The organism is Kineococcus deserti (genome assembly GCF_050871945.1).
In the GTDB taxonomy this organism is placed as follows: Bacteria; Actinomycetota; Actinomycetes; order Actinomycetales; family Kineococcaceae; genus Kineococcus.
Genome location: NZ_JBJLSI010000008.1, coordinates 1 through 109,937, shown reverse-complemented (window position 1 = coordinate 109,937; position 109,937 = coordinate 1). Strand labels below are relative to the sequence as shown.

The 109,937-nt window shown below is 73.3% G+C and carries 124 protein-coding genes and 1 riboswitch (1 of these 125 running past the window's edge); of the genes, 73 read left to right on the top strand and 51 right to left on the bottom strand.

Translation table 11 applies throughout. The features are described 5' to 3' along the window. Nucleotides 1-406, bottom strand: partial view of a DUF475 domain-containing protein gene (locus tag ACRYR2_RS09020; RefSeq protein WP_432562517.1) — the 5' portion only. 704 nt of this gene lie to the left of the window's left edge; 406 of the gene's 1,110 nt are visible here — the first part of the coding sequence; its start codon is at nt 404-406; the stop codon falls past the left edge of the window. A gap of 147 nt (nt 407-553) precedes the next feature. On the opposite strand from ACRYR2_RS09020, the gene ACRYR2_RS09015 reads away from it, so the two are divergent. Further along, the gene (locus ACRYR2_RS09015) at nt 554-892 is read left to right on the top strand and encodes a hypothetical protein (protein ID WP_432562516.1); all 339 of its coding nucleotides are present in this window, start codon (nt 554-556) and stop codon (nt 890-892) included. Nucleotides 893-899: 7 nt separating this feature from the next. Here the strand turns inward: ACRYR2_RS09015 and ACRYR2_RS09010 are convergent, their stop codons facing one another. Continuing rightward, nucleotides 900-1,283, bottom strand: a complete 384-nt coding sequence (locus ACRYR2_RS09010) for an ATP-binding protein (protein WP_432562515.1) — start codon at nt 1,281-1,283, stop codon at nt 900-902. Between the two features lie 113 nt (nt 1,284-1,396). On the opposite strand from ACRYR2_RS09010, the gene ACRYR2_RS09005 reads away from it, so the two are divergent. Beyond that, complete coding sequence (locus tag ACRYR2_RS09005) at nt 1,397-1,774, top strand: VOC family protein (RefSeq protein ID WP_432562514.1); 378 nt, start codon at nt 1,397-1,399, stop codon at nt 1,772-1,774. A 373-nt stretch (nt 1,775-2,147) separates the two neighbouring features. Here ACRYR2_RS09005 and ACRYR2_RS09000 read toward each other — a convergent pair whose 3' ends face one another. From ACRYR2_RS09000 to ACRYR2_RS08990, 3 genes are all read right to left on the bottom strand, one after another. Then, nucleotides 2,148-2,675, bottom strand: coding sequence for an AAA family ATPase (locus ACRYR2_RS09000; RefSeq protein ID WP_432562513.1), 528 nt, complete (start codon nt 2,673-2,675; stop codon nt 2,148-2,150). An 80-nt stretch (nt 2,676-2,755) separates the two neighbouring features. Next, nucleotides 2,756-4,771: an alkaline phosphatase gene (locus ACRYR2_RS08995; protein WP_432562512.1), complete on the bottom strand. Its 2,016-nt coding sequence runs from the start codon at nt 4,769-4,771 to the stop codon at nt 2,756-2,758. Between the two features lie 96 nt (nt 4,772-4,867). Next, on the bottom strand, nt 4,868-5,323 hold the full coding sequence (locus ACRYR2_RS08990; RefSeq protein WP_432562511.1) for an Lrp/AsnC family transcriptional regulator: 456 nt from the start codon (nt 5,321-5,323) through the stop codon (nt 4,868-4,870). A gap of 24 nt (nt 5,324-5,347) precedes the next feature. Here ACRYR2_RS08990 and ACRYR2_RS08985 point away from each other — a divergent pair, with 24 nt between their 5' ends. The 3 genes from ACRYR2_RS08985 (at nt 5,348) to ACRYR2_RS08975 (ending at nt 7,123) form a co-directional block, all read left to right on the top strand. Then, nucleotides 5,348-5,923 (top strand): thiamine pyrophosphate-binding protein, encoded by a 576-nt coding sequence (locus ACRYR2_RS08985; protein ID WP_432562510.1) that lies wholly within the window; start codon nt 5,348-5,350, stop codon nt 5,921-5,923. 193 nt (nt 5,924-6,116) lie between these two features. After that, nucleotides 6,117-6,704: a dihydrofolate reductase family protein gene (locus ACRYR2_RS08980; RefSeq protein ID WP_432562581.1), complete on the top strand. Its 588-nt coding sequence runs from the start codon at nt 6,117-6,119 to the stop codon at nt 6,702-6,704. Between the two features lie 27 nt (nt 6,705-6,731). Beyond that, nucleotides 6,732-6,798: riboswitch (guanidine-III (ykkC-III) riboswitch) on the top strand. A 10-nt stretch (nt 6,799-6,808) separates the two neighbouring features. Further along, nucleotides 6,809-7,123, top strand: a complete 315-nt coding sequence (locus tag ACRYR2_RS08975; RefSeq protein WP_432562509.1) for a DMT family transporter — start codon at nt 6,809-6,811, stop codon at nt 7,121-7,123. Nucleotides 7,124-7,175: 52 nt separating this feature from the next. Here ACRYR2_RS08975 and ACRYR2_RS08970 read toward each other — a convergent pair whose 3' ends face one another. Beyond that, complete coding sequence (locus ACRYR2_RS08970) at nt 7,176-7,709, bottom strand: SRPBCC family protein (RefSeq protein ID WP_432562508.1); 534 nt, start codon at nt 7,707-7,709, stop codon at nt 7,176-7,178. A gap of 163 nt (nt 7,710-7,872) precedes the next feature. On the opposite strand from ACRYR2_RS08970, the gene ACRYR2_RS08965 reads away from it, so the two are divergent. Next, complete coding sequence (locus ACRYR2_RS08965) at nt 7,873-9,483, top strand: methyl-accepting chemotaxis protein (RefSeq protein ID WP_432562507.1); 1,611 nt, start codon at nt 7,873-7,875, stop codon at nt 9,481-9,483. Nucleotides 9,484-9,493: 10 nt separating this feature from the next. Here the strand turns inward: ACRYR2_RS08965 and ACRYR2_RS08960 are convergent, their stop codons facing one another. Then, entirely contained in the window at nt 9,494-9,934 is a 441-nt protein-coding gene (locus ACRYR2_RS08960) for an acyl-CoA thioesterase (protein ID WP_432562506.1), read from the bottom strand. Between the two features lie 365 nt (nt 9,935-10,299). Between ACRYR2_RS08960 and ppk2 the strand changes: the two genes are divergently transcribed. The 9 genes from ppk2 (at nt 10,300) to ACRYR2_RS08915 (ending at nt 18,021) form a co-directional block, all read left to right on the top strand. Next, nucleotides 10,300-11,169 carry a polyphosphate kinase 2 gene (gene ppk2 / locus ACRYR2_RS08955; protein WP_432562580.1) on the top strand — a complete coding sequence of 290 codons (870 nt, stop codon included), beginning with the start codon at nt 10,300-10,302 and terminating at the stop codon, nt 11,167-11,169. A 164-nt stretch (nt 11,170-11,333) separates the two neighbouring features. After that, nucleotides 11,334-12,551, top strand: a complete 1,218-nt coding sequence (locus ACRYR2_RS08950) for an inorganic phosphate transporter (RefSeq protein WP_432562505.1) — start codon at nt 11,334-11,336, stop codon at nt 12,549-12,551. A 13-nt stretch (nt 12,552-12,564) separates the two neighbouring features. Next, nucleotides 12,565-12,864 carry a hypothetical protein gene (locus ACRYR2_RS08945; protein WP_432562504.1) on the top strand — a complete coding sequence of 100 codons (300 nt, stop codon included), beginning with the start codon at nt 12,565-12,567 and terminating at the stop codon, nt 12,862-12,864. Between the two features lie 13 nt (nt 12,865-12,877). Next, nucleotides 12,878-13,183 carry a DUF3349 domain-containing protein gene (locus ACRYR2_RS08940; RefSeq protein ID WP_432562503.1) on the top strand — a complete coding sequence of 102 codons (306 nt, stop codon included), beginning with the start codon at nt 12,878-12,880 and terminating at the stop codon, nt 13,181-13,183. A 99-nt stretch (nt 13,184-13,282) separates the two neighbouring features. Continuing rightward, nucleotides 13,283-13,702 (top strand): fluoride efflux transporter FluC, encoded by a 420-nt coding sequence (locus ACRYR2_RS08935; RefSeq protein WP_432562502.1) that lies wholly within the window; start codon nt 13,283-13,285, stop codon nt 13,700-13,702. Next, nucleotides 13,699-14,061, top strand: a complete 363-nt coding sequence (locus tag ACRYR2_RS08930; protein ID WP_432562501.1) for a fluoride efflux transporter FluC — start codon at nt 13,699-13,701, stop codon at nt 14,059-14,061. Before ACRYR2_RS08935 ends, ACRYR2_RS08930 begins: the two co-directional genes overlap by 4 nt. 87 nt (nt 14,062-14,148) lie before the next feature. Beyond that, nucleotides 14,149-15,444 carry a Na+/H+ antiporter NhaA gene (gene nhaA, locus ACRYR2_RS08925; protein WP_432562500.1) on the top strand — a complete coding sequence of 432 codons (1,296 nt, stop codon included), beginning with the start codon at nt 14,149-14,151 and terminating at the stop codon, nt 15,442-15,444. A 337-nt stretch (nt 15,445-15,781) separates the two neighbouring features. Then, a complete protein-coding gene (locus ACRYR2_RS08920; protein ID WP_432562499.1) occupies nt 15,782-16,018 on the top strand; it encodes a hypothetical protein in 237 nt (78 codons plus the stop codon). 332 nt (nt 16,019-16,350) lie between these two features. Further along, the gene (locus ACRYR2_RS08915) at nt 16,351-18,021 is read left to right on the top strand and encodes a GGDEF domain-containing protein (RefSeq protein ID WP_432562498.1); all 1,671 of its coding nucleotides are present in this window, start codon (nt 16,351-16,353) and stop codon (nt 18,019-18,021) included. 159 nt (nt 18,022-18,180) lie between these two features. Here the strand turns inward: ACRYR2_RS08915 and ACRYR2_RS08910 are convergent, their stop codons facing one another. After that, nucleotides 18,181-18,747: a GrpB family protein gene (locus ACRYR2_RS08910; protein WP_432562497.1), complete on the bottom strand. Its 567-nt coding sequence runs from the start codon at nt 18,745-18,747 to the stop codon at nt 18,181-18,183. A 157-nt stretch (nt 18,748-18,904) separates the two neighbouring features. Here ACRYR2_RS08910 and ACRYR2_RS08905 point away from each other — a divergent pair, with 157 nt between their 5' ends. The 3 genes from ACRYR2_RS08905 to ACRYR2_RS08895 all read left to right on the top strand — a co-directional run bounded on the left by ACRYR2_RS08905 (nt 18,905) and on the right by ACRYR2_RS08895 (nt 21,731). Next, nucleotides 18,905-19,528, top strand: a complete 624-nt coding sequence (locus ACRYR2_RS08905; protein ID WP_432562496.1) for a GNAT family N-acetyltransferase — start codon at nt 18,905-18,907, stop codon at nt 19,526-19,528. Beyond that, nucleotides 19,525-20,643: an o-succinylbenzoate synthase gene (gene menC / locus ACRYR2_RS08900; RefSeq protein WP_432562495.1), complete on the top strand. Its 1,119-nt coding sequence runs from the start codon at nt 19,525-19,527 to the stop codon at nt 20,641-20,643. Before ACRYR2_RS08905 ends, menC begins: the two co-directional genes overlap by 4 nt. Before the next feature lie 293 nt (nt 20,644-20,936). Next, nucleotides 20,937-21,731, top strand: a complete 795-nt coding sequence (locus tag ACRYR2_RS08895) for a helix-turn-helix transcriptional regulator (protein ID WP_432562494.1) — start codon at nt 20,937-20,939, stop codon at nt 21,729-21,731. Here ACRYR2_RS08895 and ACRYR2_RS08890 read toward each other — a convergent pair. The 3 genes from ACRYR2_RS08890 to ACRYR2_RS08880 all read right to left on the bottom strand — a co-directional run bounded on the left by ACRYR2_RS08890 (nt 21,723) and on the right by ACRYR2_RS08880 (nt 23,454). Further along, nucleotides 21,723-21,920 (bottom strand): hypothetical protein, encoded by a 198-nt coding sequence (locus tag ACRYR2_RS08890; protein WP_432562493.1) that lies wholly within the window; start codon nt 21,918-21,920, stop codon nt 21,723-21,725. The genes ACRYR2_RS08895 and ACRYR2_RS08890 overlap by 9 nt on opposite strands. Nucleotides 21,921-22,025: 105 nt before the next feature. Next, a complete protein-coding gene (locus ACRYR2_RS08885; RefSeq protein ID WP_432562492.1) occupies nt 22,026-22,202 on the bottom strand; it encodes a hypothetical protein in 177 nt (58 codons plus the stop codon). Nucleotides 22,203-22,386: 184 nt separating this feature from the next. Beyond that, entirely contained in the window at nt 22,387-23,454 is a 1,068-nt protein-coding gene (locus tag ACRYR2_RS08880; RefSeq protein WP_432562491.1) for an LLM class flavin-dependent oxidoreductase, read from the bottom strand. An 84-nt stretch (nt 23,455-23,538) separates the two neighbouring features. Between ACRYR2_RS08880 and ACRYR2_RS08875 the strand changes: the two genes are divergently transcribed. From ACRYR2_RS08875 to ACRYR2_RS08865, 3 genes are all read left to right on the top strand, one after another. Then, complete coding sequence (locus tag ACRYR2_RS08875) at nt 23,539-24,045, top strand: MarR family winged helix-turn-helix transcriptional regulator (protein ID WP_432562490.1); 507 nt, start codon at nt 23,539-23,541, stop codon at nt 24,043-24,045. 66 nt (nt 24,046-24,111) lie between these two features. After that, complete coding sequence (locus ACRYR2_RS08870) at nt 24,112-25,062, top strand: DUF5996 family protein (protein WP_432562489.1); 951 nt, start codon at nt 24,112-24,114, stop codon at nt 25,060-25,062. 5 nt (nt 25,063-25,067) lie between these two features. After that, entirely contained in the window at nt 25,068-25,376 is a 309-nt protein-coding gene (locus ACRYR2_RS08865) for a GNAT family N-acetyltransferase (protein ID WP_432562488.1), read from the top strand. Between the two features lie 22 nt (nt 25,377-25,398). Here ACRYR2_RS08865 and ACRYR2_RS08860 read toward each other — a convergent pair whose 3' ends face one another. After that, entirely contained in the window at nt 25,399-26,349 is a 951-nt protein-coding gene (locus ACRYR2_RS08860) for an AraC family transcriptional regulator (RefSeq protein WP_432562487.1), read from the bottom strand. A gap of 139 nt (nt 26,350-26,488) precedes the next feature. On the opposite strand from ACRYR2_RS08860, the gene ACRYR2_RS08855 reads away from it, so the two are divergent. Further along, nucleotides 26,489-27,364 carry an NmrA family NAD(P)-binding protein gene (locus ACRYR2_RS08855; protein ID WP_432562486.1) on the top strand — a complete coding sequence of 292 codons (876 nt, stop codon included), beginning with the start codon at nt 26,489-26,491 and terminating at the stop codon, nt 27,362-27,364. A gap of 227 nt (nt 27,365-27,591) precedes the next feature. Here the strand turns inward: ACRYR2_RS08855 and ACRYR2_RS08850 are convergent, their stop codons facing one another. Next, entirely contained in the window at nt 27,592-27,786 is a 195-nt protein-coding gene (locus ACRYR2_RS08850; RefSeq protein WP_432562485.1) for a hypothetical protein, read from the bottom strand. 141 nt (nt 27,787-27,927) lie between these two features. On the opposite strand from ACRYR2_RS08850, the gene ACRYR2_RS08845 reads away from it, so the two are divergent. From ACRYR2_RS08845 to ACRYR2_RS08835, 3 genes are all read left to right on the top strand, one after another. Beyond that, complete coding sequence (locus ACRYR2_RS08845; protein WP_432562484.1) at nt 27,928-29,142, top strand: sensor histidine kinase; 1,215 nt, start codon at nt 27,928-27,930, stop codon at nt 29,140-29,142. Next, nucleotides 29,130-29,786 carry a response regulator gene (locus ACRYR2_RS08840; protein ID WP_432562483.1) on the top strand — a complete coding sequence of 219 codons (657 nt, stop codon included), beginning with the start codon at nt 29,130-29,132 and terminating at the stop codon, nt 29,784-29,786. Before ACRYR2_RS08845 ends, ACRYR2_RS08840 begins: the two co-directional genes overlap by 13 nt. A 109-nt stretch (nt 29,787-29,895) precedes the next feature. Then, entirely contained in the window at nt 29,896-30,822 is a 927-nt protein-coding gene (locus tag ACRYR2_RS08835) for a CPBP family intramembrane glutamic endopeptidase (RefSeq protein WP_432562482.1), read from the top strand. A gap of 134 nt (nt 30,823-30,956) precedes the next feature. On the opposite strand, the gene ACRYR2_RS08830 is transcribed toward ACRYR2_RS08835, so the two are convergent. Then, nucleotides 30,957-31,208: a hypothetical protein gene (locus ACRYR2_RS08830; RefSeq protein WP_432562481.1), complete on the bottom strand. Its 252-nt coding sequence runs from the start codon at nt 31,206-31,208 to the stop codon at nt 30,957-30,959. A gap of 95 nt (nt 31,209-31,303) precedes the next feature. Between ACRYR2_RS08830 and ACRYR2_RS08825 the strand changes: the two genes are divergently transcribed. From ACRYR2_RS08825 to ACRYR2_RS08800, 6 genes are read left to right on the top strand one after another with little or no spacing between them, the layout of a single operon-like run. Beyond that, nucleotides 31,304-31,957: a class I SAM-dependent methyltransferase gene (locus ACRYR2_RS08825; protein ID WP_432562480.1), complete on the top strand. Its 654-nt coding sequence runs from the start codon at nt 31,304-31,306 to the stop codon at nt 31,955-31,957. Between the two features lie 48 nt (nt 31,958-32,005). Continuing rightward, nucleotides 32,006-33,580 (top strand): CYTH and CHAD domain-containing protein, encoded by a 1,575-nt coding sequence (locus ACRYR2_RS08820; protein ID WP_432562479.1) that lies wholly within the window; start codon nt 32,006-32,008, stop codon nt 33,578-33,580. A gap of 54 nt (nt 33,581-33,634) precedes the next feature. Next, nucleotides 33,635-34,225 carry a GNAT family N-acetyltransferase gene (locus ACRYR2_RS08815; protein WP_432562478.1) on the top strand — a complete coding sequence of 197 codons (591 nt, stop codon included), beginning with the start codon at nt 33,635-33,637 and terminating at the stop codon, nt 34,223-34,225. Next, nucleotides 34,222-34,974 carry an ABC transporter ATP-binding protein gene (locus ACRYR2_RS08810; protein ID WP_432562477.1) on the top strand — a complete coding sequence of 251 codons (753 nt, stop codon included), beginning with the start codon at nt 34,222-34,224 and terminating at the stop codon, nt 34,972-34,974. Before ACRYR2_RS08815 ends, ACRYR2_RS08810 begins: the two co-directional genes overlap by 4 nt. After that, complete coding sequence (locus ACRYR2_RS08805; protein ID WP_432562476.1) at nt 34,971-36,560, top strand: hypothetical protein; 1,590 nt, start codon at nt 34,971-34,973, stop codon at nt 36,558-36,560. Before ACRYR2_RS08810 ends, ACRYR2_RS08805 begins: the two co-directional genes overlap by 4 nt. After that, nucleotides 36,557-37,321 carry an ABC transporter permease gene (locus tag ACRYR2_RS08800; protein ID WP_432562475.1) on the top strand — a complete coding sequence of 255 codons (765 nt, stop codon included), beginning with the start codon at nt 36,557-36,559 and terminating at the stop codon, nt 37,319-37,321. Before ACRYR2_RS08805 ends, ACRYR2_RS08800 begins: the two co-directional genes overlap by 4 nt. Before the next feature lie 67 nt (nt 37,322-37,388). Here ACRYR2_RS08800 and ACRYR2_RS08795 read toward each other — a convergent pair whose 3' ends face one another. The 3 genes from ACRYR2_RS08795 to ACRYR2_RS08785 all read right to left on the bottom strand — a co-directional run bounded on the left by ACRYR2_RS08795 (nt 37,389) and on the right by ACRYR2_RS08785 (nt 40,256). Continuing rightward, entirely contained in the window at nt 37,389-37,592 is a 204-nt protein-coding gene (locus ACRYR2_RS08795) for a cold-shock protein (RefSeq protein ID WP_432562474.1), read from the bottom strand. Nucleotides 37,593-37,874: 282 nt separating this feature from the next. Continuing rightward, the gene (locus ACRYR2_RS08790; protein ID WP_432562473.1) at nt 37,875-39,095 is read right to left on the bottom strand and encodes a glycoside hydrolase family 15 protein; all 1,221 of its coding nucleotides are present in this window, start codon (nt 39,093-39,095) and stop codon (nt 37,875-37,877) included. Nucleotides 39,096-39,302: 207 nt separating this feature from the next. After that, nucleotides 39,303-40,256 (bottom strand): NAD(P)/FAD-dependent oxidoreductase, encoded by a 954-nt coding sequence (locus tag ACRYR2_RS08785; protein ID WP_432562472.1) that lies wholly within the window; start codon nt 40,254-40,256, stop codon nt 39,303-39,305. 77 nt (nt 40,257-40,333) lie between these two features. Here ACRYR2_RS08785 and ACRYR2_RS08780 point away from each other — a divergent pair, with 77 nt between their 5' ends. Beyond that, complete coding sequence (locus ACRYR2_RS08780; protein ID WP_432562471.1) at nt 40,334-40,900, top strand: helix-turn-helix domain-containing protein; 567 nt, start codon at nt 40,334-40,336, stop codon at nt 40,898-40,900. 3 nt (nt 40,901-40,903) lie between these two features. Here ACRYR2_RS08780 and ACRYR2_RS08775 read toward each other — a convergent pair whose 3' ends face one another. Then, nucleotides 40,904-41,494 carry a GNAT family N-acetyltransferase gene (locus tag ACRYR2_RS08775; RefSeq protein ID WP_432562470.1) on the bottom strand — a complete coding sequence of 197 codons (591 nt, stop codon included), beginning with the start codon at nt 41,492-41,494 and terminating at the stop codon, nt 40,904-40,906. Nucleotides 41,495-41,590: 96 nt separating this feature from the next. On the opposite strand from ACRYR2_RS08775, the gene ACRYR2_RS08770 reads away from it, so the two are divergent. Together ACRYR2_RS08770 and ACRYR2_RS08765 are read left to right on the top strand one after the other, a co-directional pair. Further along, a complete protein-coding gene (locus ACRYR2_RS08770) occupies nt 41,591-42,349 on the top strand; it encodes a hypothetical protein (RefSeq protein WP_432562469.1) in 759 nt (252 codons plus the stop codon). A 51-nt stretch (nt 42,350-42,400) separates the two neighbouring features. Beyond that, nucleotides 42,401-42,817, top strand: a complete 417-nt coding sequence (locus ACRYR2_RS08765) for a protein-tyrosine phosphatase family protein (protein ID WP_432562468.1) — start codon at nt 42,401-42,403, stop codon at nt 42,815-42,817. Nucleotides 42,818-42,851: 34 nt separating this feature from the next. On the opposite strand, the gene ACRYR2_RS08760 is transcribed toward ACRYR2_RS08765, so the two are convergent. Then, nucleotides 42,852-43,103 carry a type B 50S ribosomal protein L31 gene (locus tag ACRYR2_RS08760; RefSeq protein ID WP_432562467.1) on the bottom strand — a complete coding sequence of 84 codons (252 nt, stop codon included), beginning with the start codon at nt 43,101-43,103 and terminating at the stop codon, nt 42,852-42,854. A gap of 75 nt (nt 43,104-43,178) precedes the next feature. Here ACRYR2_RS08760 and rpmB point away from each other — a divergent pair, with 75 nt between their 5' ends. The 6 genes from rpmB to ACRYR2_RS08730 all read left to right on the top strand — a co-directional run bounded on the left by rpmB (nt 43,179) and on the right by ACRYR2_RS08730 (nt 45,507). Then, nucleotides 43,179-43,415, top strand: a complete 237-nt coding sequence (rpmB, locus tag ACRYR2_RS08755; RefSeq protein WP_432562466.1) for a 50S ribosomal protein L28 — start codon at nt 43,179-43,181, stop codon at nt 43,413-43,415. Beyond that, nucleotides 43,415-43,582: a 50S ribosomal protein L33 gene (gene rpmG / locus ACRYR2_RS08750; protein ID WP_432562465.1), complete on the top strand. Its 168-nt coding sequence runs from the start codon at nt 43,415-43,417 to the stop codon at nt 43,580-43,582. The genes rpmB and rpmG overlap by 1 nt, the downstream gene beginning before the upstream one ends. Next, nucleotides 43,582-43,887, top strand: coding sequence for a 30S ribosomal protein S14 (gene rpsN / locus ACRYR2_RS08745; RefSeq protein WP_432562464.1), 306 nt, complete (start codon nt 43,582-43,584; stop codon nt 43,885-43,887). The genes rpmG and rpsN overlap by 1 nt, the downstream gene beginning before the upstream one ends. A 10-nt stretch (nt 43,888-43,897) precedes the next feature. Further along, nucleotides 43,898-44,020 carry a ribosomal protein bL36 gene (locus tag ACRYR2_RS08740; protein WP_432562463.1) on the top strand — a complete coding sequence of 41 codons (123 nt, stop codon included), beginning with the start codon at nt 43,898-43,900 and terminating at the stop codon, nt 44,018-44,020. Between the two features lie 16 nt (nt 44,021-44,036). Further along, nucleotides 44,037-44,516 (top strand): GNAT family N-acetyltransferase, encoded by a 480-nt coding sequence (locus ACRYR2_RS08735; protein ID WP_432562462.1) that lies wholly within the window; start codon nt 44,037-44,039, stop codon nt 44,514-44,516. A 211-nt stretch (nt 44,517-44,727) separates the two neighbouring features. Further along, complete coding sequence (locus tag ACRYR2_RS08730; protein ID WP_432562461.1) at nt 44,728-45,507, top strand: SDR family NAD(P)-dependent oxidoreductase; 780 nt, start codon at nt 44,728-44,730, stop codon at nt 45,505-45,507. On the opposite strand, the gene ACRYR2_RS08725 is transcribed toward ACRYR2_RS08730, so the two are convergent. Both ACRYR2_RS08725 and ACRYR2_RS08720 read right to left on the bottom strand, forming a co-directional pair. Continuing rightward, entirely contained in the window at nt 45,504-46,136 is a 633-nt protein-coding gene (locus tag ACRYR2_RS08725) for an FMN-dependent NADH-azoreductase (protein WP_432562460.1), read from the bottom strand. The genes ACRYR2_RS08730 and ACRYR2_RS08725 overlap by 4 nt on opposite strands. A gap of 13 nt (nt 46,137-46,149) precedes the next feature. Further along, on the bottom strand, nt 46,150-48,384 hold the full coding sequence (locus ACRYR2_RS08720) for a putative bifunctional diguanylate cyclase/phosphodiesterase (RefSeq protein WP_432562459.1): 2,235 nt from the start codon (nt 48,382-48,384) through the stop codon (nt 46,150-46,152). 108 nt (nt 48,385-48,492) lie between these two features. On the opposite strand from ACRYR2_RS08720, the gene ACRYR2_RS08715 reads away from it, so the two are divergent. Continuing rightward, on the top strand, nt 48,493-49,443 hold the full coding sequence (locus ACRYR2_RS08715; protein ID WP_432562458.1) for a PfkB family carbohydrate kinase: 951 nt from the start codon (nt 48,493-48,495) through the stop codon (nt 49,441-49,443). Nucleotides 49,444-49,453: 10 nt separating this feature from the next. Here ACRYR2_RS08715 and ACRYR2_RS08710 read toward each other — a convergent pair whose 3' ends face one another. Genes ACRYR2_RS08710 through ACRYR2_RS08700 form a run of 3 tightly spaced genes read right to left on the bottom strand, consistent with a single transcriptional unit; the run spans nt 49,454 to nt 52,052 of the window. After that, nucleotides 49,454-50,338, bottom strand: coding sequence for a metal ABC transporter permease (locus tag ACRYR2_RS08710; RefSeq protein WP_432562457.1), 885 nt, complete (start codon nt 50,336-50,338; stop codon nt 49,454-49,456). After that, nucleotides 50,335-51,144 carry a metal ABC transporter ATP-binding protein gene (locus ACRYR2_RS08705; protein WP_432562456.1) on the bottom strand — a complete coding sequence of 270 codons (810 nt, stop codon included), beginning with the start codon at nt 51,142-51,144 and terminating at the stop codon, nt 50,335-50,337. The genes ACRYR2_RS08710 and ACRYR2_RS08705 overlap by 4 nt, the downstream gene beginning before the upstream one ends. Next, nucleotides 51,141-52,052, bottom strand: a complete 912-nt coding sequence (locus tag ACRYR2_RS08700; RefSeq protein WP_432562455.1) for a metal ABC transporter solute-binding protein, Zn/Mn family — start codon at nt 52,050-52,052, stop codon at nt 51,141-51,143. The genes ACRYR2_RS08705 and ACRYR2_RS08700 overlap by 4 nt, the downstream gene beginning before the upstream one ends. 452 nt (nt 52,053-52,504) lie before the next feature. On the opposite strand from ACRYR2_RS08700, the gene ACRYR2_RS08695 reads away from it, so the two are divergent. From ACRYR2_RS08695 to ACRYR2_RS08675, 5 genes are all read left to right on the top strand, one after another. Then, nucleotides 52,505-53,482, top strand: a complete 978-nt coding sequence (locus ACRYR2_RS08695) for a LacI family DNA-binding transcriptional regulator (RefSeq protein ID WP_432562454.1) — start codon at nt 52,505-52,507, stop codon at nt 53,480-53,482. A gap of 203 nt (nt 53,483-53,685) precedes the next feature. Then, nucleotides 53,686-54,957: an ABC transporter substrate-binding protein gene (locus ACRYR2_RS08690; RefSeq protein WP_432562453.1), complete on the top strand. Its 1,272-nt coding sequence runs from the start codon at nt 53,686-53,688 to the stop codon at nt 54,955-54,957. Further along, on the top strand, nt 54,957-55,898 hold the full coding sequence (locus tag ACRYR2_RS08685) for a carbohydrate ABC transporter permease (protein ID WP_432562452.1): 942 nt from the start codon (nt 54,957-54,959) through the stop codon (nt 55,896-55,898). The genes ACRYR2_RS08690 and ACRYR2_RS08685 overlap by 1 nt, the downstream gene beginning before the upstream one ends. Beyond that, complete coding sequence (locus ACRYR2_RS08680) at nt 55,898-56,746, top strand: carbohydrate ABC transporter permease (RefSeq protein ID WP_432562451.1); 849 nt, start codon at nt 55,898-55,900, stop codon at nt 56,744-56,746. Before ACRYR2_RS08685 ends, ACRYR2_RS08680 begins: the two co-directional genes overlap by 1 nt. Nucleotides 56,747-56,777: 31 nt before the next feature. Then, nucleotides 56,778-58,658, top strand: coding sequence for a glycoside hydrolase family 127 protein (locus ACRYR2_RS08675; RefSeq protein ID WP_432562450.1), 1,881 nt, complete (start codon nt 56,778-56,780; stop codon nt 58,656-58,658). A gap of 102 nt (nt 58,659-58,760) precedes the next feature. On the opposite strand, the gene ACRYR2_RS08670 is transcribed toward ACRYR2_RS08675, so the two are convergent. Next, complete coding sequence (locus ACRYR2_RS08670; protein WP_432562449.1) at nt 58,761-61,022, bottom strand: hypothetical protein; 2,262 nt, start codon at nt 61,020-61,022, stop codon at nt 58,761-58,763. Between the two features lie 60 nt (nt 61,023-61,082). Between ACRYR2_RS08670 and ACRYR2_RS08665 the strand changes: the two genes are divergently transcribed. The 4 genes from ACRYR2_RS08665 to ACRYR2_RS08650 all read left to right on the top strand — a co-directional run bounded on the left by ACRYR2_RS08665 (nt 61,083) and on the right by ACRYR2_RS08650 (nt 65,434). Further along, entirely contained in the window at nt 61,083-62,336 is a 1,254-nt protein-coding gene (locus tag ACRYR2_RS08665; RefSeq protein WP_432562448.1) for a glycosyltransferase 87 family protein, read from the top strand. A 56-nt stretch (nt 62,337-62,392) separates the two neighbouring features. Further along, nucleotides 62,393-62,698: a WhiB family transcriptional regulator gene (locus tag ACRYR2_RS08660; RefSeq protein ID WP_432562447.1), complete on the top strand. Its 306-nt coding sequence runs from the start codon at nt 62,393-62,395 to the stop codon at nt 62,696-62,698. Nucleotides 62,699-62,750: 52 nt separating this feature from the next. Beyond that, on the top strand, nt 62,751-63,707 hold the full coding sequence (gene pheA, locus ACRYR2_RS08655) for a prephenate dehydratase (protein WP_432562446.1): 957 nt from the start codon (nt 62,751-62,753) through the stop codon (nt 63,705-63,707). 272 nt (nt 63,708-63,979) lie between these two features. After that, nucleotides 63,980-65,434 (top strand): GGDEF domain-containing protein, encoded by a 1,455-nt coding sequence (locus ACRYR2_RS08650; RefSeq protein ID WP_432562445.1) that lies wholly within the window; start codon nt 63,980-63,982, stop codon nt 65,432-65,434. Between the two features lie 25 nt (nt 65,435-65,459). On the opposite strand, the gene ACRYR2_RS08645 is transcribed toward ACRYR2_RS08650, so the two are convergent. After that, nucleotides 65,460-66,578: a diacylglycerol/lipid kinase family protein gene (locus ACRYR2_RS08645; protein ID WP_432562444.1), complete on the bottom strand. Its 1,119-nt coding sequence runs from the start codon at nt 66,576-66,578 to the stop codon at nt 65,460-65,462. A gap of 65 nt (nt 66,579-66,643) precedes the next feature. Here ACRYR2_RS08645 and serS point away from each other — a divergent pair, with 65 nt between their 5' ends. The 3 genes from serS to ACRYR2_RS08630 all read left to right on the top strand — a co-directional run bounded on the left by serS (nt 66,644) and on the right by ACRYR2_RS08630 (nt 69,824). Then, complete coding sequence (gene serS / locus ACRYR2_RS08640) at nt 66,644-67,918, top strand: serine--tRNA ligase (protein ID WP_432562443.1); 1,275 nt, start codon at nt 66,644-66,646, stop codon at nt 67,916-67,918. Between the two features lie 50 nt (nt 67,919-67,968). Continuing rightward, complete coding sequence (locus ACRYR2_RS08635) at nt 67,969-68,793, top strand: HAD family hydrolase (protein WP_432562442.1); 825 nt, start codon at nt 67,969-67,971, stop codon at nt 68,791-68,793. 155 nt (nt 68,794-68,948) lie between these two features. Further along, the gene (locus tag ACRYR2_RS08630; protein WP_432562441.1) at nt 68,949-69,824 is read left to right on the top strand and encodes an HAD family hydrolase; all 876 of its coding nucleotides are present in this window, start codon (nt 68,949-68,951) and stop codon (nt 69,822-69,824) included. On the opposite strand, the gene ACRYR2_RS08625 is transcribed toward ACRYR2_RS08630, so the two are convergent. The 8 genes from ACRYR2_RS08625 to ACRYR2_RS08590 all read right to left on the bottom strand — a co-directional run bounded on the left by ACRYR2_RS08625 (nt 69,811) and on the right by ACRYR2_RS08590 (nt 75,317). After that, nucleotides 69,811-70,026, bottom strand: coding sequence for a hypothetical protein (locus ACRYR2_RS08625; RefSeq protein ID WP_432562440.1), 216 nt, complete (start codon nt 70,024-70,026; stop codon nt 69,811-69,813). The genes ACRYR2_RS08630 and ACRYR2_RS08625 overlap by 14 nt on opposite strands. Before the next feature lie 49 nt (nt 70,027-70,075). Continuing rightward, nucleotides 70,076-71,059 (bottom strand): chymotrypsin family serine protease, encoded by a 984-nt coding sequence (locus ACRYR2_RS08620; RefSeq protein ID WP_432562439.1) that lies wholly within the window; start codon nt 71,057-71,059, stop codon nt 70,076-70,078. Between the two features lie 183 nt (nt 71,060-71,242). Beyond that, the gene (locus ACRYR2_RS08615; protein WP_432562438.1) at nt 71,243-71,596 is read right to left on the bottom strand and encodes a hypothetical protein; all 354 of its coding nucleotides are present in this window, start codon (nt 71,594-71,596) and stop codon (nt 71,243-71,245) included. Nucleotides 71,597-71,676: 80 nt separating this feature from the next. Next, nucleotides 71,677-72,282, bottom strand: a complete 606-nt coding sequence (locus ACRYR2_RS08610) for a bacterial proteasome activator family protein (RefSeq protein WP_432562437.1) — start codon at nt 72,280-72,282, stop codon at nt 71,677-71,679. Between the two features lie 15 nt (nt 72,283-72,297). Then, nucleotides 72,298-73,140 carry a phosphatase PAP2 family protein gene (locus ACRYR2_RS08605; RefSeq protein ID WP_432562436.1) on the bottom strand — a complete coding sequence of 281 codons (843 nt, stop codon included), beginning with the start codon at nt 73,138-73,140 and terminating at the stop codon, nt 72,298-72,300. A 91-nt stretch (nt 73,141-73,231) separates the two neighbouring features. Then, a complete protein-coding gene (locus ACRYR2_RS08600) occupies nt 73,232-74,164 on the bottom strand; it encodes an aldo/keto reductase (RefSeq protein ID WP_432562435.1) in 933 nt (310 codons plus the stop codon). A 49-nt stretch (nt 74,165-74,213) separates the two neighbouring features. Beyond that, nucleotides 74,214-74,417: a hypothetical protein gene (locus tag ACRYR2_RS08595; protein ID WP_432562434.1), complete on the bottom strand. Its 204-nt coding sequence runs from the start codon at nt 74,415-74,417 to the stop codon at nt 74,214-74,216. 72 nt (nt 74,418-74,489) lie between these two features. Then, the gene (locus ACRYR2_RS08590) at nt 74,490-75,317 is read right to left on the bottom strand and encodes an oxidoreductase (RefSeq protein ID WP_432562433.1); all 828 of its coding nucleotides are present in this window, start codon (nt 75,315-75,317) and stop codon (nt 74,490-74,492) included. Nucleotides 75,318-75,393: 76 nt separating this feature from the next. On the opposite strand from ACRYR2_RS08590, the gene ACRYR2_RS08585 reads away from it, so the two are divergent. Continuing rightward, nucleotides 75,394-76,614, top strand: a complete 1,221-nt coding sequence (locus ACRYR2_RS08585; RefSeq protein WP_432562432.1) for a VWA domain-containing protein — start codon at nt 75,394-75,396, stop codon at nt 76,612-76,614. Nucleotides 76,615-76,621: 7 nt separating this feature from the next. Here the strand turns inward: ACRYR2_RS08585 and ACRYR2_RS08580 are convergent, their stop codons facing one another. Beyond that, nucleotides 76,622-77,065 (bottom strand): MarR family winged helix-turn-helix transcriptional regulator, encoded by a 444-nt coding sequence (locus ACRYR2_RS08580; protein WP_432562431.1) that lies wholly within the window; start codon nt 77,063-77,065, stop codon nt 76,622-76,624. Between the two features lie 79 nt (nt 77,066-77,144). Here ACRYR2_RS08580 and ACRYR2_RS08575 point away from each other — a divergent pair, with 79 nt between their 5' ends. Beyond that, on the top strand, nt 77,145-77,786 hold the full coding sequence (locus ACRYR2_RS08575; RefSeq protein ID WP_432562430.1) for a maleylpyruvate isomerase family mycothiol-dependent enzyme: 642 nt from the start codon (nt 77,145-77,147) through the stop codon (nt 77,784-77,786). Here the strand turns inward: ACRYR2_RS08575 and ACRYR2_RS08570 are convergent. Next, nucleotides 77,773-78,414, bottom strand: a complete 642-nt coding sequence (locus tag ACRYR2_RS08570; RefSeq protein ID WP_432562429.1) for a TetR/AcrR family transcriptional regulator — start codon at nt 78,412-78,414, stop codon at nt 77,773-77,775. The two genes, ACRYR2_RS08575 and ACRYR2_RS08570, sit on opposite strands and share 14 nt — an antisense overlap. Nucleotides 78,415-78,495: 81 nt before the next feature. On the opposite strand from ACRYR2_RS08570, the gene ACRYR2_RS08565 reads away from it, so the two are divergent. The 4 genes from ACRYR2_RS08565 (at nt 78,496) to ACRYR2_RS08550 (ending at nt 82,563) form a co-directional block, all read left to right on the top strand. Beyond that, nucleotides 78,496-79,989, top strand: coding sequence for an MDR family MFS transporter (locus ACRYR2_RS08565; protein ID WP_432562428.1), 1,494 nt, complete (start codon nt 78,496-78,498; stop codon nt 79,987-79,989). Between the two features lie 94 nt (nt 79,990-80,083). Next, nucleotides 80,084-80,296 carry a hypothetical protein gene (locus ACRYR2_RS08560; protein WP_432562427.1) on the top strand — a complete coding sequence of 71 codons (213 nt, stop codon included), beginning with the start codon at nt 80,084-80,086 and terminating at the stop codon, nt 80,294-80,296. A 63-nt stretch (nt 80,297-80,359) separates the two neighbouring features. Next, the gene (locus ACRYR2_RS08555) at nt 80,360-80,953 is read left to right on the top strand and encodes a TetR/AcrR family transcriptional regulator (RefSeq protein ID WP_432562426.1); all 594 of its coding nucleotides are present in this window, start codon (nt 80,360-80,362) and stop codon (nt 80,951-80,953) included. After that, nucleotides 80,950-82,563, top strand: a complete 1,614-nt coding sequence (locus tag ACRYR2_RS08550; RefSeq protein WP_432562425.1) for an MDR family MFS transporter — start codon at nt 80,950-80,952, stop codon at nt 82,561-82,563. Before ACRYR2_RS08555 ends, ACRYR2_RS08550 begins: the two co-directional genes overlap by 4 nt. A gap of 90 nt (nt 82,564-82,653) precedes the next feature. Here the strand turns inward: ACRYR2_RS08550 and ACRYR2_RS08545 are convergent, their stop codons facing one another. The 4 genes from ACRYR2_RS08545 to ACRYR2_RS08530 form a co-directional block, all read right to left on the bottom strand. Continuing rightward, nucleotides 82,654-83,652 (bottom strand): Gfo/Idh/MocA family protein, encoded by a 999-nt coding sequence (locus ACRYR2_RS08545; RefSeq protein ID WP_432562424.1) that lies wholly within the window; start codon nt 83,650-83,652, stop codon nt 82,654-82,656. A gap of 63 nt (nt 83,653-83,715) precedes the next feature. Beyond that, the gene (locus tag ACRYR2_RS08540) at nt 83,716-83,862 is read right to left on the bottom strand and encodes a hypothetical protein (protein ID WP_432562423.1); all 147 of its coding nucleotides are present in this window, start codon (nt 83,860-83,862) and stop codon (nt 83,716-83,718) included. 53 nt (nt 83,863-83,915) lie between these two features. After that, the gene (locus tag ACRYR2_RS08535; protein WP_432562422.1) at nt 83,916-84,602 is read right to left on the bottom strand and encodes a LuxR C-terminal-related transcriptional regulator; all 687 of its coding nucleotides are present in this window, start codon (nt 84,600-84,602) and stop codon (nt 83,916-83,918) included. Further along, the gene (locus ACRYR2_RS08530) at nt 84,599-85,837 is read right to left on the bottom strand and encodes an ATP-binding protein (RefSeq protein ID WP_432562421.1); all 1,239 of its coding nucleotides are present in this window, start codon (nt 85,835-85,837) and stop codon (nt 84,599-84,601) included. The genes ACRYR2_RS08535 and ACRYR2_RS08530 overlap by 4 nt, the downstream gene beginning before the upstream one ends. A gap of 115 nt (nt 85,838-85,952) precedes the next feature. Here ACRYR2_RS08530 and ACRYR2_RS08525 point away from each other — a divergent pair, with 115 nt between their 5' ends. Genes ACRYR2_RS08525 through ACRYR2_RS08510 form a run of 4 tightly spaced genes read left to right on the top strand, consistent with a single transcriptional unit; the run spans nt 85,953 to nt 89,175 of the window. Further along, entirely contained in the window at nt 85,953-86,393 is a 441-nt protein-coding gene (locus tag ACRYR2_RS08525; RefSeq protein ID WP_432562420.1) for a PspC domain-containing protein, read from the top strand. A gap of 34 nt (nt 86,394-86,427) precedes the next feature. Next, a complete protein-coding gene (locus ACRYR2_RS08520) occupies nt 86,428-87,840 on the top strand; it encodes a PspC domain-containing protein (protein ID WP_432562419.1) in 1,413 nt (470 codons plus the stop codon). After that, a complete protein-coding gene (locus tag ACRYR2_RS08515; protein ID WP_432562418.1) occupies nt 87,837-88,091 on the top strand; it encodes a hypothetical protein in 255 nt (84 codons plus the stop codon). Before ACRYR2_RS08520 ends, ACRYR2_RS08515 begins: the two co-directional genes overlap by 4 nt. A gap of 10 nt (nt 88,092-88,101) precedes the next feature. After that, entirely contained in the window at nt 88,102-89,175 is a 1,074-nt protein-coding gene (locus tag ACRYR2_RS08510; RefSeq protein ID WP_432562417.1) for an aldose epimerase family protein, read from the top strand. On the opposite strand, the gene ACRYR2_RS08505 is transcribed toward ACRYR2_RS08510, so the two are convergent. Further along, a complete protein-coding gene (locus ACRYR2_RS08505; RefSeq protein ID WP_432562416.1) occupies nt 89,147-90,358 on the bottom strand; it encodes a YibE/F family protein in 1,212 nt (403 codons plus the stop codon). The two genes, ACRYR2_RS08510 and ACRYR2_RS08505, sit on opposite strands and share 29 nt — an antisense overlap. A gap of 61 nt (nt 90,359-90,419) precedes the next feature. Here ACRYR2_RS08505 and ACRYR2_RS08500 point away from each other — a divergent pair, with 61 nt between their 5' ends. Together ACRYR2_RS08500 and ACRYR2_RS08495 are read left to right on the top strand one after the other, a co-directional pair. Continuing rightward, on the top strand, nt 90,420-90,956 hold the full coding sequence (locus ACRYR2_RS08500) for a DUF1360 domain-containing protein (RefSeq protein WP_432562415.1): 537 nt from the start codon (nt 90,420-90,422) through the stop codon (nt 90,954-90,956). Nucleotides 90,957-90,999: 43 nt separating this feature from the next. Further along, on the top strand, nt 91,000-91,998 hold the full coding sequence (locus ACRYR2_RS08495) for an SDR family oxidoreductase (RefSeq protein WP_432562414.1): 999 nt from the start codon (nt 91,000-91,002) through the stop codon (nt 91,996-91,998). On the opposite strand, the gene ACRYR2_RS08490 is transcribed toward ACRYR2_RS08495, so the two are convergent. Genes ACRYR2_RS08490 through ACRYR2_RS08480 form a run of 3 tightly spaced genes read right to left on the bottom strand, consistent with a single transcriptional unit; the run spans nt 91,995 to nt 94,086 of the window. Beyond that, on the bottom strand, nt 91,995-92,306 hold the full coding sequence (locus tag ACRYR2_RS08490; protein ID WP_432562413.1) for an ArsR/SmtB family transcription factor: 312 nt from the start codon (nt 92,304-92,306) through the stop codon (nt 91,995-91,997). The genes ACRYR2_RS08495 and ACRYR2_RS08490 overlap by 4 nt on opposite strands. Next, entirely contained in the window at nt 92,303-92,734 is a 432-nt protein-coding gene (locus ACRYR2_RS08485) for an SRPBCC domain-containing protein (protein ID WP_432562412.1), read from the bottom strand. Before ACRYR2_RS08485 ends, ACRYR2_RS08490 begins: the two co-directional genes overlap by 4 nt. Before the next feature lie 47 nt (nt 92,735-92,781). Beyond that, nucleotides 92,782-94,086 (bottom strand): TolB family protein, encoded by a 1,305-nt coding sequence (locus ACRYR2_RS08480; RefSeq protein WP_432562411.1) that lies wholly within the window; start codon nt 94,084-94,086, stop codon nt 92,782-92,784. A 143-nt stretch (nt 94,087-94,229) separates the two neighbouring features. On the opposite strand from ACRYR2_RS08480, the gene ACRYR2_RS08475 reads away from it, so the two are divergent. The 5 genes from ACRYR2_RS08475 (at nt 94,230) to ACRYR2_RS08455 (ending at nt 99,352) form a co-directional block, all read left to right on the top strand. Next, nucleotides 94,230-95,069, top strand: coding sequence for a DNA-formamidopyrimidine glycosylase family protein (locus ACRYR2_RS08475; protein WP_432562410.1), 840 nt, complete (start codon nt 94,230-94,232; stop codon nt 95,067-95,069). Between the two features lie 133 nt (nt 95,070-95,202). Then, complete coding sequence (locus tag ACRYR2_RS08470) at nt 95,203-96,135, top strand: carbohydrate ABC transporter permease (RefSeq protein ID WP_432562409.1); 933 nt, start codon at nt 95,203-95,205, stop codon at nt 96,133-96,135. Next, entirely contained in the window at nt 96,132-97,031 is a 900-nt protein-coding gene (locus tag ACRYR2_RS08465; protein WP_432562408.1) for a carbohydrate ABC transporter permease, read from the top strand. Before ACRYR2_RS08470 ends, ACRYR2_RS08465 begins: the two co-directional genes overlap by 4 nt. Before the next feature lie 22 nt (nt 97,032-97,053). After that, nucleotides 97,054-98,409: an ABC transporter substrate-binding protein gene (locus ACRYR2_RS08460; RefSeq protein ID WP_432562407.1), complete on the top strand. Its 1,356-nt coding sequence runs from the start codon at nt 97,054-97,056 to the stop codon at nt 98,407-98,409. Nucleotides 98,410-98,425: 16 nt separating this feature from the next. Next, the gene (locus tag ACRYR2_RS08455) at nt 98,426-99,352 is read left to right on the top strand and encodes a glycerophosphodiester phosphodiesterase (protein ID WP_432562406.1); all 927 of its coding nucleotides are present in this window, start codon (nt 98,426-98,428) and stop codon (nt 99,350-99,352) included. 73 nt (nt 99,353-99,425) lie between these two features. Here ACRYR2_RS08455 and ACRYR2_RS08450 read toward each other — a convergent pair whose 3' ends face one another. Next, nucleotides 99,426-100,181, bottom strand: coding sequence for an oxidoreductase (locus ACRYR2_RS08450; RefSeq protein ID WP_432562405.1), 756 nt, complete (start codon nt 100,179-100,181; stop codon nt 99,426-99,428). An 87-nt stretch (nt 100,182-100,268) separates the two neighbouring features. Between ACRYR2_RS08450 and ACRYR2_RS08445 the strand changes: the two genes are divergently transcribed. After that, a complete protein-coding gene (locus tag ACRYR2_RS08445; protein ID WP_432562404.1) occupies nt 100,269-100,856 on the top strand; it encodes a TetR/AcrR family transcriptional regulator in 588 nt (195 codons plus the stop codon). A gap of 43 nt (nt 100,857-100,899) precedes the next feature. Here ACRYR2_RS08445 and hisS read toward each other — a convergent pair whose 3' ends face one another. The 5 genes from hisS to ACRYR2_RS08420 form a co-directional block, all read right to left on the bottom strand. Next, the gene (gene hisS, locus ACRYR2_RS08440) at nt 100,900-102,168 is read right to left on the bottom strand and encodes a histidine--tRNA ligase (protein ID WP_432562403.1); all 1,269 of its coding nucleotides are present in this window, start codon (nt 102,166-102,168) and stop codon (nt 100,900-100,902) included. 136 nt (nt 102,169-102,304) lie between these two features. Continuing rightward, a complete protein-coding gene (locus ACRYR2_RS08435; protein WP_432562402.1) occupies nt 102,305-103,792 on the bottom strand; it encodes a mannitol dehydrogenase family protein in 1,488 nt (495 codons plus the stop codon). A gap of 34 nt (nt 103,793-103,826) precedes the next feature. Continuing rightward, a complete protein-coding gene (locus tag ACRYR2_RS08430) occupies nt 103,827-104,720 on the bottom strand; it encodes a carbohydrate ABC transporter permease (protein ID WP_432562401.1) in 894 nt (297 codons plus the stop codon). Continuing rightward, nucleotides 104,717-105,685 (bottom strand): carbohydrate ABC transporter permease, encoded by a 969-nt coding sequence (locus tag ACRYR2_RS08425; protein ID WP_432562400.1) that lies wholly within the window; start codon nt 105,683-105,685, stop codon nt 104,717-104,719. Before ACRYR2_RS08425 ends, ACRYR2_RS08430 begins: the two co-directional genes overlap by 4 nt. A 19-nt stretch (nt 105,686-105,704) precedes the next feature. Continuing rightward, nucleotides 105,705-107,081, bottom strand: a complete 1,377-nt coding sequence (locus tag ACRYR2_RS08420) for an ABC transporter substrate-binding protein (RefSeq protein ID WP_432562579.1) — start codon at nt 107,079-107,081, stop codon at nt 105,705-105,707. A 201-nt stretch (nt 107,082-107,282) separates the two neighbouring features. On the opposite strand from ACRYR2_RS08420, the gene ACRYR2_RS08415 reads away from it, so the two are divergent. Beyond that, entirely contained in the window at nt 107,283-108,254 is a 972-nt protein-coding gene (locus ACRYR2_RS08415; protein ID WP_432562399.1) for a sugar-binding transcriptional regulator, read from the top strand. Between the two features lie 79 nt (nt 108,255-108,333). Here the strand turns inward: ACRYR2_RS08415 and ACRYR2_RS08410 are convergent, their stop codons facing one another. Then, nucleotides 108,334-108,789: a MarR family winged helix-turn-helix transcriptional regulator gene (locus ACRYR2_RS08410; protein ID WP_432562398.1), complete on the bottom strand. Its 456-nt coding sequence runs from the start codon at nt 108,787-108,789 to the stop codon at nt 108,334-108,336. Between the two features lie 92 nt (nt 108,790-108,881). On the opposite strand from ACRYR2_RS08410, the gene ACRYR2_RS08405 reads away from it, so the two are divergent. Next, complete coding sequence (locus ACRYR2_RS08405) at nt 108,882-109,835, top strand: alpha/beta hydrolase (protein WP_432562397.1); 954 nt, start codon at nt 108,882-108,884, stop codon at nt 109,833-109,835. Nucleotides 109,836-109,937 lie beyond the last annotated feature (102 nt).

Genomic DNA, 109,937 nt, shown 5'->3' with positions numbered 1-109,937 from the left:
CGAAGCCGGCGAGTTCGGGACGGACACCGTCGAGGGCGGCCGCGTACCCGGCCGGGTCGGCGACCATGTCCGCCGTCGTCTCGGCGACGTGCTCGCCGCCGGCGGTGGCCACGGCCAGCGGCGGGACGAACAGCCGCATGACGACGACCCCGGCGAACAGGCCGGCGGTCAGGAACACCTGCCGCATCCGTGGGTGCAGCCGGCCGGCCACCCCCGCCATCGGCACGGCGTTGTCGACGCTGAGGGCGATCTCGTAGCAGGCCAGGGTGACCAGGGCGGCGGCCGCGTACGGGCCGTCGAGCGCCCAGGCCGCCGCACCCGCGGCCACCACGAGGGCGAGGGGGAGGCCGAGGACGTTGCGGTCGGAGGCGTTGGCGGAGCGGACGGGGCGCAGGGTGCGGCGCACGGGTCTCCCGGGATCTGGCTGGACGGGGGTCGCGGCGCCGTCACCGTCGATCCACCGTGGCACGGGCGGCGAGCGCCCGCCAGTGCGGCAGGATGACCGCACACGACGAAGGGGTGTGTGGTGAGGCTGGGGTTCGAGAAGCATCCGGTGACCAACCTGAAGCAGGCGCTCACCGGGTTCGAGCGGTCGGGGTTCGAGGTGCTGTGGCAGCCCGACCGGGACTCGGCGTTGCTCGCGGCTCCCGGGGCCCGGACCGCGGCGGTGCTGCTCGAGGTCCACGACGTCGAGCTCGAACTCGGGGCGGGCGGGGTGTACCTGCTGGACTCCGCGGAGGCGGTCGACGAGTTCGCGCGCGAGCACGAGGACCGGGACTGGGTCGTCGAACCCTGCGCCTGCCCGCTCGGCCGGTACGCCGCGTTGCGGACCAGGGCCGGTCTGCCGCAACGGTTCCTGGCGCTGGACGACGACGCGAAGGGCTGGTTCTAGCGCCGGCTCAGCAGGGCAGGTCGAACCAGACCGTCTTGCCCCGGCCCGCGGGCCGGACGCCCCACGCGTCGGCGAGGGCGTCGACGATGGCCATGCCCCGGCCGTGGACGGCGCCGACGTCGGCGGGCTGGATGGCCGGCAGGCTCGCGTTGCCGTCGCCGACCTCGACGTGCACCTTGGCGGGGCTGACCGTGACCGAGAGGTCCACGCTGCTGCGGGCGTGCTCGACGGCGTTCGTCACCAGTTCGCTGACGAGCAGGACCGCGGTGTCGCAGACGGTCTCGCTCACACCCGACTCCGCGCAGCGGTCCCGCACGAAGGAGCGCGCCTGGGCGACGGCCCGTCGGCTGCGTTCCAGGCTCAGCGACGACGGCACCGACCGGGCGATCACCAGACGATGGTGACCCATGGCGTCCGCAGGCTCGACGGTGGGGTGGGGTGGGCCCGGGCGTGGGTCGTGCGCGGGGCCTGGTGCGCCCGGCGCGGACGGGCCACGCTGCTCGCGTGAGCCCACGACTGCGGTTGACCTCGACGGTCCTGGACAGCCCCGAGCCCGGGGTCCTGGCGGACTTCTACCGGCACCTGCTGGGGCTGGAGGAGACCGGTGAACGCGATCCGGACTGGATCGTCCTGCGCAACCCGCACGGCGGTCCGGGCCTGTCCTTCCAGCGGGAGGCCCGTCACGTGCGGCCCGCCTGGCCGGCCGCCCCCGGCGAGCAGCAGATGCAGGACCACCTCGACATCGCCGTCGACGACCTGCAGGCGGCCGTCGCGCACGCCGTCGCGGGCGGGGCGCACGTCGAGGAGTTCCAGCCGCAGGAGACCGTCCGGGTGCTGCGCGACCCGCACGGCCACCTGTTCTGCCTCTACCTGCCCGACTGAGCCCGGCGGGAGGGCGTGGGCGGGACGCGTCGTCCGAAGGTGTGGTGGCCGGTCGTCGTCACGGCCTGTCGAGCGGGCGGGGGCTTGCCTGGTGGCCGACCCCCCGGCCACCAGGCTGACACCCCACTCCGTGAGCCCGATGCGTCCTGCGGGCCCCCCGGCCCCGACGCACCCCCCGGACTCCCGGATCGTGCACCCGGTGGTCGACCCCCCGGCCACCGAGCCTTGCTGCTTCCCCCTGAGTCCGTCGCACTGCAGGCCCCCCGACCTGTGCGCTCCCCCCGGACTCACCCGCGACATCGCTCGGCCCCGGCGAAGCGTTACACCTCCGCAGTGTGTCCTGGGTCACACCAGGATCAGGCGCAGGAGAGCGCTACGGGCGCAGGCCCGGCCAGCGCTGCGCGGCCCAGTCGGCCCAGGTCGCCGACCCCGGTGGCGGGTCCGGGACGGGACCCCCGGACAGCTCCGCCGCGTCCGGTGCCACGAACACCTCGCGCCAGCTCGCGAGCTCCCCGGCCGTCACGGCGAACGTCAGGTGCGGGGTCTGCCGCCACCGGTGCTCGGCGCGCGTGAGCTGCGTGGCCGGGTCGACGTCGCAGAACTCCACCACGCAGTCCGCGCCCACCGCGGCGAACAGGACCCGCAGCGCGTGCCGCTCCTCGCGGGACCACAACCCGAAGTCCACGACGACGTCGAGGCCGAGCCGCGCCACGCGCAGCGCCGTCCACAGCAACCGCCCCTCCAGGGCGTCCCGGCCGGCCCCGGGGTTCTCGCCGCCGAACAGCGGGACCATCCACTCGTCCGGCGTCAGCCGCAAGGCCCCGCGGTCGCGTTCGAGCGCGGGGGCGCGGGTCGTCTTGCCCGAGGCCGGGAGGCCGACCATGAGGAACGCCGTGGGCACCGGGCCAGCCTGGCACGGTCCCGACGTGCGGACGCCCCCTCCCGCCGCGGCGGGAGGGGGCGTCCGGACCGGCCGGTGGGTCAGCTGACCAGCGCGGCCTGCTCGGCCGAGACCTCGGCCTCGGCGAGCTTGCCGCCGGAGCTCGACAGCTCGTAGGTCGGGATCTGCAGGCCGAGCGCCGCGCAGATCGCGTGGAACACCTCGGTGTTGTCCAGCAGCTTGCCGAAGGCCTGGGCGCCGGGCCCGGAGGCGAAGATCGACACGTCCTCGACGGTGTGCACGCAGTTGGTCTCGTCCAGCGGCAGGTTGCCGATCTGCACGACGGCGCCGGGGTCGCGGTCGGGGTTGGGGAACGCCTGCTCGGTGGCGGGGTCCTCCAGCGCCGGCTGCGCCAGGACGGCGTTGTGCGCGAAGTCGTCCGGGTGGTCCGGGTGGTTGGACCAGCCGAAGAACAGCTGGACGTCCGGGTTCGGGTCGTCCGGGAAACCGTCGCCGTTGGAGTCGACGTAGGTCGGGAAACCGGCGTCGGCGTACACGCCGTTCTGCTGGCGCGCGGGCGAGCCCTCCTTGGAGAGGGTGTGGGTGCCGGCGATGCTCATGGCGTGGTTGTGGTCGGCGGTCACGACGATCAGGGTGTCGTCGCGGTCCTCGGCCCACTCCTTGGCGACCTCGACGGCCTGGTCGAGCTCGATCGTGTCGTACACGGCACGGGGGCCGTCCAGCGGGTGCTCGGACTTGTCGATCGAGGCGCCCTCGACCATGAGGAAGAAACCCTTGTCGTTCTTCTCCAGGACCTTCAGCGCGGCCCTCGTCATCTCGACCAGCCCGGGCTGGTCGTCGAACTCGCCCAGGACCTCGGGGTTCGGGGTGACCTGGCGGTCGATGTAGACGTTCAGGTTCCCGGTGTGGAACGTGCCGAGCAGCTTGTCCGGGGTTCCGGCGGCCATCACCGCGGACAGTTCGGTGCGCGAACCCGCGTAGGCGAAGCCCTTGTCCTTGAACTCCTCGATGAGGTCGCGGTCGTCCTCGCGGCGCGAACCCTCCTGCGACTGCGGCAGGAACGTGGCGCGGCCACCACCCAGGAGGACGTCGGGCATCTGGCCGGGCTCGAGGGCCTGGTCCATGATGTCGACGTACTCCGAGCGACGGCGGGTGTGCGCGAACACCGCGGCCGGGGTGGCGTCCTGGACCTCGGCGGTGGTGACGATGCCGATCGACATGTCGCGCGAGCGCTTGAGGACCTCGGCCATGGTCTCGACGCGGGGGCTCGCGGTGGGGTCCTCGGAGTTGCCAGGGTAGACGCCCATCGCGTTGACGGCCGACTTGTGGCCGGTCATGTACGCGGACATCGAGTTCGCCGAGTCGGTGGCGATCGAGTCGCAGCCGGAGGTCGTGACGTTCCCGCGGTAGTCGAGGGTGTCCATCGCCAGCAGCGAGTTGTACTTGCCCTCGGTGATGCCCTTGGACAGGATCCGGGCGCCGGTGATGGCGGCCTGGCCCATGCCGTCGCCGAGGAAGAAGATGACGTTCTTGGCGGTCCGGCCGTCGGCCTTGGACAGGACGACCTCGTGCTCGACCTCCTGCGACGCCGAACCGTTCGCGGAGGTCACGGCGGCGGCGATCGTGTAGGTGCCCTCGGTCGGGTAGACGAGGTCCTGGTAGGTGACCTCGACCGAGTCGGCGGCCGAGCTGGTGCGCAGCGGCGCGGGGCTCAGCAGTGCGGCCGGGCCGCTGCCGTCGCTGACCTTGATGACGATCTTCGTGGTCTCGGGGTCGACGCCCGTGGCTTCGATGCGCAGGTCGAACCTCGCGCCGACCTGGAACTTGGCGCGGTCCAGCGGGAGGATCTTCACCGCGCTGCCGGTGCCGGTCGAGAGGGCGATCCGGCGGAACGTCGTCGAGTAGTGCGCGTCCTTGACGTTGAGCTGGGCCGGCACGTACGCCGGGGCGGCGGACGCGGAACCGGCGTCGACCAGGCCCTTGCCGAAGACGACGGCGGTGGCGAGGCCACCGGTGCCGAGAAGGCCTCGACGGGTGAAGAAACCGCGACGCTCTTGCGAAGCGTTCTCGTTCGTGCTGGGCTGGGTGTCGGACACCGGTGAACCTCTCGTTCGATCTCCTCGGGGCAGGCTCAACCTGGCAGTGGTCGGGGAACCCCCGGAGAACTCGACGACAACGGCCGGTGCACGGATTCACCTCAACAGGTGATCCATCCGGTACCCGAGGAGTTCGCGCAGGACGATCGACGTCGACGTCCCCCGGATCCCGCGGCAGTGCATGATCCGCTGGGTGATGTCGTAGACGTGGTCGGCGTCACGGGCCGCGATCTGGATGAGCAGGTCGGAGTCGCCGGAGATGCCGAGGCACTCGACGACCTCGGGGATGCGCTCGATGTCCTCCACCAGCCCGGCGAACTCGCTCTGCTGGACACCCGCTGTGACCAGCGCACGCATCGGCAGCCCGACCCGCGCGGGGTCCAGGCGGGTCGAGTTCGCCCGCAGCACCCCGTCGGCGGCGAGCCGCTCGAGGCGGCTGTGGACCGTCCCGCGCGCCAGCCCGAGGTCGAGCGCGAGCTGGGCCACCGTGGCTCGCGCGTCGCGGTCCAGGGCCAGCAGGATGCGCCGGTCGGTGTCGTCGAGGATGGTCACGCCGACCACCCTAGAGCTGTGATCATGCGCTCCGATGGTCGGATCGATCAACGTGGGCCGTGTCTCGTGTGCGATCCGACCGGGCCGCGCGTCATCTGCCCCATGCGCCCCACCGTCACCGTCAGCACCTTCCCGGCCCGCCGCCTCGAGCGGCTGGGCGTCGCCCACCTGTTCGGCCTGCCGGGCGACTTCGACCTGGTCGGCTCGACGAGGTGCTCGCGAGCGGCGGCCCGCAGCGGGCCGGAGCGAGCAACGAGCTCATCCCCCCAGCGCTGGCGCCGGGAGATGCCCCCAGCCGGCTGCGCCGCCGACGGTCACGCACGGTTGCGGCGCGGCCCGGCGGCGTTCGTCACGACGTCCGGTGTCGGCGAGCTGTCCGCCGTCGACGCCCTCGTCGGCAGCTGCGCCGAGGACGTTCCCGTCGTGGTCCGCGCTCGCGCGGGTGCCGGCCGCGCCGCTGGACCGTCCGCTGCGGGTGCTGCGCAGCGACCCCGCCGTGGCCGAGGACTCCCGGGTCGCGCTCACCGGGTTGCCCGGCCAGGCCCGCGAGGTCACGGTCCCGGTCACCGGCGACGGCTCGGCGCAGCTGACCACCGGTGAACTCGGCCGGTCGCCGACGTCGGGGCCGGCTCCGACGATCCTGCTCGTCGACAACGGCGGGTACACCGTGGAACGGGCGATCCGCAGCCCCGAGGCGGTGCCCAGGACGTCGTGGCGTGGAACCGGACGGCGGTGCCCGCCGCGTCGGGTCGCCGCGGCGATGACTTCACGGGCGCGTCCCGGTCAGGGACGCATGCAGACGCTGATGGTGGACTTCATCACCTCCCTGGACGGCTACGGGGCCGCGAAGGGCTGGCCCGGCTACTGGGGGCTGGAGGGACCGGAGTACCTGGGGTGGCTCGGGCAGGAGGAGGAGCACACGTCCCTGATGGGGGCGAGGACCTACCGGCTGATGGCCGGCTTCGCCGAGCAGATGCCCGACGACCCCGGGTTCGCAGCCTTGGCCGCGATGCCGAAGGTGGTGTTCTCGTCCACGCTGGAACCGCCCCTGGCGTGGGCGAACACGCGGCTGGTCGGCACGGACGCGGTCGCGGCCGTGCGGGCCCTGAAGGAGCGGGGCGACCGCCCGCTGCACACCCTCGGCAGCGTGTCGTTGTGCCGGTCGCTGCTGCGGGCGGGACTGGTCGACCGCTTCCGGGTCGTCGTCTTCCCGGTGATCACCGGCGCGACCGGCTCGGACCGCATCTACGACGGGTACCCGGACGTGGCCCTGGACCTCGTGGAGCAGCGCACCTTCGACGGCAGGCTCCAGCTGCTCGAGTACGTCCCCACGGTGCTGGCCGGCCCACCGGGTGACCGGTCTGACACCACCTCCGCTTGACCCCCGACGCGGCGTCGCGGAACCTGGGAGCAGCACCCACCACGAGGTGCCCGGACGAGCCCGCCGTACCCGGTCAGCGACAAGACGGTGGGGAAGGTTTCGTCGTGGCGTGGATCGTCCTCGTCGTCTCCGGTGTGCTGGAGGCCGTCTGGGCCACCGCACTGGGGAAGTCCACGGGTTTCACCCGTCCCGGGCCGACCGTCGTGTTCGCCGTCGGCATCGTGCTCAGCATGGCCGGCCTGGCGTACGCCATGCGCGTCATCCCGACCGGCACGGCCTACGCCGTGTGGGTCGGGATCGGCGCCGCGCTGACCGTCGGGTACGCCATGGTCACCGGCACCGAAGCCGTCTCCCTCGCGAAGGTCCTGTTGATCCTGGGCCTGGTCGGCTGCGTCATCGGGCTGAAGGTCCTGCACTGACCGTGCTCGATCACTGTCGTGATCGAGCACTCGTGTCGTCGTGCGGGAGGTCTCACCGCGACAGGGTGGCGGCGTAGGCGGCGCGCAGTTCGCGCAGGCGCCCGTTCTTCGCCGTGCCCCAGGCGCCCCAGTCGACCGAGCCGCCGTCGAGGGCGACCTCGAGCTGCTCCAGGTGCAGGTGCCAGGCCGCCAGCGACATCGGCACCCACTCGTCCTCGCCCTCGAGGTCGTTGGTCAGCCGCAACCGGGTGCGGGCGCGCAGCGCGCCGACGTCGAGCGGTTCGAGTTCCCAGCGCAGCAGCCCGTGCTCGGAGTTCGTGTGCTCCAGCAGCCGCGGCGGGTCGAACGCGGTGATCTCACCGGGCCACCACTCGAGCTCACCCGGTGGCCCGGTGAGCCACTCCAGCGAGAACTCCCCGCCCAGGCGCAGGTCGGCGCGCAGGTCGGCCCACCACAGCCGGGTCAGCGAGCGTTCGGTCAGGGCGGTCCAGACGGCGGCGACGGAGTGCGGGAACTCGCGGGCCAGTCGCAGCGTGGCGCGGTCGCCGCCGTGCAGGACCGCGTCGCCGAGGAGGTCGAGGTTCACCACGGCATCATCCCCGACGTCCGCGCGATCGACGCCCGTGGAACTGCGCGCCGCATCCGGAACCAGGGGCTGAAACGCTCAAGCCGCGGATCGGAGCGGTCGACGGGGGTGGGGGAGGCGACAGACGTCCCCGAGCGACCAAGGCCCTTCGAGGAGCGCAACGATGCCCGCACCGCAGCACCAGGAGAACCGCCGCCGTTCCCTCCTCGGGGACCGCCCGGTCGGCGTGCGCATCGGGGCGGGGGTCCTGGTGGGCGCCACGGTCGCCCTCGCCGTCGGCGGCGTCGCCACCGTGCGGCTGGCCGAACTGCGCGAGGCCACCCGCGCCTCCTACGCCGAGAGCGTCCAGCCGCTGGTCGACCTGTCCGCCGCCCAGCGCGGTTTCCAGGCCGCCCGGGCGCGGGTGGTCGAGTACCCCGCGGCCTCGCCCGAGGTCCGGCAGAAGCTGCTGACCCAGTTCGAGGAGAAGTCGGCCGACCTGCAGGCCGGCATCGACGCCTACGCCCCGAACGCGGCCGACCCCGCCCAGGTCACGGCTCTGCAGGACGCGCAGGCTCAGATCGACACGCTGTTCCACGACGTCCTCGTCCCGCAGGCCGACGCCGGTGACGTGTCCGGGGCCGCGACCGTCTACCGCGAGCAGATCCTGCCGGTGGTCACCACCGGCGCCGACGCCATCGAGGCGGCCGGGGCCGCGGAGGAGCTGCGCGCCCAGGCCCGCACCGACGCCGCCGCCGCCAAGGCCGGCTCCGCCCTCGTCGTGGTCCCCGTCGTCCTGGTCGTCGGCCTGCTGCTCGCGCTCGGGGTCGCCGTCGCCGTCGTGCGCGGCATCACCCGTCCGCTGTCGCGCGTCTCGCGGGTGCTCGACGCCGTCGCCGCGGGCGACCTCACCCAGGACGCCGGCATCGACACCCGCGACGAGATCGGCCGGATGGCGAAGAGCCTGGGCGCCGCGACCTCGAACCTGCGCTCGATGGTCTCCTCGATCACCGCGACGTCGCAGTCGCTGGCCGGAGCCAGTGCGCAGCTGTCCACCACGAGCGGTGAGCTCGCCGGTGGCGCCGACGCCGCGGCGTCGCAGGCCGGCCTGGTCTCCGGTGCGGCCGAGGAGGTCTCGCGCACGGTCTCGACGCTGGCCGCCGGCAGCGAGGAGATGGGCGCGAGCATCCGGGAGATCAGCGTCAGCGCCTCGGAGGCGGCGCGGGTGGCCGGTCAGGCCGTCGACATGGCCTCGGTCGCCGACCAGACGGTCAGCAAGCTCGGCGACTCCTCGCGCGAGATCGGGGACGTGGTCAAGGCCATCACCGCCATCGCCGAGCAGACCAACCTGCTGGCGCTCAACGCGACCATCGAGGCGGCCCGTGCCGGCGAGATGGGCAAGGGGTTCGCCGTCGTCGCCGGGGAGGTCAAGGAACTGGCGCAGCAGACCGCGCGGGCGACCGAGGACATCACCCACCGCGTCGTCGCGATCCAGGGCGACACCGGCCGCGCGGTGTCGGCGATCGCCGACATCCGCGAGGTCATCGCCCGCATCAGCGACTACCAGACGACGATCGCCTCGGCCGTGGAGGAGCAGACCGCGACCACGCAGGAGATGAACGGGAACGTCACCGAGGCCGCGAACTCCTCCGAGGACATCGCCCGCAACATCGCGACCATCGCCGACACCGCGGAGAGCACGACCCGCGCTGCCGCCCAGACCCGCCAGTCCTCCGACGACCTCGCGGGGCTGTCCGCGGAACTGCTCGCCTCGGTGGGCAGGTTCCGGGTCTGAGTCCCGGAGCTCAGCTCGTCGTCATCGTGCTCGGGATCCGGTCCCGCTCGTAGGTGATCGTCGAGTACCCGTGCGGCGTCGGCTGCCCGTCCGGGCCGAGGTTCACGAACACGATCTTCTCGATCGTCAGGATGCTCTGACGGGTGATCATGTTCCGGACCTCGGCCCGCATGGTCAGCGAGGTGCGGCCGAAGTGCGTGGCGCGCAGGCCCATCTCGATCAGGTCGCCCTGCTGCGCGGAGGACACGAAGTTGATCTCGGAGATGTACTTCGTGACGACCTTGCCGTTGCCCAGCTGCAGGATCGCGTAGATCGCGGCCTCCTCGTCGATCCAGCGCAGCAGGCTGCCGCCGAAGAGGGTCCCGTTGGCGTTGAGGTCCTCGGGGCGGACCCACTTCCTCGTCCTGAAGTTGATGCTCTCGTCACCGACGGGCGGACTGACTGGTTCCATGTCAGGACAATCTACGCCGGGTGGTGGGGCCGCAGGTCCCCGGCGCGCGGGAGCCGGCCACCAGGTGCTGGGGTGGCTGGAGAACGCGGCCCGGTCGGCCAGTCCGGGCCGGGCGGACGACCGCACCGCCTCGGTGGTGGTCGTGTCCCCCTGCTCGGCAGGTCCGGCCGCGACGCTGCCCGCCGGGCGTCGCCCACCCGTCGTCGGGTCGTGCGCGCCGCCCGGGGTTCGCCCGACGGTCCGCCCGGGACCGCAGGCGGGCCCGTCCTGTTCACCCGGAGTTCGCCCTGCGGTCACCGGCCCGACCTGCGTCGCCGCGGGCGAGGGGGTTCCATACGGGCGTGCAGCTCAACCCCGAAATCGGCATGTCGATCCTGGACGACGAGGACGAACCGGAGCTCCTGCGCAGCGACGGCACCGTCGTCGACACCTGGCGCGAGGACTACCCGTACGACGAGCGGCTCAGCCGCAAGGACTACGAGGTCGACAAGAGGTTGCTGCAGATCGAACTGCTGAAGCTGCAGCAGTGGCTCAAGGCCTCGGGCGAGCGGATCGTCGTGCTGTGCGAGGGACGCGACGCGGCCGGCAAGGGCGGCACCATCAAGCGCTTCATGGAGCACCTCAACCCGCGCGGGGCCCGGGTGGTGGCGCTGGAGAAGCCCAGCGAACGCGAGTCCACCCAGTGGTACTTCCAGCGCTACGTCCAGCACCTGCCCGCAGCCGGCGAGTTCGTCCTGTTCGACCGTTCCTGGTACAACCGCGCCGGCGTGGAACGGGTCATGGGTTTCGCCACGGCGCAGGAGTACGACCGGTTCACCGCGCAGGCCCCGCTGTTCGAGCGGATGCTCGTCGACGACGGCATCCACCTGGTGAAGTTCTGGTTCTCCGTGACCCGCGCCGAGCAGCGCACGCGCTTCCTCATCCGGCAGATCGACCCCGTCCGGCAGTGGAAGCTGTCGCCGATGGACCTCGCGAGCCTGGACCGCTGGGACGAGTACACCGCGGCCAAGGAGGCGATGTTCGAGCGCACCGACACCGGGTACGCGCCGTGGACGGTCATCAAGACGAACGACAAGAAGCGCGCCCGGCTGGCGGCCATGCGGCACGTGCTGTCGCTGTTCGACTACGACGGCAAGGACTCGGAGGTCGTCGGGACGCCCGACCCGCTGCTGGTCGTGGAGGCCCGCACCATCCTGGAGACCGACCGGCGGCCGGAGGTCGCCGCGACGCTCTGAACCGCCGTCCGCAGAACCCGCCCCGGTGGTCCCCGGGGCGGGTTCTCGCGTCGGGGGCCCGTGGAGCGCGGGGTTCCCGCGGCCGGGTGAACTGGTGGTGAACAGTTCGGCGGTCGCCCCGGTACGGGTTTCCGGCCCGGCGCTGCGGGTGCAGCCTTGCCGACGTGGAGACCGCAACCGTCATCCTCGTGCTGGTCGTGGTGGTCGCTCTCTCGTTCGACTTCACCAACGGCTTCCACGACACCGCCAACGCGATGGCCACGTCCATCGCCACCGGCGCGCTCAAGCCCAAGACGGCTGTCGCGCTGTCCGGCATCCTCAACCTCATCGGCGCCTTCCTCTCCGTGGAGGTCGCGCTCACCGTCACCAACGCCGTCGTGAAGATCCAGGACAGCGACGGCGCGCCGAAACCCGAGCTCCTGGCGGGCGGAGGTTCCGCGCTCCTGACCATCGTGCTCGCCGGCCTGGTGGGAGCCATCGCCTGGAACCTGCTGACCTGGCTCGTCGGGTTGCCCTCGAGTTCCTCGCACGCCCTGTTCGGCGGGCTCATCGGTTCCACCGTCGCCGGCCTGGGCTGGGCCGGGGTGAACTGGAACGGGGACGGGTCGAAGATCGACGGTGTGGTCGGGAAGGTCGTCGTCCCGGCCCTGGCCTCACCCGTCCTGGCCTGCCTGGTGGCCACGGTCGGCACCTGGCTCGTGCACCGCGTCGTCACCGGGGTCGCGCAGCGGTTCACCGACCAGGGTTTCCGGTGGGGTCAGATCGGCTCGGCCTCGCTGGTCTCGCTCGCGCACGGCACGAACGACGCGCAGAAGACCATGGGGGTGATCACCCTCGGCCTCATCGCCTCCGGGCACTGGACGAACCTGGAGGAGATCCCGTTCTGGGTCAAGGCGGCCTGCGCCCTGGCCATCGCGTCCGGGACCTACCTCGGCGGCTGGCGGATCATCCGGACCCTGGGCAAGGGACTCATCGAGATCAGCCCGGCCCAGGGGATGTCGGCGGAGACCTCCTCCGCCGCGGTGATCCTCATCTCCAGCCACATGGGTTTCGCGTTGTCCACCACCCAGGTCACCACCGGTTCGGTCCTCGGCGCCGGACTCGGCAAGCCCGGGGCCACCGTGCGCTGGCGCGTCGCCGGGCGCATGGTCGTCGCGTGGGTCACGACCATCCCCGCCGCGGCGGTCGTCGGGGCCCTGATGTGGTTCCTCGCCGACCTCCTCGGCGGTGGGCTCCTGGGCGCACTGGTCATCAGCGTCGCGCTGCTGGCCTTCACGCTCGCCGTGGTGGCCCGCTCGCGCAGGGACCCGGTGCACGCCGACAACGTCAACGACGAGTGGCACGAGACCGCGGGCGCCCGGCGCACGCCGGCCTCGGTCTGAGGGGAGCATCCGCATGACCCAGAACCTGGTCCTCGTGGGCGAGGCGTTGTGGAAGATCCTGCTGCTCGCCCTCGTCCTCGGCGCGGGGGTCCCGGTGCTGTTCTCGGCCGGTGTGCGGGCCATGGCGTTCGGCGCCGGCGGGGACGCCGAGACCAGCCACGAACCGGGCCACCCGGTCGGCCGGGTGCTCGCGGTCGCCTGCTTCGCGGTCTGCCTGCTGGTCGTCGCGCTCGGCATCGCGTACGTCGTGGCCAGCGGTTTCGGCAAGGCGCTGAGCTTCGAGCACGTCCACCCGACGATCGTCGACAAGTGAGGGGGGAACTCCCGTGAGCTCGACCACTCTCGCCGGCCGCGTCGTCGCCTGGCTGCGCGCCGGGTACCCGACCGGGGTGCCGCGCCAGGACTACGTCGTGCTGCTCGGCCTGCTGCGCCGCAAGCTCACCGACACCGAGGTGCACGAGATCGCCGCCGAACTGGCCGGCCTGGCCGAACAGGGCGAGGTCATCACCGTCGCCGACGTCGAGCGCCTGGTCAACGAGGCGACCCTCGACGAGCCCGCCGAGAGCGACGTGGCCCGGGTCTCCTCCCGCCTGGCCGCCGGAGGCTGGCCGCTGGCCGTCATCCCCTCCTGACCCATCCCCCCTCCCGGCGACCGAGGGTTCAGCACTCCCGCTGATTCCTTGATCGCCGCCGCTGAGTCCTTGATCGCCGGGGAGTGGGAGGGTGGAGGGGTGCCCGCTCCCGCCCACCGCGATCCACGTCTCCTGCTGCTCGTCGGGGCCGGCGGTACGGTCGGCACGCTCGTGCGGTGGGCCGTGGGCGAACTCGTGCCCACCACGGCCGGGTGGCCGCTGGGGACGCTGGTCGTGAACGTCGCCGGTTCGTTCGTGCTGGGGTTCCTGCTCGAGGAACTCCTGCGCCGCGGCCGGGAGACGCCTGCGCTGCAGCGGTGGCGGCTGGGGCTGGGCACCGGTTTCTGCGGAGGCCTGACGACGTACTCCAGCTTCGCCGTCGAGCTCGACCGGCTGATCAGCGGCGGTTCGACCGCGACGGCCCTGGGCTACGCGGCGCTCAGCCTGGCCGCGGGACTGCTCGCCGTCGTCGCGGGCACCGCGCTCGCGGCCCGTCGCGCGGGGGCGGGGTCGCGGTGATCGTCCTGCTCGCGCTCGCCGGGGGACTGGGGGCGGCCTGCCGGTTCGCCCTCGACGGCGCCGTCCGCGCGAGGTTCCCCTCCCAGTTCCCGTGGGGGGTCCTCGTCGTCAACGTGCTCGGCTCGTTCCTCCTGGGGCTGCTGACCGGTCTCGTCCTGGACGGCGCCGACCCGGCCTGGCGGCTGGTGCTCGGCGTCGGCTTCTGCGGTGGTTTCACCACCTTCAGCACGGCGATGACCGACACCGTGCGCCTGGTCCGGGAGGGGGCGCTGCGGCCCGCGGCCGGCAACCTCGTGGGCAGCCTCGCGCTGACCGTGCTGGCCGCGGCGTTCGGGCTGGGCCTGGGAGTTCTGGGCTAGTCGGCGTCCTCGGGTAGGCTCACGGCAGGGTGTGCCGGGAAGTCTGGTCGGCGGTTTCGTCGTCGACCCCGGAAAGCTGGTCAGCTCGTGCCCTCCACCCCCTTGTTCTCCCGCGGTACCTGGCCCGAGGCCAAGCGCATCGCCGACGTCCTGCGCAACGAGACGACCGGTGGGCTGCTGCTGCTGGTCTTCACCGTCCTGGCCCTGCTGTGGGCCAACCTCGCCGGGGACAGCTACGAGGACGTGCGGCAGTTCCACGTCGGTCCGGCCGCGCTGCACCTGGACCTGTCCGTGGAGCACTGGGCGGCCGACGGCCTGCTGGCGATCTTCTTCTTCGTCGCCGGCCTGGAGCTGAAGAAGGAGTTCGTCGCGGGCGACCTGCGCAACCCGCGCGCCGCGGCCCTGCCGATCGCGGCGGCCGTCGGCGGGATGGCGGTCCCGGCGCTGTTCTACGTCCTGGTCAACGTGTGGCACCCCGACGCCGTCGAGGGCGGTCTGACCGGCTGGGCCATCCCGTCGGCCACCGACATCGCCTTCGCGCTCGGCATCCTCGCCGTCGTCGGCTCGCACCTGCCGTCGGCGCTGCGCACGTTCCTGCTGACCCTCGCCGTCGTCGACGACCTGCTGGGGATCACGGTCATCGCGATCTTCTACACCGACCAGGTGAACTGGACCCCCCTGCTCATCGCGCTGGTGACGCTGGCCGCCTTCACGGTCGCGGTGCAGCGGCGGATCCGGTCCTGGTGGCTGCTGCTCCCGCTGGCCCTGGCCACCTGGGCCCTCGTCCACGCCTCCGGCGTCCACGCGACCGTGGCCGGTGTGCTCCTGGGCCTGGTGGTGCCGGTCCTGCGCAGCGAGAAGAACGGCGGCCCCGAGGCGGGTCCGGGGCTCTCGGAGCACTTCGAGCACCGCTGGCGGCCCATCTCGGCCGGCTTCGCCGTCCCCGTCTTCGCCCTCATGTCCGCAGGGGTGGCCATCGGTGGGGTCGAGGGGTTCACCGAGGCGATGGGGGACCCGGTGGCCCTCGGTGTCATCGCCGGTCTGGTGCTCGGCAAGCCCGTCGGGATCGTGCTGACGACCTTCCTGCTCTCGAAGCTGACGAAGGCGGAGCTCGACGACACCCTGTCGTGGGTGGACGTCCTGGGCATGTCGATGCTGGCCGGGATGGGCTTCACCGTCTCGCTGCTCATCGGCTCGCTGGCCTTCGGCGAGGGCAGCCCGGCCGGGGAGCACGTGACCCTGGGCGTGCTCGTCGGCTCCACCGTCTCGGCGCTCATCGCGGCGGTCGTGCTCTCGACCCGCAACCGCGTCTACCGGCGCATCGAGCAGGAGGAGGGTGTCGACGCCGACGGCAACGGCATCCCCGACGTCTACGAGCGCTGACCCGCCGCTCGACTCCTGACGGTCGCGGAGTCGGGCAGCCGACGGCCCGGGTCCGCTGTCGCCGGCGGACCGGTCGTGGTGATCGTGCCGGCGCCTCGAGCCGACCGGACGGCGCCCTGCGCGAGCGATCGCCGTCGCGTGGACCAGCGCTGCGCATCACGGCATCGGCGGACGAGGGCGTCCGGGCCGGTGCTGTCCTGAGTGCTCCTGACCGGCGTCAGGGGGGACTCCCCCCGGGGAAGCGTTCCGGCCCCGGGTGCGCAGCTCCTGTGGCACGCTGCGGTCAGCGTCTTCCTTCCCGCTGCTGCACGTAGCTGGAAGACCAACGGAGGTGGTCGTGGTGGTCGTCGTGTTCGTCCTCTTCGCCGTCGTGGTCCTCGTGCTGGGGGTCGTCGACCACGTCCGACCAGGTCGCCGCGCCGACCGCTCCGCCCGCGCCACCCCGTTCTGGCTCGAGGCCCGTCGAGGCGGATCCGGCGAGGGTTTCGGCGGCGACAGCAGCGGCAGCCTTGGCGGAGGTTCCTGGGACGGTGGCGGGTGCGGCGGGGCCGACGGTGGCGGTGGGAGCTGCTGAGCAGGGTGAACCCCACGACGGCGGGACGACCGAGCGTGGAGCCGCGGCGCACGGACACCCGCGCCGGCCGGCTGGCTGACCGCAGCAGTCAGGCGATCACCTCCAGTCCTGCAGTGGGATCGTCGGTTCAGAGGTCGCGATCGAGGAACACCGTCTCCGTCGGTACGCCCTGGCGCTGTGGTCTGTCGGCTGCAGTACCTCCAGGGTGCGCGACCTGACCCCCGAAGGGGAGTCAATGACGTCATCGGCCCGCGATGGAACTCCGGTTGCGGGCACGATGGCCGTACTTGCACTCACGTCGCCTCATCCAGCGACACCTCGGAGGGGTTCAGGTGACTCGGGCGGACCCTGTCGGCAGGACGTCGTTCCGTCGCCGCGCTGTTCCCGTCGCCGCGGCGGCCGTACTCGTCGCGATCTGGCTGTGGGTGTTGCGCGACTACCGCGCGACGATCGACCTGGACATCGTCCTGCTCGAGGCCGTCGCTGCCGTCGTGGCGGTGGGGGCCGCGTGCCTCGCTCCGGGCCGGCACGCCCGTCGAGCGCTGCTCCTGCTCAGCGCCTGGGTCCTGCTGACGCTCCTGGGTGACTCCTACTGGCTGTTCACCGTCGACCCCACCGGCTTGAGCTACCTCGAGGACGAGTTCGAACCGGGGTTCACCGTCACCGTCGAACTCGTCCGGTACGTCTTCCTGGTGGCCCTCATCGCTCACACGCTGCACCGGGCTGGGCCGTCGCGGTCGGTCGGAGCCCGGTCGTGCTGGCCCCCTGCTCGGGCCGGTGTGGCCCGGATGCAGCTCACCGCCGCAACGGCCGCGGTCGCGTTGGTCCTGACCCCGCTGGGAGGGGTCGTCGACGACGGCAAGTCCTACTCGCTGTTCTGCTTCTTCGACATCGTCACCGTCGCCATCGCCCTGGGCGCGGTGGCCTCCCTGACCAACGGCGCTCGTTCCCGCGAGCCGGTCAACGGGCACGGTGTGAGGCAGGTGGTTGCCACGTCGGTGGGGGTGTGCGGGCTGGTGCTGGGCGATGCCGGCATGGTCGTCAGTCAAACGCGGGACTGGGTCGTCGGCGGCGCCGTCGGCCTGGCCGCGGCGGTGACCGGCGCCGGCGTTCTCGTGCTGACCCACCTGCGCGAGCCGCGGTTCGAGCCGGTGACCGTCGCTGTGGTTCCCGCGCCCCCGGCGCGCACGCCGGCTGTGGCGGTGGTCGTGACGACGGTGCTGGTGCAGAACATCCTGCCGATGATCATCGCGGCCGCGACGTGGGGGCTGGTCCACGACGCACTGCCGGGACCCGGGCCGGCGACACTGGGCGCCACAGCCACCGCGATCCTGCTGTCGATCGCTCACGCCGGCATCCGTGCGCGGGACTCCTGGCGCGACCGTCACCGGGCCGAGGCCGCCGTCCGGGACGACCTGACCGGCGTCTACTCCCGCCGCGGTCTGGCCGACTTCGCCCGACAGCACCTGATCAGCGACCTGGACCGACCGGACGGCGTGCCTCGCCAACGCCAGCAGGTCGGTGCCGGTCTGCCGGTCGACCAGGTGCCGGGATGGAGTGTGGTCCTGCTGGACCTGGACGGTTTCAAGGCTGTCAACGACGAACTCGGTCACGACGCCGGTGATGACGTCCTACGGGCCGTGGCGGCTCGCCTGGCCGGCGTCGTCGACGGACACGGCCTGGTCGCGCGGCTCGGCGGGGACGAGTTCGTCCTGTTGCTGCACGACCAGCCGCCCGGGGAAGTGATCGATCGGCAACTGCTGCGCCGAGTCCCGGTCGCTGTCGAGGAGCCGGTGGCGACTGCCCGCGGGGAGACCGCCTCCGTGGGCTGTTCCTGCGGCGCGGCCGTTGTGGACCTGTCGGTGCAGGATCCGCTGCCGGCGGCGCTCAAGGTCGCCGACGAGCGCATGTACCAGAACAAGCGCCGCCGACGCCGGACGACCGTGACGGTCCCGGGCCGGCTCGGCCTGGCCCGTGCCGGAGAAGACCACCGAGGTGGCTGAGCGCTCAGACGACGGCTTCGTCCAGGGGCGGGGCATCGAACAGCCGTTGCAGGAGGGGCAGGCGCCGCAACCGTTCGGCGGGCTGCTGGGTCGGCCGGGATGGCCGGGAGGTCCCTCCCGGAGGTGCTGCTCGGGACCTCGCCGGGACCGACCGCGTGGTCAGTGCCGGCGAGCTGCCCTCGCTCGTGCCTTGATCGCCGAGATGACGTCGGTCTTGGCGTCGGCGTAGGCGTTCGCGTCGTCCCACCGCTGGCCGAGCAGCGTCCTCTTGGTGCTCTCGTAGAGGGCACGGTCGTCCGCGTCGCTGCGCAGGTGATCACGCAGGAGGAGGTACTCGTCCACGGCCGGGTCGCCGCGGCCGTAGAGGTGCACGTGGACGTCTCGCGCCGGTGTGCGCACGAGGCGGTGCCCTGGCTCGCGGACCCGCAGTTCGTACCCGGCGGCCAGGAGCGCGTCGAGGTAGTCCTCCTCGGCGGTGATGTCGTCCACGGTCACCACGATGTCGACGACGGGTTTGGCGGCCAGCCCGGGGACGGAGGTGGAACCGACGTGCTCGATCTCGACGTCCACGGCGGCCAGGGCGGCCTGGATCCGTCGCCGGTGATCGAGGTAGGCGTCCGCCCACCGCTCGTCGTGGTCGTGCAGTTCGAGCTCGAGCGCTTCGACACCTCCTACGAGTTCGACGGTGGTGACGTCGGGTCGGCGCGGGTCACGTGTGGCACTCACCGGGACATCTTCGCCGTGCGGGGCGGCGGCCACCGTCCTCGGCGGCTGCGGGGTCCGGGTGTGGCGGCCGTGCGAGGTGACACCCACCGCTTGACCGGCGTGGGCGGGCGGTCGATCGTGGGCTGGTGATCACCGGGCGGCCGCCGTGCTGAGGAGCGTGCTCCTCGACACCGCAGACCTGCAGGACCAGGCCTGCTCGCTGTACCGCGAGGTCCTCGGCCGCGGCGAACCCGGCCTCGAGCTCAACCCGCGACTGCTGTCGGCGCTGGTGCGCAACGGCGGCTCGGCGGTCGGGCTCCTCGAGGGCCCGCGGCTCGTCGCCTTCGCCTACGGCGTCCACGCCCGCGACGCGCACGGGGAGTACCACTACTCGCAGAGCGCCGCCGTGGCACCGGACCAGCAGGGGCAGGGGCTGGGCCGGCGGCTGAAGCAGGCGCAGGCCGACGTCGTGCGCGGGCTCGGGGTGCGCACGATGCGCTGGGCGTACGACCCGCTGCTGGGCCGCAACGCGCACTTCAACCTCGACGTGCTCGGGGCTCGCGCCCGCTGGTACGTCGAGGACTTCTACCACCGGCCGGGCACCGACCGGGTCGTCGTCGAGTGGGACCTCCTCTCGCCCGCCGAACCCGGTCCCGTCGTCGAGGAACTCCTCGTGGCCCCCGGCACGCCGGTGCGGGCGGAGTTCGGCCGCCTGCTCGGCGCGGGCCTGGTCGGGGTGACCTGCCGGCGGGGTGAGCAGGGTTCGTCCGTGTACGGGTTCGCCGTGAGGAGTCAACCGTGAGGATCGTCCGGGCCGACCTGCACCAGGTCCGGCTGCCGCTGGTGCACGAGTTCCAGACCAGCTCGCACCGCAAGAACTTCCTCGAGCACCTGCTGGTGGAACTCACCGACGCCGAGGGCCGGACCGGCTGGGGCGAGATCGCCTGCCCCTCCGACCCCTACTTCGCCCCCGACACCGTCGCGACCAGCTGGCTGATCGCCTCGACCTACCTGCTGCCCGCCGTGGTGGGCCTGGAGGTGGACCACCCCGCGCAGGTCTCCGCCGCCTACCGCAAGGTGCGCGGGCACCGGTTCGCCGCGGCCGGGGTCGACGCGGCGGCCTGGGCGTTGTGGTCCGCGGTGCAGGAGGTTCCGCTGGCCCGCACGCTGGGCGGCACCAGGACCGAGGTGGTCGCGGGGGTGTCGCTGGGGATCGAGGAGACGATCGACGACCTGCTGGAGCAGGTCCGCCACCACCACGTCGAGTCCGGGTACCCGCGGGTGAAGCTGAAGATCGCACCGGGCTGGGACGTCGAACCGGTCCGCGCCGTGCGGGCCGCGTTCGGCGACGGCCTGCTGCTGCACGTCGACGCCAACGGCGCCTACACGTCCGACCCCGGCCACCTGGCGGCGTTGCGCGCCCTGGACGAGTTCGGGCTGACGATGATCGAGCAGCCGTTCGCCCCGCGCGCGTTCACCACCTCCGCGCAGTTCCAGCGCGACGTGGCCACGCCCGTGTGCCTGGACGAGTCGATCGACACCCTGGAGGACCTGCGGACCGCGCAGGCGCTGGGGGCCGGGCGGGTGCTGAACGTCAAGGTCTCCCGGATGGGTGGGCTGACCACGGCCGTCGCCGCGCACGACCTGGCCGTGGAGTTCGGCTGGCCCGCGTGGGTCGGGGGCATGCACGAGTTCGGCGTCGGCCGGGCGGCGAACGTCGCGGTGTCCAGCCTGCCGGGGTTCACGCTGCCCTCGGACGTGTCGGCCTCGGAGAAGTACTACGCCCGCGACGTGACGACGCCGATCACCGCGTCGTCGGGGGTGGTGCAGGTGTCCACCGAACCGGGTCTGGGCGTCTCGGTCGACCGGGAGTTCCTGGAGCGGAACCGGGTCCGGGTGGCGGGGTTCACGGGCTGACGGGGAGGCGACCGGTGCTCACCGTCGTGATCCCCGCACTCCGGGGACCGCGGGGACCGCGGGGACGGGTCCGGGAAGGCGCGCTCCTCCGGGTCCCGCGGAACCCGGTGCAGCAGGACGTGGTCGCCGCCGCGGTGGCCGGGCTCATCGCGCACCTCCTCCCGCACCGGTCGCTGTGAGTGTGCCTGCACCCCGGACCCCGTTCCCTGCGTGAAACCACGTCCGCGGACGGCTACCGTGGTGCTGCGCGGGGCGCCGTCGCGATCGCCCCCGGGGAACCTGCGAGGTGCGCCGTGACACAACGTCGGGTGCAGGCGCTGAGCGACCTGCGGGCGGAACTGCTGGACGCCGTCGCCGCGGACGCCGAGGAGGTTCCGGTCGAGGCCGTCGCCGACTGCCTGCTGCGGTCGGGGATCTGCGACCAGGTGTCGTTCCAGTCGATCGAGCTCGCCGACCTCTCGCGTACCGTGATCCGCATCTGGCCCGACCCCACGGCGACGGAACGGCTGCTGCGGCAGGTGGACGCCAGCTCGGGGTTGCTCATGCACCCGGTCGCGGTCGTGCACCTGGAAGGCCGCGGGTACGGCGTGTTCGCGCCCGACGACGTCAGCCCGCAGTGGCGGCGCTCGGAGGGGTTCCGCCACCTCAGGACCTCGATCGGTGTCGTCGAGCAACTCGACTTCCCGCTCGAAGTTCGTCCCGGCGCCGCGCTGTCGGCCTTCGGGGTCGGTCGCAGCGGGCGCCCCTTCTCCCTCGCCGAGCGCGACCACGTCGAGGAGGTCTGGCGCACGGTGGCGGCCGCGCAGGCCGTCGTCGCCAGGACCCGCCGGCTGCGGCGGGACCTCGCACGTCTCGCCCCCGACGTGCGCCAGGACCTCGTGGACGTCCCCGCGGTCACCGGCCGCGAACGGGAAGTGGTCCTCGCCCTGCTGACCGGGGCGTCCCGGCGCAGCGTGGCGCGCGACCTGGGCATCTCCCTGCGCACCGTCGACAAGCACCTCGAGCACGTCAACGCCAAACTCGGCACCGCGTCCCTCCTGCAGGCCGCCCGTCGCCTCGGGGTCCTGCAGGACGTCCGCTCACCGTGACCGTGGGCCGAAACCGCTCACGGTGCGGTCGAAGAAGTCCCCGACGTGGGCCAGCGCGGCGGGGTAGTCGCCAGGCACCGCGGCCTCGTCCTCGTGGCACCGCACGCAGGTGCGGTACGGGTGCCGGTCCTCCTCGGCCTGCTGCACGATCCAGTGGTGCCTGCCGATCAGGCACCGCACGTCCTTCACGTCGCACCTCCAGCACGAACCCGTCCTCCCCGGAGCGGGTGCTCCGTGCTGACAGCGTGTCCGGGAGCGCGGGGAGCCTCCATACGGGGAACCGCGTACGGCCGCTCAGCGCAGGCCGCCGGCGTCGTTCCTGCCGCGCTCGATCTGGTCGCGCAGTTCCTGCGCGGCGCGCGCCCGCTCGGGGTCGGGGGATCGGCTCGCACGGTCCAGCCCGCGCCGGGTGCCCCAGCCGAGCGCGACGAGCGCCACGACGGCCACCACCCCGACGATCACCCACGTCACGACGAACCACCTCCGACCTTCGCCGACCTTCTCCGACCTTCTCCGACCTCTGTCGGTTCCGTGCGGGCAGCGTGATCCCCCGGGCCGCCCCGGGCCATACGGGGAAGTGCGTACGTGCCGTGCCCCGGCCGGGGTCGTTCCGTTCCCCGCGACCGTCGCACCCCTGGCCGGTGGCGTCCTCCGGCTACGAGGCGGCTGCCCCGGCGGGTGCCTCGGCCAGCAGTTCCCGGACGCGCGGCACGACCTGCGTCCCGTACAGCTCGACCGACCGCAGCCGGGCGTCGGCGTAGACCGTGCCGGCGGCGGAGTAGACCATGTCGAACCGTCCGACGCCGAGCGTCCGGACGGCGGCGGCGATCTTGCGCGCGACCGTCTCGACCGAGCCGACGTACAGCGAACCGGAGGCGATCTCGGCCTCGAACTCGCTGCGGCGCAGCGGTGGCCAGCCCCGCTGGGCACCGATGCGGTCACGGATCACCTGGTAGCCGGGGTGGAAGAGTTCCCTGGCCTCCTCGTCGGTGGCCGCGACGAGGCCGGGGGAGTGCATGCCGACCGGGTGCGCGAGGGTGCCGAACTCCTCGGCCGCGCGCCGGTACAGGTCGACGTACGGGGCGAACCGGTCGGGTGGGCCGCCGATGACGGCGAGCATGAGCCCGAACCCGTAGCGCGCCGTACGCACCACCGACTCCGGGGAGCCGCCGACGCCGACCCACGTGGTCAGCCGGCCCGACTCCGTCTTCGGGTACACGTCGGCGGCGCGCAGCGGGGCGCGGGTGGTCCCCTCCCAGGTGACCGGTTCCTCGTCCAGCAGCCGGGAGAACAGGTCGATCTCCTCCTCGAACAGGACGTCGTAGTCCTCCAGGTCGAACCCGAACAGGGGGAAGGACTCGGTGAAGGACCCCCGGCCCAGCACGACCTCGGCGCGGCCGCCGGACAGCGCGTCGACCGTGGCGAAGCGCTGGAACACGCGCACCGGGTCGTCGGAGGAGAGGACCGTGACGCCCGAGGCCAGCCGGATCCGTTCCGTGGCCGTCGCGATGCCCGCCAGGACCGTCTCGGGACTGGAGATCGCGTACTCCGGCCGGTGGTGCTCGCCGAGCGCGACGACGTCGATCCCGACCTGGTCGGCCAGCACCGCCTCGGCCACGGTCGCGCGGATCGCCTCGGCGTGCGAGACGACCTTCGCCCGGCCGTCGCGGGGCAGGTCCCCGAAGCTGTCGATGCCGAACTGCAGCCGGCCGGCGTCGATCACGGTGTTCCCTCACGGCGGTTCCCGCGCGCACCACCTCGTCGCGGAAGTGGTTGACGTGTGCATCATCAGCTTCCTAGGATTCACGTGTCAACGACCTCGGGAGGGACGACGAGCACCGCCAGGCGACGCAGGGTTCCGACGAGTGCGGAACTCGCGGTCTGGCGCGCCCACGTCGAGACGTTCGACGTCGTGCGTTCCCGCATCGAGGCGCGGCTGCAACGCGATGCGCAGTTGTCCAGCGGCGACTACAAGGTCCTGCTGGCTCTCAGCGAGGCGGAGGGGAACTCGCTGCGGCCCTCGGAACTCGCCGCGCTGATCGAGTGGGAGCGCAGCCGGCTCTCGGGGCACCTGGGCCGGATGGAGAAGCGTGGTCTGGTGCGGCGCGAGCCGTGCCCGGACGATGCCCGGGGAGCCTTCGTGGTGCTCACCGAGACCGGCGCGCGAGCCTTCCACGGCAGCACGAGCGCGCACCTGCAGGCCGTGAAGGAGACGTTCGTGGACGCCTTCTCCGACGAGCAGCTCCGCGCTCTGGGTGAGGCGACCGCCGCGTTGCGCGCGCACCTCGGATTGCCCCCGCAGGCAGGTGGTTGACGTGTTCACCACCTGCTCGTAGGTTCCTCCCGACCGCTCACCCGTCGACGAGACCGAGGAGCACTCATGACGGCATCCGGACCGCGAACCCTGACCGGGACGACGTGGCCGGCCCTGCGCGTGGAGGACTGGGGACCGACCCGCGAGACCCTGCACCTGTGGACCCAGATCGTCGGCAAGGTCCGGATGGCCCACGCGCCACTGGTGAACCACTGGTGGCAGGCCACCCTGTACGTCAGTCCGCGGGGCCTGTCCACGTCCGCCGTGCCGTACGGCGCGGGAGCCTTCGACGTGGAGTTCGACTTCGTGGACCACCGCCTGGTCGTGCGCTCCAGCGACGGCCCGACGCGGACGGTGGCCCTGGAGGCGAAACCGGTGGCGGTGTTCTACGCGGAGGTCATGGAGGCGCTGGACCAGCTGGGCCTGCACACCGAGATCCGGGCCACCCCGAACGAGGTCGAACCCGCCGTCCCCTTCGACCAGGACCACGAGCACGCCTCCTACGACCCGCAGGCGGTGAACGCGTTCTGGCGGCAGCTGCTGCAGGCCGACCGGGTGATGGGCGAGTTCCGCGCCCACTTCGTCGGCAAGGTCAGCCCGGTGCACTTCTTCTGGGGTTCCATGGACCTGGCCTGCACCCGCTTCTCCGGGCGCGGCGCGCCGAAGCACCCCGGCGGGGCACCGAACTGCGGCGACTGGGTGATGGAGGAGGGGTACTCCCGGGAGCTGAGCAGTTGCGGGTTCTGGCCGGGCGGGGGTGAGGAAGGGGCCTTCTACGCCTACGCCTACCCCGAACCCGACGGGTTCGCCGGCCACCCCGTCTCCCCGCCGGAGGCGTTCTACAGCACGCAGAACCGGCAGTTCCTGCTGCCCTACGAGGACGTGCGCCGCTCCGCCGACCCGGACGGCACGTTGACGGCCTTCCTGCAGAGCACCTACGCCGCCGCCGCCGACAACGCGCGGTGGGACCGCGCGCAGCTCGAGGACGACCCCGCGCGGTGGGACCACCGACGGTGAGCGCCGTGGCGGTCACCGTCTCCCGCAACCCCGCCGCGAAGCGGTACGAGGCGCACGACGAGAACGGGACGCTGGCCGGGTTCGCGGCCTACGTGACGACCGACGACATGGTCGTCTTCACGCACACCGAGGTCGACCCGAGCTTCGAGGGGCGCGGCGTGGGCAGCGCCCTGGCCAGGGCGGGACTGGACGACGCCCGGGCGCACGGAACCCGGGTCATGCCGCTGTGCCCGTTCATCAACGCCTGGGTCCGGCGCCACGGCGAGTACGCCGACCTCCTCTTCAACGCGCCCCCGAGCCGCGTCACCGACTGAGGCCGCGGGGGCTCGGCGGCGCTCAGCGGGAGGTCCCGCGGCGGGCGGTACCCGGTGGCTGCCCGACCACCCGCGTGAACGCCCGGCTGAACGCCGCCTCGGAGCGGTACCCGAGATCGCGCGCGAGCCCGGCCACGGTGACGTCCTCGGCGCGCATCCGGTCCAGCGCCAGGTGCATCCGCCAGCGGGTCACGTACTGCATCACCGGCTCACCCACGACGGCCGTGAACCGGGCGGCGAAGGCGCTGCGGGACGACGACACCGCCGAGGCCAGCGAGGCGACCGTCCAGTTCCGCGCCGGATCCCGGTGGACCAGCGCGAGGGCGGGACCGACGAGCGGATCGGACAGGGCGCCCAGCCAGCCGGCCCGCGCACCCGGGTCGGTCTCCAGCCAGTTCCGGAGGGCCTGGACGACCAGGACGTCGGCGAGCCGGGTCAGCACGGCCTCCCCGCCGGGCCGGAACTCCTCGACCTCCAGGGCGATGAGCCGCAGGACGTCGCCCAGCCGGCTGGCCGGGGCGGCCGGAACCTGCACGAGGGCGGGCAGCAGGTCGATCAGCGTCCGCGCCGCGGGGGAGTCGAAGCGCACGGCGCCGCAGACCATCGTCGTGGCCTCCCCGCCGCCGCCGGTGCGCAGCACGCCGTAGTTCGCCTGCGAGGTCGCGTGCTCGAGGGTGAGGATGGACGGTGTGGCCGCACCGGGGGAGCCGGCCAGCGTGTGACCCTCGCCGCGGGGAACCAGGACGAGGTCACCGGGCCCGAGTTCCACCGTCTCGTGCGCGGTGACCAGGACGGCGCGGCCCGTGGTCACGACGTGGAACCACAGGCAGCCCGGCATCGGGGGCAGCGCGAAACCCCACGGCTGGGACAGTTCGGAACGGCAGTAGAACGTCCCGGTCATCCGCAGCACGTGCAGGGCCTCCCCGACGGGGTCGGCCACCGCCCACGGGGGGTGCACGGGCGTCTGCGTCACGGCCCCGAGTCTGGGTCCTCGGGGACGCGCGGGTCCACTGCCCTGGACGATCGGGCAGGTCCGCCGGACGGCGGGGCGTTCCCCGTCCGCGGTCGGGCGTCGAGGGTGGACGTACCGACCTTTCCGAGAGGGGAACGCCATGATCACCGTCCTGGGAGCGTCCGGGAACACCGGCCGGGCCGTCGTCCGCACGCTGCTCGCCGCGGGGGAGGAGGTGCGTGCCGTGGGCCGTCGCGCGGACCGGCTCGCGCAGCTGGCGCCCGGTGCCGTGCCGTTCGCCGGTGACGCCGCCGACCGGGGTTTCCTCGCCGACGCCTTCACGGGCGCCGACGCCGCCTACGTCCTCTCGCCCTTCGACGCGTTCGCCGCCGGCTACCGGCAGCAGCAACGCGCCGTGGGCGAGGCGATCGCCGGGGCGCTGGCCGACGCGCGCGTCCGCCACGTCGTCGCCCTCAGCTCGCTGGGCGCCGAGCAGGACGCGGACACCGGGTTCCTGAGCAGCCTGCACGACCAGGAACTGCGGCTGCGCGCCCTCGACGCCGACGTCCTGTTCCTGCGGCCCGGGTTGTTCTTCGAGAGCTTCGCGGTGTCGCTGGACGCGATGCGGGCCGAGGGGGTGCACGCCGACTCCATCGACCCCGACGTCGCCCTGCCCGTGGTCGCCACCGCCGACGTCGCGGCCGTCGCGGCGCAGGCCCTGCTGGCACGCGCCGGATCCGGGGTGCGGGAGGTGCTCGGCCCGCGCGACCGGACGGTGCCCGAGGTCGTCGCGGCCCTCGGCCCGCGCATCGGCGTGCCGTCGCTGCGGTACGTGCGGGTGCCGGACGAGGCGATGCGCGCCGCCCTCGTGCAGGCCGGGCTGCCGGCCGACGTGGCGGACCTGCAGGTGCGGATGAACGCGGCCCTCAACGCGGGGGTCGTGCGCTCGACGCAGGGACGCAGCGCGGCGACGTCGTCGCCGACCGAGTTCGAGGAGTGGGCCGACGCGCTCCCCGCCCCGTCCGTTCCCGCCTGACGGGGCCCGGGGCGGAACGTGCGCGGGTTCGCGCGGTGCGTGCACGCCCACCGCCCGGTTCCCCCGACGCGACCGCACTCACGGCGGATCGTCACGGGTGCGGCCGTGGGACCGGCCCACGGCACGTGGGTGGACCCGTGGGTGTCCCGGGAACGTCGCCGGAGCGACCGGATCGGGACACCGACGCCTCACTCCACGTGGTGACACCGATGGGTGCGACGGAGCGCTCACCGGCGGCGGACCCGGGCGCCGACCAGCCCGACGGCGGCCGCGGCCGTCACGAGTCCGCCGACGATCCCGACGACCAGCGGCAGCGCGCCGGTGGACCCGGCCACGTTGACCACCAGGCCGACGGCCAGGGCGATCCACAGCAGGGCACGGGAGCTCGCGGACGGGGCGGACGGGGTGTGCTGTCCGGACACGGGTTACTCCTGACACGTCGAGGGGACGGGGACGGTTCCAGCCTGGGAGTTCGCGGCCGCCCGTTCGATCCCGTCGGCTACCTGGCCGGTGGTGCAGCAGGCTGTACCGACGGCCGGCCGCGGCGCCGGTAGCGTCGCGGGGTGCCCAGCCTCAGGTCCGCCCGGTGGCTCACCGCCTTCCGCCGGCTGGGCGCGGGACTGGGAACCGCGCTGCCCGCCGTGGGCCTGCTGTGCTGGCTGGTCGTGGTGTTCGCGCTGTGCGCGGTCGGGATCGGGTTCTGGCTGCTGTCCCCGGCGCTGCGGTCGCTGCGCCGTCTGGCCGACCGCGAACGGGCCCGGACCGGTGCGGGGGCGGGGGCGCTGTCGGCCGGGCCGGTTCCCCGCGGCCGGCGGGCAGCGCTGGCCGACCCGGTCGTGGGCCAGGAACTGCGGTGGCTGCCCGTGCACGCGACGATCGGCTCGCTCGTGGGGCTGGTCGGGGTGCTGCTGCCGGTGTACGCGGTACGGGACACCACGTTCCCGCTGTGGTGGCGGCTGGTGCCGGACGGGCAGGACCCCTCCCCGTGGTGGTGGGCCGTGCAGTCCTGGCCCGACGCCTTCGCCGTCACGCTGCTGGGTCTGGGGTGGGCCGTGCTGTCGCTCACCGTCCTGCCCGCGCTGGCCGCCGTGCAGGCGGGGATCGGCCGGCGGTTGCTGCGTCCCCCCGCCGACGCCGACCTGTCGCTGCGGGTGGCGCAGCTGACCGCGACGCGGGCCGCCGCCCTCGACGCGCACGCCGCCGAACTGCGCCGCGTCGAACGCTCCCTGCACGACGGGGCGCAGAACCGGCTCGTCGCGGTGACGGTGCTGCTCGGCGCCGCCCGGCGTTCCCTGACCCGCGATCCCGCGGCCGCCGACGAACTCCTCGACCGGGCGCAGACCGCGGCCGAGCAGGCGCTGGCCGAACTGCGGGCCGTGGTCCGCGGCATCCTGCCGCCGGTGCTGCTGGACCGGGGGCTGGCCGGGGCCGTCAGCGGCCTGGCCGCGGACTGTCCCGTGCCCTGCCACGTCGAGGTGGACGTGGATCCGCGGGCCCCGGCCGCGGTGGAGGCGACGGCCTACTTCGTCGTCGCCGAGGCGCTGACCAACGTCGCGCGGCACAGCGGGGCGCGCACCGCCCGGGTCGTCGTGCACCGCCGCGGCGTGGTGCTGCGCGTCCTCGTCGCCGACGACGGTCGCGGTGGGGCGCGGGTGGGTGCGGGGTCCGGGCTGACCGGGGTGCTGCACCGGGTGCAGGCCCACGATGGCACGCTGAACCTGACCAGCCCGGCCGGTGGTCCGACCGAACTGGAGGTGCTGCTGCCGTGCGGATCGTGATCGGCGAGGACGACCCCCTGCTGCGGGAGGGCCTGGCCCTGCTGCTGGCAGCCGAAGGGCTGGACGTCGTGGCGACGGCCGGTGAACCGGACGAACTGCTCGCGGCCCTGGACGAGCACCGGCCCGACGTGGCCATCGTCGACGTCCGGATGCCGCCCACCCACACCGACGAGGGCATCCGGGCCGCCGTCGAGGCCCGCCGGCGCCGGCCCGAGCTGGCGGTGCTGGTGCTGTCGGCCTACGTCGAGCAGGCCTTCGCCACCGACCTGCTCGTCGGCGGCGCCCGGGCCCTGGGCTACCTGCTGAAGGAGCGGGTCGGCCGGGTCGAGGAGTTCCTGGAGGCCCTGCACCGCGTCGCCGACGGGGGCACCGCCGTCGACCCGGAGGTCGTGGCGCAACTGCTGACCCGGACCCGGCCCGACGCCGGCCTGGACCGGTTGTCCGCCCGTGAGCGCGAGGTTCTCGGGTTGATGGCCGAGGGGCTGGGGAACACCGCGATCGCGGGCCGGCTGGTGGTCACCGAGGGCGCGGTGCACAAGCACATCCGCAGCATCTTCGCCAAGCTCGACCTCGCGCCGACCGACGAGGTCGACCGCAGGGTCAGTGCGGTCCTGCGTTTCCTGCGGGCCACCGGTCCGGGGTAGCGCAGGCTGCACCGCGACTCCGGGCGCGGGCGGGAACGACGGCAGGGGTGCCGGAACGGTGGACTCGAGGTCGAGCGGAACGCATCCGCGGAACCGGGAGGAAACCGTCGTGCCCACCACCGTGCCCACCACCGTGCCCGCCCCAGCGAAGTTGTTCGCCCGTCGTCCCGTCACCGCGTTCTTCGCGCTGGCGTTCGGGTTGAGCTGGTTGTTCTGGACGCCGTACGTGTTGTCCCGCAACGGGATGGGCGTGCTGCCGTTCGAGTTCCCGGCGGTGCTGGGAACGTCGCAGCTGCTCGGCGTCCTGCCCGGCGCCTACCTGGGCCCGGTCACCGCGGCCCTGCTGGTGACCGCACTGGTCGAGGGGCGGCCGGGCCTGCGGGCCTGGCGCGGGCGGTTGCTGAGGTTCCGGGTGGGCTGGCGCTGGTACGTCGGCGTCGCGGTGGCCGTACCGGTCTCCGTGCTGGCCACGACGCTGGTCCTGCCCGGGGCGCTGGCCGCGGCCCGTCCGGTCGGGCTGACCCTGCTGCTGGCCTACCTGCCGATGCTGGCGCTGCAGATCGTCACCACGGCGCTGGCCGAGGAACCGGGGTGGCGCGACTTCGCCCTGCCGCGGCTGCAGCGACGGTTCGGACCGGTCACCGGCACCGTCGTCCTGGGCCTGCTCTGGGGCGCCTGGCACCTGCCCCTGTTCCTCACCGACTGGGGCGGCGAGGACGTCACCTGGGTCCAGCCGGTCGTGTTCACCGCGGCCTGCGTCCCGCTGAGCCTGGTGATGACCTGGGTGTTCAACCGCACGGGGCAGAGCGTGCCGATCGTCATGCTGCTGCACGCCGGGATCAACAGCACCTACACGCTGCTGTGGCCGGCCGTCTTCCCGGGGCTCGACCTGGACGGCAGCGCCCACGTCGTGCAGCTCATCGCCTCCGGGGCCGCCACCGTCGTCCTGCTGGTCGCCACCCGTGGGCGGCTCGGCCTGGGAAGTCCGGCGGCGCAGGCGACACGACCGCGCGCCGGAGCGTCTTCGGGGGCGTGAGCGAACTGCGGAGCCGACCCCGGCCGACCGCCGCGCCGCCCGTGTCGTGACCACCACCGCGAACCCCCGGACGTCCCGGAGGTGCGGATCCTGCCCGGCGCGATCGACGGGACGACGATCGTGGGGTGGACCGTTCAGTTCTCGGGGTTCTTGCGCTCCACGAGGTAGGTGTGGCCGTTGACGGTCACGCGGTCCCACTGGGCGTAGCCGGCGCGCGCCTCCTCCTCGGTGCGCGGCCCGCGCTGGGGGCCCTCCTCGTGGGAGACCTGCGCGGGGCCGGTGAAGCTGAACGCGGCGTCGAGGATGAGGTCGATGAACTTGTTCTTCGACCGCGGGCGCTGCAACGACCGCGGGGTGCGCACCGGATCCGACGACGCTTCGTGCATGAACTGAAGGATACGGGGCGGTGCCGGGTCGCTCAACGCTTGCCGAGTCGGCAAAGGACGTCGACGTGCGGGTGCCGTGACCGCACGATCGGGGCATGGCACGTTTCGACTCCTCCGCCCGCGACGCCCGCGAACTGTGGGAGGGCATGTACTCCGGCAACGAGGGGCACGTCTGGAGCGGCCGCCCCAACGCGGCCCTGCTCGCCGCGATCGACGACCTCACCCCGGGCACCGCCCTCGACCTCGGTTGCGGCGAGGGCGGGGACGTCCTGCACCTGGCCCGCGCGGGCTGGCAGGTCCTCGGCGTCGACGTCGCCGACACCGCCATCGCCCGCGCGCAGCAGCACGCCGACGAGGCCGGGGTCGGCGACCGGGTGCGGTTCGAGCGGCACGACCTGGGCGCGACGTTCCCGCCGGGACGGTTCGACCTCGTCACCGCCTCCTTCCTGCACTCCTTCGCCTTCCTGGACCGCGTGGACGTGCTGCGCCGCGGCGCGCAGGCCGTCGCACCCGGTGGATCGCTGCTCGTCCTGGGGCACCACACGGTGCCCGGGGAGCAGCTCGCCCGCTGGCGCGCGGAGGGTTTCGCCGTCGACCTGCCCTCCCCGGCCGAACTCCTCGACCAGCTCGCCCTGCCCGAGGCCGACTGGGCGGTGGCGCGCAGCGCCCTGGTCGACCGGACGGTCACGCTGGAGGACGGCGGCACCTTCGCGGGATCGGACGGCGTGCTCCGGCTGGACCGCCGCTGACCTGCGGGGATGCCGGTCCGTTCACGAGTTCGTGGTAGTTCTAGCCCCATGCCGACCCCGCGCCTGGCCCTCACCCGCACCTACCTCGCGCCCACCAGCGAGCCGGCGCCGGGCGGCGGCGAACTGCCCGGGGTCGCCGACGTCGGACCCACCGTCGCGGTGCGCAGCGAGGAGACGCACTACGACACCGCCGACCTCGCGCTCGCCGCGGCCGGGGTGTCGGTGCGCCGCCAGACCGCCGAGCGCGCGAGCGACGCGCCCCGCGGCTGGGTGCTCGAACTGCCCGGCCGCGGCCCCCGCACCCACGAGGTGCGGCACGCCCTGGGACGCGCGGTCCGCACGGCTCCGGCTGCGCTGCAACGGCTCACCTGGGCCGCGGCGCGCGGCCGCTCGCTGGGCCCGGTGCTGGCGCTGACCACCACGGCCAGCCGCCGCGACCTGCTGGACGCCGAGGGCCTGGTCGTCGCCCGCCTCACCACGCGCGAGGTGACGGCCCGGGCGCTGTCGCCCGAGGACGCCGCCACCCAGACGTGGGGCGAGTGGCAGGCCGAGGTCGTCGACGGCCGCCGCGACCTGCTCGACGCCATCGCCGACACGTGGGAGGCCCTGGGCGCCGAGGAGTCCGACCGGACCGCGCAGCTGCGCACCGTCCTGGACGGCCCGGACGACGAGGACGGCCTGGACGCGGTGTCCGCCGACGACAGCGCGGGCGCGGTCGTCCTGGGCCGGCTGGCCCAGGACGTCGGCTGGCTGCTGTCGCAGGACCCGCTGGCCCGCATCGACGCCCCCGACGCCGTCCGGTCGCTGCGGGTCGCGGCCCGCCGCCTGCACAACGTGCTGGGGACGTTCGCCCCGTTGTTCGCCGACGGCGCCACCGAGGAACTGCGCGCCGAACTGACCTGGATCGCGACGGTCACCGCCCCCGCGCGCGACCTGGACGTCCTGGCCGAGAAGCTGCTGGAGGACCTGGACGAGGAGGCCGCCGGGTACACGGCGGGCACCGGGACCGGCGACCCGGCCGTCGTGGCCGAGAAGGTGCGCGCCACCCTGACCGACCGCTCCTCGGCCGCGCACGCGCAGGTCCTGGAAGCGCTGGACTCCCAGCGCTACCGCGACCTCGTCGCCGCGCTCGAGGCGTTCGTCGCCGACCCGCCCACCGTCAAGGACGCCCGCCGGGAGGCGACGAAGGTCCTGCTGCCGCTGGTCGCCGAGGCGCACCGCGCCGCCCGCGACGCCTACCGCGACGTCGACCTGGACACCGAGCTGGCCATCGAGCACGACGTCGACCACGCCACCGCCGACGACGCGCAGACCCTCGTCCGGCTGCGGAGCGCGGTGGCCGTCGCCCGCGACGCGGCCGCCGTGGTCGCCCCCAAGGTCGGCGAAGCCGCCGAGGAGTACGTCGACGTCCTGAAGGAACTGCTCGACCTGCTCGACGAGCACGCCGACACCGTGGTCACCCGCGAGTTCCTGGCGAGCCTGGTCGAGGAGTTCGGTTCCGGAGCGTTCGTCCTGGGCCGGCTGCACGCGCTGGAGGAGGTCCGTTCGGCCGTCGCGTTCCACGACGTCGAGACCGCCTGGGACGCCGCCAACCGCAAGAAGCTGCGCCGCTTCATGAAGTGACCCCACCCTCCGCGGTCGCGGGTGGGACGGGCGGGGGTGGCTAGGGTCGGGTGGGTGAGCGAGTTCGCCGACCCCGTGCCCCTGTCCGGTCAGCGCGTGGCGCTGGAACCCCTGACGCACGACCACGTCGAGGGGTTGCGGGCCGTCGTCGCCGAAGGCGACCTGCACCGGACCTGGTACACCCGCATCCCCGCCCCCGAGGAGGTGGAGGCCGAGGTCGAGCGCCGGCTCGGGCTGCAGGCGCAGGGGACGATGGCGCCCTGGGCGGTCCGCCGGCTCGACACCGGGGCGGTGTGCGGGGCGACGACGTTCATGAACGTCCGGCCGCAGGCGCGCAAGCTCGAGATCGGTTCGACGTTCTACGCCCCCAGCGCCCAGCGCACCGGCATCAACACCGAGACCAAGTTCCTGCTGCTCGCCCGGGCGTTCGAGGAACTGCGCTGCATCGCCGTGGAACTGCGCACCCACTGGCACAACCACCAGTCCCGCACCGCGATCGCACGCCTGGGCGCCAAGCAGGACGGGGTGCTGCGCAACAACGACATCTGGCCCGACGGTTCCTACCGCGACACCGTGGTGTTCTCCATCCTGGAGTCGGAGTGGCCGGCCGTCCGCAGCGACCTGACCTACCGGCTCACCCGGTGAGCACCGCCCTGGCCCTGCGGGGGCTGCTCAAGCGGTTCGGGCCCAGGACCGCCGTCGACCACCTCGACCTCGACGTGCCGGCCGGGTCGTTCTACGGCGTCGTCGGACCCAACGGCGCGGGCAAGACGACGACCCTGTCGATGGCCACCGGGCTGCTGCGCCCGGACGCCGGCCGGGCCTTCGTCCTTGGCCAGGACGTGTGGGCCGACCCCGTCGGCGCCAAGCACCGGCTCGGCGTGCTGCCCGACGGGGTGCGGTTGTTCGACCGGCTCTCCGGACTCGAACTCGTGCGCTACAGCGGGTTGCTGCGCGGCATGCCCCGCGACGTCGTGGAGACCCGGGCCCGGGAACTGCTCGACGCCCTCGGCCTGGCCGAGGCGGGGAGCACCCTCGTCGTCGACTACTCCGCCGGGATGACCAAGAAGGTCGCGCTGGCCTGCGCCCTCGTGCACGCCCCGCGGGTCCTGGTCCTGGACGAACCCTTCGAGGCCGTCGACCCCGTCAGCGGCGCCACCATCCGCGCCATCCTCACCTCCTACGTCGCCGGGGGCGGAACGGTCGTGCTGTCCAGCCACGTCATGGACCTCGTCGAGCGGCTGTGCGACCACGTCGCCGTCATCGCCGGTGGCCGGGTGCTGGCCGCCGGCGAACTCTCTGCCGTGCGGGCCGGCCGGACCCTGGAGGACCGCTTCGTCGAACTCGTCGGCGGCGGCCGCGACGTGTCCGGGACCCTGGACTGGCTGCGGTGACCGGCCCCTCGGTCGGCACCCTCGTCCGGCTCAAGCTCACGCTGCTGCGCAACGGGTTGCGCCGCAGCCCCTGGCAGATCGTCGCGTTCGTGCTGAGCGCGGTGTGGGCCGCGGGTCTGGTGTTCGCCGTCGGCGCGGGGCTGGTCGCGCTGCGCTTCGCCGGGATGGACGTCGCCGGCCCCGTCGTCGTCGGGGTCGGAACCCTCGTCGTGCTCGGCTGGGCGCTCGTCCCGCTCGTGGCCTTCGGCGTGGACGAGACCCTCGACCCGGGCCGGTTCGCCACCCTCGGGATCCCGCGGCGGCGGCTCGTGCCGGGGCTGCTGCTGGCCGGGCTGGTCGGGATGCCGGGGGTGGCGACCGCGCTGCTGGCCGCCGCGGCCGTCGTGACGTTCTCCCGCTCGGCCGGGGCGACGCTGCTGGCCGTCCCCGCCCTGGCGATCGCCGTGCTGACCGCCGTCGCCGCCTCGCGGGCGACGACGACGGCGGCCGCTGCGGTCCTGCGTCGCCGGCGCACCCGCGACGTGCTCGCGATCCTCAGCGGCGTCCTGCTCGTCGGGCTCGGCCCGGCGGTCAACATCGCCGTGGAGCGCGCCGGTGGTGGCCTCGCCGACCTCGGCCGCGCCGCCGCCGCCGTCGCGGGCTGGACGCCGCCGGGGCTGGGGTTCGCCGCGGCCGCCGACGCCGCGGCCGGGCACTGGACGCAGGCCCTGGTCCGTCTGGTGCTCGCCGCCGCGGTGCTGGCGCTCGTGCTCCTCGGCTGGTCCGCGGCCCTGGGACCGGCCGGTACCGGCCCGGCCGTGCACACCAGCGCCGCCGGCCGGGCCGACACCCGCGCCCACCCGCTCCTCGACCGGCTCCCCGCCACCCCCGCCGTCGCCGTGGCGTCGCGGTGCGCCCGCTACTGGCGCCGCGACCCGCGCTACCTCATCTCCGCGGCCTCGCTGCTCGTCGTCCCGCTGCTGTTCGTCGTGCTGCCGGCCTCCCAGGGCGGCACCGGCTCCTGGCCCCTCGTCGCCGGGCCCGTCATCGCGTTCGTCATGGGCTGGTCGCTGCACAACGACATCGCCTACGACCACTCCGCGTTCGCCCTGCACGTGACGACCGGGCTGCGCGGCCGCGACGACCGCGCCGGTCGCGTCCTGGCCGCGCTCGTCTGGCAGCTGCCCGTGCTCCTCGTGGTCTCGGTCGGGGGTGCGCTGCTGGCCGGGCGGGCCGACCTGCTGCCGGCGGTGCTGGGCGCGGCGCTGGCCTCGATCGGTGCGGCGCTGGGCGTCTCCAGCGTGGCCAGCGCGCTGGTGCCCTACCCCGCCCCCGCGCCGGGGGCCAACCCGTTCCAGACCCCGCGCGGCGCCGGCGCCGCCACCGTCGCCGTGCAGTTCGGCACCTCGCTGGCCACCTCGCTGCTGGCCGCGCCGGCGCTGGTGCCCGCGGTGCTCGCCCACCTCGGGCTCACCTGGGCGGGCTGGATCGCGCTCGTCCTCGGGCTGGCCTGCGCGGTGGCCTGGCCGTGGCTGGGGATCGTCCAGGGCGGGGCGGTCCTGGACCGGCGGGCTCCCGAGGTGCTGGCCCGGGTCGGCTCCTCGTGACCTCGTGGCAGGACGCGGTGCGCGACGTGGGGCCCGTCGCGCTGGCCCTCGTCCTGCTCGCCGCGATCGCCGTGGGAGCCGGTGCGGCCGGCGGCCTCCGGCAGGGACGCGACGTCGGCGTCGCCGTCGCGCGGGCCGTGGTGCAGATCGTCGTCGTCGGCCTGGTGCTCGCCGTCGTCCTGCGCACCCCGGCCCTGGCCCCGGCCTACCTCGCCCTCGCGCTCGCGGTGGCGTCCTGGACGTCGGCCCGGCGGCTGCGGTTCCCCCGGTCGTGGCCGCTGACGGCGCTCGCGATCGGGCTCGGCGCGGCGACCGCGGCGGCCGTCGTCGTGGGCGTGGGGGCGCTGGAACCCCGCGCCCTGCAGGTCGTGCCGTTCACGGCTCAGCTCATCGGCGGCGCGATGAGCGCGACGACCCTGGCCGGTCGCCGGCTGCTCGACGACGTCGAGGGCGGCTGGCCGCTCGTCGAGGGGTGGCTCGCGCTGGGAGCCACCCCGGCGCGTGCGGTCGCCGACCTGGGACGCACCGCGGCCACCCGTGCGCTGGCGCCGGCGCTGGACCAGACCCGCACCGTGGGTCTGGTGACGTTGCCAGGGGCGTTCGTGGGGTTGCTGCTCGGCGGCGCGAGCCCGCTGGAGGCCGCGCGGGTGCAGCTGCTGGTGCTGGTGGGTCTGGTGGCCGCCGAGACGATCGCCGTCGTCGTGGTGACGGCCGGGATCGGCCGGCGGGTGGTCACGAAACCCCAGCGGCTCGGTTCGTGAAGAGTTTCACAAACGCGAAGGGCCCTCGTCCCGGACGGAACGAGGGCCCTTGTGCGTCACGAGCTGCTCAGAGCGCGCGGACCTGGTCGGCCTGCGGGCCCTTGTTGCCCTGCGTCACCTCGAACTCCACGCGCTGGTTCTCCTCCAGCGAGCGGTAGCCGTTGCCGGTGATGGCGGAGTAGTGGACGAAGACGTCGGGTCCGCCGCCGTCCTGCTCGATGAAGCCGTACCCCTTCTCAGCGTTGAACCACTTGACGGTGCCCTGAGCCATTCCTTCTCCAACACGTTCCAGTCGGTCAAGTCCCGCGCCTGCTGCGGGACTCGGGCTGAGTGGGAACGTCACGCCGGACCGGTCGATCCGGGCGACGCCCGCAACACACTCCGCGGGCGTTCAAAACGATCGAGGAGCTGCGGTGAGCTGCAGCCGTGGGGAAGCTAACACGCAGGGGTCGAGGGTGCGCAAGACCTTCACGGCTCTTGATCAGCCGCGGATCGGTGCAGAACCCGGTGCCGGCGTCGTGCTGCCCCTCCTCGGAGGGACGGGTGACGAGGCTCACAGGGAATCGAGCTCGTCCACCGCGAGAACCACGGCCGCGGCCGACCACCCCAGCGGGGCGGGACCCGCGGGCGTCCCGTCGGCCAGGACCTTCTCCGGGATGCTGCCCCACGACGTTCGGTGGACGTTCAACCAGTCCAGCCACGCGCGGGCCTGCTCCGGTCGCCCGCTGTGCGCTGCGGCGCAGGCGACCAGGGCCGTTTCCGGGGTCCAGGAGATCCCGTCCTGCTTCCACCCCGCCCCCGGGGCCAAACCCCCGGCCGGGCGCGACGCGTCGGCCTGGTAGGCGTCGAACGCGGCCAGGACGGCCGGTTCGGCACGCGCCGTGAAGGGCGGCAGCAGGAACGTCACCGCGGCGTCCATGCCGCCGGAGGGTTCGGACAGGTCGACGTACCGGGCGTACCCGGACGGGGCGAACTGTTCGTGCAGCAACGCTGCGAGTCGTTCGCCCGCGGCAGACACCTGCCGCGCCCGGGTCCGTTGCCCCAGCCGGGAGAACACGGCCGCACCGGCGTGCAGACCCGCCAGCAGCGGAGCGACCGTCCCCAGCGTCAGATCGGCCTCGCGGCGTTCCCAGTAGTCCGAGGACGGCTCGGGCAGCCGCCCGCCCGACGACGTCGCCTCCATGACGAACTCGACGGTCGAGGTGAGCAGGTCCTGCAGTTCCCCGGCCCGCGCGCGGGCCGCGGCCGGGGTCGGTTCGGCGTCGACGACCGCCCGCACCGCCCACAACGCCCAGCCGGCGCCGTCGTCCTGACGACGACGGCCGTCGGGGGTGCCGCCGCCGTCGAGCAGGTAGCGCGCCTCGAACCCGCCGTCGTCCAGGCGCACGTCCGCCAGGAACTGCAGCACGCGGCCCGCGTCGTCGTGGTGGCCGGTGCGGGCCAGCGCGACCGCGGCGAACGCCGAGTCCCGCGGCCACGCGTAGTTCCACTTCGGCGCCGGGCCTGCGGCGACGGCGCCGTTGTCCTGCGTCAGCGCGCGCAGGTCCAGCAACCCCCGCCGGACCATGTCGGCGTACGGGCCGCCCGCGCCCGGGACCCGACCCGCGGCCAGCCAGGCCTCGTCGGCCGCGGGGTCCGGGGTGTGCCACCCGGGGTCCGTCAGCAGCCGGGGGACGGGCGCGGCCTCGGTGCGGCCGGACAGCAGGGTGGAGCCGACGACGCCCAGCCCGGCGATGCTCGTGCCGCCCGCGAACAGCACCCATCGGCGACGCACCGCCCCACCTCCCCGTCCCGGCGACCTCCCTCGACGGTAACCGGAGCGTGTGCGCGGTGGGGGCGCAACGGGAGGACGGCCCGCGCACAGGGCCCGCGGGTTCGGGCGCGCTGTCACCGCGTGCGCGGTGATCGGGCGCGAGCTCACCGCGCGCCCACCCCGCCACGGACGCGCCGACCCCGGGGCGACCTCAGGACCCGGCCGGGCTCACCGCCGGCGGAACGCCTGCACCGCGGCGGCGGTCTCGGCGGCGATGAGGTCGGCGTTCACGGCCGCCCCCGCCATCAACCCCGCCCCGGCGGCCGTGACGACCTGCGCCTGGGGGTCGGTGACGTTGCCCGCCAGGTGCAGTCCGGGGACCGAGGTGGTGCCGCCGGGGCCGGAGGGGTAGCGGTCGCCGATCTCGGTGCCGAGCAGCACGACGGGCTCCTTCGCCAGCCCCAGCGCGTCCAGGACGGGGGAACTCACCCGGACGGGCGCCGAGACGACCAGCGCCTGCCGGTCCACGACCGTCCCGTCGGCCAACCGGACCCCGGTCAGGACGTCGTCCTTCGTGACGACCTCGGCGATCTCGCCGTCGACGATGCGCACCCCGCGGGCCAGGAGCTCCTCGCGGCGCTCGGCGGGCAGTTGCGGACCGGTGTGCGTGAAGTACACCAGGTCCGCGCTCCACTGCCGGAACAACCACGCGCCGTGGCTGGACAACGGGTTCGCGCCGACGACGCCGATGGCCTGGTCGGCGACCTCGAAACCGTGGCAGTAGGGGCAGTGCACCACGTCGCGGCCCCAGCGCTCGGCCAGGCCGGGAACCGCGGGGAGTTCGTCGACCAGGCCGGTGGCGACGACCAGTCGCCGGGACCGGAACTCGCCGAGGTCGGTCTGCACGGTGAAACCCTCCTCGGTGCGGGTCGCGCCGTGGGCGCTCGCGCGCAGCACCTGCCCGCCGTAGCGGACGACCTCCTGCGCGCCCAGTCGCTGGAGGTCGGCGGGTGCCAGCCCGTCGCGGGTCAGGAAGTTGTGGACCCCGTGGGCCGGGGCGTTGCGGGGTTTCCCGGCGTCGAGGACCAGGACGGTGCGGCGGGCGCGGCCGAGGGCCACGGCGGCGCTCAGCCCGGCGGCCCCGCCGCCGACCACGACGACGTCGTAGGAGTTCGCGTTCATGCTCCCAGGGTGTTCGGGGCCGGCCGACCGGCCCAGCGTTGTTGCCGGAACGGCAACTCCCGTGATCTCGTGGTGCGATGGAGATCGCCGAGGTCCTCGCCGGGGTCGGGCCCAGGCTGCGCCGGTTGCGCACCGACGCCGGGCACACCCTCGCCGAGGTGGGTTCGGCGACCGGCATCTCCGTCAGCACGCTGTCGCGGCTGGAGTCCGGCGGCCGCAGGGCGACGCTGGAACTGCTGCTGCCGCTGGCCGAGCACTACGGGGTCGGGCTCGACGACCTCGTGCGGCCTGCGCGCAAGCCCGGGCGGCGCGCCGGCGGGAAGGGCATGACGTACGTCCCGCTGTCCTCCGTGCCCGGTGGCCTGCGCGCCTACAAGCAGGTCCTGGAACCCGGCGCCGGGGAGGACTCCGACGAGCAGAACGTCCACGAGGGCTACGAGTGGGTCTACGTCATGTCGGGACGGCTGCGGATGCGGCTGGGCGCCGACGACTTCCAGCTCACCGCCGGGGAGGCCGCGGAGTTCGACACGCGGTTGCCGCACCGGGTCAGCAACCCCGGCCTGCAGGTGGCCGAGGTCCTCGTCCTGTTCGGCGTCCAGGGTGAGCGCATGCACGTGCGCGCCCGGCCGAGGAAGGCCCGGTGAGCGTCAGGTCGCGGTGAGTTCGCGGACGACGATCGGGTGCAGCGGCCGGTCCGCGTAGAGCAGCCGCACCGCCTGCGGGTCGGGGTTCCCGGCGTCGTGACCGGTCCAGACGAGTTCCAGCCCGGCCCGCTCGGCGGCCGCCCTGGACCGCGTGTTGTGCTCCAGCAGGTAGGCCGTGACGGCGACGTCCGCACGCACCTGGTGCGCGGCGGCGGTCGCCGCCCGGATGATCTCCTGTGCGAAACCCCGGCCCCAGGACTGCCGGGCGAGCCGGTAGCCGAGGTTCCAGGCCAGACCCATCCGCAGGTCGCAGCCCCCGGTGCCCACGAGGTCGCCGGTGACGGCGTCGCGGGCCACCCAGCTGCCCAGCCCGATGACCCGCCAGCTCTCCTCGATCAGGTCCAGCAGCTGGACCGTCGAGGCGCGCTCGGTGTGCCGGCGACTCGGGAAGTGCTCCCACACGGCGGGGTCGGAGTACAGCGTGAACACGTCGTCGACGTCGGCGGCCGTGGGGCGGGTCAGGACGAGGCGCTCGGTGCGGACCGTCCCGAAGTCGGTGCCGACGGCGTCGGGCTGGGCGGGGTCCGAGGTCACCCCGCCAGGGTCGCACGACGCCGTACCGGGCCAGGACGCAACAGATCCGGCGCGCACCGCGTCCTACCGTGTCAGGACACCACGGGAAGGACCGACATGAGCACCGCACCGACCCTCCGGCGGGCCGCGACCCTCGCGCTGAGCGCCACCGCCCTGGCGCTGACCGTGGCCTGTTCCGGCGGGGGGACCGCGACCGCCACGGACACGGTGACCAGCAGCACCACGACCACGACCACCACCACCAGCCCCGCGCCGTCGGCCGCCGCGACCAGCGCGAGCCCCGCCACCGTCCCGGCCGGCGCGGGAACCGCCACGACGGTCGACCTCGACGGCGACGGCGCGCCCGACACGCTGTGGCTCGCGGACGTCGACGGGACGCGGGAACTCGGCGTCCGGACCGCGACCGGAGGTTCCTCGGTCGAGTTCACCTCCGCCGCGCCGCAGGCCGCCTCGGCCTCGGCCGCCGTCCTCGCGTCCCGTGCGCCGGTGGTCCTGCTGGACACCGGGCGCTCGGTGCAGGTGTACGTCTACCGCGCCGAGTCCGGGCTCGGTCCGGTGCGCGGGGTGGAGGGGCAGCAGTACTCCTTCAGCCTGGGGTTCACCGGGTACGGAACGGGGCTGGTCTGCGAACCGGAGGCCGACGGCCTGCACCTGTACGGCGAGAACGCCACCTCGGACGATGCGGACCTGTTCACCGTCACGCGCACCGAGGTGACCGTCAGCGCCGAGCACTCGACGGCCACGAACGGCGACACGCAGACCCTCGGCGCGGGCCTGTCCGCCGACGACCCGCTCGTGCAGGCCGCGCACGGGACGACCTGCGGCGACGGGGGAGTGGCGTCCGAGCCGGCGTGAGCAGTCGCGGCACCTCCCGCCCCGCTGCCTCCCGGTGCGAGGGTGGGTCCCGTGACGTGGGGCCCCGACGATCCCGGTGTCGTCCGCTTGCCCGGCGGCTCGCTCGTGCGGGGGCGCGCGCTGCGCCGCCCGCTGCCTCCCGGCGCGGAACCGGAGTTCGGGCTCTACCTGCTGGGGCGGTCACCGTCAGTGCCGTGGCCGTCCCGGTGGGTGCGCTGGCCCGACGTCCGGCTGCCCGCCGATCCCGCCGACCTGCGCGACGCGCTGACCGAGGTGCTGCGGCGTGCGGCGACCGAGCGCGTCGAGATCGCCTGCGGTGGCGGGCGGGGCCGGACCGGGACGGCGCTCGCCTGCCTCGCCGTGCTCGACGGGGTACCGGCGGACCGGGCCGTGGCCTGGGTCCGCGAGCACTACGACCCGCGGGCGGTCGAGACGCCGTGGCAGCGCCGGTTCGTCGCGCGCCGGTGACCGGCGCGGGTCAGGAACCCGATCACCGGCCCGGTCAGGGGCGGGCGTAGCGGCGGCGGAACTTCTCGACGCGGCCCTCGGTGTCCAGGACGCGGGCGGTGCCGGTCCAGAACGGGTGGCTCGCGGCGGACACGTCGACGTCGACGACGGGGTAGGTCCCGCCGTCCTCCCACTCGATCGTCGGCAGGTCGCGCGTCACCAGCGTGGACCTCGACAGGAACGCGGTGCCGGCGGACTTGTCGCGGAAGACGACGTCGCCGTAGGTGGGGTGGATCTCGCTCTTCACGACGGCTCCTAGATGGGAATGATTGTCGGTCGCGGTAGTGTTGCACGGACCGTACGGCGATCAGAGGGAGTGGACGTGTCGGCTCGTTGCCAGGTGACCGGGGCCCGACCCGGGTTCGGGAAGTCCGTCTCGCACTCGCACCGCCGGACCAACCGGCGCTGGGACCCCAACCTCCAGCGCAAGAAGTACTTCGTGCCCTCGCTGGGGCGCACGGTCACGCTGACCGTGTCGGCGCGGGGCATCAAGACCATCGACCGCCACGGCCTCGAGGCCGTGGTGGCGCAGATCCGAGCGCGAGGGGAGCGCATCTGATGGCGAAGTCCGCCGACGTCCGTCCGGTGATCAAACTCCGGTCCACGGCCGGGACCGGGTACACCTACGTGACCCGCAAGAACCGCCGCAACGACCCGGACCGCATGGTGGTCCGCAAGTACGACCCGGTCGCCCGGCAGCACGTCGACTTCCGCGAGGAACGCTGATGGCCAAGACGTCGAAGATCGCCCGGAACGCCCGGCGGCAGGCCGTCGTCGACCGCTGGGCGCAGCGGCGTCGTGAGTTGAAGCGGACCGCGGTGGGCCCGCACGTGGGTGCCGGGGAACGCGCGGCGGCGCAGCTGGCGCTGCAGAGGATGCCGCGCGACGCGAGCCCCACGCGGCTGCGGAACCGGGACGTCGTGGACGGCCGGCCCCGCGGGTACCTGCGCACGTTCGGCGTCTCACGCGTGCGGTTGCGGCAGATGGCGCACGCCGGGGAACTGCCCGGCGTCACGAAGTCGAGTTGGTGAGGGGAACCCCGTGAAGGTCGTCAAGTCCCTGAAGTCGCTGAAGCAGAAGGACGGCTCGATCGTCGTCCGCCGGCACGGCGAGGTGTTCGTGGTCAACAAGCGCAACCCCCGGTGGAAGGCCCGCCAGGGCTGAGAGGCACCATGGCGGCGTGAGCGAGGTGCAGTTGCGCGAGGAACCGCCCGGTGGTGACGCCGGGCGGTTCCTGCGTTCGGCGTTCTGGTCGGAGGTCTCCGAGATCGCGGACCTGCCCGCGGACGAGGACGGCGCCCCGCCCGGGGACCTCGTGGACCTGGTGCCGCCGCGCGGTGCGTTCGTCGTCGCCGTCCGCGGTGACGAACCCCTGGGGTGCGTCGGGGTCCGCGAACTGGCCGACTCCTCGGTCGAGGTCAAGCGCCTCTACGTCTCGGGTGCGGCGCGTGGTCTCGGCGTCGGCCGACGGTTGCTGACGTGGTGCGAGGACTGGGCGCGCAGCCGCGGCGCCGCCCGACTCGTGCTGGACACCCACGGGGCGCTGACCGCGGCGCGCGGCCTGTACGGATCCGCGGGTTTCGTCGAGGTCGAGCCGTACAACGACAACCCGCACGCCCAGCTGTGGTTCGCGAAGGCGCTGACCTCAGGGGACCGGTGACACGTGGGGGAACCCACGGTGCACGGCAGCACGGTGCGGGTGACCGGCCGCCCTCGGGACCGGCCGGTCACCCGACCCCGGGCTCTTCGTGGTGCAGTCGCCGAGCGAGCCCACCTGCGGACGGTCACGCCGCCGTGAACGCCGGGGTGGGGGGGACCCGGGCGGTCCGCCGAGGCTGACGGCGGCAGGGAACAGGAGTAGGAAGGGCGGCGTGCGCATCGAACTGAACGGGAAGTCGGCCCTCGTCACGGGGTCGAGCCAGGGCATCGGGCTGGCCATCGCGAAGGGTCTCGCCGCCTGCGGCGCGTCGGTGGTCCTGACCGGCCGCGACGAGGACAAGCTCGCGCAGGCGGCCGAGGGCGTCGACGGCGAGGTCAGGACGGTGGTCGGGGACATCACCACCGTGGCGGGGCACTCCGACCTCGTGGCCGCCGTCCCCGAGGTCGACGTCCTGGTCAACAACCTCGGCGTCTTCGGGGCGGCCGACCCCCTGCAGATCAGCGACGACGAGTGGCGGCGCTACTTCGAGACGAACGTCCTGACCGCCGTCCGGCTCACCCGGCACTACCTGCCGGGCATGACCGCGAAGGGCTGGGGACGGGTCCAGTACATCTCCAGCGACTCCGCCGTCGTGACGCCCGCGGAGATGATCCACTACGGCGTCTCCAAGACGGCGCTGCTCGGCGTGCACCGGGGTTTCGCCAAGGCCGTCGCCGGAACGGGCGTGACGGTGAACAGCGTGCTGGCCGGGCCGACGCACACCGGTGGCGTGGAGGACTTCGTCCGCGAACTCGTGCCCGGCGACCTGCCGTGGGAGGAGGCGCAGCGCGAGTTCATGACGAAGCACCGGCCGCAGTCGTTGCTGCAGCGGCTCATCGAACCCGAGGAGATCGCGAACATGGTCTGCTACCTCGCCTCGCCGCTGGCCTCGGCGACGACGGGAGCCGCCGTCCGGGTGGACGGCGGCTACGTCGACGCGATCGTCCCCTAGAGGGAGTTCGCGAGTTCGCGGGCCTTCGCCGTCGCGGCCTCGAACTCCGCCACGCTGCGGTCCTTCAGCCCGGCGAGGTCGGGGAGGCGGTCGGCCAGCGTGGCGCTCGTCTGGACGACGTGCACCTGCATGCCCAGGGAGTTCCCGAGGATGATCTGCAGGACGGGAACACCGTGGTCCCAGCCCTCGGTCGGGCTGCCCGCGTCGTAGGTCGCGCCCCGGGAACTCACGACGACGGCGGGCCGGCCGGCCAGCGGCTGCGAACCCTCCCCGGCCAGCGCGCCCGGGATGTGCATGTGGTCCAGCCACACCTTCAGCGTGGACGGGACCGTGTAGTTGTACAGCGGCGCCCCGATGACGACGACGTCCGCGGCCAGGATCTCGGCCTGCAGGGTGGCGGTCAGGGCGTCCTGCTCGGCGGGCACCTGTGCGCCGGGCAGGCGGTCGGCCGCCGGCCAGTGCTGCTCGTTGGTCGCGAAGTGCGGCAGCGGATCGCGCTGCAGGTCGCGGTAGGTGACGGTGAAGTCGTCGCCCCGCGCCTTCCACGCGTCGGCGAACGACGCCGTGATGGCCCGCGATCGCGACGTCGCGAGGTCGGCGGAGGAGTCCAGGTGCAACAGGTGCGGCATGGCCGCAGGCTACTCAGGCCCCCGGCAGCGGTTCCCGTGCGGTGAGCCGGGTGGTGCCGACCGCCGGGGGGACCGGCAGGTACCGGCCGGCGTACTCCTCGGCGGGCAGGGGTTCGGAGAACAGGTAGCCCTGCCCGTAGCGCACCCCCAGCCGCAGCAGGTGCTCGCGCTGCGGCTCCGACTCGATCCCCTCGGCGAGCACGTCCAGGCTCAGCGCACCGGCCATGGCCTGCACGGCGGCCACCAGCGGGGCGTCCTGCTCGGTGACGGTGGTCACGACCGACCGGTCGAGCTTCAGCAGCCGGACGGGGAAGCGGTGCAGGTAGTCCAGGGACGTGTACCCGGTGCCGTAGTCGTCGAGGTGGATGCCGACGCCCGCGGCGTCCAGCAGGGACAGCGTCTCGGTGGTGGGGCCGTTCTCGTGCAGCCGCTCGTGCTCGGTGATCTCCAGGTGCAGCAGGCGCGGCGGAACTCCGGCGCGGTCGAGCGCGGTCAGCACGCGGTCGGCCAGGTCGGGTTCGGCGAGGCTGTCGGGCGTGAGGTTGACGCTGACCGGCAGCACCGGCCGTCCCTGGTCCAGCCACCGCGCCACCTGGCCGAGCACCGCGTCGAGGACCGTCGCGTCGAGCAGGCTGTCCAGGTCGTTGTCCGCGACCAGCCCGAGGAAGTCGGCCGGCGCCAGCAGCCCCCGCGCCGGGTGGCACCAGCGGACGAGGGCCTCGGCGCCGACGGCCCGGCCCGTGCCCAGGTCCACCAGCGGCTGGTAGTGCACCACCAGCTGCCCGACCTCCGGCGAGCGCCCGTCGAGCAGCCGGCGGATCTCGCTGCTCAACGTGTACCGGCGGGCCACCTCCACGCGCATGCTGGGGTGGAAGGTGACCGCACGGGTCCCGCCGGCGTGCTTGGCCGCGTACATGGCGACGTCGGCGTGGGTGAGCAGTTCGGCCAGGGTGCCGCTGGTGCCGTCCTGCTCGAGGGCGGTGCCGATGCTGGCCCCGACGCGCAGGACCAGGTGGTCGACGACGACGGGCGCCTCCAGCGACCGCAGCAGCCGCTGGGCGACGGCGTCGGCGCCGGCCGCCGACGTGAGCACGACGAACTCGTCACCACCGAGCCGCGCGACCACGCCGGACGTGCCGGTGGCCCCGAGGAGCCGGTCGCGCACGGCCAGGAGCAACGCGTCACCGGCGTCGTGGCCGTGGGTGTCGTTGACCTGCTTGAACTCGTCGAGGTCCACGAGCAGCAGGGCGCACGCCTGGTCGGGGTCGCGGTCCTCGTGGGCGCGGGCCAGGCCGCGGCGGTTGGCCAGGTCGGTCAGGGGGTCGTGCTCGGCCAGGTGCTCGCTGGAGCGCAGGGCCGCGCTGGCGCGCAGCAGGCACAGGCCCGCGACCACCGCGCCGGCCACCGGGACCGTCCAGCCGGGCAGCCCGGCGGCTCCGCCGGCCCCGGCGACCCACCACGTGCCGGCGGGGACGAGGACCAGCGGGAGCATGCCCAGCAGCGCGCCGGAGGGGCGTCGGCGCCGGGCGAACGTCTCGGCCGTGAAGGCGGCCGTCATGGAGGGGTGCACCGCCGCCAGGCCGATGACCAGCACCGCCAGTGCGCCGAGGCTCTGGGCGGGTTCCCCCGGCAGCGCCAGCCGGCGACCGTGCAGGGCCGACGTCAGGTCGTAGCAGATGGTGAGCAGGGCGCCGACGAGCAGCAGCCAGGAACTCGCCCGCAGCCCGCGCCGGGTCAGCGTGAAGCGCAGCAGGACGCCGAGCAGGGCGACGTCGACCGTGGCGACCACGATGGCGGTCGCGGCTGCCCGGCCGGAGGCCAGCGTGGCCAGCAGCTGGGCGGCGACCAGCCCCAGGACCGTCACCACCACGACGAGGTCGAGCCGGCTGGCGCGGGTCCTCTCCGCCTGCTGGCGGCCGCTGCGGCCCACGTGCAGGACGACGACCACGGCGACGGCCTGACCCGCCCACACCAGGGGGGTGGTCACGTCGTCCAGGACACCGCGGGCCTGCACCAGCACCCCGGCCGTGGCCCACAGCGCGAGCATCAGCCCCACCAGCGGCCAGGCCGGCCCGCGCGGCCGGTGCCACAACGAGCCGGCCACCACGAGCAGGACCGAGACCACCGAGGCGACCGTCACGGCGGGCGAGCGCCAGCCGGGGACGAGCGCACTCAGCACGCACAGCAGAACGGCCGCGGCCGACAGCAGCCACGTCCACACCGCAGCGGGACGCCCCTCAGTGCTCACGTCCGGTTCTCGGCGGCGGGCACCGGCCGCTTGAGGAACCCGGTGCCGCGAACGCCCGGGTGGCCCAGTCGGCAGGCGGTGGCCCTCCTCCTCGGCGAGCATCGGAGGATGGAGGACCGCACCGGCCGCGTCACCGTCTTCGCCCCCTCGCCCGTGCTGCGCGTGCTGGTGGAACCGACCACCGCGGACCAGCCGGAGATCCACCTGCACCCGGGCGGGCAGGGCACCTGGGTGGCGCGGATGGCGGCCCGGCTGCACGCCGACGTGTCCCTCTGCCTGCCCGTCGGCGGCGAGTCGGGCACGGCCCTGGTCGCGCTGCTGTCGGCCGAGGGGGTGCGGCCGCTGCCGGTGGCGACGGCGGGGACGACGGCGACGGTGGTGCTGGACCACCGGGACCACGCGGACAGCGCCGACGCCGAGGAGGGGCACCGGGTCGCCGCGTCGACGTCCACCCTGACCCGCCACGAACTCGACGACCTGTTCACCACGACGATCTCGGCCTGCCTGGACTCGGCGGTGCTCGTCCTCACCGGTTCCGAGCACGGTGACGTGCTGCCGGCGGCGACGTTCACCCGGCTGGCCGCCGACGCCCGCGCCCAAGGGGTCCTCGTCGTCGCGGACCTGTCGGGTGACGAGCTCGCCGCGGCGCTCGAAGGCGGGGTCGACGTCCTGAAGGTCTCGCACGACGAACTGCCCGGGGAGGAGGCCGACGCCGCCGACGCCGGCGAACTGCTGGCCCGCGCCGGGGAGCTGCAGGCGCAGGGCGCTCACCACGTCCTGGTGACGCGCGCCGCGCACCCGCCGCTGCTGCGGACCGAGGCCGGGGAGGTGCACGAGCTGCAGGCCCCGCAGTTCACCGCGGTGCAGTTCCGCGGTGCCGGGGACGCCATGAGCGGAGCCGTCGCCGCCGCCCTGGCGAGCGGCGACGACGTCGTGCGGGCCGTCCGCACGGCGGCGGCCGCCGGTGCGCTCAACGTCACCCGGCAGGGCTACGGCACCGGGAGCGCGCACGCGGTGGAGGCCGTGGCGCAGCGGGTGCGGGTCGTCGACCCGGGCTGAGGGCCGCCGCTCAGGCGACCTCCGCCACGACCGGGCGCGGTGCCTCCGGCCGGGCCGGGGGACGGCGCCACCGTGCGACCAGCCGGCACACCAGGTAGATCGTGAACGAGACCGTCGTCACGTAGGGGCTGATCGGCACCGACGAGCCCAGCGCCAGCAGCATCCCGCCGACCATCGCCGTCAGCGCGAAGGCCACCGACAGCAGCGGCACGACGAAGGGGGAGTGGCTCACCCGGGTCGCCGCCGCGGCGGGGGTCACCAGCAGCGCCAGGACCAGCAGGGCGCCCACGACCTGCACGCTCATCGCGACCGCCAGGCCGAGCACGAGCATGAACAGCGGCGACAGCGCCCGCACCGGAACCCCGCGGGCCGCGGCGACGTCGGGGTCGAGGCTGGCGAACAGCAGCGGCCGCCACATCACCAGCAGCGCCACCAGCACGATCGCGGCCAGCACCGCGAGGGACACCAGCTGCGGGTTGTCGACCGCGACGATCTGACCCGTCAGCAGGCCGAACTTGTTGGCCGCGCGGCCTTCGTACAACGCCAGGAACAGCACGCCCAGGCCCAGGCCGAAGGGCATGAGCACGCCGATCGCGGAGTTGTGCTCGCGCGCCCGGCTGCCCAGGACGCCGAACAGCACGGCCGCCAGCACCGAGCCGAACAGCGACCCGACGACGACGTTCACACCGATCAGCAGCGCGAACGCGGCCCCGGCGAAACTCAGCTCGGCGATGCCGTGCACCGCGAACGGCAGGTCGCGGGCGACGATGAAGACGCCGACGAGGCCGCCGATCAGGCCCAGCAGCGCCCCGGCGTACAGGGAGTTGTGGACCAGGTCGAGGAGGGCGCCGTAGTCGGAGAAGTCGATGATCTCCTCCCACGCGATGTTCGTCACGATGCTTCCTCGTGTTCGTGGGAGTGCGGGTGATCGCTGGGCGCGGCGCCGCCGGCGACCAGCAGCCGTCCGTTGGAGCGCAGGACCTCCACGGGGGAGCCGTACAGGTCCGACAGCGTCGCGGAGTTCATGACGGCCTCGGGGGTGCCGATGCGGAACCGCCCGTTCGCCAGGTAGAGCACCCGGTCGGCGTAGGGCAGGACCGGGTTGACGTCGTGGGTGACGAACAGGACGGCCGCGCCGGTGCGCACCCGGCTCTCGTGGAACAGGGCGCTGACGGCGCCGGAGTGGTTCAGGTCCAGGGACAGCAGCGGCTCGTCGGCCAGCAGCAGTTCCGGGTCGCCGACGATGCTCTGCGCGACGCGCAGCCGCTGCTGCTCGCCGCCGGACAGCCGCCCGACGGGGGCGTCGGCGTAGTCGGTGGCCCCGACGGCGGCGAGCACCCGGTCGACGGAGGCCTTGGCCCTGCGCGACGGCAGCAGCGGTCCCCAGCGGTGACCGTCGAGGCCGAGGCGGACGAAGTCGCGCGCCCGCAGCGGGGTGTCGCGGTCCAGACCCTTCTGCTGCGGCACGTAACCGATGCGGCGGTCACCGCGCTGGACGGGACGGCCACCGACCTCGACGGTGCCGCGCTCCAGCGGCTGCTGACCCAGGACGACCTTCAGCAGGCTCGACTTGCCCGCGCCGTTCGCGCCCAGGACGGCGATGAACTCGCCGGGGGCGACGTCGAGGTCGAGGCCGGACCACAGCCGGCGGGCGCCGTAGGCCAGCGACGCGCCCGCCAACCGCAGGGCCGGGGTGCTCACTGGGACAGCGCCGCCGTGATCGCGTCGACGTTCTCGGTCATCCACGTCGTCCAGTCCTTGCCCTCGGGGAGCGTCTCGGTCACCGGCACCACCGCGATGCCGTTGTCCCGCGCAGCCGCCAGGACCTGCTCGGTCTGCGGGCCGGTGGTCTGCTCGTTGTGGACGAGGGCCTGGACCTGGTGCTGCGTGAACAGGGCCAGTGTCTCCTGCAGGACGTCGGCCGGGACGTCGGTCTCCTCCTCGATGGCCTCGGAGAACGCCTCGGGTGTGGCGTCCGTGGCGCCGAGGGCCTCGAGCAGGTAGCCGGGGACGGGCTCGGTGATCGCGACGGGCCGGCCCTGGACGGTGGCGGCGGCGGTCTGGATCTTCTGCTCGAGGGTGTCCAGGCCGGCTTCGAAGGTCTCCAGGTTGGCCTCGAAGGTGCCGGCGTCGTCGGGGGAGGCCTTCGCCAGCTCGTCCTCGAGGGCCTGGGCGACCTTGCGGACGGTCTCGACGTCGTACCAGACGTGCTCGTTGAGCTCCTCGCCCGCCTCCGCCGTCCTGCCGGAGATCTCGACGGCGTTCAGGACCGTGGCCTGCGAGTCCGCGGCGTTCAGCATGGTGTCGACGAAGTCGTCGTAGCCCCCGCCGTTCTCGATGACGACGGTGGCGCGGGAGAGCTCCAGCTGGGTGCGGGTGCTGGCCTCGTAGCTGTGCGGGTCGGCGCTGGGGTCGTCGATGATCGAGGTGACCGTCGCGGCGTCGCCGGCGATGGACGAGGCGATGGAGCCGTAGACGTTCGTCGACGCCACCACGCTCAGGCCCTCGGGCGCCTCCGCCGAGGCGCTGCCGTCGTCACCGCAGGCGCCCAGCGCGAGGGTGGCGGCCAGGGCGGTGGCGAGGGCGAGGGACGAACGGCGCGACAGCATGCGACGGCTTCCTGACGATGGGAACGATTCGCAACAACTGTACCCCGGTGTCGAGCCCGATCGACCGCGTGAAGCTGCGAGCAGCCTCCGGGTGCGCTGCGGGGAGGTGTCCAGCACTGCTGGACGTTCAATGTCCTTGGACGTTCGTGCGGTGGCTGGGCGACCGGCAGGCGCGGATCGTGGAAGGTCCTTGACCTCCAGCTCGCTGAAGGAGTCCTCGGCGCTGCCGTCGCACCGGTGATCGCGGCGCTCGACGGAGCACCCGTCCGGCTCGTGGTGGTGGGTGCCGTTGCTCGCGACGTCCTCCACGTCGGGTCGCCGCCCGTGCGACGAGGATCGGGCGAGGTCGTCCGGAAATTTCCGGAGACTGGCAGACTGCCTTCGGACCCGAGGAGGCACAGTTGGCGGATCAGGTGACGGAACCCACGGCGAAACGGACCACCATCCAGGACGTGGCCCGGGAGGCCGGCGTCTCGGTGGCGACGGTGTCGCGCGCGCTCAACGAGCGCAGCGACGTCGCGGCCCAGACCCGCGAACGGGTGCGCCAGGTGGCGACCGAGCTCGGTTTCCGCTCCAACCGCCAGCCGCGTCGGTCCGACCCGACGGCCCTGACGGTGGGCATCCTCACCAGCGACACGGTCGGGCGGGTCAGCATGCCCGTCCTGCTCGGGGCCGAGAACGCCCTCGGTGCCGGGCGGGTGGCCGTGCTGCTGTGCGACGCGCGCGGCGACGCCATCCGCGAGGCGCACTACCTGCGGATCCTCCTCGAGCGCCGCGTCGACGGCATCGTCGTGGTCGGCGAGCATCCCGAGCCGCGGACCCCGCTGGCCGAGGGTCTGCCCGTTCCGGTCGTCTACGCCTACGCCCCCTCGACCTCCCCTGAAGACCTGTCGCTGGTGGCGGACAACGAGACTGCGGCCTACGAGGCCACCCGGCACCTCGTCGCGCTGGGACGGCGGCGGATAGCGCACGTGACCGGCCCGCACGGCCGGGCGGCCGCGCTGGAGCGCGAGGCCGGCATGCGCCGAGCACTGACCGAGGCGGGTCTGGACGTGCACGGCGACGTCCTGCACGGTGGGGACTGGTCGCAGCGGTGGGGCCGGCAGGCGGCGGCCATGGTGCTGACCGGGCGCCCCGACGTCGACGCGGTCTTCTGCGGCAGCGACCGCATCGCCGCCGGCGTGCTGGACACGCTGCGCGAGCAGGGGCGGCGGGTGCCCGAGGACGTCTCGGTCGTCGGCTTCGACAACTGGGACATCGTCGCGGCGGAGACGCGCCCCCCGCTGTCCAGCGTGGACATGCAGTTGGAGCAGCTCGGCGCCGAGGCCGCGCGCCACCTCGTCCGGGCCATCAACGGCACGTCGGAGCGAGGCCTCCGGCGGCTTCCGTGCCGCTTGGTGCTGCGGGAGTCGACGACCTTTGCGCCGTAAAAAGACCGGAAATACCGGAAGAACTTGACGAAGTTCCGGGGCTGCGACAGGCTCTGAGCACTGCCTGCAGCACGTGGGGTGGTGATGACGGTCGCAGCCCCGCGGAGATGCGGGCCGGCCGTCGACCCTGGCCGGCCCCGTGGCCGTCAGGGGTTCAGACCGCCGGTGGTGCGAGGACGCACCCCAGTCCGGAAGGACGTCCGATGCTCCGATCGACCCGTCGCACCCTCGTGGCCGTCGCCCTCACGGGCACCCTCGCCCTGACCGCCTGCGGCGGAGGCAGCGAGGACACCGCCGCCGAAGGTGGGGACAGCGTCACCATGTGGGCGCGCGCCGCCACCTCCAGCCAGAGCCAGGCCCTCGTCGACGCCTACAACGCCTCGCACGACACCCAGGTCCAGCTCACCGTGGTGCCCACCGACAACTACCTGCAGAAGGTGGGGGTGGCCGCGGGCTCGCAGGACCTGCCGTGCCTGCTGGCCTCCGACGTGGTCTACGCGCCGGACTTCATCTCCAAGAACCTCTTCCAGGACCTCACCGACCGGGTCGACGCGCTGCCCTTCGCCGGTGACCTGGCTCCCGCCCACATGCAGCAGGGCACGGTGGACGGCGCGAAGTACGTCCTGCCGCACACCATCGGCATGTCCGCGGTGTTCCAGAACGACGTGCTGCTCCAGCGCGCCGGCATCGACCCCGCTGTGCCGATCACGAGCCTGGAGCAACTGGCGGAGAACGCCACGAAGGTCGCCGCGCTCGGCCCGGACGTGACCGGCCTCTACTTCACCGGCAACAACGGCGGCAGCATCGCCTTCACCCACTTCCCGACGGTGTGGGCCTCGGGCGGACAGGTCCTGTCCGAGGACGGCGAGTCCGCCACCCTCGACGATCCGAAGACCGCGGCTGCGTTCCAGGTGTTCAACGACCTGTACAAGGCCGGGGTCGTGCCGGACAGCGCCCGCAACGAGACCGGCGCCACCCGCAACGAGGTGTTCGCCGGAGGGAACGTCGGCTACATGCTCGCCAGCAACTCCGTCCTGGAGACCGTCGACGAGACCGACCAGCTGAAGATCGGCGTCCAGGGGATTCCCGGCGTCGACGGCGGCGTGAGCACGTTCGTCGGCGGCGACGTCATCGGCATCTCCTCCTCGTGCGAGCAGGCCGATGCCGCCTGGGACTTCCTGGAGTGGTCCGTGGGTGACGAGGCGCAGGTCCAGGTGTACGCCAAGGCCCACCAGCTGACCGTCCGCACCGATCTGGCCGCCAACGAGTTCTCCGCCGAGGACCAGCGCGTGCAGAAGCTCAACGAACTCGTCGCCGACGGGCAGACGCCGAACTCGGTGAAGTTCGGCCAGACCTTCAACGACCCGCAGGGGCCGTGGCTCGCCGTCGCCCGTGACGCGCTGTTCGGCGACGCACCCGCCGCACAGTCGCTGGCCGCCGGCCAGGACGCCGTCACCGAGTCGCTGGCGCCCTGATGGCCGTCATCCCCGGAACTCCTGCGCGGGCCGTCCGAGCCCGCGCGGGTGGAGCCGACCCGTCGGCCCGCCTGCGGCGCAGGCGCTCGCTCGTCGGGCTGGCCTACGCGCTGCCCACGGCCCTCGTCGTCGTCCTGCTGTTCGCGCTGCCGCTGGTGCTGTCGGTGTGGATGTCGCTCAACGACTGGCCGCTCATCGGCGAACGGTCGTTCAACGCTCCCGAGAACTACGCCGCGATCGCGGAGAACGACCTGTTCCTGTCCTCGATCTGGTTCACGGTGAAGTACACGGTCGTCGTGACCGTCCTGTACTTCGTCACCGCGCTGGGACTGGCGTTGCTGGTCCAGCAGTCGCGGCCTCTCGTCGGATTCTTCCGGACGGCGTTCTTCCTGCCCGCGGTCGTCGGGCTGGCCTCGGCGTCTCTGCTGTTCTACGCTTTGTACAACAACGAGTTCGGGCCCGTCGACGACGTGTTGCGGGCCCTGGGCCTGGCCTCCGGTGACGTCGACTTCCTGGGACAGCCGGACAACGCCTTCGTCTCCACCGTGGTCATGGTCACCTGGCGGTTCGCCGGGTTCAACATGCTCATCCTGCTCACCGGCCTGCAGGCGATCTCACCGGACGTGTACGAAGCGGCCCGCATGGACGGCGCGAACTGGTGGCAGACGCTCCGGTCGGTCACGTTGCCGCTGCTGCGGCCGACGATCGCGCTCATGCTGATCCTCAGCGTGACGGGTTCCCTGCTGGCGTTCGAACCGTTCTACGTCCTGACCGCGGGTGGGCCGAGCAACAGCACCGTGACGATGGTCATGGCGATGTTCCGCGAGGCGTTCACGCTCTTCGACCTCGGGTCGGCCGCCGCGTTGGCCCTGGTGCTGCTGGTGGTCCTCGTCCTGCTCAACGTCCTGCAGTTCCTGCTCGTGAAGAAGGGCGACGACTGATGGCAGTCCTGACCGCCGCGCGTACCGGCACCGGTGCCCGGACGCGTTCCGTCGCCTACTACGGCACGACCTCCGTCCTCGCCGTCCTGTTCATCAGCCCGCTGGTGTGGTCGCTGTTCAGTTCCGTCCACGGCTCCCGCGCCACGGGTGGTCGGGGCGGGTACGGCGTGGACAACTACCGGCGCCTCGTCGACTACGGCGAGGGGCTGAGCGTCTACGCCTGGAACAGCATCGTCATCTCGGTGCTCACCGTCGTCGGCGTCCTGGTCGTGACGGTGCTGGGCGGGTACGCGTTCGCCCGGTTCTCCTTCCCGGGCAAGAACCTGCTGTTCCTCGGGACGCTGGCGATCCTCATGATCCCGCACCCGACGATCCTCATCCCGCTGTACGAGATCCTGCGGACCGTCGGACTGCAGAACTCCCTCGTGGGGGTGGCCCTCGTCATGGTCATGTTCCAGCTGCCGTTCTCGCTGTTCATGATGCGCAACGCCTTCGAGGCCCTCCCCAAGGAGCTGGAGGAGGCGGCGATGCTGGACGGTTGCTCGTCGTTCGGGGCGCTGGTGCGCATCCTGCTGCGGGCCGTCGGTCCCGCGATGATCACCGTCGGCCTGTTCGCCTTCCTCGCCTCCTGGAACGAGTTCATCGCCCCGCTGATCTTCCTGTCCGAAGGATCGAAGTTCACCTTGCCGGTCGCACTGGTCAGCCTGCGGTCCGGCGAGCTCGGTGCCATCGACCTCGGCGCCCTGCAGGCAGGGATCGTCGTCACCGCCGTCCCCTGCCTCATCCTCTTCCTCCTGCTGCAGCGCTACTACGTCCGCGGCATCACCGCCGGCGCCGTCCGCGGCTGAACCGCCTCCCACACCTTCCTGGAGCACCGCCATGCCCACTTCGCGTGCCGTCCCCGTCCACCCGCGGCGCGGGCGGCTGCAGCCCCTCGCCCTCGACCAGGCCGCCGTCACCGGTGGCTTCTGGGCGCACATGCAGCAGCTGAACCGCGACGCCGTCATCCCGCACTGCGACGAATCCCTCGAGAAGGTCGGCTGGATCGGCAACGTCCGCGCCGCCATCGAGGGAACCCTGGCCACCGAACGGGTGGGGCGGCTGTTCACCGACTCCGAGATCTACAAGCTGATGGAGGGCATGGCCTGGGAGCAGGCCCGGACGTCCTCCCCGGAACTGCGGGAACGGCTGACCGAACTCACCACGCTGCTCGCCGCTGCCCAGGCCGACGACGGGTACCTCAACACCTTCTACGGCTACGACGGCGGTCCGGCCCGCTACAGCGACCTGGAGTGGGGCCACGAGCTCTACTGCGCGGGGCACCTGCTGCAGGCCGCCGTCGCGATGCTGCGCACGGGTGTCGACGACGGGATGGCGAAGATCGCCGGTGCCGTCGCCGACCACGTCTGCGCCGAGTTCGCCGACGGGGCGCGCGAGGGGATCTGCGGCCACCCGGAGATCGAGACGGCGCTGGTGGAGATGTTCCGGCTCACCGGTGAGGAGAAGTACCTGGAGCAGGCCCGGTCGTTCGTCGAGCGCCGCGGCCGGCGCAGTCTCGGCGACACCATGTACGGCGGCCGCGACTACTACCAGGACAACGTCCCGGTGCGCGAGGCCGACGTCCTCGTCGGGCACTCGGTGCGCGCGCTCTACCTGACCGCCGGTGTCGTCGACGTCGCCGTCGAGACCGGTGACGAGGAGTTGCTGACGGCCGCGAAGCGCCAGTACGACCGGACACTGGAGCGCCGGACCTACCTGCACGGCGGGATGGGCTCCTACCACCACGGCGAGGCGTTCGGCGCGGACTTCGAACTTCCCGCCGACCGCGCCTACGCCGAGACCTGCGCCGGCATCGCCTCGATCATGGTGGCGTGGCGGCTGCTGCTGGCCACCGGTGAAGAGCGCTACGCCGACGTCATCGAGCGCACCCTGCACAACGTCGTCGCCGCCTGCCCCAGCGAGGACGGGCGCGAGTTCTTCTACGTCAACACGCTGCACCGCCGGACCCCCGGCGTCGACCCCGAACCCGGGGTCCCGAGCCTGCGGCGCACCGATGGCCGCCGCGCCTCGTGGTTCACGACGTCGTGCTGTCCGACGAACGCCGCCCGTACGCTCTCCAGCCTGGGCGGATACCTGGCCACGTCGGACGAGACCGGTTTGCAGATCCACCTCTACGCGCCGTCGACGTTGTCCGCGGAACTGTCGACCGGGCGGATCGCCGTCGAGGTCGACACCGAGTACCCCGCGAACGGTTCCGTGCGGGTTCGCGTCCGCGAGACCGTCGCCGGGCCGTGGACGCTGTCGTTGCGTGTTCCGGGCTGGAGCGGTTCGACGTCGATCACCGGTGCCGTCGAGACGAGTGCCGACCCCGGCCGCGCCGACCTGACCCGTGAGTGGGCCGTGGGCGACGAGGTGGAACTGCACCTCGACTGCTCGCCGCGGCTGGTGCGGGCGGACCCGCGGGTCGACGCGGTGCGCGGGTGCGTCGCGGTGGAGCAGGGGCCGCTGCTGCTGTGCGTGGAGTCCGTGGACCAGCCGGACGTCGACCTGGACCTCGTCGAGGTCCTCGGGGAGCCTGCCGTCGGCGGGTCGGTGCGGATGGCTGCGCGCGTCCGGCCGGAACCGTCGGCTTCCTGGCCGACCGCGGATGCGTGCGACGGTCAGGCCGTTCCGGTGACGTTGGAGTTCACGCCCTACTACGCGTGGGCGAACCGCGGGCCGTCGACGATGCGGGTGTGGTTGCCGGTCGCGGGTTCCTGAGGGGGTCGTGCCAGCGCGGCACCCATCACCCGGCACGCCGTTCGTGGACCCCGGGGTCCGGCGTGTCGCCGGACGGCTGCAGCGCTGGCACGACCCGCCGGTTCAGGATGCCCGGGACACCTCGGGCGCGGCCGACCCGACCGGCTCGTCCGCCAGCACCCGCGTGCAGCACGCGATGAGCAGCGGCACCGCCAGCATCGCCCCGACCGCGGGAACCGCGGCGCCGGAGTCGTTGACGGCGAAGCCGATGCCGAGCAGCACGACCAGGCACGCCAGCCCCGGCTTCAGGACCGGGTGGCGGTCGTAGGCGCGCTGCAGGACCGACACGCCCAGCACCTTCGGCCGCGCCAGGACGAAGGCGGTGAAGGCGGCCGCGAGCGCCAGGACCAGCGAGAGCATCCAGTTGCTGTAGAGGATCCGCAGGTTCTGGGCGGCCTTGCGCTCCACGACCTGCCAGGCGCCGCCGTCCAGCAGGGTCTGCACGAACCGGCCCAGGTGCGTCTGGTCGTCGACGGGCCGCAGCCAGTCCGCGACGGAGATCGCCGCCAGGGCCAGCACCGTGGCGCCGAGGATGAGCACGACGCGCCGGGTGGTGATCCGGACGCCGGCGACGACGAGGGCCAGGAACCCGAACGCGGGCAGGATCGCGGGCGGGCCGCCGAAGTCGCTGCCCAGCACCCCGTCGACGAACGTCGTCAGCAGGCCGAGGGCGGCCACGACGGCGACGGCCACCCGGCGGCGCCCGGTGCGGACCAGCCGGTCGGCGACGGCGATCGTGAACAGCAGCGAGCCCGTGGCGAAGAGCGCGAACTGCTGGTTGCCCAGCCCGTAGAACCGGCCGGCCACGACGGGCTGCAGGCCGTTGAGGCTGGAGGTGATGAGCCGCGAGCCGGTGGCGGTGTCGACGGCCAGCACCGCGGCCGTCACGAAGCCGACGAACCCCAGCGGGCCCAGGGCGGTCCGGCGCCACGGACCCAGCAGCGCGAGCGCGGTGATGACCGCGACGTACAGGGCGACGGCTCCGCTGACGGCGAGCAGGTGGCTGCCGGTGGTCTCGCCGTGGCGCCACCACGGGAGGGTGTTGGCCAGGAAGGTCGAGGCGCACACGGCGCCGAAGACGACGGCGATGCCGCGCAGCCAGGCCAGCACGCGCCGGCGGCCCGCCGGCCCGCCCCAGGCCTTGCGCAGCGCCAGCGTCGCCACGGCGTACAGGACGATCTGGGCCGAACCCCAGACGGTGAAGAACGGGCCGACGAGCGGCTGGACGGCCTGGGCGGCGGCGTCGAGGTCGCGGACCTTCTCCTCGCGGGAGGCGGCGTCGGCCCCGGGGTCGGTGGACGTCACCGGAGCCCCGACCAGGCCGGGCGTGCCGTGGTCGCTGCCCAGGGCCAGGGCCAGGACCGTGGGGGTGAGGTCGGTGGTCTGGACGATCGCGGTCTGCCGCGTCGAGCGCGACCCCAGGAACCCGTCGTAGCTGCCCGACCCCGGCTGCGGGCCGGTCGCGGCGCCGAACTGCAGGTGGGCGGTCTTGCCGGCGTCGGCCAGGGAGACGGCCAGCAGGGTGGTGTCCTGCGTGCCGGTGGAGTCGGCGATCGCGCGCTGGACCTGCGCGAGCACGGCGTCCACGGCGGCGACCTGCTCGGCGCGCGAGGCCGTCGGCGGGGTCTCCGCCGACGGCAGGTCCTCGGGGTCGCGGACGGTGCCGGCGTCGACGACGACCACCTGCCTGCCCGTCTCCAGGGCGTCCTGGACGTAGCCGCCGACGGCGACCGGGTCGTCCGCGGACGCGTAGGCGGGGACGGTGCCGGCGGTGTCGGCGAGCGCCACCGCGGCGCCCGGGCCGACGGCGAGGGTGCTCGTCCCGGCGTCGGCGAGGGCCTGGCCGAGGGTTCCGGGGACGGCGCTGAAGGTGTCGCCGTCGGCGATGCGCTGGTACTCGGCGAAGTCCGGTTGCACGCCGTCGACGGGTTCGGCGACCGGCGCGCACGGGGCGTTGACGTGCTGCGCCGACGTCCCGTCGAAGGCGGTGGCGCGACGGCCCGCGGACAGGCCCAGCCACCCGTCGGCCGGGCAGGCGGCCGTGAAGACGCTGCGGACGGCGACGGTGCCGATGGCGCCGGAGGTCATGGAGGCCAGGGCGGGGGTCGCCTCGGGGGACACGTCGCTCCAGCGGACCCCGGAGAACCCGACGACCACCAGGGGTGCCCGCTCGCTCGCCGCCTGCGCGGGCCCGGCCCCGGCACCCACGAGCACGACCAGCACCCCGAGGAGGGCGCAGAGCGCGCTCACCGCCCGGGGGAGGTGCTTGCGGGGGGCGGAGAGCCTGCTCTCCGCGGGCAGGGCGGGCGCGGTCGGGTGGGGCACGCCCTCAGGCTAGGGGCGCGGGTGGTCGGGACCTGTGTGGCGCTGGGGGAGGATCGGGGGGTGCTGACGGAGAGGACCGCCCGCGTTCCGGCCGGGGTGTGGCGGTGGCTGGGTGTGCTGGTGCTGCTCGTGGCGGTGGCGCCGATCGTGCACCGCTACCTCGTGGCCTACCCCGACGACCAGTGGCAGGTCGACCTGGAGGTGTACCGGGAGGCGGGGCGCTCGCTGCTCATCGGGCGGCCGGTCTACTCGTTCGCGACCGAGGTGCCGCAGCTGCTGCCGTTCACCTACCCCACGTTCTCGGCGGTGCTGTCGATCCCGCTGGCGCTGCTGCCGTGGTCGGTGGCGGGCTGGGTGTGGACGGCGTTCCAGCTGTTCCTGCTGTGGGTGGTCGTGGGCCTGGCGTTCCGGCCGCTGCTCGAGCGCGCCGGCACGGGCGCGGGGCTGGTGCAGGGGCTCGTCGCGGCGGCGTGCGTGTGGATCTCGCCGGTGGGGGAGAACATCCGCTTCGGTCAGGTCAACGCGGTCCTGGTGACGCTGTGCCTGCTGGACCTGGTGCGCGGCGCGGACGGCGTGCGGATCGGCCGGTTCACGGTCCGCTGGCCCCGGGGCGCCCTCGTCGGGGTGGCGGTGGCGATCAAGCTGACGCCGGGGGTCTTCCTCGTCCACTTCGCGATCACCCGGCAGTGGCGCGAGCTGCGCAACGCGGTCGCGGCCGCGGCGGGGGTGACGGTGGCGACGTTCGTGGTGGCGCCCGAGGCGTCGCTGGAGTTCTGGACGTCGGCCCTGCTGAACTCCGACCGGCTGGGGCCCAACGCGGGGTCGTCGAACCAGTCGCTGCGCGGGTTCGTCCTGCGGCTGTACCTGTCCGAGGGGACGACGACGCTGGTGTGGGGGCTGCTGGCGCTGGTGGCGGCCGTCGCCGGCTTCGCGCTGGCCCGGGCCCTGCACCGGCGCGGGTCGCTGGTCGGGGAGGTCGCTGCGTGCGGCATGGTCGCGGTCCTGGTCTCCCCGGTCTCCTGGCTGCACCACCTGTTGTGGGGTGTGGTCGTGCTCGGCGCGGTCGTCGGCGACGGCCGGGTGCGCCGACGGGTCGTGGCCGGGGTCGTGGGACTGCTGCTGCTGTGGATCGCGTGGCCGTGGTGGGGGGCGAACCTGCTCGCCGAGCGCAGCGTGCCCACGGTGCTGGCCCGGATCGTGCAGAACGGGGACTTGTGGTGGGCGTGTGCGTCGCTGCCCGTGATGTGGGTACTGGTGGGTCAACACACCCAGTCGAGATCACGGCTAGTGACTGAACGGTCGCATAGCGTTTAGGTTCCTTCTCCTCAGGGGATTGGTCCTGACACGCGACCACACACCGAGGGGGATCCGTGAGCGAGACGAGCCGAGGCCTGCGGCCCACCGTCGAGGCGTGGGAGTGGCAGCTGCTGGGTGCCTGCCGCGAGGCCGACCCGGAACTCTTCTTCCACCCCGAGCTCGAACGGGGCGCAGCCCGTCAGCACCGCGACGCCGCGGCCCTGGCGATCTGCGCCGAGTGCCCCGTGCTGCGCCAGTGCCGGCAGCACGTGCTGACGCACCGGGAGAACTACGGGGTCTGGGGAGGCCTGACCGAGGACCAGCGGGAGGCGATCTGGAGCGAGCGCACCGAGAAGCGCAAGCTGCGCCGCGCCGGCTGACCGGACCCGGCCGGCGCGATCTTCGCCACCGGCCGGGCTACTGTGCTCGACCGTGCTGCGCTACGCGTTCTTCGGCCCCGTCGGGACCTTCTCCGAGGCGGCGTTGCGGACCGTCATCGGTTCCGACGACCGGCAGGCCCCCGCCGTCGCGATGTCCAGCGTCGACGCCACGATCGAGGCCGTGCGCACCGGAGCGGCCGACGTCGGGTGCGTGCCGATCGAGAACTCCGTCGAAGGCGGCGTGCCCGCCACGCTGGACGGTCTGGCCACCGGTGACCCGCTCGTGGTCGTCGCCGAGGTCGTCATCCCCGTCTCGTTCGTGCTGGCGGTCAAGCCGGGCGTGCGGCTCGAGGACGTCACGCGCGTCAGCACCCACTCGCACGCCTACGCGCAGGTCCGGCACTGGCTGCACACCCACCTGCCCGAGGCGCTCTACGTCCCCGCCACGTCGACGGCCGCCTCGGCGCAGTCGCTGGCGGCCGAGCTCGACGGCGGTGAGCCGGCCGGCTTCGAGGGGGCCATCTGCGCGCCCTTCGCCGCCCGCCGCTTCGGCCTGGACGTCCTGGCCGAGCGCATCGAGGACCGCGAGGGCGCCCAGACGCGGTTCGTCCTGCTGTCCCGGCCCGGCCTGGAGGCGATGCCCGCACCCACCGGCAACGACAAGACCTCGCTCGTGGTCTTCCTGCGCGAGGAGCGGCCCGGTGCCCTCGTCGAAGCCCTCGAGCAGTTCGTCACCCGCGGGATCAACCTGACCCGCATCGAGTCCCGCCCCGCCGGCGACGCCCTGGGCCGGTACTGCTTCTCCATCGACTGCGACGGCCACGTGGCCGACGCCCGGGTCGGGGAGGCGCTCATGGGGCTGCACCGCGTGTGCGAGCAGGTCCGGTTCCTCGGCAGCTACCCGCGCTCGGACGGCGGGCGCACGATCACCGGCCACGGGCCCACCGAGACCGACTTCACCGCCGCCCAGGGGTGGCTCGACCGGCTGCGCAACGGCTCCGCCTCCTGACCGGGGCCAGCGCGTCCGGGACGCCGGTCCGCCCCTCCGAAGGGGGCGGTGGACACGTCCGTTGGAGTGGCGGGCCCACCCGATCCCGGTCGTGCTCTCGAGGAGCCGTCCGAGGCGGCCGATGGTGCTCCCGTGACCGAGAGCGCCGCGCCGACCGGAGCCGCCGTCGCCGCGGCCGTCCCGGACGTCGGCGCGCCCGCGGCGCACCGCCCCGCGCCACCGACGCCGACCGCAGCTCGTCCCGTCCCACCGGATCCGGTGGGGGTGACGAGGTGAGCGCACCGCCGTGGCGTCGTCCGGACCTGCTGCTCGTCGCGGCGCTGGTCCTGTTCGCGCCGGTCTACCTGTCCTTCGACAGCCGGTTCGCGATCGACCTGGGCCTGGTGATCGGCTCGGTGCTGTGCTGCGCCGTCCTGGTCCTCGCGGGCCTGCGCCGGCGCCCGTTCTCGCGCTGGCTGCCGTGGGTCCTCGCGCACGCGCTGTTCGCCGTCGTGCAGGTGCTGTTCTTGCGGCTGTCCCACCTGGGCCTGTCGACGTTCCCCACACCCGCCGACGCCGTCTACCTCGTCGGCGACCTCGTGCTCTTCGTCGCCATCGTGCGGCTCGTGCCCGGCCCGGCCGGCGGCCGCAGCCGGGGCCTGGTCCTGGAGACCGCCGTCGTCACCGCGAGCGTCACCGTGCTGCTCTTCGTCTTCTCCGTGCTGCCCGCGGCGAACGGTGACGGCCCCGTCCTCGCCCGGCTGGTCTCGATCGCCTACCCGGTCGTGGACCTGGCGATCATCCACCTGCTGGCCCGCTCGGCCGGCGGCGGCACGCGCCCGCCCGCGTTCTGGCTGCTCAGCGCCGGTCTGCTGGCCACGGTCGCGGCCGACGTCAGCTACACCGTCGTCACCTACCTCGGCACCTACTCCGCGCCGGCCTGGATCAACTACCTGTGGATGGCGCGCTACGCCCTCGTCGCGGCCGCGACACTGGCCCCCTCGGCCTCCCGCCTGGGCCTGCGCCCGGCGGGCGAGCGCGCCGACGACGCCCAGCTGCGGCTGCCCGTCCTGGCCCTCGCCGCCGTCCTGCCCTCCGCGGCCGTCGTGGCCGAGGTCGCGATCGCCGGCGAGGGCCCCGAGCGGCTGCCCCTGCTGCTGCTGGCCACCGGATCGGTCCTCGTCCTGGCGTTGCTGCTGGCCCGGGTGGGGGACCTGCTGCGGGTGGTGCGCACCCAGGCCGCCGTCGTCGAGCGTCTCGCCGACACCGACCCGCTCACCGGGTTGCCCAACCGCCGCGCCTGGGACGCCGAGGTGGCCCGCACCTTCGTCGCGGCTCGCGCCACCGGCGCACCCGTCCAGGTCGCCATCGTCGACCTGGACCACTTCAAGGAGTTCAACGACACCCGCGGCCACGACGGCGGCGACGCCCTGCTCGTCGCCGCGGCCGCGGCCTGGCGCGCCGCCCTGCCGGGGGCGTTCATCGCCCGCTGGGGCGGTGAGGAGTTCACCGTCCTGCTGCTGGGCGCGGACGCCGAGCAGGCCGCGCTCCGGCTGCGCGGCGTGCACGCCGGCGTCCCCGACCACCAGACCTGCTCGATCGGCGTCGCGCAGTGGAACGGCTCGGAGGTCCCGCCGGCCGCGCTGGCCCGGGCGGACAAGGCGCTGTACCGCGCCAAGGGCGAGGGACGCGACCGCACGGTCGTCGACGACGGCCGGCGGGCGACGCTCAGCGCGCTGCCCGCCTGATCGCGCCCGGGCCGGGCGCGGGGCCTCAGCGCGAGCGGTGCAGCGGGGGACAGCGCACGAGCAGCGCCCCCGGGTCCACCGAGAGCGTGACCCGGTGGGCGGCGCCGATCGGGTCGCCGTCCAGCTCCACCTCCTGGGCCTCCTCGCAGGTGACCTCGAACCGCTTGCCACGCAGGTGCTCGACCCGGCGCTGCCCGCGCCGGTCGCGGGTGGCGATCGCCCACGCCACCTCGCCCCAGCCGATCCCGCCGCGCGGGGAGAGCACGACGGCGTCCAGGAACCCGTCGTCGATCTCGGCGTCCGGCATGAGCACCAGCTGCCTGGTCAGCTTGCCGCAGTTGCCGACGATGACGGCCCGGGTGCGCGCCGACGTCGGCGCCTGCCCGTCGACGGAGATCCGCACCTTGGCCTGCGGCCCCCACAGCGCCCGCGCGCCCGAGACGACGTAGGCGCCGTAACCCAGCCGCTGCTTGAGCCGGTCCTCCACCCCGGCCATCATCGCCGCGTCGAAGCCCAGCCCCGCCATCACCAGGAACGCGTGCCGCTCCGGCTCGGCGTCCCGCCCGGTCCGGTCGACCTCCAGCCAGCCCACGTCCACGGCGTGGTCGGACTCGGAGAACACCAGGTCCAGCGCCGCGGCCAGGTCGGTGAACGGCACGTCCAGGTTGCGGGCCAGCAGGTTCCCCGTCCCGGCCGGCAGCAGCGCCATCGGCGTTCCCGTCCCGGCCAGCCCCTGCGCGACGGCCCGCACCGTCCCGTCACCGCCCGCGGCCAGCACCACGTCGACGCCCTGCGCGGCGGCCTGGCGGGCCTGGGTGGTGCCGTGCTCGGTGGGAGTCGTCTGCAGCCACAGCGGGTCGCCCCAGCCGTGCGAGCGGAACACCGCCGCCACGTACGCCTGGCGGCGGCGCAGCGCGTGCTCGTCCAGGGTGAGGAACTTCGTCGGGTTCACCACGATCGCCGCCCGGCGCCGCCGTTCCGGGGCCGTGGCGGGATCCTCGTGCGGGCTCGTCGGCGGCACCTGCTGGGCGCGCAGCCGGGCGGTCGCCCGGCGCTCGCGGGCCAGCAGCGAGAACGTCACGACCAGCGCGACGGCGAGCAGGACGGCCAGGGCGCCGGTGCCGAACAGGTCCGCCAGCGTCATCCGGTCACGCTACCCGCCGGGGAACTGGGGCGAGCCGGCGACCGGCGACCCGTTAGTGTCGTGGCGTGATCGACCTGCGACAGCTGAGGGACGAGCCGGACGTCGTCCGCGCCAGCCAGCGGGCCCGTGGCGAGGACGAGGGCCTCGTCGACCGGGTCCTGGACCTCGACGTGCGGCGGCGCACCGCGATCGCCGAGTTCGAGCGGCTGCGCGCCGAGCAGAAGTCCCGCGGCAAGGAGGTCGCGGCCGCCAAGGGCGAGCAGAAGCAGGCGCTGCTGGCCGGCGTCAAGGAACTGGCCGAGCAGGTCAAGGCCGCCGAGGCCGAGTCGAACCGGATCGGGCAGGAGTTCGAGGCCGCCATCCGCTCGATCCCCAACGTCGTCGAGGACGGCGTCCCGTCCGGCGGCGAGGACGACTACGTCGTCCTGCAGGAGTTCGGCACGCCACCGCAGCTGCCCGAGGGCCTGGACGCCTGGCGCGACCACCTGGAACTGGGCGAACTGCTCGGCGCCATCGACGTCGAACGCGGCGTCAAGGTGTCGGGTTCGCGGTTCTACTTCCTCACCGGGGTCGGCGCGCGCCTGGAGCTGGCGTTGCTGAACCTGGCCGTGTCCAAGGCCGTCGCGGCCGGTTTCACCCCGATGATCACCCCGACGCTGGTGAAGCCGGAGGTGATGGCGGGCACCGGTTTCCTCGGCGCGCACGCCGCCGAGGTGTACCACCTCCAGGAGGACGACCTCTACCTCACCGGGACCTCCGAGGTCGCCCTGGCGGGGTACCACGCCGACGAGATCGTCGACCTGTCGGCGGGTCCGAAGCGGTACGCCGGCTGGTCGGCCTGCTACCGCCGCGAGGCCGGCTCCTACGGCAAGGACACCCGCGGCATCATCCGGGTCCACCAGTTCCACAAGGTGGAGATGTTCTCGTACTGCCGCGCCGAGGACGCCTCGGCCGAGCACCAGCGGTTGCTGGGTTTCGAGCAGGAGATGCTGGGCGCGATCGAGGTCCCCTACCGGGTCATCGACACCGCGGCCGGCGACCTGGGGACGTCGGCGGCGCGCAAGTTCGACTGCGAGGCGTGGATCCCCTCGCAGAGCGCCTACCGCGAACTGAGCTCGACCTCGAACTGCACGACGTTCCAGGCCCGCCGGCTCGGGGTGCGCGAGCGCCTCGAAGAGGGGTCGGGCACCCGTCCGGTCGCGACGCTGAACGGCACCCTCGCGACGACCCGCTGGATCGTGGCCATCCTGGAGAACCACCAGCAGGCCGACGGCTCGGTCCGGGTTCCGGCTGCCCTGCAGCCCTTCCTGGGCCTGGAGGTCCTCACCCCGGTCGGCTGAGCGGCCGGTCGGGACTGCTCAGTGCAGGCTCGGGCCGTAGGCTGCGGGACGTGAGTGGTGGCCTGCAGGGCGTGCTGGTGGCGCTCGACGTCGACGGGACCGTCGTCGACCTGGACGAATCGATGTCCGACCGTGTCCGCGAGGCGGTGCACCGGGTGGTGGCCGAGGGGGCCCACGTCGTCATCGCGACGGGGCGCTCGCTGCACGGGACGCTGCCGATCCTGCAGCGCCTGGGCCTGCGCTCGGGGTTCGCGGTCTGCTCCAACGGGGCCGTCACGGTCGAGCTCGACCCGGACGAACCCGAGGGGTACCGCGTGGTCTCCCTGCACACCTTCGACCCCTCCGGGGTGGCCGAGGCGCTGCGCGAGCACCTGCCCACCGGGCTGTTCGCCGTCGAGGTCCTGGGGAAGGGTTTCAAGCTCACCGCCCCCTTCCCCGACGGCGAGCTGACGGGGGAGATGGACGTCGTGCCGTTCGCCGAGCTGTTCGACGAACCCGTCATGCGCGTGGTCGTCCGCAGCCCCGAGCACACCTCCGCCGAGTTCTCCCGGCTCGTCGAGCAGGTCGGCCTGCACGGTGTGGCGTACTCCGTCGGCTGGACGGCCTGGCTGGACCTGGCCCCCGACGGGGTGACGAAGGCCAGCGCGCTGGAGGACGTCCGGATGCGCCTGGACGTGGCCGCGACCTCCACCGTGGCCGTCGGCGACGGACGCAACGACGTCGAGATGCTGCGCTGGGCCGGCCGGGGGGTCGCCATGGGCAACGCCCCCGCCGAGGTGCAGGCCGTCGCCGACGCCGTCACCGCGACGGTCGACGACGACGGCCTCGCGCTCGTCCTGGAGGACCTCGTCGACGCCGGCCTGCCGGCCGCCTGAGGGTCCCGCCTGCGCGGAACCCGCGACGTCGCGCAGCCGGCCGACCGGTGCAGCCGAACCGTTGCGGCGCAACCCGTCGCGCCGGGCGTGCGCTGGTGCCGCCGGTCCCTCCGCGATCCGTTCGCAGGAACGAGCCGGGATGGGAGGATGGGCGGGTGAACCCCGAAACCCCCGCCGGAACCCTCGACCACGAGCTGGAGGCGCAGGAGGCCGAACGGGACTTCGCCCGCGCCTGGCGCCTGGTGGCCACCGACCTGGACGGGACGGTCATCCCGCGCGACCGCGGCCTGTCCGCCCGCACGCTGGCCGCCTTCGCGGCCTGTGACCGCGCGGGCATCCCGGTCGTCCCGGTGACCGGCCGCCCGCCGCGCTGGGTGACCCCGCTGGCCAGCGAGGCGGGACTGCGGGGGCAGGTCGTCTGCGCCAACGGGGCGGTCGTCTACGACCTGGACTCCGACGAGGTGGTGCGCCAGCACGCCATCGCGGTCGACGTGATCCGCGAGGTGGAGGCCCGGCTGCGGCCGTTGCTGCCGGGCATCGGGTTCGCGCTGGAGGCCGTCGTCGGGTTCCGCCGCGAGGAGGCCTACGCCACGCGCTTCGACACCGGTCTGGAACAGCGCGTCGCCCCGTTCGAGGAGCTGCTGCTGGACTCCCCGCCGGTGGTCAAGGTCCTGGCCAAGTGCCCCGGCGTCGACAGCGACGCGATGCTCGAGGTGGCCGACGGCGCGCTGGAGGGCGTGGTGAACGTGACGCACTCCAACGCCGCCGACTCCCTCATCGAGATCATGGCCGCCGGGATCAGCAAGGCCTCCACGCTCGCCGAGGTCGCCGCCGACCGCGGGATCGGCGCCGAGGGGGTCGTCGCGTTCGGGGACATGCCCAACGACCTGGAGATGCTGCGCTGGGCCGGCCGCTCCTACGCGATGGCCGACGGTCACCCCGACGCGCGGACCGCGGCCGACGCCCTCGCGCCGGCGTGCGGGGACGACGGCGTCGCCCAGGTGCTGGAGAGGTTGCTCAGCTCGCGCTGATCCGGCCGATGGCCCGCACCACGACGCGGACGCCGTCGACGGAGTCGGGCAGGTCCAGCCCGTCCGGTCCGTCGACGACGTTGACCTTGACGGCCCACTCGGCCCCGACGTGCGTCAGCCCGACCCCGTTGACGCGTGGATCAGCGCCGACGAGGTCCTGGACGTGCGACTTCGCGGCGCGCGCGGCATCCCGGTCGCTCAAGGTGCCCCCTCGGTCGACTACGCCGCAGCGGCCCGCCGCCGGACGTCGTTCAGACCACCAGTGTCGCACCGAGGCGCTCGAGCACAAGGCCGATCGGGTTGCAGAACGTCAGCCCCGCGCCGTTCGCGCCGCCGCGCTCGCTGCCCGCGAACAGCAGCCCGACGGCCTGGCGGGTGTCGGGGCGGAACACCAGGGACCCCGAGTCGCCGCCGGCCGAGAAGGCCCCGACCTCGCCGGTGACCTCGAACTGGCCGTCGAAGCTCACCACGCCCACCGGGTACTGCACGGCGACGTCGTCCAGTTCGATGGCGCTGATGCGACCCCTGGTCCAGCCCGTGGTGCGGCCGACCTTCTCCACGGCGACCTCGTCGTCGGGTTCGGCCCAGCCCGTCAGCCGGCCACCGGGGTAGTCCAGGTCCACGCCCGAGGCGTCGGCCACGTCCTCCAGCAACGCGATCGCGGCGTCGACGGCGTTGCCGCCGCCGGCCTCCAGCGCCACCGCGCGGGCCAGCCGGCCGACGCGGTCGGCGGCCGAACCGCCGTCGTACGGGCCCGGCTGCAGCACCGGGTCGTCGAGCGCGGCCTGGTCGGAGTTGGCCAGGACGTGGTTGTTGGACAGCACGAACAACCCGTCCGACCCCTCGACCGTGACGAACCCGCCGAGGGTTCCGGCGGTGACGTCCCGCTGCGCGATCGACAGGCCGGGGTGCAGCGGACGCACCCTGCGCTGCATGGACTCCGCCGACCACGTGCCGGGTTCGGCGGGTGCGGTCAGCGCCTGCACGAGACCGATCTCGCGGATGTCCACCTCGTCGCCGGCGGTGCCGTCGGCCAGTGCACGGGCGCTGTCGGCCAGCACCTCACCGCGGGTGCCGGAGTAGCGCACGGCCAGGCCGTAGCGGGGCCCGTCCCCACCGTGCCCCAGGACGCTGATCCCGACGCTGGCCACCCCGGTGGGACGTTCGAGCGAGGAAGCCTGCACCACCCCGGCGAGCAGCCGGGCCTTGAGTTCGCGAGCGTTGTCGATGTGCACGAGACATCCCCCTGACGGTCGATCCGATCACCCGGCTGTGAACCGGACTGAGCACACCGTGACAGCGCCCTCCGACACAACCCCCGGGGAGGGGGTTTCGGGACGCGGTTTCGGACCGTTGACGCATCGGGCCGGTAGGTCCGGCCCATCGTCACAACGGTCCGCCCCGTCCGGCCCGATGCGTCAACGGTCCGCGACCGGCGGCAGGTCGGCGAGGTCCTCGGCCTTCTCCACGGCCCGCTCGACCGCGGCCAGCAGCTCGGGGTCGGCCGTCCCCGAGACCCGCACCATCGCGGCGGCCTCGGCGACCTGCGCGCACGCCGTCGCCGTCCGCGTCATCCGCCGGTGGACCTCGGGGTGCTGCCCGTCCGGTCCCCGCGGCACGAGCATCGTCTCGGAGGGGGCGACCTCCTGGGCCCGCAGGCACTGCGCGCGCACGGCTCGCGCGACGAGGTCGACGCGCGGCAGGAACTGCTCGAGGGCCTCGCGGGCCGGGCCGGGCGGGGTGCCGTCGACGACCTGTTCGACGCGGCGCACCGCCCGGTCCACCGAGTGGTGGGCGCGCTGCCAGACCCCCTCGCCGAGGGGGTCCGGCGCCCGGCGCCAGAACGCGAGCTTCAGAGGTACTGCCCGGTGCCGGGGGTGTGCACCCGGGGCATCCCGTCCCCGCTGCGGGGACGACCCTGCTGCTGCGGCGGCCCGGCGACCCCCGGCAGCGCCCGGCGCATCTCCTGCAGCTGCGCCTGCGCGGCCATCTGCTGGGCCACCAGGGCGGTCTGGATGCCGTGGAACAGGCCTTCGAGCCAGCCCACGAGCTGGGCCTGGGCGATGCGCAGCTCGCTCTCGGAGGGGGTCTGGCCCTCGGCGAACGGCAGGGCGATGCGGCGCAGCTCCTCCACGAGGTCGGGCGAGAGCCCGTCCTCGAGCTCGGACAGCGACCGTTCGTGGACCTCGGCGAGCCGGCTGCGGCCGGCCTCGTCCAGCGGAGCCGACCGGACCTCCTCGAGCAGCTGCTTGATCATGCTGCCGATGCGCATGACCTTGGCCGGCTGGGACACCAGGTCCGCGGGACCGGGCTCACCCTCCTCGAGCGGTTCGGCGATGCCCATGCCCTGCGGGGTCACCACGACGACCCGGGGGTCCGGGCCGTCCGCGGTCTCTCGCGGCGCGTCGGGCGGGGTGGGGTCCTCGGGGGCGGCGGAGCCGGAGGTGGAGTCGGACATGCGCCCATCCTGCCCTCAGGCCCGGCGGCGCACCTCCCGCGGGAGGGCCCGGGCGGCCAGCAGGACCGTCAGCGCCACCGCCGCGCCCGCGACGACGTACGACGTGGTCAGCGGCGCCGAACCCGCGTAGACGACGACCAGCGCTGCGGCGCAGGCGATCGGCACGACGACGGCCAGCGTCGTCAGCCGGCCCCGCAGCCGCACGTCCCGGCTCGGCAGCACCTGCACCAGGCAGAAGACGATCGAGCCGACGAGCGCGGAGGCCAGCACGTCGCTGACCCGGTGCCAGCCGTCGGCGATGACGAAGGCGCCCATCGCCCCGGCCGCCGCGGCACCGGCCAGGGCCACGGGGAACCGCAGCCAGCGCGGCGCGACGACCAGCGCCCCCAGCGCCAGTCCCAGGACCGCGGCGGTGTGCCCGCTGGGCAGGCTGTTCGAGGCGTAGCCGCCGTCGACGAGGTCGGGACGTTCGAGCAGGACGAGCTTGAGCAGCTCGGTGAGCCCCAGGGTGCCGGCCGAGACCACCACCCCCCGCACGGCCCGCCACGGTCGGCCGAACAGCAACCCGGCCACGCCGACCACGGCGATGCCCAGGACGAGGTGGAGCGGTTCCAGCCGCTCCACCAGCTCGAACGCCCGGCCCAGCCAGCCCGTGGCCGAGCCCCGGGTGGCGACCGCGTCGGCGTGCAACCGATCCTCGTGGGCCTGACCCGTCGCCGTGCGGACGCACACGTAGTAGAGGACGGCCAGGGCCAGGAGCTGCCAGAACGCGCCGTTCAGCGCCGCGAGGGACCAGGTCCGCCGGCCCGGCCGGGACCGCGGGGCTGTGACGTGCTGGGAGGGGGCTGCCGCGCTCACCCTCCCACTGTGCGGCACGCGCGGTGTCCGCGCGCACCGCACGCGGTGCAGGGAACGTGAGGTTCCTGTGATCCGTCAGGTCCCCGCGGGATCAGCGCGAGGCGTGGTCCAGCGCGGTCAGCTCGTCCGCGCTCAGCTCCAGGTCCATGGAGGCCAGCAGCGCGGGCAGCTGCTCGACCGTGCGGGCGCTGGCGATGGGCGCCACGACCGTCTCCTGCTGCCGCAGCCACGCCAGCGCGACGCTGGCGACCTCGACGCCGTGGTGGGCCGCCGCCGCGTCCAGCGCCTCCAGCACCTTCGGGCCGCGCGGCTGCTCGAGGTACTTCGCGGCGTTGGCCTGCCGCTGGGACTGCGCCAGCTGCCCGGGCCGGTACTTGCCGGTGAGGAACCCCGAGGCCAGCGCGTAGTAGGGGATCGACGCCAGGCCGTTGGCCGCCACGACCGGTGCGGCGTCGCGCTCGTACTCCTCGCGCTCGACGAGGCTGTAGTTGTTCTGCAGGGCGACGTAGGCGGTGAAGCCCTCCCGCCGGGACACCTCCAGCGCCTCCTGCAACCGGGCGCCGGTGTGGTTCGACGCCCCGATCGCGCGGACCTTGCCCGCCCGGACCAGCTCGTCGTACGCCCCCAGGGTCTCCTCCAGCGGGGTGTTCCGGTCGTCCTGGTGCGACCAGTACAGGTCGATGCGGTCGGTCTGCAGCCGCTGCAGGGACTCGTCGACGGCCTTGCGGATCGTGTCGGCGCCCAGGCCCTTGCGGTCCTCCTTGCTGGCGACCTTGGTCGCCAGGACGATCCGGTCCCGCTTGCCGCTGCGGGCCAGCCAGGTGCCGATGTACGTCTCGGAGATGCCCGCCCCGCCGTCCGACCACGCCGAGTACACGTCCGCGGTGTCGACGAAGTCGCCGCCGCCGTCGACGAACGCGTCCAGGACGCGGTGCGACTCCGCCTCGTCGGCGGTCCAGCCGAAGACGTTGCCGCCGAGGCTGAGCGGACGGACGTCGAGTTCCGAGGTGCCGATGCGTGTCATGCCGTCAGGCAACCACCCGGCACGGGGGGACGCGACCGCAGACCCCGCCTCAGACCTGCGTGTCCGGCTCCTCGGTCACCCGTCGGGTGCGCAGCCGCGCGGACAACGGCATCCGCCGCGGCTGCACACCCCGGGCGCGACGGCGGATCAGCGCGGCGCGACGTTCCAGGAGGAGCGCGGTCCGGCGCCAGGCACGGTCCCGGTCTTCCCGGTCGTCCCGGTCACCGGGTCCACCCCGGTCCTGCGTCGGCAAAGCTGCTCCTCGATCGGTTGCGGCGCTTCGGTTGCCGCACTCTGGCACGACGTCCGGCGCCCCGCACCCCGGCTACGCGAAGTCGGTGCTCGTGCTCAGCTCGCGCCAGACGTTCACCTCGGCCACCCGCTGCTCCAGCACCGAGTCGATGGCGCTCAGCGCGTCGCTGCCCAGGAAGATCGACGACGGCGGGTTCTCCGCCTCGGCGATCGCGATCATCGCCGCGGCCGCCTTGGCCGGGTCGCCCGGCTGCGTGCCGTGCACGGTGTCGTTCTCGATGCGGCGCTTGCCGGCCGTCTGCGCGTAGTCGGCGATCGGCTCGGCCGACTGCGTCAGGGACCGGCCCGCGAAGTCGGTGCGGAACCCGCCCGGCGCCACGATCGTCACCGAGATCCCCAGCGGCGCCAGCTCCTGGCGCAGCGAGCGGGACAGCGCCTCCAGCGCCGCCTTGGCCGCCGCGTAGTACCCCGAACCGGGCGGGCACACGTGCGCGCCGATCGAGGACACGTTCAGCACCGAACCGCTGCGCCGGGCCCGCATGCCGGGCAGCACGGCCTTCAGGACCGACGTCGCGCCGAAGACGTGGGTCGCGAACAGCTTCTCCACGTCGGCGTCGTCGGCCTCCTCCACGGCCGCGCGGTACCCGTACCCGGCGTTGTTGACGACGACGTCGATGCCGCCGAAGCGCTCCTCGGCCCGACGCACCGCCTCGGTGACCTGCGCGGGGGAGGTGACGTCGAGGGACAGCGCCAGGGCGGAGTCGGGGTGCGCCTGCGCCAGGTCCTCGACCCGCGCGGCGTCGCGGGCGGTGACGACGGCGTTGTGACCGCGTTCGAGGACGGCCTGCGCGAGCGAACGCCCCAGACCCGTCGAGCAACCGGTGATGAACCACGTGGACATGACCCGACCCTCTCAGCCCCGCCCCGCCCCCGCCAGGTGCTGCCGGTCACCCCCTCGATCGGGTAGGACTGATCGGGTGACCACGCTCCCCGAAGGCGGCAACGCACCCCTGTCCGGACGGTCCGTCCGGATCCGTGTCGAGGGCCCGGTCGACGTCACCGCCCTCGTGGTGAACCCCGACGGCAAGGTCGGCGGCGACGCGGACATGGTGTTCTTCAACCAGCCCTCCGCCCCCGGTGTCCGGCTGGACGGCCGCGCGCTCGCGGTCGACCTGGGCGCGTTGCGGGCCGGGGCCGACCGGGTCGTCGTGGTGGCCAGCCCCGAGGCCGAGGGGTCGACGTTCGCGGGCACGACCGTCCGGTTCGCCGCCGAGCACGACGGCGGCTCCCTGGAGTTCGTCCCGTCGCGGCTGGGGGCCGAGACCGTGGTCGTCCTGGCCGAGATCTACCAGCGGGCCGGCGCCTGGAAGGTGCGGGCGGTGGGGCAGGGGTACGACAACGGCCTGGCCGGCCTCGCGAGCGACTTCGGCGTCGTCGTCGACGACCCCGGCTCCGCTCCGCCGGCGCCGGCGGTCTCGTTCACCAAGGGCGAGGACAGGCTCCCCGTCGACATGCGCCAGAAGCTGAACCTGCGCAAGCAGCAGGTCGCGCTGACCCTCACCAAGCACGGGATGACCGGCCTGCGCTGCCGGGTGGTCGTGGTGCTCGACGTCTCCGGCAGCACCAGTTCGCTGTACCGCAAGGGCGTGTTCGCCCGCGCCGTCGAACGGGTCGCCCCGGTCGCCGCCCAGGTCGACGACGGCGCCGAGATGCAGGCCTGGGTCATGGGGTCGCGGGCCGAACGCCTGGAGGACATCACGATCGGCACGCTGCCGCAGTGGCTCGCCGAGTACGCCGCCAAGCGGTACTCCGGTGCCGGCGGCGCGAACAACGAGAAGGCCGTGATCGAGGACGTCGCCCGGTACGTCGCGCGCGAACCCCTCGACCTCCCCACGCTCGTGCTGTTCTTCCACGACGGCGGTGTCACCGACAACAGGGGCACCGAGAAGGCGTTGCGCGCCGTCGAGGGCGAACCGGTGTTCTGGCAGTTCATCGGCATCGGGCGCAGCAACTACGGGATCCTGGAGAAGCTGGACACGCTCACCGGCCGGCAGCACGACAACACGGGGTTCTTCGCCCTCGACGACATCGACGTCGTGTCCGACGCGGAGTTGTACGACCGGATCCTGCAGGAGTTCCCGAACTGGATGCGGTCCTACTACCCGCCGGGATCGGCTGCGCTGCGCGGGCTGGGCTGAGGAACTCTCAGAGGTAGGGGTCGGTGATCGTCCGCAGCTTCGTGAGCGCCTCCCGCAGTTGACCCCACGCCCGCGGGCCCAGGTGCTCGCGCCACTCGGCCTCCACGGCCGCGAGGGCCTGGGCGGCAACGGTTTGCGCGGCGGCACCGCGTTCGGCGATGCGTACCAGCCGGGCCCGGGCGTCGGTGGGGTCCGGGGTGCGCCGGACGTAGCCCGTCCTCTCCAGCTGGTCCACGAGGAAACCGGCGGTCTGCTTGGTCACCTGGGCGGCTTCGGCGAGTTCGGTCAGGCGCGTCCCGTTCGGGCCGATGCGCTGCATGACCCGCGCCTGCGCCGGGGTGAAGTCGTCGAAACCCGCCTCCGCCAGCGCGGCGAAGATCCGCGCCTCCATGGCCCGGTAGGGGATGAACAGCAGCAGGCCCGTGGTGAGCGGGTCGTCCTCGTCCGGCATCCCGGCCCCCCTTGCGGTCGTCAGAACGTCGTACTACTTTGGTCAGAGCACCTTACTACTTCAGGACGAGGTGATGACGGTGGACGACGCGACGTGGCGGATGGTCACCGGGGAGAGGCTGAGCCTGGCCGACCTGCTCGAGGGGTTGACGGCCCGGCAGTGGGAACACCCCTCGCTGTGCAGCCGGTGGCGGGTGAAGGACGTGGCGGCGCACCTGGTCATGACCCCCGCGCGCGAACCGCCGGTGGGAACGCTGGCCGCCGCGCTGCTGCGCAACCGGGGCCGGCTGTGGGACGCCGGGTGCGACGTGGTCGTCGCCTACGCCGCCCGGCCGAGCGGGCGGATCACCGCCGAACTCCGGTCGCTGGCGTGCTCACGGGAACGCCCGGTCTTCGTGCGGGACGAGAACATCCTGCCGGACCTGGTGGTGCACGGTCAGGACATCGCGCTGCCGCTGGGGATCGACCGCACGGTCCCCCGCGAGGCGGCGGTGGTCGCGCTGGAGAGGTTCTGGGGCCTGGGCTGGCCCTTCCACGCCCAGCGCCGGCTGCGCGGGACGCGGTTCGAGGCGCCCGACTGCGGCTGGAGCGCGGGGGAGGGGGAGCTCGTCACGGGCGACGCGGCCGCCCTGCTGCTGCTGTTCACCGGACGCACCGCAGCCGCCCTCGAACGGCTGCACGGCCCGGGACTGGGGTGGCTGCGGGAACTCAGCCCGCGGTGACGTCGCGCAACGTCGCGCACGTCTGACGGTAGATCGCGACGAGGTCGGCCTCCTCGCCGCGGTCACGCCGCCCGGCCCAGTCGTCGAGCGCGGCCCGCAGACCGGCCCCGAGGGCCTCGGAGATCACCCGGGTCCGCAGGTCGACCGTGGCCGACCCGGTCGCGCTGGCGATGCGGCGGAAGAACGCCCGCGACTGCTCGGCGTCCAGGCGCAGCAGGGCGCCGCGCAGCCCCGCGTCCTCCATGACCAGGCAGCGCACGCGCAGCATCCGCCCGATCGAGCCGGACTCGGCCGACATCTCGCCCAGCACGTCGGCGACGGCGTCCTCGAGGTCGCGCAGCGCGGTGGCGTCCCCCACACGCGCCTCGACCCGTTCGGCCAGGGCGGCGTCGAAGGCGCGGTTGGCGCCCAGCGCCGCGTCCTCCTTGGTCGCGAAGTAGCGGAAGAACGTGCGCTGGGAGACGCCGGCCGCGGCCGCGATGTCGTCGACGGTGGTCCGCTCGGAGCCGTGCTGGGCGAACAGCTCGAGCGCGGCGTGCTCGATCTCGGCCTGCGTGGCCAGGCGCCGGCGCTCGCGGAGGTCGGGTACGGCGTGCGGGTCGAGCGCTGCGGTCCCCGGGGCGGTCATGGGAATGAGGATAACGACTGTCGAGTTGGCAGTGGCTGCCACTAGGGTCGTGACTGTCACCACTGCGAGGAGTCCCCACCCATGTCCACGAACGAGGACGCGACCTTGAACCCCGTCGGGTCGACCGCTCCCGTCCAGCCCGCGAAGGACCGTCTCGCCCCTGGCGAGGCGACCGTCATCGGGATCCTGCTCGTCTCCGCCTTCGTCGTCATCCTCAACGAGACGATCATGGGTGTGGCCCTGCCACGGCTCATGTCCGACCTGGGGATCACCGCCGCCACGGGTCAGTGGCTCACGACCGGTTTCCTGCTCACCATGGCCGTGGTCATCCCGGCCACCGGGTTCATCGTGGAGAGGTTCCCGCTGCGGCGGATCTTCGCCGTCGCGATGGGCCTGTTCAGCCTCGGCACCGCGATCGCCGCGTCCGCCCCGGGTTTCGAGCTGCTGCTCGTCGGCCGCATCGTGCAGGCCGGCGGCACCGCGGTCATGATGCCGTTGCTCATGACGACGGTCCTGACGCTCGTCCCGCCCGCCAGTCGCGGCAAGACGATGGGCATGATCTCCGTGGTCATCTCCGTCGCCCCCGCGATCGGCCCGACGGTGTCGGGGATCATCCTGAACTCGCTGTCCTGGCGGTGGATGTTCCTCATCGTCCTGCCCATCGCCCTCCTGGCGCTGGGGCTGGGCGTGTGGAAGGTCCGCAACGTCACCACCCCGCGGCACGCCCACCTGGACGTGGTGTCGCTGCTGCTGTCCGCCGTCGGGTTCGGCGGGCTGATCTACGGCCTGTCGAGCATCGGCGAATCGGCCGGCGGGCACGCCCCGGTGGCGCCGTGGATCCCGGTGGCCGTCGGCGTCCTGGCGCTGGCCGTGTTCGTCCGGCGCCAGTTCCGGCTCATCGACGGCACCGGCCCGCTGATGGACCTGCGGGTGTTCGCCAACCGCTCGTTCACGGTCTCCACGATCGTCCTGGTGACGAGTTTCATGGGCCTGTTCGGCACGCTCATCGTGCTGCCGATCTTCCTGCAGACCGTCCTGCAGCTCGGCTCGCTGGAGACCGGTCTGCTCCTGCTGCCCGGCGGCGCGGTCATGGGTGTGCTCTCGCCCGTCGTCGGCCGGCTGTTCGACGCGTACGGCCCGCGTCCGCTCGTGACGCCCGGCGCGGTCGCCGTGAGCGGGGCCCTGTGGCTGCTGACGACGCTGCACCCGGGCACCCCGGCCGGCATGGTCGTCCTGGTCCACACGCTGCTGAGCACCGGCCTGGCGTTCATGTTCACACCGCTGTTCACCTCCTCGCTGGGCTCGCTGCGCGCCGAGCTGTACCCGCACGGTTCGGCGATCGTCGGCACGGTGCAGCAGCTGGCCGGGGCGGCCGGGACGGCGCTGTTCGTCACCGTCCTGGCGACGACGTCCGCCGACAGCCTGGCCGCGGGCGCGTCGGCCCTGGACGCGACCGCCGACGGGGTCCGGAGCGCGTTCCTGTGGGGCGGGATCATCTCGCTCGTCGCGCTGGCGCTGTCGCTGCTGGTGCGGCGTCCGCCGCTGGTCCCCGGGCCGCGCACGCCCGTGCACTGAGGTTCCCCGCACGCCACGGCCGGTCCTGCGGGGCCGGCCGTCGCGCGTTCGGGACCCGTTGCGGGAACCCGTCGACCGGGTGACGCTGCTTCTCGTGGCGGAAACCCTCCTCGTCCTCGCCGTCCTCGTCGCCGTCCTCGTCGGCGTCCTGCTGGTGGCCGCCCTGGTGCGGCAACGTCCCCGGCGGTCCCGCCCGCACGACGACACCCTGCGCGTCGGGCGCGAGGAGGAGGTCGACGGCGGGGACGCCGCGCTGCGCTCGATGGGCCGGAACTCCTGGATGCGCCCCGGAGGCGGCGGTGTCTGAGGAGTCACCCGGAGGCATCAACTGCACTTGACGCAAAGTCTGCACTGAGTGCAGCCTGAGGGGGTGACCGAGCCCTCCCTGCGTGAACGCCGTCGCGCCGAGACCACCGTGCTCGTCGCCGAAGCGGCCCTCGACCTCGCCCTGGAGGTCGGCTGGGACGCCGTGACGGTCGACGACGTCGCGGCCCGCGCGGGCATCTCCCGCCGGACGTTCTTCAACTACTTCGCCACCAAGGACGAGGCGCTGTTCCACAACGCCATGGAGTGGCGTCCGGACGTCCTCGCGCAGTTCCGCGCCTCGCACGAACCCCTCGTCGACGCCCTCGAGGACCTCTTCCTGGCGCAGACGAGCACCGAACCGCACGACCGCGACCGGGCCTCGCAGGTCCTGCGGCTGGTCGAGGGGTCGCCAGAGCTCCTGCCCGGTCTGCTGACGCGGATCGCGGCCATGGAGGACGTCCTGGTCGAGGCCATCACCGACCGCGGCGACGTCGACGAGTTCACCGCCCGCACCGCCGCCGCGATCGCCGGGTCCCTGGCCCGCGTCAGCGGCCTGAGCTGGCTGTCCGGACTGCAACCGGACCCCCTGACCTCCACGCGCGCAGCCTGGGCCGCGCTGCGATCCCTCACCACCGCCACGGACCGGAGCAACGCATGAGCACACCCGCGCACGCCGTCGAGGCCAGGCCCCGCATCGGCTGGATCTTCACCAGCCTGATGCTCGTCATGCTGCTGGCCTCCCTCGACCAGACGATCGTCGGCACCGCGCTGCCCACGATCGTCGGTGAGCTCGACGGCCTGGAGCACATGAGCTGGACGATCACGGCGTACACCCTCGCGCTGACGATCGCGATGCCGGTCTACGGCAAGCTCGGCGACCTCGTCGGCCGCAAGAACCTGTTCCTCGTGGCGATCGCGCTGTTCCTCGCCGGTTCCGCGCTGTGCGGGATGTCGCCGGACATGCTCTGGCTCATCGTCTCCCGCGGGATCCAGGGCCTCGGCGGCGCCGGCCTGATGATCATGTCGCAGACGATCATCGCCGACGTCGTGCCCGCCAAGGACCGCGCGAAGTACATGGCCCCCATCGGTGCCGTGTTCGGTGTCTCCTCCGTCGCCGGCCCGCTGCTCGGCGGCTGGCTCACCGACTCCGCGCACTGGCGCTGGGTGTTCTGGATCAACCTGCCGCTGGGCGTCGTCGCGCTCGTCGTCGCGGCCGTCACCATCAAGCTGCCCCAGCGCAGGAACACCGCCAGGATCGACTACCCCGGCATGGTGCTGCTGGCCGTCGCCATCACCGGCCTGGTCCTGGTCAGCAGCTGGGGCGGTTCGCAGTACGACTGGACCTCCGGCACGATCGTCGGCCTGACGATCGGCACCGTCGTCGCCGCCGCCGCGTTCGTGCTCGTCGAGCGCGCAGTCTCCGAGCCGATCCTGCCGATGCGGTTGTTCCGCAACCGCACCTTCGTCGTCACGACCCTGCTCGGCCTCGTCGTCGGCGCCGGCATGATGGGCGCGCTGGCCTACCTGCCGACCTACCTGCAGATGTCCTACGGCGTGGACGCCACCGAGTCCGGCCTGCTGCTCATCCCGATGGTCGTCACGCTGCTGGTGACCTCGATCGGTTCCGGAGCCGTGGTCACCAGGACCGGCCGCTACAAGTTCCTGCCGGTCGTCGGCACCGTCGTCGCCGCCGGCGGCATGTTCCTCATGTCCACGCTCACGCTGGACACCCCGCTGTGGCAGTTGTGCGCGTACGTCGCGGTCCTCGGCGCCGGCCTCGGCCTGTTCATGCAGATCATCGTCCTGGCCGTGCAGAACGCGGTCGACCCGCGCGAGATCGGCACCGCCACCTCCGCCAACAACCTGTTCCGCGAGTTCGGCGTCACCGTCGGCATCGCCGTCCTGGGCACCCTGTTCAGCAGCCGCCTCACCGAACGCCTCGGCGGTGCGCTCGGCGGCGACGTCAGCGCCGGCGGCCACGGCGGCGCCAGTTCCCTGACCCCCGCGGCGCTGGAGCAGCTGCCGCCGCAGGTCGCCGACCTCGTCGTCGACGCCTACTCCGACGCGCTGGTCCCGATGTTCGCCTGGATGGTCCCGATGTTCCTCGTCGGCACCGTCATCGCCCTCTTCCTGCCCGAGATCCCGCTGTCCTCCACGACGGCGCTGAGCGAGGGTGAGGCCGAGGCCGCCGGCCAGGAGGGGAGCGCCCACGGCGCCGTCCCCGCCCAGCCCACCGGCCCCACCACCCCGGCGGGCGTCAAGGAGTAGCCCGCTTCCGGACCCCGCGGAAACAACAGTCTCCGTCGCCCCAGCAGGCCTGTGGCGACGGAGACTGTTGTTTCCGCGGGGTGGGGGAGCTCAGGACAGGTCGACGGCGACCGTCCGCCCCTCGCGCGCCGACACCTCGGCGGCGTCGGCGAGCAGCAGCGCGGCGCGGCCGTCCTCGAAACCCGGGCTGCCCGCGTCCTCACCACGCACCGTGGCGACGAAGGCGGCGAGTTCGAGCTCGTAGGCCTCGCGGTAGCGCTCCAGGAAGAACCGGCGGTACGGCTCACCCGTCGAACTCGACGCCGCCGACGAGGCCCGCACCAGCGTCGGCGTCACGTTGCCCACCTCCAGCGCCCCGCCGGGGCCGAACGCCTCCAGCCGCTGGTCGTACCCGTAGGCGCTGTGCCGGGAGTTCGTGATCGTGATCGACTCGCCCCCGGCACCGACCAGCGTCGTCACCGCGGCGTCGAAGTCGTCCTGACCGGCGATTCCGGCGTCGAACTGCCGCAACCCGACGGCGGTGACCGCCACGACCTCGGGCACGAAGGAGCGGGCCGTGTCGAAGTCGTGGATCGCCATGTCGCGGAAGATGCCGCCCGAGACGGCGACGTACTCCGCCGGCGGTGGTTCGGGATCGCGGCTGGTGATGGCCAGGTGCTCCAGGCGGCCGATCTCCCCGGCCTGCACGCGGCGACGCAGTTCGGCGAAGTGCGGGTCGAACCGGCGGTTGAACCCCAGGACGACCCTGCCCCTCGCCGCGCGTTCGCGGATCGCGTCGACGCGGGTGATGTCCAGGTCGATCGGCTTCTCGCACAACACCGGTTTCCCCGCGTCCAGGCACGCTGCGATCAGGTCGACGTGCGTGGGGGTGGGGGAGGCGATGACGACGGCGTCGACGTCGTCGGCGGCGATGGCCTCGAACGGGTCCGCCGTCGCCCTGCCGCCGTGCTGCCCGACCGTCCGCTGCGCTCCCGCGAGGACCGCGTCGGCCGCGACGGCCAGGACGGCGTCCTCGCTGCGGTGGATGGACGCGGCGTGCACCTGGCCGATGCGGCCGGTGCCGATGAGCGCGAAGCGCACGGGGGACATCTGCGTCCTCTCGGGAACGGGGCGGTGGACCGGTCCAGAGAGTAGGGACGGGCGCACCCACGGTCAACGAGTGCTCAGCCGTCCCGGCCGCTCCACCGCACGCCGGCCGCGCCGCGAGCGGCGCGCGGTGACCTCGCGCGCGTTCACCGCGCACGCGGTGACGTCGCGCTCGAACACTGGCGGGCGCGCGGTGACCTCGCGCGCGTTCATCGCGCACGCGGTGACAGCGCGCTCGAACCGGGGCGCCCGGCCGCCCGCCGACGTCACAGCAGCCGGCGCGCCGCCGCCCACCGGGTCAGCTCGTTCCGGTTCGACAGCTGCAGCTTGCGCAGCACCGACGAGACGTGTGTCTCGACCGTCTTCACCGAGATGAACAACTCCTTGGCGACCTCCTTGTACGCGTAGCCGCGGGCGATGAGCCGCATGACCTCGCGTTCACGGGCCGACAACCGGTCGAGCTCGTCGTCGGCGGCCGCGACCTCCCCGGCGCCGGCGCCGAAGGCGTCGAGGACGAAACCCGCCAGCCGCGGGGAGAACACCGCGTCCCCCTCGGCGACCCGGCGGACCGCGGCGGCCAGTTCCTCACCGCTGATGGTCTTGGTCACGTAACCCCGTGCGCCGCGGCGGATCACGGCGATGACGTCGTCGGCGGCGTCGGAGACCGACAGCGCCAGGAAACGCACCGGCGGGTCGGCGGTCAGCAGCTCGGCGCACTGCGCGAGGACCTGCGCGCCACCGGAGCCGGCACCCGGTGCGGGGTTCTCGTCGGGCCCGGTGGGCAGGTGGACGTCGAGCAGGACGACGTCGGGACGCCACCGGGTCACGGCCGCGACGGCCCCGGCCACGTCCGCGGCCTCGCCGACGACCTCGAGGTCGGCCGCGCTGGACAGTTCCGCCTTCACCCCCGAGCGGACCATCCGGTGGTCGTCGACCACGACGACCCTGATCACGACGTACCGCCCGGCAGCCGCAGCGAGACCTCGGTGCCGCCGTCGGCGGGGCGGCGGACGGTGGCCGAGCCACCGGCCCGCTGCATCCGACCGATGATCGACTCGCGCACCCCGAGCCGGTCGCCCGGGATGTCGTCGAGCTCGAAACCAGGACCGCGGTCGCGCACGAAGACCTCCACAGCCTCGCCGACGGGTTCGGCGTACAGGGACACGGTCCCACCGGCGTGCCGGCCGGCGTTCAGCAGTGCCTCCCGCGCCGCCTGCGCCAGCGCCGACGTGGACCTGTCGAGTTCGCGGGAGTCCAGGTCACCGACGAGGACGACCTCGACGACCGCCCCCGACACGTCCTCGACCTCGGTGGCCGCGGCCCGCAACGCCGCTCCCAGCGTCCCGGCCGTCGTACCGTGGTCGCCGTAGAGCCACTGCCGCAGTTCGCGTTCCTGCCGGCGGGCCAGCCGGGCGACCTCGGCGCCGTCGGCCGAGCGCTTCTGGATGAGGGCCAGCGTCTGCAGGACCGAGTCGTGCACGTGCGCGGCGAACTCCGCGCGCTGCTGCTCGCGGGCCAGCGCCGCGCGCTCGGCCCCCAGGTCCTGCCACAACCGGACGACCCAGGGGGCCAGGACCAGCCCGATCCCGCCGAGGGTCACGACCCCGGCCAGCGCCGAGCGCCAGAACTGGGTGACGTCGCCGACGACGACGAGGAACAGCACCGCACCGGCGACCACGAGCGAGGCGCCCACGACGACCCGCAGCACGGCGCCCCGGCCGTCGGCCGACTCCTCGACGAACCGCCGGCGGCGGGTGGCGTCCAGCTGGCTCCAGGCCAGCACGACCCCGGCACCGCCCACCAGCAGCGGCACGACGTACCGGGCCGAGCCGTCCACGAGGTTCATCGCCGGGACCAGCCCGAAACCCACCACCACGGCCAGGCCGACGAGCGTGTTGCGGTGCGCCACGACCCAGCCGGACGGGTCCGCCCGCTGCTCGGGCGGCAGCGCGAGCTGCCGCCCGTCGGGCAGCAGCAGCCACAGCGCGGCGTAGAGCACGACGCCGAAACCGCCGAGGAAGGCCGCGGCGGCGAACACCGTCCGCACCCGCGACAGCGGCACCCCCGTGTGCGCGGCGACCCCGGCGGCGACGCCGGCGACGCGGCGGTGCTCGGTGGCACGGACCAGGGGTGGCCGCGTTCCCGGCGCCTGCCCCTCGTCCTGCCCGACGGCAGTCTGCGTGCTCACGGCCCGATCGTGGCACGCGGGCCGGGGCCGGGGGATCCCCCGAAGGGCAGGTTCAGGGTCGGCTCAGGGTCAGCCCCTGATGTGCCCGGGGGTGCCCGGCGGCCAGTCTCGGGACATGACTTCGACCGACCACCTGAACCTCGACAAGACCCCTTCCCGGAACACCTACGACCAGGAGAACCCGATGGACGAGACCGTGACGACGAACGGGACCAGGCCCAGCGCCGCCGACCGCTTCTTCGGCGCCATCCGCCGCTCCGGACTGGTCCGCAGCCGTGACCGCTGGATCGCCGGTGTCGCCGGCGGCATCGCCCAGCGCACCGGGATCGACCCGACGGCCGTGCGGATCGGGTTCGTGGTCCTCAGCCTCTTCGGCGGCATCGGGATCGGCCTCTACGGTCTGGCCTGGGCGCTGCTGCCGGACGGCACCGGCCGCATCGAGGCGCAGGCCGCCCAGCGCGGTGACGTCTCCGGTGCGCTGGTGCTGGCCGTCGGCCTCGTCGTGCTCGACCTGATCGTCGGCAACGGCCTGCTGGGCCTGGGCTGGATCTTCTGACACCGCACCACCTGAGACTGGGAGGGTCGGGACCGTGAACACCACCGGTGACCAGGGAGCGAAGTTCTTCGCGACCATCCGGTCCGCGGGCGTCGTGCGCTCGCAGGACCGGTGGTTCGCGGGCGTCTGCGGCGGGATCGCGGCCCGGCTGGGTCTGGATCCCCTGCTGGTCCGCGGGGTCCTGGCCGCGCTCACCGTCGTCGGCGGGCTGGGCCTGGCCGTCTACGGCCTGTGCTGGCTGCTGCTGCCCGACGGCCGCCCGGAGGCCGGCGGTCGCCTCGAGGCCGAGGCCGTCCTGCGCGGCGACGTCTCGGGAGCGGCCTGGCTCGCCGGTGCCCTCGTCGTCGCCGACCTCGTGCTGCCCCGCGCCCTGGTCGGCCTGTTCTCCGGCGGACTGTCCGGTCCGGGCTGGGGTTTCCTCGTCACCGCCCTGGTGGCGCTGCTGGGCTGGTGGCTCCTGCACGACTACCCGTTCCCGAAGTGCGCCACCCGGCCGGCTGGACCCGAGGTCACCACGCCGCCGACCCAGCCGTTGTCGCTGGTCAAGGAACGTCCCGCGCCCGCGCCCGAACCCCCGGCCGAACCCGTGGCGGGTTTCGGTTCGCCCACCGAACGTCGCGCCGCGGCCCGTGAGCAGGCCCGCGAACTCGCCCGCGAGAAGGCCCGGCTGGCCGCCGAGCAGGCCGCGGCGAAGGCGGAGCTCGCGAAGGCCCACCGGCGCCCCGGGTCGCCGTTGTGGACCTCGGCCGTCCTGGGGCTGGCGCTGCTGTCCGCCGGAGCCGTGCTGGCCGCCGGGCTGGTCGTCGACCTGCCGGGGGCCTCCTTCGTGCTCGCGGCCTGCGCCGCGCTGGCCGTCATGGGTGCCGGGGCCGTGGTCGCCGGGCTGCGCGCGCGCCGCACCGCCCTCGTCGGGATGGCCTGGCCGGTGGCGTTCCTGGCCGTCGCCGGTGCCCTGCTGCCGCCCGCCTCGGACTGGAGCTGGCAGGTCGACACGACCTGGCGGCCGACGACGGACGACGCCCAGAGCGCGGCCGTCGGGTTGCTGCGCGTCGACCCCGCCCGCCTCGACGCCGGACCGGCCACCGCCACGATGGGCGCCGGCCGGCTGGACGTCCTGGTGCCCGCGGACGCGACCGTCCTGGTCGACGTGAGCGTGCTGACCGGGACGGTGCGCTGGCAGGACGACGCCGACGTCGTGGTGATCGGTGATCCGCAGCACACGCAGGGCCGGCCCGAGGACGGGGAACTGATCTCCGGCGGGTGGAACCTGCACCGCACCTTCGCCGTCGGCCCCGGCGCCGCCGCCCTGGCCGAGCAGGTGCAGGTCCGCGGGACGGACGTGGAGGACTGGACCGTTCCGGAGGGGACCGCCGAACTGCACGCCTCGACGTGGGCCGGTGAGGTCCGCGTCGGCGCCGCCGACTCGACCACCCTGGAGCAGCAGTGAACGAGAACGCCCGCCCGGAACCCGTCAGGCACGGCCCCGACCTCGGCGCCGTCCTCGGTGGCCTCGTGGTCCTCGCCCTGGCCGCCGCCGTGGCCGTGCACGAGGTGGCCGGGCTCAGCTGGGACTGGCGGTACTGGGCGGCCGGGATCCTGCTGGTCGCCGGGCTGGCCGTCGTCACCAGCGCGGTCGCCGCCGCCGTGTCGGCCCACCTGGCCCGCCTTCGCGGGGACGGGGAGGCCTTCCACCGGTAGCGTCACCGAGGTGGATCGCTCCGTGGGATCGGTGGACGTCGAGGAGTCCTGGGGTCAGCTCGAGGACGGGACCGCGGTGGGCAGGTGGGTCCTCGACGACGGCACCGTGCAGGTGGGCCTCGTCGAGCACGGGGCCCGCATCCAGTCCGTCCTGGCCCCCGACCGGGACGGCCACCGCGCCGACGTGGTCCTGGGTTTCGCCGACCTGGCGCCCTACGCCGGGAAGGGCCGCTCGTTCGGGGCGACGATCGGCCGGTACGCCAACCGCATCGCCGCCGGCACGTTCACCCTGGAGGGGCAGACCTTCACCGTCCCGCCCACCGACCGCGGCAACGCCATCCACGGCGGCCCGCACCCGTTCTCCGAACTGCGCTGGACCGCCCACCGGGTCGAGGACGCCTGCGGGGTGCGGTTCTCCCTGCTCAGCCCCGACGGCGACAACGGGTTCCCCGGCGCCCTGTCGGTGCACGTCACCTACGTCCTGCACCAGGGCCGGCTCACGGTGGAGTCGCGCGCCACGACCGACGCCACCACGGTCGTGAACCTCACCAACCACGCCTACTGGAACCTCGCCGGGGAGGGGTCGGGAACCGTCGACGCCCACCTCGTCCAGGTCGACGCGGACACCTTCCTGCCGGTGGACGAGTCGGGGGTGCCGACCGGGGAGTTCCGACCCGTCGAGGGCACCCCGTTCGACCTGCGCGAGGCCGTTCCCGTCGGCTACCGCGTCGAGCTCGACGACGAGCAGCTGCGGCGCGGCCAGGGGTTCGACCACTGCTACGTGCTGTCCCGGCAGGCGGGTGGAACCCGCGAGCCCACCCTGGCCGCGACCGTCACCGAGCCCGTCTCGGCCCGCACGCTGCAGGTCTGGACCGACCAGCCGGGCGTCCAGTTCTTCACCGGTGGGTCGCTGGCCGGGACGCTGGTCGGCAAGGGGGGCGCGACGTACGGCCCGCGCGCGGGTCTGGCGCTGGAGGCGCAGGGGTTCCCCGACGCCCCGAACCGGCCGGAGTTCCCGACCACGGTGCTGCGCCCGGGCGAGGAGTTCGACTCCGTCACCGAGTTCCGGTTCGGTCTCGCGTAGCGGCCGGTGCCCGCAGGACCAGGGCGGCGGCCAGGGCCGTGGTCAGCGGCACCGCCAGCGCCAGCGCGATCCCGCCCACCGCGGTCCGGACGACCTCCTCGGCGATCGCGGGGGTGTTCAGCAGCTGCCCGGTGGGCTGCTCGTACAACCGCACGAGCAGCAGCGTCGGCAGCGCCGCTCCCGCGTAGGCGAACGCCACGGTGTAGACGGTGGAGGCGAGGTGGTCGCGGCCCACCCGCATCCCGGCCGAGAGCAGGACGCGGAACCCCGCGCGGGGGTCGGCGGCCCGCACCTCCCACACCGCCGCGGCCTGGGTGATCGTGACGTCGTTGAGCAGACCCAGCGCGGCGACGAGGGTCCCGGCCAGGACGACCCCGCGCAGGTCGATGGCCCCGGTCAGCAGCGAGACGGTGTAGGAGTCCTCGTCGCCCAGGCCGGTCAGGTGCGCGGAGTCGACCGCCAGCACGGCCGCGACCGCCGTCACGAGCAGCCCGGCGACGGTCCCCAGGTAGGCCACGGTGGTGCGGGTGGAGAACCCGTGCGTGAGGTAGATGACGACCCCCATCACGGCCGTCGCCGCGCTCAGGCTCACGACGACCGCGTTCTCCTGGGCCAGCAGGGCGGGCAGGACGTAGAACGCGATCGCCGCGCCGCCCAGCCCCAGCCCCACCAGGGCCGCCAGGCCGCGCCGCCGGCCGATCGCGACGGTCAGCACCACGAACACCCCCACGACGACCGCCAGCGGAACCCGCCGGTCGAAGTCCTCCCAGGCGTACTCCACGCTGCCGCTGACCTCCGGCGGGTAGCGCAGGAGGACGACCCGGTCGCCGGGGGCCAGCCCGCCGTGGAACACCGCGGGGGGAACGGTGACCGTGACGTCCTGGCCGTCGACCCGGACGGTCGCCTCGGGGCAGTCGACGGTGGCGGGCATCGAGCCGTCGGGCAGCCGCTCCTCGGCGAGCTCGGCCGGGCAGGTGCGCAGCTGCGTGGCGGTGACCTCCCCGCGCACCGACTCCTCCCCGACGTACGACGTCGAGGCCGAGGGCACGTCCTGCGGCCAGGTGGCCCAGATCCCCACGACCGCGGCCAGCACGACGGCCACGACGGTCGCGGTCAGGACCCGCCGGGTGGTGTCCGGCAGCGGAGCGGGGGGCCGGTCGGGATCGGGGTGCACGTGGTCCACGGCCCCACTCCACCACGATCCACACGTGCAGGACCGGTCCGGGCGGGGTAGGAGGAATCCCATGTCGACCGACCTGAACGCCGTCCACCGGCGGTTCCACGAACTCGCCACCGCCTACTCGCCCGAGGAGGAACGGCCGCTGGGCGGTTTCGTCGGGCTGGCCTCGGTCTACGTGGGCGCCATCGGCGGTGTGAGCCTGCTGGCCCGGGCCCGTGGTCGGTCGCTGCCCGACCGGATCTCGCCCGCCGACCTCGCGTTGCTGACGGTCGCGACCCACAAGCTCTCGCGCATCCTGGCCAAGGACGCCGTCACCTCGCCCCTGCGCGCCCCGTTCACGTCCTTCGCCGGCAACTCCGGCGAGGGGGAGGTCATGGAGGAGGTGCGGGGCACCGGCTGGCAGCACTCCGTGGGGGAACTGCTCACCTGCCCCTTCTGCCTCGGCGTCTGGGTCGCGACGGGTTTCGCCGCCGGTGGGGTGCTGGCCCCGCGAGCCACCCGGACCGCCGCGACGGTGCTGACGGCGGTGTTCGGCTCGGACCTGCTGCACCTGCTGTACGACAGCGCCAAGCAGCTGCCGCAGCGGGCGCAGCCCGACTGACGCTCCGGTCGCCGGACGCCGCGAACGGTGTGAAGGTCGGACCATGGGAAGCGCTGATCGGGGAGTCGCCGTCGTCACCGGAGGCTCGGCGGGGCTGGGGCGCGCGATCGTGCGCGAACTCGCCGACCGCGGCTGGGACGTGGCCGTCCTGGCCCGCGGCGCCGACGGCCTCACCGGTGCCGTCGCGGACGTCGAGGCACGCGGCCGCCGTGGGCTGGCCGTGCCCTGCGACGTCGGCGACGCCGACCAGGTCGAGTCGGCCGCCGCGCGCGTCGAGGCGGGCCTGGGGCCGATCGAGTTGTGGGTGAACAACGCCATGGGCAGCGTGTTCGCCCCCTTCTGGGACGTCGACCCGCACGACTTCGACCGCGCGACGCGGACGACGTACTTCGGGTTCGTCAACGGCACCCGCGCCGCGCTGGCCCGGATGCGGCCGCGCAACCGGGGCGGGATCATCCAGATCGGCTCGGCGCTGGCGTTCCGCGGGATCCCGTTGCAGTCGGCCTACTGCGGCGCCAAGCACGCCGTGCAGGGCTTCACCGAGAGCGTCGTCGCCGACCTGCTGCACGAACGCAGCGCGGTGACGGTCTCCCTGGTGCACATGCCCGGGATGAACACCCCCCAGTTCGGCTGGGTGCGATCGAACCTGCCGAAGCACCCGCAGCCGGTCGCGCCGATCTACCAGCCGGAACTGTGCGCGGCCGTCGTGGGCGACGTCGCCGAGCGTCCCCGCCGGCAGACGTGGGTGGGGGAGGCCACCATCGGGACCATCCTGGGCAACCGGATCGTCCCGGCCCTGATGGACCGCTACCTGGCCCGCACGGGGGTCTCCGGTCAGCAGACCGACCTGCCGCGGTCGGCCATGACCGGTGACAACCTGGACACCGCGGTACCGGGCGACCACGGGGCCCACGGGATCTTCGACGACAGCGCGTGGACCCGCAGCCCGCAGATCTGGGCGTTGCGCCACCGGCGGCAGCTCGGGGTCGCCGCCGGTGTCCTCGGTGCCGGTGCGGTGGTCGCCGGACTGCTGCGGCGCTAGGAGTTCTCGGCGGCGCGGCGTGCGGCGTCCAGCCGCCGGTCCCACGCCCCGGCGAGGGTTTCGAGCCAGCGCGCCGTCTCGGCGAGCGCCTCGGCCCGCACGTCCCAGTGCAGTTCCCGCCCGGCCCGCAACGAGTGCACCAGCCCGGCCCGCTCCAGGACCCGCAGGTGCTTGTCGACGGCCTGCCGGGAGATGCCCAGCGGACCGGCCAGCGACGTGGCCGACGTGGCCCCGCCGGCCAGCGACTCCAGCAGCCGTGCGCGGTTCTCGTCACCGAGCGCGGCGAACACCTCGGTGCGCGAACTCACGCGACCCGCACCTCCTCGCACACCGTGCGGGCGAGGTCGAGTTCCTGGACCCAGCCCTCGGTGTTCTCCGCCAACCGCTCGCGCCGTTCGACGTCCGTCCCCGGCAGCGAGTCGAAACCGCTCTCGACGACCCGCAGCAGCACCCCGCCCTCGCGGTCGGCGACGTGGAACTCCACGAGCGTCGAGCCTCCGTCCTCGCCGAGCCAGCGGAAGGCCGCGTACCGCGGAGGTTCCAGCGTCTCCGTCCGCAGTCGGAACTCCCCGTGCACCGGGTCGACCACCACGGTCACGTCACCTTCGACGCGCAGTTCGTGGTCACGCAGCTCCCCGTCGTTGACGAACCACCCCGGCCGGCTGACGAGCTCCCACACCCGCTCCGCCGAGGCCGCGATCGTGATCTCCCGCTCGATCCTGTCGGTGTCTGCCACGTCGCCAGCCAAGCACGGGAACCCGTGAGGCGCAACCGCCTGGTTGCTCAACCGCGCGCCGAGTCCCGCGCCCAGTCCGGAACCGCCAGGACCCGCTGGAGCGAGGCCCAGCGCCGCCGCAACCCCGCACTGGCGGAAACCGCCGTCAACGCCCCCACGACCACCAGCGCGAGCCGCAACGGCAACGGCCACGGACCGCGATCGACCTCGGTCGCCTGCACCGTGACGGCGTGGGGGAGCAACGCCGTGGCCAGGGACAGGTCGCTCACCGCGTAGCTCCCGCCACCGGTGGGGATGCGCAGGTAGGGCGTGGCCGAGCCGTCGGCGAGGTCGGTGCGCAGCACCCGGAAGTCCGTGCGGTGGCCGGGGCCCTGCGCCGGCGCCTGGTGCAGCACCGCGTCCTCGGCCACCCACCCCAGCACGTCGCCCCGGCCCGGGACCGGGCGCGGAACCTCCCGGCCGGGGGTGGTGGCGACGAACAGCAGGTGCCGGTCGCCGTCGCGCAGGGCGAGCAGTTCGCCGTCGGGCGACCAGGCCGCAGCGCCGGCCAGGCGCATTCCCGCCGGCACCGGCACCTGCCGTCCCGCCCCGCCGACGGGGTCGACGATCCGGACCGCCGCGGCGGTGGTGCCCTGCACGGCCAGCCGGGAGCCGTCGGGGGAGAAGGCCGCCGCGACGACGTCCGCGGCGCCCGGAACGGCAGCGGCACGGTCGGTGCGGGTGTCGAAGACGAACAGCTGACCCGAGACCTGGTCCGACGAGGGGCCGGACGTCGAGCCGGACGTCGGGCCGGACGTCGGGCCGGACGACCGGCTGGACGGGGCCGGCGGCCGGTCCGGGGCGAGGTAGGCCAGCCGCCCGCCGTCGTGGCTCCACGCCAGCGGCACGGCCCCGGCGACGGGTGGCACCGGGAAGACCCGGGTGGCTCCGGTGCCCAGGTCGACGAAGGCCAGGTCGGAACTGCTGCGCGCGGCGTTCCAGTCGCCGATGGCGGCGGTGCGGCCGTCGGGGGACAGGCGCACGGGGGCGGGGACCTCCCGGACGTCCGGAGCGCCCCGGCGCACCGCCTGGTCCAGACGCCGGGTGCTCGCCCCGTCGGCCCCGACGACGAGCGCCTGCGGAACACCGGCCACGTCCAGGCCGGACCCCTGCCGGTACAGGGCCAGCGCAGCCCCGACCGGGTGCCGGGCCAGGTCGGCGGTGAGGCGGCTGTACCCCGGCATCTGCTGCGGCACCGTCGCCCGGGCCGGCGCCTCGCGCCGGTCGGACACCGTTGCGGTGGCCAGGACGGCCGCGATCCCGAGCAGCAGGACGACGCACCCGACGAGGAAGGACAGCCGGCGCGAGCTCATGCCCCAGCTTCGGCCCCGCGTCCCGGGTGCGACCACCCCCGCCGGCCGGGGCATCCCTGCCACTTCCTCCCCGCCCCGGGGAGCCGCTGCGCTGCCCGGATGGCCGGGTGGCGGGGCGCCGACGGCGCGGGCACGGTGGTCCGGTGCCCGAAGGCGACACCGTGTACCGCTTGGCCCGGCGCCTGCACGCGCAGCTGTCCGGGCGCGCCGTCGTGCGCAGCGACCTGCGGGTGCCCCGGTTCGCCACCGCGGACCTGAGCGGGGCGACGGTCCTGGGAACGGCCTCGCGCGGCAAGCACCTGCTGACGCGGTTCGCGCCCGGCGGCGCGGTCGAGGTCCCCACCACCCTGCACACCCACCTGCGCATGGACGGGGAGTGGACGGTGCTCGGACCCGGCAAGCGGCCGCCGGCCAGGCTGTGGCCCGACGTGCGGGTCCTGCTGGCGACCGACGGCCCGACCGCGCTGGCGCTGCGCATGCCCGTCGTCGAGCTGCTGCCGACGGCGGACGAGGCGCAGGTCGTGGGGCACCTGGGGCCCGACCTGCTCGACTCCACCAGGAGCGTCGACGACCGGGTGGCGGCCTCCGTGGCGAACCTGTCCCGCCGGCCCGAACGCGGCGTCAAGGCGGCGCTGCTGGACCAGCGGAACCTGGCCGGCATCGGCAACCTGTGGGCCGACGAGCTGTGCTACCTGCGCGGGCACTGGCCGTGGACGCCGGTCGGCGAGGTCGACCTCGAACCCCTCGTGCGGCTGGCGGTGAAGATGCTCACCTTCTCGGTCAGCCCGACCGGGGCGATGCAGGTCACCACGGGGGACACCCGGCCCGGCCGGCAGCACTGGGTCTCCGGTCGCGCCGGCAAACCCTGCCTGCGGTGCGGGACGCGGATCGAGGTCCGCGCCGAGGTGCCCGGTGACCCCGAGCAGCGCCGGACCTGGTGGTGCCCGCACTGCCAGCCCGCGGGTGAACGGGCGGTGACCTGAAGGGTCGCGACCGCGGGGACAGGTGAACAGTCGATGACCGTTGGCACGCACCGGGCAGGAGTGGTCCGGAACGGTCGCCGGCGCGACTTAGTGTTCCTTCGTCCAGCCCACTCTTCCCTGGGAGGAGGTCGCGTTGACGACCCTCCACCAGGTTCCCGCGACACGCCAGTCGAGTTCTCGCCGCAGAACGCCCTGGAAGTCGTGGGGAACCTTCCTGCTCCTCGCTGGGCCCAACGTCGCGCTCCTGGTCCTGTTCGTCTACAAACCCCTCGTCCAGAACCTGCAGTACTCGCTGCTGCACTGGAACCTCGGGTCCGACACCGCGACCTTCGTCGGCCTGCAGAACTACGTCACCTACTTCGACGACCCCAGGACGCCGACGGTCCTGGTGACGACGCTGGTCTTCGCGGTCGTCACCCTCGGTGGCTGCATGGGCCTGGGGCTGGCGATGGCCCGGCTGCTGGACCGCACGCTGCGCGGCCGGACGTTCGTGCGCGCCGTCGTGTTCGCCCCGTACGTGCTGTCCGGCGTCGCCGTCGGCATGTGCTGGCTGTTCGTCTTCGACCCGCAGTACGGCCTGGTCTCCGGCCTGCTGCGCGCGGTCGGGATCGGCTCGCCGAACTGGTACAACGACCCGGACTGGGCGCTGGCCATGGTCTGCATCGTGTACCTGTGGAAGTACGTCGGGTACGTCGCGATCATCTACCTGGCTGCGCTGCAGTCGGTCCCCAGCGACATCCTGGAAGCTGCCCAGATCGACGGGGCGTCCCCGTTCCGCACGTTCTGGTCGATCGTCTTCCCGCTGCTGTCGCCGACGACGTTCTTCCTGTGCGTGACGGTGTTCATCGAGTCGAACTCGGGTGGGTCGTTCGACATCATCCGCGCGATGACGAAGGGCGGGCCCCTGGAGGGGACGACCACGATGGTCTACCAGGTCTACCAGGAGGCGTTCGTCGACGGCTCGGCCGGCTACGCCTCCGCCATCGCGACGCTGTTGTTCCTCGGCCTGCTGGCCGTCACGGTCGTCCAGATGGTCGTCGTCGAACGGAAGGTGCACTACCGGTGAGCCTCGACGAGAAGACCACCGCGGGCGCGCCGCGGGTCCCCGCCCCCCGCGCGGGGCAGCAGGAACTGCGCGTGCCGAAGCGCCGCGTCGACGTCCTCGGGTACGCCGGTCTCGTCGTCGCCGCGCTCATCATGGTCGTGCCGATGCTGTGGATGGTCCTGGCGAGCTTCAAGCAGCGCGACGAGATCTACACGATCCCGTCGCAGTGGTTGCCGGGCGCGCTGCAGTGGCAGAACTACGCCGACGTCTTCGCGACCGTCCCGTTCGGCCACTTCCTGCTCAACAGCGTCCTGACCACGGTGCTCGGTGCGGGGTTCAAGGTGGTCCTGGGCCTCATGTGCGCCTACGCCCTGGTGTTCGTGGAGTTCCCGGGCAAGCGGATCGTGTTCCTCGTCGTGCTGGCCGCGCTCATGGTCCCGCCGCAGGTGACGCTCATCCCGAACTACACGCTCATCGCCCAGATGGGGTGGCTGAACACCTACCAGGGGATCATCGTGCCGGGGCTGGCCAGCTCGCTGGGGACGTTCCTGTTCCGCCAGCACTTCCAGACCCTGCCCGTCTCGGTCCTGGAGGCGGCGACGCTGGACGGGGCCGGGCACTGGCGCCGGTTGTGGCAGTTCGTCGTGCCGTTGTCCGCGCCGACCGTCTCGGCCGTCGCGCTGGTCTCGGTCGTCAGCGAGTGGAACCAGTACCTCTGGCCGCTGCTGGTCACCGACCGCGCCGGCATGATGACGCTGCCGGTGGGTCTGACCATGCTGCAGAACAACGACGGCATCACCAACTGGGGTGTCCTCATGGCGGGCACCGTCCTGGTCATGCTGCCGATCCTGCTCGTCTTCCTCTTCTTCCAGCGTCGACTCGTGGCGGGCCTCGCCGCGGGCGCGCTCGCGAACTGACGCAACGAATCCAAGGAGAACCGTGAACACCTCGTCCTTCGTGCTGCCCCGGCGCGGCGCCCTCGGCCTCATGGGCCTCGGTGCGGGCGCCCTCGGCCTGGCCGCCTGCTCGGGCCCGTCGACCGCGTCCGACTCCACCGGTTCCTCCGAGCAGGAGGCCACGGACTGGAGCAGCGTCACCCCGGCCGACACCGTGACGATCTGGACGAACCACCCCGGGTCGTCGCAGGCCGTCGAGGAGGAGTTCCTGGCCCGCTGGGCGAAGGTGAACCCCGACATCACGGTCGAGTTCGTCACCGCCGGCTCGAACTACGACGAGATCTCGCAGAAGTTCCAGGCCGCCCTGACCGGGTCGGACCTGCCCGACCTGGTGCTGCTGAGCGACGTCTGGTGGTTCCGCTACGCCCTCAACGGCCAGCTCGCCCCGCTGCAGGACCTGCTGCCCGCCGCCGGCGTCGACGTCGACAACTACCAGCCGGGGCTGTACGCGGACTACCAGTACGAGGACTCCCAGTGGGCGGTGCCGTACTGCCGCTCGACGCCGGTCTTCTACTACAACAAGGCGCACTGGTCCGCGGCCGGCCTGCCCGACCGCGGCCCGGAGACCTGGGCCGAGTTCGAGCAGTGGATGCCGAAGCTGCAGGCCGCGGGCACCGGCGCGCAGGCCGCGTACGGCCTGGGCAAGGGCACCGGCAACGCCACCTGGATCCACCAGAACCTGATCTGGGGCACGGGCGGTGCGCTGAGCGACGAGTGGAACCTGACGGTGGACAGCGCCGAGGTCCTCGCCGCCAGCGACTACCTGCGCTCGTTCATCACCAACGGCTGGGCGGCGGTGTCCTCCTCCGACCAGGCCTCGGACTTCGGCGCGGGCCTGTACTCCTCGGTCATCGGCTCCACCGGGTCGCTGTCCGGCATCCTGGCGGCCGCGAACTTCGAGGTCGGCAACGCGTTCCTGCCCGCCGGCGAGGCGGGGCGGTTCGTCCCCACCGGTGGCGCCGGGTTCGCGATCCCGGCCAAGCGCACCCCCGAGCAGCAGCTCGCCGCGGCGACGTTCCTGGCCTTCCTGGCCGAGGACGACAACACGGCCTACTTCTCGCAGAACACCGGGTACATGCCCGTCACCACCGGCGCGGTGAACTCCGCTCCCATGCAGGAGGTCTACGCCCAGACCCCGCTGTTCAAGACGGCGGTGGACCAGCTGGCCGAGACCCGGACCCAGGACTACGCGCGCGTGTTCGTCCCCGGCGGCGACCAGTCCACCGTCACCGCGTGGGAGAAGGTCATGCTGGCCGGCCAGCCGTCGGCCGACGCGTGGGGCACCGCGGCCGCCGAGATCGAGCAGTCCTACACCGCCGACGTCGAGCCGCTGCTCTGATCCGAGGGTGAAGACCATGGGACGCCCACTCGTCATCGCCCACCGCGGGTACTCCGCCGTGGCGCCGGAGAACACCCTCGCCGCGTTCGAGTCGGCGCTGCGCGGGGGTGCGGACCTGCTCGAACTCGACGTCCGGCTCGACGCCGACGGTGTTCCCGTGGTCGTCCACGACGACACCCTCGACCGGACCTCGAACACCGCCGGTCCGGTCGAGGAACTGCGCAGCGCGGCCGTGCGCGCCGCCGACGCGGGGGCCTGGTTCGCCCCCGCGTTCGCCGGCCAGCACGTGCCGACGCTGCGCGAGGTCGTCGACGTCGTCTCCCGCTCCGGCGCGGCCGGCCTGCTCGTCGAGTTCAAGGGCGCCTGGACGCCGGCCGCCGCCGCGGGGGCGGTGGCCACGCTGCGCACGGCCGGGGTGGCCGAGCGCAGCATCGTCCAGAGCTTCGAACGCAGCACGGTCGCCGCGCTGCGCGACGTCGCTCCCGACGTCCGCCGCGCCTTGCTCGTGCTGCACCCGGGGCCGCCGATCGCCTGGGAGGAGCTGGAGCAGTCCTTCCGGGCCGTGGCCCAGGACCCGTTCACGGCGCTGTCCACCCCCGCCGGGGTGGCCCGCGAGCAGGCCGCACTGGCCGTCGCGGAACTCGGTGTCGTCGCGGTCAACCCGTACGCCGCGAGCCTGGTCGCCAGCCCGCACGTCATCGCCGAGTACCACGCCGCCCGGGTGGCGACCTACCCGTACACGGTCGACGAGCCGCGGTTGTGGGCCGACCTGCTGCGGCACCGGGTCGACGGGATCATCACCAACGACCCCGCCCGGCTGCGGGGTTTCCTCGACGCGCGCGAGGTCCGCTCATCGCAGGACGAGGCCCTCGAGGACCGGCAGCAACTGACCCTGGCCGCGACCCGGCAGGGGCACGCCAGCCCGCGCCTGACCCCGGCCTGACCGCCTCGCCGTGATCGAGCACCCGTGCCCGTGGGCGAGTGCGCGATCACGGCGTCGTGGGGTCCGGCGCGGTTCAGGCGGACACGGTGGCTCCGCCGTCGACGACGAGGGAACTGCCCGTGACCCACGACGAGGCGTCGGACAGCAGGAACACCACCGCACTGGCGAGGTCGGTCGGCACACCGATGCGGCCCAGGGGTGTCGCGGCCGCGAGCACCTCGTCGGACGGTCCGCCGGCGCGGGCGAAGTCCTCGCGGATGAGGTCCGCACCCGGTGTGGTGACGTTGCCCGGGACGACGACGTTGACCCGCACCCCGCGGGGTGCGAGGTCCTGGGCGAGAGTGCGGCTGTACTGCTCCAGAGCCGCCTTCGCCGCGGCGTAGTGCGCCAGCGGGCCGACGTTCGCGAGCGTCACCGCCGACGACACGTTGACCACGGCGCCGCCGTGCTCCAGCAGGTGGGGCAGGGCGGCGGCGGTCGTGCGCACCGCGGTCAGGAAGTTCGCCTGCAGGGCGTCGACCCACTCCGCGTCCGGGATGGCCGTGATCCCGGCGGGGTGGCCCGTGGCTGCCCCGGCGTTGTTGACGAGCAGGTCGAGGCCACCCATCTGCTCGACCGCTCCGGCGACGGCTGTCGCCGCGCCCTCGGCCGTGCTCACGTCGGCGCGGACGTGGCCGGCGCCGGCGGGGGGTTCGACCTGCGACCGGCTCGTGGTCACCACCTGGGCGCCGCCGGCGAGCAGGAGTTCGGTGATGGCAGCACCGATGCCGCGGGTTCCGCCGGTGACGAGTGCCCGGCGGCCGTCGAACGAGCTGAAGTCCTTGAACATGGGGCTACTGGACCACGATCTGGACCGATCGGTCAAGAACCCCTCCCGCGATGTGTACTCATCGGTCAAGAACGGTTAGGATGAGGTGTGGCCAGGCCCAGATCCTTCGACGAGGCGACCGTCGTGCGCGCGGCCCGCGACACCTTCTGGACGAAGGGCTACGCCGCCACCTCCCTCGACGACCTCACGGCCGCAACGGGTCTGGGCAGGGGGAGCCTCTACAACACCTTCGGCGACAAAGAGCAGCTGTTCCACCGCGCCCTGGAGGACTACTGCGCCGCGGCGGACGAGGGCCTGCGGGCGGACCTGACGGGACCGGGCAGCGGACGGGCCAAGGTCGAGGGGTGGCTGCGGGCGTCGGCGGAGTCCGTCGCGGCCGACGAGGAGCGCCGCGGCTGCATGCTGGCCAAGTCCACCGCCGAACTCGCCAGCCGCGACCCCGTCGTCGTGGCCCGGGCCCACGCCACGCTCGACCTGTTCCAGGATCTGCTCACCGACTGCCTCGAGCAGGCGCGTCGGGAGGGGGAACTGCTCGCCGACGCCGACCCTCGCGGTCTGGCGGGGATGGTGCTGGCCGTCGGGCGCGGGATGGAGGCGCTGGGCAAGGCCGGCGCCTCGGCCGAGGAGCTGCGCCGCATCGCCGAGTCGACGATCGCCGCCCTTCCCCGTCCCTGACCCCGCACCCCGGGCGCGGGGTGCGGGGTGCGGGACGTGAGGGTCAGGAAGCGGTGAGGGGAGAGGGGTCGGAGAACTCCAGGACACCCTCGTCGTCCACCCGCGCCCGCACGACCTGCGAGTAGCCCTCGGCCACGAGCGCGTCGAACAGCGGCTGCATCCGCTTGGCCTGCCGCACCAGCGCGACGCGCGCCCCGCCCGCCTGCAGTTCTCGCTGCTTGCGCAGCAGTTCCCCGGCGTCGGCGCCCGCGGGGTGGACGAGCGCGATGGCCCCGGCAGCGTCCTGGGGGACCGAGATCTCGTCGATGATCCGCTCGAAGCCGATGGAGAAACCCGCGGCCGGCAGGTCCCGTCCGGAGAACCGGCCGACCATGTTGTCGTAGCGGCCACCGCCGGCGATCGAGGAACCACCGCCGGGCAGGGACATCTCGAAGATCGGCCCGGTGTAGTAGCCCATCCCGCGCACCAGGGTGACGTCGAACCGCACGTCCAGGTCGGGGGCGGAGACCGCCAGCGCCCGGGCGATCTCCTGCAGGTCGGCGATCGACCCGGCCGGAATGGCATCGGGCAGGACACCGGTGCCGAGGGCGGCGACGTCGGTCAGCGGGAGCAGTTCGGTCAGCGACTTCTCCAGCGCCGTGACCGACTCCTCGGCGAAGCCCTTCGCACGCAGTTCCGCCAGCACCCCGTCGAGACCGATCTTGTCGGCCTTGTCGACGGTGATCAGCACGCTGCCGTGGTCGTCGGCGGCGAAACCGCAGCCGGTCAGCAGCCCGGTCAGGACTCCCCGGTCGTTGATCCGCAACGTCGTGCCGGTCAGTCCCAGGCGGGTCAGCGCGGTGTGCGTCGCGGTGACGAGTTCGACCTCGGCCAGCGTCCCGGCCTCACCGACGATGTCGATGTCGCACTGCACGAACTGGCGGTACCGGCCCTTCTGCGGGCGTTCGGCCCGCCACACCGGCCCGATCTGCAGCGCCTTGAACGGCATCCGCAACGAGGCCGCGTTCGAGGCGACGTACCGGGTGAGGGGAACGGTGAGGTCGAAACGCAGACCGAGGTCGGCCACGTCGGCCGGCAGCAGCGGCTCGTCGGCGGCCAGGCCCCGGCGCATGACCTTGAACAGCATCTTCTCGTTCTCGCCGCCCTGCCCGGACTCCAGGCGGGACAGGTCCTCCATCGCCGGCGTCTCGACCTCGTCGAAGCCGAACGAGCGGTAGACCTCCCGGATCACGTGCAACGCGTGCTCCCGGCGGGCCTTCTCGACCGGCAGGATGTCACGCATGCCCCGTGCGGGGACCACCTTGGAAGCCATGCCTCCATGGTAAGGGGCCACCGAACGCGCCCAACCCGCTCTGGAGCCGGCGCGAAGCGCCGCAGATCAAGCACAACGCCTTCGCGGGCAGGTGCGGTGCACGACCAGGTGTTGTGCTTGACCACGAGGGGTGGCGCTACGCGCTGACCCGCCTGGCGACGAGCTCCTCGAGCGTGGCGCGGGCGCCCTTGGCGTGCAGCGAGGCGAGCGTGGCGGTGTACTCGGCCACGAAGCGCTCGTCGTCGACGAGGTCGCCGAACAGGCTCCGGTCGGAGATGAAGGCCGTCGGCTCCTCCTGGTTGCGCTGCGCGGTGGCGACCAGCTTGTCCGCCAGCCGGTCCGAGACGTCGATCGGCTCGCCCTGCTCGTCGACGCCCTCGGCGTAGCGGGCCCAGCTGGCCACGACGGCCGCGGCGCGGAAGAACTCCCCACCGTGCTCGAGCTGGTGCCGGACCACCGGCAGCAGCCACTTCGGGATGCGGTCCGAGCTCTCGTTGCACAGTCGTGCGACGGTGTCGCGCACCTCCCCGTTGGAGAACCGGGCGATCAGTTCGTGCCGGTAGGCGTCCAGGTCGATGCCGGGAACGGGCGCCAGGGTCGGGGACCCTTCGCGTTCCATGTAGCCGAGCAGGAACTTCGCGAACAGCGGGTCCTGCGCGACGTCGTGCACGAGCCGGTACCCGGCGAGGTGGCCGAAGTAGCACAGCGCCTGGTGGCTGGCGTTGAGCAACCGCAGCTTCATCAGCTCGTACGGCTCGACGTCGTCGACCACCTGCACGCCGGCGTCCTCGAAGGGCGGCCGGCCCAGGCCGAAGGAGTCCTCCAGGACCCACTGCGCGAACGGCTCGCAGACGACGGGCCAGGCGTCCTCGATCCCGAACCGGTCGCGCACCTCGGCGCGGTCGTCGTCGGTCGTGCCGGGGGTGATCCGGTCGACCATGCAGTTCGGGAACCGCACGTTCGCCGAGATCCACGCGCCCAGTTCGGGGTCCTTGGCCGTGGCGAAGGCGACGAACACCTTGTGCGCCACGTGCCCGTTGCCCTGGATGTTGTCGCAGGACATCACGGTGAACGGCGGGACGCCGCGCTCGCGGCGGCGGCGCAGGGCCTCGGTGACCAGCCCGAAGGACGTCCGGGGGACGGCCCCCTCGACCAGGTCGGCCGCGACCCCGGGCTCGCCGAGGACGAACTCCCCCGTCACCGCGTCGATGTTGTAGCCGCCCTCGGTGACCGTCAACGACACGATCCTGATCCGCGGGTCGGCCATCGCCTCGACGGCACCCTCGGGGTCCTCCGGAGCCAGGACGACGTCGAGGATCGAGCCGATGACGCGCGGTTCGCGCGAGCCGTCGGGGGCCTTCAGCACCAGGGTGTACAGCCCGCCCTGGGCGTCCATGACCTCCTTCATCCGCTTGTCGTGCGGCAGGACGCCGATCCCGCGGATGCCCCAGTCCAGCGCCTTGCCCTCGTTCATCAGCCGGTCGAGGTACATGGCCTGGTGGGCGCGGTGGAAACCGCCCACCCCGAGGTGGACGATCCCCGGGGTGACCTGCGAGCGGTCGTAGGTCGGGACGGGAACGGTCCTGCCGATCTCGTCGAGGTTCTCCGGGGTCAACTGGGTCACTCGGTCACTCCTTCGCGTGCTGGGCTGGGGATCGTCACTTCACGGCACCCATGGACAGACCCTGCACGAGCTTGTCCTGGGCGGCGAACCCGGCCACGAGCACGGGCAGCGAGACGACCGTGGCCGCCGCGCACAACTGGGCCAGGAACAGGCCCTGGCTGGTCACGAAACCGGTGAGGAACACCGGGGCCGTGCCCGCGACCGTCGCGGTGAGGGTCCGGGCCAGCAGCAGCTCGTTCCAGCTGAAGATGAAGCAGATCAGCGCGGTCGCGGCGATGCCCGGCATCGCCACCGGCGCGACGATGGTCCGCAGCGTCCGCAGCAGGCCGGCGCCGTCGATGGAGGCGGCCTCGAGCATGTCGACGGGTACCTCGGACAGGAACGACTGCATCATCCACACCGCGATCGGCAGGTTCATCGAGGTGTACAGCACGACGAGCAGCCAGATGTTGTCGACCAGCCCGGTGTTGGTGGCGAACAGGTACAGCGGCAGCAGCGCGGCCACGACGGGCAGGAACTTGGTCGACAGGAAGAAGAACATCACGTCCGACCACTTGCGGACCGGCCGGATCGACAGCGCGTAGGCCGCCGGGATGGCCAGGCAGAGGACGATCGCGGTGGACACCACGGAGGCCCAGAGCGAGTTGAGCAGCGGCACACCGGGGTTGGCGTCCAGGAACGAGCGGTAGCCGTCCAGGGTCAGGCCCGCCGCGAGGGACGGCGGGTTGGTCGCCGCGTCGGTCTCGGAGTGCAGGGAGGTCAGGACCATCCACAGCACGGGGGCCACGAACAGCAGGCCGACGATCCAGGCGAGCAGGCCCCACACCGGGCTGGAGCGCTGCATCTCCCGGCGGCGGCGTTCGCTGCGCGAGGTGGGGACGTTGGTCCCGGGGATCGTGGCGGTTCCAGAGCTCGTGGCGGTGCTCATCGGCCGACCTCCTGCTTGAACATGGACGAGACGGTGCGCAGGGCGAAGGTCGCCACGATGATCGTGCCGATGACGACGACGACGCCCATGGCCGAGGCCAAGCCGTAGTCCTGCGCGGAGAAGAACGCCTGGTAGATCGTGTACGGCAGGTTCGCGGTGCCCTGGGCGCCGGAGGTGATGGTGAAGACGGCGTCGAAGTTCTGGACGATGTAGATGGCGCCCAGCAGACCCCCGAGTTCGAGGTACTGCCGCAGGTGCGGCAGGGTCAGGTAGCGGAAGATGCCGAACGAGGTGGCGCCGTCCATCCGTGCGGCCTCCTCGGCGTCGGCCGGCTTGGACTGCAGTCCGGCCAGCAGGATCAGCATCATGAACGGCGTCCACTGCCAGATGAGGGAGGCCATGATCGAGATGAGCGGCATCTGGCTCAGCCAGTCCGGTTGCGGCGGGCTGTCGCTGCCGAACAGGCTCCAGATCCAGGTGAGCGCTCCGTTGAAGAGCCCGTAGTTCGGGTTCAGCAGGGCGTGCTTCCACAGCAGTGCAGCGGCGATCGGGACCACGAGGAAGGGCGCGATCATCATGGTGCGGACGATGCCGCGGCCCATGAACTTCCGGTCGAGCAGCAGCGCGATGAGCATGCCCAGCACGAGGCTGACGCCGACGACGACGACGGTCAGCAGGATCGTGACCAGGACCGAGGACCGCAGGGACGGGTCACTGAAGACCCGCACGTAGTTCCCGAAGCCGGCGAAACCGCGGTCCTCGGGGTGGAAGGCGTTCCAGTCCATGAAGGAGATGACGATCGTGGCGACGAACGGCAGCTGGGTCACCAGGATGGTGAACACCAGGGCGGGCAGCAGTGGTGCGCGGCGCGCCCAGTCGGCGGCCCGGCGTGCGCCGCCCGAGGCGTTGGGGACGTTGGGACCCACGGCGGGTGTCTTGCCCCGCGTGGTGGCAGTGCTGCTCATGGAGACCTCCGGCGGGGATTCAGCTCTGGTAACGCTCGGTGACCTGGGTGGTGGCCAGGTCTTGACCGGTGGCGAGCGCCTCCTCGACGGTGGTGCTGCCGGCGATGGCGGCGCTGACTCCCTGTGACGTCAGCGTCCCGAGGTTGGCGAACTCGGGGACGGCGACGAACTGGATGCCGGGCGCGGGACGCGGCTGGACACCGGGGTCGTCGGGGCGGGCGGCCAGGATCGACTGCTGCGTCGGTTCCCAGAACGGCCCGGCGCTCTGCCGGTACTCGCTGTTCTCGTAGGTCGACGTGCGCTTGCCGGACGGGACGCTCGCCCAGCCGACCTCGTTGCCGACGAGTTCCTCGTACTCCTTGCCCGAGGCCCAGGAGATGAACTGCCACGCCAGGTCCGCCTTGGCCGAGGCGGTCTGGATGGCCCAGCTCCAGGCGAACAACCAGCCGGACGACTCCGTCTGCTCGACCGGGGCCGGCGCGTACCCCATGCGCCCCGCCACGGGGGAGTCCGCGGCGTCCAGCGACCCCGCGGCCGACGTCGCGTCGTACCACATCGCCGCCTGGCTCTGGGTCATGGCGTTGAGGCACTCGGCGAACCCGGCCTGCGCGCTGCCCAGCGGGCCGTGCGCACGGACCAGGTCGACGTAGAAGTTCGTGGCCGCCACGAACTCCGGGGCGTCGACCTTCGCCGTCCAGTCCTCTTCGAACCAGGTGCCACCGAAGGTGTTCACGACGGTGGTCAGCGGGGCGAAGACCTGCCCCCAGCCGGGCTGCCCTCGCAGGGTGATGCCCCGCATCCCCGGTGCGGTGGGCACCTGGCGGTCGATGCGCTCGGCGATGTCGGCGACCTCCTGCCAGGTGGGCTGGGCGGAGAGCTCGATGCCGAGCTGCTCGAAGACGTCCGCGCGGTACATGAGGAAGGAGGACTCGCCGTAGAACGGTTCGGCGTAGACCTGGCCGTCGTCGCCGGTCAGGGCCGTCGACATCGAGGGCAGGATGTCGGCCTGGTCGAACTCCGGGTCGGCGTCGAAGAACTGGTCCAGCGGCAGGATCCAGCCGAGCTGGGAGTAGAACGGCGTCTCGTAGTTGGAGATGGACGCCACGTCGTAGGTCCCGGCCTGGCTGGAGAACTCCTGGGCGATCTTGTCGCGCACGTCGTTCTCGGGCAGGACGGTGTAGTTGACCGTGATCCCGGTGGGGCGGGTGAAGAACTCCTCGGTCAGGGCCTGCAGGTCGATCATCTGCGGGTTGTTGACCATGAGGACGTTGATGCTGTCCGAACCGCCGCCGGGCGAGGTCCCCGCCCCGGCGCAGCTGCTCAGCAGCGCGGCCCCGCCCAGACCGGCGGCACCGGCCAGGACGGAACGCCGGCCTGGTCCTCGCGGCGTCCACAGGACGTCTCGCGGGGGGAGTGGGGGGCCGCTGCGGCGCCCGCGGAACCTGGTCACGGTGACCTCCGAGTCGTCGTCGACATCGCGCGCTCATCTGAGCGGGCTGCTCTCAGCTGTGCAATACTCACGCGTGCCGGAGGGGTTGTCAATCGGCGGCACCTCATCGGTCAGCAGGTCGTCGATCACGCACCCGAGGAGACTGCGATGGCGAAGACGCCGCCGCGCACCGCGACGACCACGTCGACGAGCGCGCTCGCACTGGCCGCGGCCGCCGCGCGCCGCTTCTACGTGGAGGGCTCGACCAAGGTCGAGATCGCCCGGCAGCTCGGGGTCAGCCGGTTCAAGGTCGCGCGTCTGCTGACGACGGCCCGCGAGGCGGGGCTCGTGCGCATCCAGGTCCTCGTGCCGAACTCGGTCGACGGCGACCTCGGGGACGCGCTGCGGGAACGGTTCGGGGTCCGCACGGTCTTCGTCGTGCGCCCGGAGGAGGACACCGTTGCCGGTCAGCGGCTGGCGGTCGCCCGCTTCACGGCCGGGTTGCTGGAGGAGAGCGTCACCGCCGAGGACGTCGTCGGCCTGGCCTGGGGCCGCACGATCTCCCAGCTCGCGGCCTCGGTGGACTCCGCCCTCGGGTGCCGGTTCGTCCAGCTGTCCGGCGCGCTGCCGCGGCCGGACGTGCAGGAGAACGCGGTGGAGCTCGTGCGCCGGATGGCCGAGGCGACGGGGTCGTCGGCCACCACGTTCTACGCCCCGCTCGCGGTCCCCGACGCGGCCACCGCCGAGGGGCTGCGGTCGCAGTCGGGGATCTGTGAGGCGCTGGCCGAACTCGACGGGCTCACCAGGGCCGTCGTCTCGATCGGCGCGTGGCGGGCGGGGGAGTCGACCGCCCTGGACTCCCTCGGGGCCGCCGACCGCGAGGCGCTGTCGGCGGCCGGGGTGGTCGCCGAGATCACCGGCGTCCTCCTCGGCGGTGACGGCGAGGAGGTCGACGCCCTGGCCGACCGGGTCATCGGGGTCACCGGCCCGCAGTTGCGGGCGACCCCCGACGTCGTCGCGATGGCGTGCGGCGACCGGAGGGCGGAGGCGGTGGCCGCGGCGTTGCGCAGCGGGATGGTGTCGACGCTGATCACCCACGACTCCCTGGCGCGCGCCGTGCTCGAGCACGGAAGTGCTTGATCACGGAAGTGCTTGATCACTGCAGGGGTGGTGCGTCCTCGGCGTGATCGAACACTTCCGTGATCAAGCACTTCGGTGATCAAGCACTCGTGGTGCGTTCGGTGATCGCGCGCAGGACGCGGTGCAGGGCCTCGGTCTGCTGGGGGTCCAGGCCGAGGGCGGTCCGGATCGCGTCGGGGACGTGGCGGGTCCGGACGTACAGGTCCCGGCCGGCCGGGGTCAGGTCCACCAGTACCGTCCGCTCGTCGGCCCCGCTGCGCCGTCGGTCCACGATCCCGTTCTGCTGCAGGCGTTTCAGTAGCGGGGAAACCGTTCCGTAGTCCAGGTCCAGGGCGGTGATGAGCTGGCGGACGCTGACCTCGCCGTGCTCGTGCAGGGCCACGACCACCAGGTACTGGGGGTACGTGAGGCCGAGCGGTTCGAGCAGCGGACGGTAGACGGCCGTCACCGCCCGCGAGGCCGAGTAGAGGTCGAAGCAGATCATGTCCGCCAGACCGGTGGCCGGTGCGTCGGGGGCCGGTGCGTCGGGCGTCACCACGGCAGTCTAGGTTGCGGGAACAACATCGTGCACAATGTGATTGGGCACGATGTACCTGCCGATCGAGACCGACCCGTGAGGAGCACCAGATGACCGACCAGCCCGTCGTCCTCGAACCCGCCGCCCAGGAGTTCGTCGAGGCGACCGCCAACCCGCCGTACCTGTTCGACCTCGGGCCGGTCGAAGGCCGCGCGGCCGTCGAGGGCGTGCAGGCCGACAGCCCCGCCGAGCCCGCCGCCGACGAGACCTGGACCTCCGTCGCCACCCCGCACGGCGAGGTGCGGGTCCGCGTCGTCACCCCGCGCGGGCACAGCGGTTCCGCGCTGCCGGTGGTGCTGTACCTGCACGGCGCGGGCTGGGTGTTCGGCAGCGCCGCCACCCACGACCGCCTCGTGCGCGACCTCGTCGCCGGTTCCGGTGCCGCGGTCGTCTTCCCCGAGTACTCCCTGTCCCCCGAGGCGCGCTACCCCGTCGCCATCGAGCAGAACTACGCGGTGGCGCAGTGGATCGGCACCCACGGGGCGCAGTTCGGCCTCGACGCGAACCGCCTGGCGGTGGCCGGTGACTCGGTCGGCGGGAACATGACGGCGGCCCTGACCCTGATGGCCAAGGAACGCGGCGACGTCACCCTGCGCTCGCAGCTGCTGTTCTACCCGGTGACCGACGCGGCGTTCGACACCCCGTCGTACCACCGCTTCGCCGAGGGGTACTTCCTGCGCCGCGACGGCATGCAGTGGTTCTGGGACCAGTACACGACCGACGAGGCCGAACGCGCCCAGATCACCGCCTCGCCGCTGCGGGCCACGACCGAGCAGCTCGCCGGGTTGCCCCAGGCGCTCGTGATCACCGCCGAGGCCGACGTCCTGCGGGACGAGGGCGAGGCCTACGCGGCGAAGCTGCGCGAGGCCGGCGTCGCGGTGACCGCGGTGCGCTACACGGGGATCACGCACGACTTCGTCATGCTGAACACGTTGCGCAGCACCCACGCCGCCACGGCCGCCATCGCCCAGGGTGCGCAGTTCCTCAAGACCACCCTCGCCTGACCGACCTCCGTGGGGGGGGGCGGGCGGGGGGGGGGGCGGGGGGGGGGGGGGGGGGGGGGGGGGGGGGGGGGGGGGGGGGGGGGGGGGGGGGGGGGGGGGGGG

What these genes read in the sequence shown, in the direction of transcription:
- ppk2 (WP_432562580.1), top strand. Translation starts at nt 10,300, where the DNA reads ATGTCGATCCTGGACGACGAGGACGAACCGGAGCTCCTGCGCAGCGAC.
- ACRYR2_RS08480 (WP_432562411.1), bottom strand. Translation starts at nt 94,086, where the DNA reads ATGAGCTCGCGCCGGCTGTCCTTCCTCGTCGGGTGCGTCGTCCTGCTG.
- hisS (WP_432562403.1), bottom strand. Translation starts at nt 102,168, where the DNA reads ATGGCTTCCAAGGTGGTCCCCGCACGGGGCATGCGTGACATCCTGCCG.
- ACRYR2_RS08870 (WP_432562489.1), top strand. Translation starts at nt 24,112, where the DNA reads ATGACGGCATCCGGACCGCGAACCCTGACCGGGACGACGTGGCCGGCC.
- ACRYR2_RS08495 (WP_432562414.1), top strand. Translation starts at nt 91,000, where the DNA reads ATGGGAAGCGCTGATCGGGGAGTCGCCGTCGTCACCGGAGGCTCGGCG.
- ACRYR2_RS08985 (WP_432562510.1), top strand. Translation starts at nt 5,348, where the DNA reads ATGCGCTCCGATGGTCGGATCGATCAACGTGGGCCGTGTCTCGTGTGC.
- ACRYR2_RS08685 (WP_432562452.1), top strand. Translation starts at nt 54,957, where the DNA reads ATGGCCGTCATCCCCGGAACTCCTGCGCGGGCCGTCCGAGCCCGCGCG.
- ACRYR2_RS08540 (WP_432562423.1), bottom strand. Translation starts at nt 83,862, where the DNA reads ATGAACGCGCGCGAGGTCACCGCGCGCCCGCCAGTGTTCGAGCGCGAC.
- ACRYR2_RS08770 (WP_432562469.1), top strand. Translation starts at nt 41,591, where the DNA reads ATGAGCACCGCACCGACCCTCCGGCGGGCCGCGACCCTCGCGCTGAGC.
- ACRYR2_RS08545 (WP_432562424.1), bottom strand. Translation starts at nt 83,652, where the DNA reads ATGTCCCCCGTGCGCTTCGCGCTCATCGGCACCGGCCGCATCGGCCAG.
- ACRYR2_RS08700 (WP_432562455.1), bottom strand. Translation starts at nt 52,052, where the DNA reads ATGCTGTCGCGCCGTTCGTCCCTCGCCCTCGCCACCGCCCTGGCCGCC.
- ACRYR2_RS08525 (WP_432562420.1), top strand. Translation starts at nt 85,953, where the DNA reads ATGACTTCGACCGACCACCTGAACCTCGACAAGACCCCTTCCCGGAAC.
- ACRYR2_RS08425 (WP_432562400.1), bottom strand. Translation starts at nt 105,685, where the DNA reads ATGAGCAGCACTGCCACCACGCGGGGCAAGACACCCGCCGTGGGTCCC.
- ACRYR2_RS08430 (WP_432562401.1), bottom strand. Translation starts at nt 104,720, where the DNA reads ATGAGCACCGCCACGAGCTCTGGAACCGCCACGATCCCCGGGACCAAC.
- ACRYR2_RS08565 (WP_432562428.1), top strand. Translation starts at nt 78,496, where the DNA reads ATGTCCACGAACGAGGACGCGACCTTGAACCCCGTCGGGTCGACCGCT.
- ACRYR2_RS08785 (WP_432562472.1), bottom strand. Translation starts at nt 40,256, where the DNA reads ATGAACGCGAACTCCTACGACGTCGTCGTGGTCGGCGGCGGGGCCGCC.
- ACRYR2_RS08820 (WP_432562479.1), top strand. Translation starts at nt 32,006, where the DNA reads ATGCCGACCCCGCGCCTGGCCCTCACCCGCACCTACCTCGCGCCCACC.
- ACRYR2_RS08825 (WP_432562480.1), top strand. Translation starts at nt 31,304, where the DNA reads ATGGCACGTTTCGACTCCTCCGCCCGCGACGCCCGCGAACTGTGGGAG.
- ACRYR2_RS08780 (WP_432562471.1), top strand. Translation starts at nt 40,334, where the DNA reads ATGGAGATCGCCGAGGTCCTCGCCGGGGTCGGGCCCAGGCTGCGCCGG.
- ACRYR2_RS08980 (WP_432562581.1), top strand. Translation starts at nt 6,117, where the DNA reads ATGCAGACGCTGATGGTGGACTTCATCACCTCCCTGGACGGCTACGGG.
- ACRYR2_RS08675 (WP_432562450.1), top strand. Translation starts at nt 56,778, where the DNA reads ATGCCCACTTCGCGTGCCGTCCCCGTCCACCCGCGGCGCGGGCGGCTG.
- ACRYR2_RS08580 (WP_432562431.1), bottom strand. Translation starts at nt 77,065, where the DNA reads ATGCCGGACGAGGACGACCCGCTCACCACGGGCCTGCTGCTGTTCATC.
- ACRYR2_RS08830 (WP_432562481.1), bottom strand. Translation starts at nt 31,208, where the DNA reads ATGCACGAAGCGTCGTCGGATCCGGTGCGCACCCCGCGGTCGTTGCAG.
- ACRYR2_RS08455 (WP_432562406.1), top strand. Translation starts at nt 98,426, where the DNA reads ATGGGACGCCCACTCGTCATCGCCCACCGCGGGTACTCCGCCGTGGCG.
- ACRYR2_RS08405 (WP_432562397.1), top strand. Translation starts at nt 108,882, where the DNA reads ATGACCGACCAGCCCGTCGTCCTCGAACCCGCCGCCCAGGAGTTCGTC.
- ACRYR2_RS08965 (WP_432562507.1), top strand. Translation starts at nt 7,873, where the DNA reads ATGCCCGCACCGCAGCACCAGGAGAACCGCCGCCGTTCCCTCCTCGGG.
- ACRYR2_RS08795 (WP_432562474.1), bottom strand. Translation starts at nt 37,592, where the DNA reads ATGGCTCAGGGCACCGTCAAGTGGTTCAACGCTGAGAAGGGGTACGGC.
- ACRYR2_RS08680 (WP_432562451.1), top strand. Translation starts at nt 55,898, where the DNA reads ATGGCAGTCCTGACCGCCGCGCGTACCGGCACCGGTGCCCGGACGCGT.
- ACRYR2_RS08450 (WP_432562405.1), bottom strand. Translation starts at nt 100,181, where the DNA reads ATGTTCAAGGACTTCAGCTCGTTCGACGGCCGCCGGGCACTCGTCACC.
- ACRYR2_RS08590 (WP_432562433.1), bottom strand. Translation starts at nt 75,317, where the DNA reads ATGTCCACGTGGTTCATCACCGGTTGCTCGACGGGTCTGGGGCGTTCG.
- ACRYR2_RS08960 (WP_432562506.1), bottom strand. Translation starts at nt 9,934, where the DNA reads ATGGAACCAGTCAGTCCGCCCGTCGGTGACGAGAGCATCAACTTCAGG.
- ACRYR2_RS08600 (WP_432562435.1), bottom strand. Translation starts at nt 74,164, where the DNA reads ATGACACGCATCGGCACCTCGGAACTCGACGTCCGTCCGCTCAGCCTC.
- ACRYR2_RS08570 (WP_432562429.1), bottom strand. Translation starts at nt 78,414, where the DNA reads ATGACCGCCCCGGGGACCGCAGCGCTCGACCCGCACGCCGTACCCGAC.
- rpmG (WP_432562465.1), top strand. Translation starts at nt 43,415, where the DNA reads ATGGCGAAGTCCGCCGACGTCCGTCCGGTGATCAAACTCCGGTCCACG.
- ACRYR2_RS08610 (WP_432562437.1), bottom strand. Translation starts at nt 72,282, where the DNA reads ATGTCCGACTCCACCTCCGGCTCCGCCGCCCCCGAGGACCCCACCCCG.
- ACRYR2_RS08725 (WP_432562460.1), bottom strand. Translation starts at nt 46,136, where the DNA reads ATGCCGCACCTGTTGCACCTGGACTCCTCCGCCGACCTCGCGACGTCG.
- ACRYR2_RS08690 (WP_432562453.1), top strand. Translation starts at nt 53,686, where the DNA reads ATGCTCCGATCGACCCGTCGCACCCTCGTGGCCGTCGCCCTCACGGGC.
- ACRYR2_RS08415 (WP_432562399.1), top strand. Translation starts at nt 107,283, where the DNA reads ATGGCGAAGACGCCGCCGCGCACCGCGACGACCACGTCGACGAGCGCG.
- ACRYR2_RS08645 (WP_432562444.1), bottom strand. Translation starts at nt 66,578, where the DNA reads ATGACGCTGGCGGACCTGTTCGGCACCGGCGCCCTGGCCGTCCTGCTC.
- ACRYR2_RS08500 (WP_432562415.1), top strand. Translation starts at nt 90,420, where the DNA reads ATGTCGACCGACCTGAACGCCGTCCACCGGCGGTTCCACGAACTCGCC.
- rpsN (WP_432562464.1), top strand. Translation starts at nt 43,582, where the DNA reads ATGGCCAAGACGTCGAAGATCGCCCGGAACGCCCGGCGGCAGGCCGTC.
- ACRYR2_RS08715 (WP_432562458.1), top strand. Translation starts at nt 48,493, where the DNA reads ATGGAGGACCGCACCGGCCGCGTCACCGTCTTCGCCCCCTCGCCCGTG.
- ACRYR2_RS08855 (WP_432562486.1), top strand. Translation starts at nt 26,489, where the DNA reads ATGATCACCGTCCTGGGAGCGTCCGGGAACACCGGCCGGGCCGTCGTC.
- ACRYR2_RS08550 (WP_432562425.1), top strand. Translation starts at nt 80,950, where the DNA reads ATGAGCACACCCGCGCACGCCGTCGAGGCCAGGCCCCGCATCGGCTGG.
- ACRYR2_RS08945 (WP_432562504.1), top strand. Translation starts at nt 12,565, where the DNA reads ATGACCCAGAACCTGGTCCTCGTGGGCGAGGCGTTGTGGAAGATCCTG.